Genomic DNA, 113529 nt, shown 5'->3' on the forward strand with positions numbered 1-113529 from the left:
CGCCGCCAGCTGATCGACGAACTGGGCCTGGAGCCGGGCCCCGAGATCCAGCGGCTCCAGCGCTCCATGCTCGTGGGGGACCCGTCGCTCGACCCCCCCCCCCCCCCCCCACCCCCCCCCCCCCCCCCCCCAACCCCCCCCCCCCCCCCGCCGCCCCCCCCCCCCCCGCCCCCCCCCGGGGGGGGGGGGGGCGCCCCCCCCCCCCCCCCACCGCCAGGAGGACACACATGGCAAACGCAACGCTCGCGGCACCCGACCGTGACACTTGGCCCACGCGCCTGCGTGACATCGGTTTCTGGGCCGACTGGGCGGCCCTGGTCGGGCTCATCGTTCTCGTGGTGGTCTTCCAGGCCGCCAACCCGACCTTTCTGAGCACCGGCAACATCCAGTCCATGCTGGAGGCCGCCGCGATCCTGATCATCCTGGGCGTCGGGCAGACCTTCGTCATCGCCACCGCCGGCATCGACCTGTCCATCGCCTCCACCATGACCCTGGGCGCGGTCGGCTTCGGGCAGGCGTACTCGGCCGGCTGGGGACTCGCCGCGTCCTGCGCGGTCGCCGTGGCCGCCTCGACCCTCGCCGGGATGGTCAACGGCTTCGTGGTGGCCCGCGGCAAGATCACCGACTTCATCGTCACCCTCGGAATGCTGTCGGCGGCCTCCGGGCTCGCCCTCATCGTCTCCAACGGCAAGCCCGTGACCGTCATCGAACCGGCGCTGCTGCGGCTGTCCACCAACGGGATCGGGATCCTGGGCTGGATGTTCCTCATCGCCGCCGCCGTCGCGATCGTGGCCCATGTGGTGCTCTTCCACACCCGGTTCGGCACCCATCTGCTCGCCACCGGCGGATCCCCCGAGTCGGCCACCGCGATGGGCATCAGCACCGCGCGGATCAAGATCGCCGTGTACGCCGTCGCCGGGCTCCTCGCCGGCCTCGCCTCCATCCTGCTGGTGGCGCGGGTCGGGGCTGCCGAGCCCGCCGCCAACACCTCGTTCCTCCTGAACTCGGTCGCCGCCGTGGTCCTCGGAGGGGTCAGCCTGTTCGGCGGCCGGGCGACCGTCCTCGGCCCGGTCATCGGCGCCCTGCTGCTGACCGCGCTGGTCAACGGCCTGACCCTGCTCGGCGTCTCCCAGTTCTACCAGCCGCTGTCCGTCGGCATCGTCGTGGTGCTCGCGGCCTTCCTGATGAGGTTTCAGCGATGACGACCGTGAAGTCCGAGCCCCAGCCCGCGGCCACCGCGTCGGACGAGTTGCTGCGCTGTGAGGACGTCTCGCTGTCCTTCGGCAACGTGCGCGCCCTCGTCGATGTCTCGGTGACCCTGCGCCGCGGCGAGATCACCGCGCTGGTCGGCGACAACGGCGCGGGGAAGTCCACCCTCGTGCGGTGCGTGTCCGGGATCCACCGGCCGGACAGCGGCCGCATCCTCTTCGACGGATCGCAGGTCGACTTCGGTTCGCCCGAGGACGCCCGCGACGCCGGCATCGAGACCGTCCACCAGAACCTCGCGCTGGTCGAGGACCTCACCGTCTGGCAGAACCTCTTCCTCAACCGCGAGATCGTCCGGCGCTTCGGGCCGGTGTCCTTCCTCGACCGCAAGGCCATGCAGACCCGCGCCCAGGAGATGGTCTCCACCCTGGCGGTCAACGTCCCCGCGGTCACCTCGCGGGTGCGGCGGCTGTCCGGCGGCCAGCGCCAGGCCGTGTCCATCTGCCGGGCGGCCGGATTCAGCTCGCAGCTGGTCATCATGGACGAGCCCACGGCCGCCCTCGGTGTCCAGGAGACCGCGCGCGTCGAGGAGCTCATCCACAAGCTGCGCGACGACGGCCACGCCGTGCTGCTGATCAGCCACAACTTCGCACAGGTCATGCGGCTCAGCGACCAGGTCTGGGTGATGCGGTCCGGCCGCTGCGTCGCGGGCCGCCGGACCGAGGAGACCACGGGCGAGGAGATCGTCGCCCTCATCACCGGGGCCCAGGCCGGCTAGCACCCCCCCACCGACCCGCCACACAAAGGAACACCGTTCATGACCACCGTGACCCAGGCCAGCCCGATCGGCGTGCACGCCCTCGTCTGGGCAGGCGACACCTCTCCCGCGTCGCTCGCGTACGCCATCGACAAGACCAAGGCCACCGGCTACGACCTCCTCGAACTGTCGCTGCACGACTCGGACTCGATCGATGTCCCCGCGGCGCGACGCCAACTGGAGGACGCCGGACTGCGGGTCGCCTGCTCCCGCGGCCTCGCCTTCGACGCCGATGTCTCCAGCGAGGACCTCGCCGTGGTCGAGCGCGGCGAGAAACTCCTGCACAGCTCCCTCGCCGTGACCCACGGCCTCGGCGGAACACACTTCACCGGCGCGCTCTACAGCGCGCTCGGCAAGTACGCCGGTCCGCTCACCCCCGCCGGCCGGCGCAACGTCGTCGCCGTGCTGAAGCGGCTCGCCCAGGAGGCGGCGGGGCTCGGCATGACGCTGGGCCTGGAGATCTGCAACCGCTACGAGACCAATGTCATCAACACCGCCCGCGACGCGCTCGCGCTGGCCGATGACATCGGTGCGGACAACGTCCTGATCCACCTGGACACTTACCACATGAACATCGAAGAGGACGACCTCGTCCGACCCGTGCACGAGGTCGGCGACCGGCTAGGCTACGTCCACATCGGCGAGAACCACCGCGGCTACCTGGGCTCCGGCCACCTGGACTTCACCGCCTTCTTCCACGCCCTCGCCGACATCGGCTACCAGGGCCCGATCACCTTCGAGTCCTTCTCCTCCGCCGTCGTCGCCCGGGGCCTGTCCAACGACCTCGCCGTCTGGCGCGACCTGTGGTCCGACGGCGAGGACCTGGCCCGCCACGCCCACACCTTCATCACCAACCAGCTCGCCGTGAGCGGCCGCGGCCGATGACGCCGACAACACCGCCAACACCGCCGACACCCATGGCGATCGAGGAACTCGCGGCCCGCGCCCGCGCGCTGGTGCGGCCCGGGCGGCGGGCGATTCTCGGAATCACCGGAAGCCCCGGGGCCGGCAAGTCCACCCTCGCGGAGCACCTCCTGGCCGCGCTGCGCCGAGGCCCGGCCGCGGACGGGGGAGACGGCTCCGGGGACTGGCTCGCGCATGTGCCGATGGACGGCTTCCACCTCGCCGACCTCGAACTCGACCGACTGGGGCGCCGCGACCGCAAGGGCGCCCCGGACACCTTCGACGCGGCGGGCTACGCGGCCCTGCTGCGCCGGCTGCACGAGGACGAGGACGCGGTGGTGTACGCGCCGGGCTTCGAACGGGAGCTGGAGCAGCCGATCGCGGGCAGCATCCCCGTACCGCGCACCGCCCGGCTGATCATCACCGAGGGCAACTACCTCCTGCACGACGAGGGGGACTGGGCCCGGGTGCGGCCGCAGCTCGACGAGGTCTGGTACTGCGAGCTGGACGAGGAGGAGCGGGTGCGCCGGCTCGTCGCCCGCCATGAGCGGTTCGGCAAGGACCACGACGCGGCAGTGGCCTGGAGCCTGGGCACCGACCAGCGCAACGCCGACCTGGTGGCCCGCACCCGGGACCGGGCCGACCTCGTCGTCACCGGGGACGCCGGGGGCGTCGCCGTCGCAGGGTGACGGCCGCGCCGACGCCCACGGCGAGCACCGCCGCGCCGCCCGCGTACAGCGTCAGCGAGGTGTTCTCGTTGGCGTCGGCGGCGCGGTCGGTGTCCTGGCCGGTGTTCGGGGCGGTGTTCCGGGTGGTGCTTTCGCGGGTGGGTGGGTCGGTGGGCTTGGCGGTGGGTGCGGCCGGGGCCTTCTTGCCTGTCGTGTCCTCGGCTCCGCCGAACACCACATCGGAGCACGAGTAGTAGGTGTCCGGTGTGGTGGTGTTCCGCCAGATCGTGTACAGGAGCTGACGGCCGGTCCGGCCGGCCGGCAGCTTGGCCTCGATGTGGTAGGCCTCGTCGACCAGGGCCGGGTCGGTGGCCGTCGCGAACGGCTTCGCCTCCAGATCGGACCACTTCAGCGGGCGCGTGGGGTCGTAGCCCTCCTTGGTGAGATACAGCTCGAAGCTCCCGGCGTGGGGGATGGTCGAGCGGTAGGTGAGGGTGAGGTCCGCCCCGGCGGTCAGCCGTGTGGAAGGCCAGTCGGCGCGGGGCAGGTCCAGCCCCTGGTATGCGTCGATCCCCCCGCTGCACAGCTTGCCGTCGGGGATCCGCTGCCGGTCCTTGCCCGCCACCCCGGCCACGCGCAGATTGTCCCACTCGGCCGCGACCCCGCCCGCGGCCACGGCCGCCTTGCACGCGGCCGAGCGGGCGTTCTCGCCCCCCTCGGGCGAACAGGCCACCGCCCGGCTGACCGGGTCCGTCGGCGCGCCATGCGCCAGGGCGGGCCCGGCGGCCAGCGCCGTGAGCAGGAGCGGGGCCGCCCCGACAAGGGCGGCCACGGTGGCGGTGCGGTGTGCGGTCATCCGATGCAGCCCTCCTGGCCCGAGCCGCGGGCTTCATCGCCCGCCCCGTGGAGTACGGGGCGCACGGGCGGCGCGTTCAACGCCCGTGCCCGACGGCGGGAACGCCAGGCGAGCCACCCGGCGAGCCCCGCCACCGGAACCGTGGTGAGGAGCATGGTCGCGAGATCGCCGAGGCCGTCGGCACCACTGCCCAGCAACTGGCCGGTGAGCAGGAACAGGACCATGTTGTTCCCCGCGTGGGCCAGGCTCGCCACCCAGACGGTGCGGCTGCGCAGATACAGCCACGCCAGGACGGTTTCCTGGCAGAGAAAGGACACCGTCCAGATCACCAGGCCGAGCGGCAGGTTCTCGAAGTCGGTGTAGCCGATAAAGGCGAGCGGATAGTGCCACACCGCCCAGATGACGCCCGTGGCCGCGACGGACGGCACGAGCCGGCCACCGAACAGCCGCGGCCTGAGATAGCTGGTCCACCCGAACTCCTCGCCCCAGTACACCGGGGTGAGCAGCGGAACGACCAGCATCAGGACGAGCAACGCCAGCCACCCGGGCAGCCCCGGCGCGAGTTCGTCGAGCGGGGACAGGTCCGGCCGCCACAGCCCCAGGACGGCCGCGAGCGCCATGGTCGCCGCGGCCAGCGCGAGCGGGCCGAGCCAGGCGGCCAGATAGTACGGCCACGCGGCGCGCGGCCGCGGCCGGAGCCCCGCGTCGGCGAACCCCTCCCGGGTGACGAGGCTCCGCACCACGACCGCCGCGATCCCCGGCAGACAGGACACCGGCAGTTGCAGCAGCAGGTTCAGCGCCGACAGCCCCAGGACACTGTGGGCCACCCACAGCCACACCCAGGTGCCGCCGAAGGTGATGGCGAGAAACGCCACGACCCCTCTGTGCCTCTTCGTCTTCGACATATGCGCCTTCCCTCGCGACCGGACCGGATCCGCGGATCAACGTGTCATCCGCGGGTAGGGGCCCACATCGCTGCGCGGAGCGAAATCCGCTTCCCCCGGTGGCGGGAGGTGGTGTTGGCTCGCGCGAGGGAGGCGCCGGACGTCCTCGGCTACTTGATCGCGAACACCGGTGGCGTGTCCTTCGCCCCGTCCGAGTTGACGATCACATACCGGCCGCCCTGCATCCGGTGCAGGGCGAGGACGCTGCTGAGCGGTGCGCCGCGCAGCGGGGTGCCGCCGTGCTTCTCGCCGGTGGCCGGGTCGAGACGCCACAGGTCGCCACCGACCAGGAGATCGAGCTCTCCGGAGCGGTCCTGCGTCAGGGCGGCGACGGTCCCGCCGAGCGATGTCTTCCAGACGCCTCTGCCGTCCTTGAGCGAAAACGCGGCGACGTGCTGGGGATCGTCCTTGTCCGCCGGGCCGACAGCGCTGATGAACAGCCCGTTGGTCACCACCGCCCGGAAGACCGGCCGGGCGTCGAAGGGTTCGCTGTAGCCGTACTGCGTGACCTCGAAGTTCAGGTCGTCCTCCTGTCCGAGCCGGGGGATCACGGCCTCCCGTCGTCCCTTGTCGTCGAAGCTGATCACGGCGTCGGTTCCGCGATCGTCGTCCTCCTTCACGTACACGACGATCGGATCGGCCGACAGCATGAACACCTTCTCCCAGCGGCTCTCCGTCGGCAGCGTGCTGCGCCACTGCCGCTCGCCGGACCGGGGGTCGAGGGCGGACAGCCGCATCTTCGTGTTGTCCCCGTCGGTGCCGGTGCACTGCTCCATGACCAGGGCGCGCTCGGGCGTCGCGTCGACGGCCAGGGCCTGGCAGTTCCGGTCCAGCGGGCTGCGCCACCGGGGCGCGCCGTCGCGCAGCCCGAGCCCGACGACCGCCTTCTCCTCCAGGACCACCGCGGTGTCGCCGGCGCCGACCAGCCGGGCGTCGGTGGGCCGGGTGACGGAGTCATCGGCGTTGATCTTCTTCGTCCACAGCTCACGGCCGGAGGACAGATCGACGGCGACCACGGTGTCGCAGGGCTTCTCGTACCGTCCGAGGCCCACAAGACCGATGGAGGAGGGCGTGGTGCGGCTCATCGCGCACACCGATCTCCGCTCGGGCGCCGGGACGGTCCACCGCCGGGTGCCGTCCGAGGTGTCGTAGGCGAACAGCCCGTCGTTGCGCGCCCTGATGAGGGTGGACGGCCCCGGCATCCACTCTCCGACGGCCCGCGCGGAGGAGGGGCGGTCCCGGGGCGCCTCCCAGGCCACGTCCAGGTGCGGCCCGCGCAGCCACTCGTACCCGAGCACGCCCGTCCACACGCCGCCGGCCAGGCCCGCCACGACCAGCGACACCATCCAGGGTCTGGTCAGCGCCCCGCTGTTCGCCCCGACGGCGAAGGACATCGCGACGACACCGGCGAAGGTGAAGACGAACGCGAGGATGAGCACCGGCGGGAGCCCTTCGGGGCACGGGCCGTGCCTGCCCCCGCAGGCTCCGTTCGACTCGCTGGACAGCGCGGACCACCCCAGCCAGTGGAACACCACGGCCCAGGACACCAGGACCCCCGCCAGCACCAGGGCGACGGGCTTGACGGCACGCGAAATCGACACGGTCCCCCCACGGATGTGATCAGCGCGCGTACGGCGCGCAGGAGACATTAACCCAGCGCTCCGGACCAGAGGCGTCCCAGGGCTCGTCCATTTATATAGGTGCGTGATACAAATGAATGCATGGGTGATGCAGCTATGGAACGTGTAAGCCCGGTCGACCGCGAGCGGCGCGCGGAGATCGCCGACCTCCTGGAACAGCTGGCCGTGCTCGCGGTGCGCCAACTGGGCCGCCGGGACATCAGCATGACCGCAGCCTCCGCCCTCGGCCGGCTGGCCCGCGAGGGCCCCGCCCGGCTGACCGCCCTGGCCGCCGACGAAGGGGTGAGCCAGCCCGCCATGACCCAGCTGGTGCAGCGTCTGACCAAGCAGGGGCTGATGGCCCGGGTCGCCGACCCGGACGACGGCCGGGCCGTGCTCGTGTCCATCACCGACGCCGGGCGGCGACTGCTCGCCGAGCGCCGCCGGGGCCGGGTCGCGCGCCTGTCCGACCTGCTGGCCGCGCTCCCGCCCGAGGACCAGGCGACGCTCGCCGCCGCGGTCGGCTCGGCCGCGCCCGCCCTGCGGCGCCTCGTGGCGGCTGCCGCCGACCCGGGCGGCCGGTCCGCGCCGCCCGCCGGGTGACGCTCCGTCACCCGGGCCCGGGCGCCGTCACGCCGCTGATGACGCCCGCCTCGTGACGCGCCGTCACCCCTTCTCGCCGCGCCCGACTCCATCACCCGAGAGCGCATTCAGAGAACGCATTCCTGACTGGAGTACACCTTGTCCGCTCATGCCAGCGCCCCGAGTCCGTTCCGGCAGCCGAAGGCCGTATGGGCCGTGGCCTTCGCCTGCGTGATCTCCTTCATGGGCATCGGGCTCGTCGACCCCATCCTGCCCGCCCTGTCCAGCCAGCTGCACGCCACGCCCAGCCAGGTGTCGCTGCTGTTCACCAGCTACCTGGTGGTCACCGCCGTCGCCATGCTGGTCACCGGCTTCGTCTCCAGCCGGATCGGCGCCAAGCGGACCCTGGTGGCGGGCCTGGCGGTCATCGTGGTGTTCAGCGCCCTCGCGGGCGCCTCCGGCAGCATCGGCGGCATCGTCGGCTTCCGCGCCGGCTGGGGTCTTGGTAACGCTCTGTTTATCGCGACCTCGCTCGCCGTGATCGTAGGATCGGCGAGCGGCGGCTTCGCCGGGGCGATCATCCTCTACGAGACCGCGCTCGGCGTCGGCATCGCCGTCGGCCCGCTGCTGGGCGGCGAGCTGGGCGGCATCAGCTGGCGCGGGCCCTTCTTCGGCGTCGCGGTGCTGATGGCGATCGCGCTGATCGCCACCCTGGCCCTCGTACAGCCGACCCCGACCCCCGCCCGCCGCGCCTCGATCCTCGATCCGCTCAGGGCGCTCCGCCACCGCGGGCTGCTGACCATGGGCCTGATGGCGCTCTGCTACAACTGGGGCTTCTTCACCGTCCTCGGCTACGCCCCGTTCCCGATGGAGCTCGGCACCCATGAGCTCGGCTATGTGTTCACCGGCTGGGGCGTGCTGGTGGCGGTCTTCTCCGTGTTCGCGGCGCCCCGGCTCCAGGCCCGCTTCGGCATAGCCCGCACCCTGTACCTCAATCTGGCGCTCTTCGCCCTGGACATCCTGGTCATCGGGGTGTTCACGGACTCCCGGACCACGCTGATCGCCGCCGTGATCGCGGCCGGCGCCTTCATCGGAGTGAACAACACCATCACCACCCAGGCCGTCATGACCGTCTCCCCGGTCGAGCGCCCGGTGGCCTCCGCCGCCTATGGCTTCGTCCGGTTCATCGGCGGCGGCCTGGCGCCCTACGCCGCCGGCCGGCTGGCCGAGCACTACGACACGCATGTGCCGTTCTACGTCGGGGCGGCCGCGGTCCTGGTCGGGCTGGCCATCCTGTCGACCGGCCACTCCCTGCTGGCCGACGCCGAGCGGGCCCAGGCGGCCGAGGCGGCCCTGCACACCCCCGCCGAGAACCGGGCCGAGCGGCTGGAGCGGGATGCGCTCGCCGAGGACATCGGGTCCGCAAGCTGAGACGGGCGGAAGAGTGCGCCGAGACGACGCGAGCCCCGTGGGTCCGGACCCGGCCCGCGGGGCTCGCGGGCCCATGGCGGGCGCCGGCGCACCGCACGCTGTGCGCCCCTCCGTGACCCGTTCGGAGGGCTCCCGTCCCGGCCCCCGCCCGGGCCCCTGACCGGCCCCGTCGTGGCCCGATTCAGCGCGACGCGGGCCGGTGGCCGCCGTACCCGGTCCCGGGACGGGGTGTCCACTCCTTGGGAATCAACGCGCACGCTGTTCTGGATCTCGTTAATCTGGCGACACATCCGGTTCAGCCGACACTAGGGAGTGTGCGGTGACCCCCGAGAAGACACAGAGCGACAATTCGCCGACACGGGACCGCGACATGCTCGCGGATCGGTCGGAGGTGGGCAACCTGGAAGTCTGGGCGAGATCGGCCCCGATCCGGCTCGCCGGGTACGAGGACGACCTGGCCGAGCCGCACATCCTCCAGAGCGTGGACTGACCCGGCGACCCCCTCGAACTCACGCGCCCCGCGCGGCAGAACACGGCGCTCCCGCTTTCCCCCTCCTCTCGCTGCCCGCGCGCCTCAACTGACGGTTAAGTCCACCCGGCCATCGTCGGCCGGGGGTGGGCTGGTGTGCCGCCCGATCCCCATGGCAGGATGCATCGCGCGGCCGAGTCCGCCTTAACCGACCGTGAGTGAGTGCGCGGTGACCAGCAGGAGGGGGTGCGGATGGCAGTGGGGACCGAGCGGTCGCCGGACGCCGACGACAGCCCGCTGGCGCGGCGGCTCAACTATCTGTTCACCGCCATGCACCCGCCGGGCGCGCCCTACACCAACGCGCATGTGGCCGAGGCCATCAGCGGCGGCGACGAGTACGGCGGGGTCCGCCTGACCGAGCAGTATCTGTCCATGCTGCGCAACGGCAAGCGCACCAACCCCAGCCCGGACGTGCTGCGGGCCCTGGCGAAGTTCTTCGGCGTGCCCGTCGGCTATCTGCTGGGGGACCTGTCCCCGTCGCAGGCCGAGCGGGTCGAGGAAGAGGTGCGGTTTCTCGTCGCGATGCGCGACAAGCGGGTGCGCGGCATCGCACTGCGCTCGGTGGGCCTGCCACCCGAGGTCCAGGACAGCCTGACCGCCATCATCTCCCAGTTCCGACAGCAGATGAACCTCCCACCGGACCCGGCCGGGGCGGGCGGCCCGGGCGACCCGGGGGATCCGGACAACGGGGCACCCAGTGGTCGACGGTGACCAGGAGCGGTTGTTCCAATCCTGGCGGCGGACCGGATGCGAGGACGGTGCAGGCATGCGTGTCGGACGGATACGGCGGCGGTGCAAGCAGCTCATCAAGGAGCTCGGGCTGCCCGCCGCGACCGATCTGCGGGGTCTGTGCGACCTCGTGGCGGGCCGCGTCGGCCGCCCCGTCCACCTGGTGCCGATGAGCCTGGGCGGCGTGGTCTCGGGCATGACGGCCAGCACCGACGACGGGTTCTGGATCTTCTACGAGCTCCGTACGTCCCCCTGGCACCAGACCCATATCGTGCTGCACGAGGTCGGACATCTGCTGCTCGGCCACGACCAGGACCCGGCCGTGACGGAGGACGCGCTGCGCATGTGGGCGCCGTCGGTCGATGTGACCACCGCCATGCGCCGGTTGGGGATGACCGCGGACTTCGCCCGCCACCACTGCTACGACGACCTGACCGAGCGCGAGACCGAGGTGCTGGGCACCCTCCTCATGGAGCGCGTGGTGCCGGCCTCGCCCGACGACGGGCTGCCGCTCGAGGGGCGGGCGGCCGAACTCGCCGCCGCGCTCGGGCCCGCGCTGCGGCATGTGCGCGGCGCGCGGGCCGGTGGCTCCCACGGCGTCCAGGGCGGGGGCGCGGATGTTTGACGTCGTGTACCTGTCCTTCGGCGCCGCCGCGTGGGCGATCGTCGCGTACAAGGCCCGCGCCTGGTTCCGCGACCGGCAGAACGCCGACCTCGGTCTGACCTGCGTCATGACGGCCGGGGTGGCGAATGTGTTCCTGCTCTCCGCGCCGAGCGTCTACCGCTGGTTCGACCGCCTGGTGGGCGTCGCCAACCTGGCCATGGTCCTCCTCTACTCCTCGGTGATGGTCTTCGCCACCGGCGCCCTGGTGCTGATGCTGCGCTGGACCGGTTCGGCGGTGCGGCCTCGCACGGTGGTGGCCGCCGTGGGCGCGGCGTGGTCGGTCGCCGTCGTCGGCTTCGCGCTCGGCCGCCCCGATGCCGTCGAGCACCCCCGCGACTTCTCCACCGCCTACGCGGACGCCCCCGGCGTTGTCATCTTCCTGGCGCTGTATTTGGCCATTTTCGGCGCGGGCCTGGCCGGGCTCGGGGTGCTGTGCCGGCGCTACGCGTCCACCCTGCGCGGCTCCTGGCTGGCCCGGGGGCTGCGGGTGCTGGCCACCGGGTGCTGGCTGGGCCTGGCGTACTGCGCCTGCAAGGTGATCGGCCTGCTCTTCTCCTGGGCGGGCCGGGGTCTGCCCTGGCTGTCCAACGGCGTGGCACCGCTGACCGCTTCGGTCGCGGCCCTGCTGGTCCTCGCCGGGTTCGCCATCCCGGCGCTCGGGCCGCGCGCCTCTGCCTGGCGCAGGCTGCGCCGGCTGGACCCGCTGTGGCGGGAGGTCACCGCCCAGGCGCCCGAGGTGGCCATGGCGACGTACCTGGGTTCCCCCCGCTGGACCGGCTGGTGGCCCTTCGCGGACCTGGAGTGGCGGGCCAACCGGCAGATGGCGGAGATCCGGGACGTACAGCGCGGCGTCCGCCGCCATGTGGAGCCGGAGGCGCTGGAGATCGCACGTGTCAAGGGTCGTGCCGCGGGACTCGGGGATTGGCAACTTGTTGCATTCATGGAAGCGGCGGCGCTCCGACGCGGTTTGCTGAACCAAGCGGCCGGGCGGGTGCCGGTGCCCGGCGCGGACAGCGTGGTGGTGGAGACGGGGGCCGGGCCGGGCCAGGAGCACGAACACCTGGCGCGCGTCGCCGACGTGTACCACCGGCCGCTCGTCGACGAGGTGCTCGAAGAGCTGGGCGAGAGGTCCGCCGCCCAGCGGCAGTGAAGGGGGACCGAGAGCGAGGCGGCCCTGGACGGGGGTCGGGGCCGCCCGTGGCACAGGGCGGCGCCGGGGACATTCGGCCCCGGCGCCGCCTCTCGGCCAACATGCGTCACATGCACGGCCGGTGCTTGGAGACCGGGGTCCAGGGGGCTCCGTCCCAGACCTCCGGGGTCCAGGGGCAAAGCCCCTGGTTGCGGGAAGGGGCGAGTAGGGGACGAGCCCGCCGCAGGCGTCAAGGCCCCGGGCCGGGCCTAGAGTCGGGGCCATGCAGAACACCGCGAACACCGCCGTTCCCGGCCCGTCCGAGCCGCTCGACACCCGTGCGCTGCTGGAGGATCCGCACGCCGCGTACGCCGCGCTGCGCGAGGCGGGCCCCGTGCACCGGATCTCGGGCCCGGACGGGCGGCCCGCCTGGCTGGTGACGCGCTATGACGACGTACGGCGGGCGCTCGCCGACCCCCGGCTGTCCCTGGACAAGAGCAACGCGCTGCCCGGCAACTTCCGCGGCTTCGCCCTGCCGCCCGCCCTGGACGCCAATCTGCTCAACATGGACCCGCCGGACCACACACGCGTGCGCCGGCTGGTGTCCAAGGCCTTCACCCCCGCCCGCGTCGAGCGGATGCGGGAGCCGGTCCGGCGCGCCGCGGACGAACTGCTGGACGCCGTCGAGCCGGCCGGCCGGGCCGACCTGATCGCCGCGTACGCCGGGCCGCTGCCCATCACCGTGATCTGCGACCTGCTCGGCGTCCCCCAGCGGGACCGGCGGGACTTCCGGGCCTGGAGCGACGCCCTGATCGCCCCCGACCCGGCGCGGCCGCACCTGGCGAAGGAGGCGGTCGGCAGCATGCTGCGCTTCTTCACCGGCCTGATCGCGAGCAAGCGGGAGCGGCCCGGCGACGACCTGCTCTCCGACCTGATCGCGGTGCGGGACGACGCGGGAGGCGGCGATGGCACCGGCCCCGGCGGGGACCGGCTCACCGAGGACGAACTGACCTCGCTGGCCTTTCTGCTCCTGCTCGCCGGGTACGAGAACGTGATCCACCTCATCGGAAACTCGGTCCTCGCGCTGCTCGACCACCCCGAGCTGCTGCGGGAGCTGCGCGAGCGGCCCGCCGGCCTCGCGGCGGCGGTCGAGGAGTTCGCGCGCCACGACGGCCCGGCGCCGCTGGCGATCCGTCGCTTTCCGCTCGAGGACCTGGACATCGGCGGGGTGACGGTCCCGGCGGGGGAGACCGTGCTGCTCTCCCTGGCCTCGGCCAACCGCGACCCGGGCCACTTCAAGGAACCGGACCGACTTGATCCGAATAATGGCCGAATGGGGCATCTTGCCTTCGGTCATGGAATCCACTATTGCCTCGGCGCGCCGCTGGCCCGTCTGGAGACCGAAACCGCGCTGGACGCCCTGCTGAGCCGCCTGCCGGGGCTGCGTCTCGACATTCCGCGCGCGGAGCTGCGCCGGCGGCCGACGATCCGTGCACATGGCTTGATCTCGCTTCCTGTCGCGTGGTAGCGGGGAAAACGAACACGCTTTTGATGCATAACTGCGCTTCGATGCGGTAAAAAGGTCTCGAGCCCGCCCGGTGTGCATCCCCCGTCGCACCGGGCGGGCCTTCGTCGTCCCAGGGCCGCCGGGACGACCGTCCAGAGGACCGCCGAGAGGACCGCCGAGCGGGCCGCCGGGCGGCGATCACAGGTCCGGATGGGCTAGAGAATCGGCTAGAGAGCAAGGTCACAGAAGGAGACTCTGCTGTCGCTTTAGGTGCGCGGACTAGCCTCCTCCCATGACGGTCCTGCCTGACGACCTCCCGCTCGCCGCCGACTTCCCGGAGGCGACCCGAGACCAGTGGCACCACCTCGTGGAGGGGGTGCTGCGCAAATCCGGCACGGTCGACGCCGTGGGGGCGCAGGCCGCCGCGGCGCTCGCCACCGCCCTCGAGGACGGAATCTCGGTCCACCCGCTCTACACCGCCGAGGACGCGCCTCCCGACGCCGGTTATCCCGGGTTCGCGCCCTTCGTGCGCGGCGGGCGGGCGCAGGGCTCCACGGTCTCCGGCTGGGACGTACGCCAGCGCCACGCCCACTCCGACCCCGGGCACACCAACCGTGCGGTGCTCGCGGACCTGGAGAACGGGGCCGGCTCGCTGTGGCTGGCGGTGGGCGCGGCCGGACTGCCCGTGGAAGGGCTCCCGGAGGCCCTCAAGGGGGTCTATCTCGACCTCGCCCCCGTCGTCCTCGACGCGGGCGCCGACTTCGAGCCCGCCGCCCGCGCGCTGCTGCGGCTCTTCGCCGACCGCCAGGTGCCGCCGAGCGCCGCCCTCGGCAACCTCGGCGCCGACCCGCTGGGCCTGGCGGCACGCACCGGCGACCACACCGATCTCGCGGGACACCTGGCCGCCGCCACCGAGCTGGCGGCGGTCTGCGACCGCGACCACCCGGGCGTGCGGGCCTTCACCGTGGACGCCCTGCCGTACCACGAGGCGGGCGGCTCGGCGGCGCAGGAGCTCGGCTGCTCGCTCGCCGCGGGCGTGGAGTATCTGCGCGCGCTGACCGACGCCGGGCCGCTGTCGGCCGAAGCGGCCTGCGCCCAGCTGGAATTCCGCTACGCGGCCACCGCCGACCAGTTCCTCACCATTTCCAAACTGCGCGCCGCCAGGCGGCTGTGGGCGCGCGTGGCGCAGGTGTGCGGCGCGCCCTCCGAGGCAGCCGCCCAGCGCCAGCACGCGGTGACCTCCCCGGTGATGATGACCCGCCGCGACCCCTGGGTGAACATGCTCCGCACCACCGTCGCGGCGCTGGCCGCCGGGGTGGGCGGGGCAGACGCCGTCACCGTGCTGCCCTTCGACAGCGCGATCGGCCTGCCGGACGACTTCGCCCGCCGTATCGCCCGCAACACCTCCACCATCCTGCTGGAGGAGTCGCACCTGGCGCGGGTCATCGACCCGGCCGGAGGCTCCTGGTACGTCGAGAGCCTCACCGACGACGTGGCCAACGCGGCCTGGGCCTTCTTCCAGGAGATCGAGCGCGCCGGGGGGCTGGCGCGGGCCCTGTCCTCCGGGCTGGTGGAGCGGAGCCTGGCCGCCACCTGGGAGCGCCGCACCGAGGACCTCGCCCGGCGCAAGGAGCCGATCACCGGCGTCAGCGAGTTCCCGAACCTGGCGGAGCGGCCGGTGGAGCGCGAACCCGCGCCCGTACCGCCCGGCGGCGGCCTGCCGCGGGTGCGCCGCGACGAGGCGTACGAGGCGCTGCGCGCCCGCTCCGACGCCCACCTGGCGGCGGAGGGCACCCGGCCCCGGGTGTTCCTGGCCGCGCTCGGCCCCGCGGCCGCGCACACCGCGCGCGCCGCGTTCGCCGCCAACCTCTTCCAGGCGGGCGGGATCGAGGCGGTGCACGAACCCGCCACGGTCGACGCGGAGTCGGTCGCCGAGGCGTTCGCCGCCAGCGGCGCCCGGGTGGCCTGCCTGTGTTCCAGCGACAAGGTGTACGAGCAGGAGGCGGTGGCCGTGGCCGAGCGGTTGAAGGCGGCCGGAGCGCTGCGCGTCCATCTGGCGGGGAGGCCCGGCGAGCGGCGCGAGGAGCTGGAGCGGGCCGGGGTGGACGAGTTCGTCTTCGCCGGCTGTGACGCGGTCGGGGTGCTCGCCTCGACCCTCGAAACCCTGGGGGTGGCGTGACCGTGAGCAAGATCCCTGACTTCTCCACGATCGACCTGGGGACACCCGGCGGGGCGTCGTCCGGCGCGGTCAGCGCCGGGGCATGGGCCGAAGCGCTCCAGGGCGCCATCGGCAAGGACGCCCTGGACCTGGTGTGGGACACCCCCGAGGGCATCGGGGTCAAGCCGCTGTACGGCGCCGAGGACCTGGCCGGGCTCGACTTCCTGGGCACCTACCCGGGCATCGCCCCGTATCTGCGCGGCCCGTACCCGACGATGTACGTCAACCAGCCCTGGACCATCCGGCAGTACGCGGGCTTCTCCACCGCCGAGGAGTCCAACGCCTTCTACCGCCGCAACCTCGCCGCGGGCCAGAAGGGCCTCTCCGTCGCCTTCGACCTGCCCACCCACCGCGGCTACGACAGCGACCACCCCAGAGTCACCGGCGACGTCGGCATGGCGGGCGTGGCCATCGACTCCATCTACGACATGCGGCAGCTCTTCGACGGCATCCCGCTGGACCGGATGAGCGTGTCGATGACGATGAACGGCGCGGTGCTGCCCGTCCTCGCGCTCTACATCGTCGCCGCCGAGGAACAGGGCGTGACGCCCGACAAGCTGGCCGGGACCATCCAGAACGACATCCTCAAGGAGTTCATGGTCCGCAACACCTACATCTATCCGCCGCAGCCGTCGATGCGGATCATCTCCGACATCTTCTCCTTCACCTCGCAGCGGATGCCGCGCTACAACTCCATCTCCATCTCCGGCTACCACATCCAGGAAGCGGGTGCCACGGCCGACCTGGAACTGGCCTACACCCTGGCCGACGGCGTGGAGTATCTGCGCGCCGGGCTCGACGCGGGCATGGACGTGGACGCCTTCGCGCCCCGCCTCTCGTTCTTCTGGGCGATCGGCATGAACTTCTTCATGGAGATCGCCAAGCTGCGGGCGGCCCGGCTGCTGTGGGCCAAGCTGGTCGGCCGGTTCGACCCCAAGAACCCCAAGTCGCTGTCGCTGCGGACCCATTCGCAGACCTCCGGCTGGTCGCTGACCGCCCAGGACGTCTTCAACAATGTGGCCCGCACGTGTGTGGAGGCCATGGCCGCCACCCAGGGACACACCCAGTCGCTGCACACCAACGCCCTCGACGAGGCCCTCGCGCTGCCCACCGACTTCTCCGCGCGCATCGCCCGCAACACCCAGATCCTGCTCCAGCAGGAGTCCGGCACCTGCCGGGTGATCGACCCGTGGGGCGGCAGCGCGTATGTGGAGCGGCTCACCCACGACCTGGCCCGGCGCGCCTGGCAGCACATCGAGGAGGTCGAGGCCGCGGGCGGCATGGCCAAGGCCATCGACGCAGGCATCCCCAAGATGCGGGTCGAGGAGGCCGCGGCCCGCACCCAGGCGCGGATCGACTCGGGGCGGCAGCCGGTGATCGGCGTCAACAAGTACCGCGTCGACAGCGACGAGCAGATCGACGTGCTCAAGGTCGACAACTCCGCGGTGCGCGCCCAGCAGATCGAGAAGCTGCGCCGGCTGCGCGCCGAGCGCGACGACGCCGTCTGCCAGGACGCGCTGCGCGCGCTCACCGCGGCCGCCGAGTCCGGGCCGGGCGCCGGCCTGGAGGGCAACCTGCTCGCCCTCGCCGTGAACGCGGCCCGCGCCAAGGCCACCGTCGGCGAGATCTCGGACGCGCTGGAGAAGGTGTACGGGCGCCACTCCGGCCAGATCCGTACGATCTCCGGTGTGTATCGAGACGAGGCCGGACCGTCCTCCGGCGTGGACCGCACCCGGGCGCTGGTCGAGGAGTTCGAGCGTGCTGAGGGCCGCCGCCCGCGCATCCTGGTCGCCAAGATGGGCCAGGACGGGCACGACCGCGGCCAGAAGGTGATCGCCACCGCCTTCGCCGACCTGGGCTTCGACGTCGACGTCGGCCCGCTCTTCCAGACGCCCGAGGAGGTCGCGCGGCAGGCGGTGGAGGCCGATGTGCACATCGTCGGCGTCTCCTCGCTCGCGGCCGGCCACCTCACGCTGGTGCCCGCGCTGCGCGAGCAACTGGCCGAGGCGGGGCGGGAGGACATCACCATCGTGGTGGGCGGGGTCATCCCGCCGCAGGACGTGCAGACCCTGCACGAGGCGGGCGCCGCCGCCGTCTTCCTGCCCGGCACGGTGATCCCCGACGCCGCGTACGAGCTGGTGCGGACGCTGGCCGCGGACCTCGGCCACGAGCTGTAGGCCCATGCCGCCGAAAAAGCGACCCACTATCGACATCGACACCTACGCCAAGGGTGTGCTCGACGGCTCGCGCGCTTACATCGCCCGCGCGATCACGCTCGTCGAGTCCACCCGCCCCGACCACCGCGACCTCGCCCAGCGGCTGCTGATCGAACTGCTGCCGCACGCGGGCGGGGCGCGCCGGGTGGGCATCAGCGGTGTGCCGGGGGTCGGCAAGTCCACCTTCATCGACGCCCTGGGCTCGCTGCTCACCGGGCTCGGCCACAAGGTCGCGGTGCTGGCCGTCGACCCCTCCTCCACCCGCACCGGCGGCTCCATCCTGGGCGACAAGACCCGGATGGAGCGGCTGGCGGTCGACCCGGCCGCCTTCGTCCGCCCCTCGCCGAGCGCGGGGACGCTGGGCGGGGTGGCCCGCGCCACCCGCGAGTCCATGGTGGTCATGGAGGCCGCGGGCTATGACGTGCTGCTGGTCGAGACGGTGGGCGTGGGACAGTCGGAGACGGCCGTGGCGGGCATGGTCGACTCCTTTCTGCTGCTCTCCCTCGCCCGCACCGGCGACCAGCTCCAGGGCATCAAGAAGGGCGTCCTGGAGCTCGCGGACGTCGTCGCCATCAACAAGGCCGACGGCCCCCACGAGCGCGACGCCAAGGCCGCCGCCCGCGAACTCAGGGGCGCGCTGCGGCTGCTCCAGCCCCCGGACGCGCCCTGGACCCCCCCGGTGCTGACGTGCAGTGCGCGGGAAGGCACCGGCCTCGACGGGGTGTGGGAGCGTCTTGAGCAGCACCGCCGGGTGCTGGAGGCGACCGGCGCGCTGGACGCCAAGCGGCGCGACCAGCAGGTCGACTGGACCTGGTCCATGGTCCGCGACCAGCTGCTGACCCGGCTGCGCGAACACCCCGGGGTGCGGCGGCTCGGCCCCGTACTCGAACAGCAGGTGCGCGACGGCACGCTGACGGCGACGCTGGCCGCCGACCGGTTGCTGGAGGCTTTCGGGACGCCTGCCGACGCCGATGGCTGACCGGCCGCTGCCGGGGTCCGAGGTGGGGCCGTTCTTCGCCCTGCGCACCGGCCCCGGCAATCCTCGAGATGAGGGTTACGCGCTGATCGGCGAGGCGTACCGGCTGACGCCGGAGGGCGCCGCCGCGCCGCTGCTGCGCGCCCGCGTCGAGGCGGTGGCCGCGAGCCTGCGCACCGATGAGCAGAGGGTCGCGGCATCGCTCGCTTTCCAGGGGCTCGCCGCCCGGGTGTGGTCGCTCGCCCTCGGCCAGGCGGCCCTGACCGGTACGGTGTCGCGCCTCCGCTGCGACCGGCTGTGGTGGCACCCCGGGCGCGCTGCCCCCGACGACCTGTGGTGGCCCGGCGTGCCGTCGGTCATGGGCGAACCCGGGGGGCTCGCCGGTCAGGTGGGTGACGCGGCGTACACCAATCTGCTGCCGTTGCACGCCGCCGTCACCCGGGCGTACCGGGTCTCGGGGCGGCTGCTGTGGGGCAACACCGCCTCGGCGCTGGCCGGTTCGCTGCGCGTCCTGCACGACTGGTGCCACGCGCACGGCCTCCCGGAGGCGGCGGAGCGGGCCACCGAGCTGGCCCGCGCCCAGCTCGCCCACCCGCCGCTGCGCGACACCGGCACCCTGACCTCACCCCCGCCCGCCTTCCGGCGCCGCACCTGCTGCCTCTACTACCGGGTGCCCGGCGGCGGGCTGTGCGGCGACTGCGTGCTGCGCCGAGCGCCGGGGTGAGGCAGACGGGCCCGCGGCGGGGCGGATACGGTGTGCGAATGCCGAAGAACGAGAACGTGTTCTCATCCTGGCGGGGCCGGCCCGGGCGCCTCACCTCCCGCCTGGTCCACCGCGGATGGCGCGCCGTACAGCGGGCCGGCGCGGTGACGGCCGACCGCCCCGGCCCGTACCGCTTCGCCCGCTTCGGCGTCGGCACCCGTCTCGCGTTCCCCCAGGGCACCATCTTCGGGGAGCCGTGGATCCAGCTCGGCGACCACTGCGTCATAGGCCAGCACGTGACGCTCACCGCGGGCATGATGCCCGGCCTCGACCTGGGCCCCGACCCCGTCCTGCGGCTCGGCAACGGCGTGGTCCTGGGCCGCGGCAGCCATGTGATCGCCTCCCGGACCGTGGAGTTCGGCGACGACGTCTTCTGCGGCCCGTACGTCTATGTCACCAGCGACAACCACTCCTACGACGACCCCGACCAGCCCATCGGCCGGCAGTGGCCGCGCTCGGCCCCCGTCCACATCGGCTCCGGCAGCTGGCTGGGCGCGGGCGCGGTGATCCTGCCCGGGGCGCGGCTCGGCCGCAACGTGGTGGTCGCGGCGGGCGCGATCGTACGGGGCGAGGTGCCCGATCACGCCGTGGTGGCCGGGGCGCCCGCCCGGATCATACGCCGCTGGGCCCCGGAATCCGGCTGGCAGCCGCCGCTGCGCACCCCCGCGCCGGTGCCGATCAGCGAGGACACCACGGTCGAGCAACTGCTCGCCCTCGCCGAGCGGGAGCGAGCGGGCGAACAGCGGGACGGAGCCGGGGACACGGACGTCGTAGCAGGTCAGTAGAGTTTCGGGGACTGTCCCCGACCGACGAGGTAACACCTGTGAGCCCGCCCCCTTCCCCCGTGACCGTGATCGGCATCGGCGCCGACGGCTGGGACGGGCTCGGCCCCGCGGGGCGGGAGGCGCTGCGCGCGGCCGAAGTGGTGATCGGCGGACACCGCCAACTCGATCTGCTGCCACCGGAGTGCCCCGCCGAACGGGTGCCCTGGCCCTCGCCGCTGCGCCCCGCCGTACCCGGGCTGTTCGCGGCCCACGCCGGGCGGCGGGTGTCCGTGCTGGCCAGCGGCGACCCCATGTTCTTCGGGATCGGCCGCACCCTGGCCGAGGAGTTGGGCGCCGACCGGCTGCGGGTGCTGCCCCACCCGTCGTCCATCTCGCTCGCCTGCGCGCGGCTCGGCTGGCCGGTCGAGGACACCGAGGTGATCAGCCTCGTCGGACGGCCCCTCGCCTCCCTGGCCCGTGCCCTCTACCCCCGGCGGCGGCTGCTCGTCCTCAGCGCGGGCGCCGCCACCCCCGCCGAGGTCGCCGCGCTGCTGCGCGACCGCGGCTTCGGCCCGAGCCGGATGCAGGTCCTGGAGCAACTGGGCGGCGAGCGCGAGCGCCACCTCGACGGCACCGCCGACCACTGGCACCACACCCCCGGCGACGCCCTCAACGTCATCGCCCTCGACTGCGCCCCGGCCGCGGATGCGTTGCGCCTGTCCGCCGTCCCCGGGCTGCCGGACCAGGCGTACGAGCACGACGGCCAGCTGACCAAGCGCCACGTGCGCGCCGCCACGCTCGCCGCCCTGGCCCCCGCCCCCGGCGAACTGCTGTGGGACGTCGGCGGCGGCTCCGGCTCGATCGCCGTGGAGTGGCTGCGCACCCACCGCGCCTGCGCCGCGGTGTCCATCGAGCGCGACCCCGTACGGGCGACGCGCATCGGCCGCAACGCCGCCGCCCTCGGCGTGCCGGGGCTGCGCGTCGTCACCGGTGCCGCGCCCGGCGCCCTGGCCGATCTACCCACCCCCGACGCGGTGTTCATCGGCGGCGGCCTGACCGCGCCCGGCCTGCTGGAGGCCTGCTGGGCGGCGCTGCCGGCCGGCGGGCGGCTCGTCGCCAACACCGTGACGCTGGAGTCGGAGGCCCTGCTCGCCCAGTGGTACCGGCGGCACGGCGGGGAACTGGTCCGGATCGCCGTCGCACACGCCGCCCCGGTCGGCGGCTTCACCGGCTGGCGGCAGGCGATGCCCGTCACCCAGTGGGCCGCGGCCAAACCCGCCGAAGGAGAGACTTCCCCATGACCGTGTACTTCATCGGCGCGGGCCCCGGCGCCGCCGACCTGATCACCGTGCGCGGCGCCCGCACCCTGGCCCGCTGCCGGGTGTGCCTGTACGCGGGCAGCCTGGTCCCCCGCGAACTCCTCGCCGACTGCCCGCCGGACGCCCGCCTCGTCGACACCGCCCGGCTCAACCTCGACCAGATCACCGACGAACTGGTCGCGGCCCACCGGGCGGGCGAGGACGTGGCCCGGCTGCACTCGGGCGACCCGTCGGTGTTCAGCGCCGTCGCCGAGCAGATGCGGCGGCTGGACGCGCACGGGGTGCCGTACGAGGTGATCCCCGGCGTCCCCGCCTTCGCCGCCGCCGCGGCCGCGCTCGGGCGCGAGCTGACCGTGCCGACCGTCGGCCAGACCGTCGTCCTCACCCGCGTCGCCCAGCAGGCCACCCCGATGCCGGACGGCGAGGACCTCGCCACCCTCGGCCGCAGCCGGGCGCTGATCGTGCTGCACCTGGCCGCCCGCTACGTGGACCGGGTGGTGGCCGAACTCCTGCCGCACTACGGCCCCGACTGTCCGGCGGCGGTGGTCGCCCGGGCCAGCCGCCCCGACGAACTGGTGCTGCGCGGCACGCTGGGTGACATCGCGGACCGGGTGAAGGAGGCGGGCGTGGTGCGCACCGCGGTCATCATGGTGGGCCGCACGCTGGGCGCGGAGCAGTTCCGCGACAGCCACCTCTACTCGGCCCACCGCGAGCGGCCTTAGGCCGCGCCGCGACGGCTATGGTGCGGTGCCGCTGCGGTGCCGCGCCCCCGCGTGCGGCGGTTCCCCCGTGCGGCGGTGCCCCCCCGTGCGGGGCAGTGTCCCCCTGCGGGGCAGTGCCGCTGCCATGCGGCGACCCTGCGGTGCGGTGCCCCCGCGTGCGGCGGTGCTCCACGTGCGGGGCTGTGCCCCTGCGCTGCGGTGCGGCGTCCCTGCGGTGCGGCGCGCCGCGTGTGGCTGTGCCCCTGCGGTGCGGTGCTCCGCGTGCGGTGGTGCCCCCCCCGTGCGGGGCGGTGTCCGCCTGCGGTGCGGGTGCCGCTGCGGTGTGGCGCGCCGCGTGTGGCGGTGCCCCTGCGGCGCGGTGCCCCCCTGCGGGGCGGCGCCCCCTGCGCGGCGGCGGTGCCGCAAACGCAGTGTCGATGTGCGGCTCCGCCGCGTGGCAGGGGCTCCGCCCCTGGACCACGGGGTCTGGGGCAGCGCCCCGGTTCGGGAAGGGGCGGGGTGGGGAAGGGGCCCGCCGCAGGCGTCGAGAACCATCGGACACCCCTTACCCCGAGAGCGCGTCGGGTCACCGCTCCCGGGGCCCCCGGGGCGCCGCGCGGCCGACGATCGTGCCCGCGCGGTCGATGCAGACGACGTCCACGGACACCGGCGCCCCGCGCAGCACGCCGAGCGCCGTGTCCTGCGCGGCCGCCGCGACCAGATCGCCGAGCGGCACCCCGCGCGCCATGCACAACTGCACCGCCTCCAGGCCGGTGTTGGCCGCCGCCACCGCCGCCGCCAGCTCCTCGTCCGCGCCGCCACGGCGGGCCAGCTCCGCGAGGAAGCCCTTGTCCACCTGCGAGCGCGAGGAGTGCAGATCCAGATGTCCGGCGGCCAGCTTGGAGAGCTTGGCGAAGCCCGCGGCGACGGTCAGCCGGTCCACCGGATGGCGGCGCAGATACTTCAGCACCGCCCCCGCGAAGTCGCCCATGTCCAGCAGCGCGTCCTCCGGCAGCCCGTGCACGGCGACCGCCACCTTCTCGGAGGTCGAGCCCGTACACCCCGCCACATGCGTACGCCCCGCCGCGCGCGCCACGTCCACCCCGCGCCGGATGCTGTCGATCCACGCCGAGCAGGAGTACGGCACCACGATGCCCGTCGTGCCGAGGATCGACAGGCCGCCGAGGATGCCCAGGCGCGGATTCCAGGTGCTGCGGGCGATCTCCTCCCCGTGGTCCACCGAGATCTCGACCTCCACATCACCGGCCCCGCCGTGCCGGGAGGCGACCGCGGCGATGTGGTCCCGCATCATCTGCCGGGGCACGGGGTTGATCGCGGGCTCGCCGACCGCGAGCGGCAGGCCGGGGCGGGTCACCGTGCCGACCCCGGGCCCGGCCCGGAAGACCACGCCGCCGCCGGGCGGCAGCAGCCGCACCGTGGCGCGCACGACCGCGCCGTGCGTGACGTCCGGGTCGTCGCCCGCGTCCTTGACCACCGCGGCCATCGCCCGGTCCGCCGTCAGCCCCTCGCCCGCGAGGGCGAACGCGGGCCGCTGCCCCTTGGGCAGCTCGACCGTCACCGGGTCCGGGAACTCCCCGCACAGCAGCGCGGTGTACGCGGCCGTGGTCGCGGCGGTGGCACAGGCCCCGGTGGTCCAGCCGTGCCGCAGCCCCGAACGCTCCAGCTGCGCCCCGCGCCCGCCGACCGCCGCCTTGACCTCCGTCTCCGCCTCAGCCACGGACCGACCGCCCCGCATACGATGACGGGCGTACGGACGACGAAAGGCCCCCGATGAACAGCGCGCCAGTGCGCCATGTGCTCATCCTCGGTGGCACCACCGAAGCGCGCCGACTCGCCGAGAAACTCGCCGACGACCCCGCGCTGCGCGTCACCAGCTCGCTGGCCGGGCGTGTCGCCCAGCCACGGCTGCCCGCCGGGCAGGTGCGGATCGGCGGGTTCGGGGGCCCCGAGGGCATGGCTCGCTGGCTGCGCGAGCAGCACGTGGACGCGCTCATCGACGCCACCCATCCTTTCGCCGGCACGATCAGTCTCAACGCGGCCCGTGCGGCCGCCGACGTCCATGTTCCCCTGCTCGCCCTGCGCCGCCCCGGCTGGGTGCCGGGCCCGGGGGACCGCTGGCACTGGGCCGGGTCGCTGGACGAGGCGGCCCGGCTGCTGCCCGCCCTGGGGCGGCGGATCTTCCTCACCACCGGGCGGATGGGCCTGGCCGCCTTCGCCCATCTCACCGAGCAGTGGTTCCTGGTGCGCTCCGTCGACGCGCCCGAGCCACCGGCTCCGCCGCGCATGGAAGTACTCCTGGACCGCGGCCCGTTCACCCTGGAGGGAGAGGCGGAGCTGCTGCGCCGCCACCGCATCGACACGCTGGTCACCAAGGACAGTGGTGCCGGTGCCACCGCGGCCAAGCTCACCGCGGCGCGCGAGGCCGGGCTGCCGGTCGTCGTCGTACGGCGCCCCGCGGCCCCGGACGGCGTGTCCGTCGCGCCCGACCCGGCGGCCGCGCTGGCGTGGCTGCGCGCCACCCTGAGCTGACCGCCCGCCCGGCCGGAGGGTCGCCCGACCGGCGGGTCGCCCGGCGCGTCAGCGCTCCGGGTATCGGCGTGGCGTCCAGACGATCTTGGTGCCGTCGCCGCGCCGGGCCGTGCGGGTCTGGGAGGAGCCGACCAGCAGGATGGTGCGCATGTCGACCTGGGCGGGGTCGAGGTCGGCGAGGCGCACGATCCGTACCCGCTCCTCCGGGCCGCCCACGTCCCGGGCGACCACGACGGGCGTGTCGGGCGCCCGGTGTTCGAGCAGCAGCTCGCGTGCCTTGCCGACCTGCCAGATCCGGCTGCGCGAGCCGGGGTTGTACAGGGCGAGCACCAGGTCGGCGGCCGCGGCGGCGCGCAGCCGCTCGGCGATCACCTCCCAGGGCTTGAGCCGGTCGGACAGCGAGACCACCGCGTAGTCGTGGCCGAGCGGGGCGCCCGCGCGGGCGGCCGCCGCGTGGGCGGCGGTCATGCCGGGGACCACCCGGACCGGCACCTCGCGGTACGGGTCCCCGGCCGCCGCCTCCAGCACGGCCGTGGCCATGGCGAAGACGCCCGGGTCTCCCGAGGAGACCACGGCGACCCGCCGCCCGCGCCGGGCCAGGTCGAGCGCGAACTCGGCCCGCTCGGCCTCCACCTTGTTGTCCGAGGCGTGCCGCCGCTGCCCCGGACGCCGCGGCACCCGGTCCAGATAGGTGGTGTAGCCGACCAGGTCCTCGGCGGCGGCCAGTTCGCCGCGCGCCTCGGGGGTCAGCCACAGCGGGCCGGCCGGGCCGAGACCCACGACCACGACCTCGCCCGGGCGGGCCGGGGCCTGGGCCCCGATCCTGCTCGGCAGCAGTGCCACCGAGAAGTAGGGCACCGACTCGGGGTCCACCTCGGCCAGCGGCGCGGTGCGCTCCGCGTCCATCGTGGCCCGTTCCACGTACTGGGCCTCCGCCAGCCGTCCCGAGCGCTCCAGCGCCCGCCGCACCGCCGGGAAGGTCCGGCCGAGCTTCATCACCGCGGCCGCGTCGGTGGTGGCCAGACGCGCGGTCAACTCGTCCTCCGGGAGGGTGCCGGGCAGGATCGTCAGCACCTCCTCGCCCTCCACCAGCGGCGCCCCGAGTTGGGCGGCGGCCGCGCTCACGGAGGTGACGCCGGGGACGACTTCGGTGGGGTAGCGGTCGGCCAGGCGCTTGTGCATGTGCATATACGAGCCGTAGAAGAGCGGATCGCCCTCGGCGAGCACCGCGACCGTGCGCCCCGCGTCCAGGTGTGCGGCCAGCCGGGCCGCGGCGTCCGCGTAGAACTCCTCCATCGCGCCGCGGTAGCCGCCGGGGTGGTCGGTGGTCTCGGTGGTGACCGGATAGACCAGGCGCTCCTCGATGTGGTCGGGGCGCAGATGGCGCTCGGCGATGGAGCGCGCGATGCTGCGGCCGTGCCGGGCGCTGTGGTACGCGACGACATCGGCCTCGGCGATGACCTCCACGGCCCGCACCGTCATCAGCGAGGGGTCGCCGGGGCCGAGACCCACGCCGTACAACCGGCCAGTCTGCTGCTCGCTCACTCTTCCTCGCTCGCAATCGCGTTGACCGCGGCCGCGGCCATGGCGCTGCCGCCGCGCCGGCCGCGCACCACCAGGTGGTCGAGCGCCGCCGGGTGCCCGGCCAGCGCCTCCTTGGACTCGGCCGCGCCGATGAAGCCGACCGGCACGCCGATGACGGCGGCCGGGCGGGGCGCGCCCGCTTGAACCATCTCCAGCAGGCGGAACAGCGCGGTGGGCGCGTTGCCGATGGCCACGACCGCGCCCTCCAGCCGGTCGCGCCACAGCTCCAGCGCGGCGGCGCTGCGCGTGGTGCCCATGTGCCGGGCCAGTTCGGGCACCGCGGGGTCGGACAGGGTGCACAGCACCTCGTTGTCCGCGGGCAGCCGCTTGCGGGTCACGCCGCTGGCCACCATGTGCGCGTCGCAGAGCACGGGCGCCCCGGCGCGCAGCGCGGCGCGGGCGCGGGCGACCACCTGGGGGGTGTACGCGAGGTCCTGGACGAGGTCGACCATGCCGCAGGCGTGGATCATCCGTACCGCGACCTGGCTGACGTCGGAGGGGAGGCCGCCCAGGTCGGCCTCGGCGCGGATGGTGGCAAAGGAGGCGCGGTATATGGCCGCGCCGTCCTTCTCGTAGTCGAACACTGTGCCCTCGATCATGTCGTTCCACGGGCCGACGCCACGGCGCCGGCCAATTGGTCTGCTGTCACGTCCACGCCGCGCGCGGACCCTCCGGGGTCTCGTACGGCGACCCGGTAGCCGTCGCCCGTCGCCAGCACGTCGACCCATCGGCCGCCGGGGTGGCCGCAGCGCCGCTCGCAGCCGGAGAAGTACACGGGCGGACGGCCCGGTGGTGGGCCCTGGTCCGGCGGCGGGTCCGGGCGGCCGTCGCCGGACGCCGCGCCCGCCACCGCGCGCGCCGCGTCGGCGCGCACATCGGCCAGGGACTTGGCGCAGCCGGGCCGCCCGGTGCACGCGGCGATCCCGAGCCACGGGGAGTGCGGCGTGGCCACCAGCCCGGCGTCGGCGAGCTCCCGCAGCGCGGCCCGTGCCTCGTCCGGGGAGAAGCCGGGCAGCACCACGCCGCGCCAGGGTGTCACACGCAACTCCCCCGAGCCGCCCCGGGAGGCGAGCCCGGCCAGCAGCCGCCATTGCGTGGCGGTGAGCCGCCCCAGCGGGACGGCGACGGACACCGCGCACCGCCCGTCAGGCCCGACGACGAGCCCGACGGCAGGCGTGGGATCGGCGGCGGGTGTGCCCGCTGTGGTGGTCGGGGACTCGGGGCCGAGGGGTGTGGCCCGGATCCCCGCTGCGGCGAGTCGCCCGGCCAACCGGTCGGCCGTCACGGCGTGTCGCGCCGGCAGCTCGCGGACGCGCCAGGCCCGTGTGTCGCTCGCGCGCACCGCGTCGAGAAACGCCACGGCTGCCAGCGCGGCCGCGCGCGGCGCGTCCTGGGCGCGCACCAGGAGTTCGGCGCCCGAGGGGCCGTCACCGATCCCGGGGGGACCCGGCGGCCGCGCCCGGCTCGGCGTGTCGTCGTCCGCTGCCCGCCCGGCCCGGCGCGCCGCGACGCCCGGCGCGCCGGAGCGGTCCGTCGCGTCAGCGCGGTCAGTCGCGTCAGGGGAGTCCGGTGCGTCGGGGGAGTCGGCGGTGTCGGCGGTGTTCGGCGCGGTGGAATCCGCGCGCGCGAGTCCGTGACCCCCGGCGGAGCCGAGCCGCAGCACCGCCTCGCCGTCCGGAGCTGCGATCAATGTCACATCCGCGCCCAGCGCCGCCACATCGCCGCGCCCGTCGTCGAGCGCGAACAGGAACCGGCCCGACAGCCCCGCCAGTTCGGCGAATCCGGACCCCGCGGGCACCTCGTCGCACAGCAGCGCGTCCAGCGCCCTCGCCCACGCCGGGGCATCCGCGTGCCCGGCCCCGTCCAGCCCGGACAGCGGGGACGCCACGATGTTGCGCACCCGGTCGTGGCGGTCCGACGGGAGCAGCCCGGCCGCCCGCAGCCGGGCCGCGAGGCCGGCCCCGCACCCCGCGTCGAGTCCGCGCAGCTGGAGATTGCCCCGGGAGGTGAGGTCCAGCCGGCCGTCTCCCAACTCCTCCGCCGCGCCTGCCAGCACCAGCGCCTGACGTGCCGTCAGCAGCCCGCCCGGCACCCGCACCCGGGCCAGCGCGCCGTCGTCCGCCGGGTGCAGCCGCAGCGCGCCGGGACACGCGTCGTCGCGCCCGCGCACGGGGGTTTCATCCCCTGGTGGGGCGGTTGTCGGGGGGAGGGGCATGGCGGCGAGCATACCGACGATCCGCTTCGCCTCACCGCCCCGTGGCAGGTCAAGAAGCCCTACTATGCTCACCGGCGGGTCGGTCCCGACCCGCCACTGCACAAGACGGCACAAGGGTAGGAAGCCGGTGGAAATCCGGCGCGGTCCCGCCACTGTGAGCGCGGCAGCCGGTACGCGGCGGCCGGGCGAGCCAGGAACTCCCGCCGTCTTCGAACCCGCCCGGGGCGCGGACCCCGAGGAAGGCCTGCCGTCGCATGATCCTGCTGCTGTCGACGTCCGACACCGACCTGCTCAGCGCCCGCTCGGCACCGACCCCGGTGCCCTACCGGCTCGCCAACCCCGCCCGGCTCCCGCTGGATGACCTCCCCGCGCTCCTCGACGGCGTCGAACTCGTCGTCGTACGGCTGCTCGGCGGGGTGCGCGCCTGGCAGGAGGGGCTCGACACGCTGCTCGCCGGGGACCGCCCGGTCGTCGTCCTGACCGGAGAACAGGCCCCGGACGCCCAGCTCATGGAGGCCTCCACGGTCCCCGTCGGGATCGCCGCCGAGGCCCACGCCTACCTCGCGCACGGCGGGCCCGGGAACCTCGGCCAACTGGCCCGCTTCCTGTCCGACACCGTCCTGCTGACCGGCCACGGCTTCGAGCCGCCCGCCCCCGCGCCCTCCTGGGGCGCGCTGGAGCGCACCGCGCGCGAGGGTGTCACCGGCCCGCGGGTCGCGGTGCTCTACTACCGCGCCCACCACATGAGCGGCAACACCGCCTTCGTCGAGGAGCTCTGCCGGGCGGTCGAGGACGCCGGGGCCCGCCCGCTCCCGCTGTACGTCGCCTCCCTGCGCGCGCCCGAGCCCGAGCTGCTGGAGGCCCTCGCCGGGGCCGACGCGGTGGTCACCACCGTGCTGGCCGCGGGCGGCACCCGGCCCGCCGAGGCGTCGGCCGGCGGCGACGACGAGGCGTGGGACGCGGGGGCGCTGGCCGCGCTGGACGTCCCGGTGCTCCAGGCGCTGTGCCTGACCGGCTCGCGCGCCGCCTGGGAGGAGAGCGACGAGGGTCTCTCGCCCCTGGACGCGGCCACCCAGGTCGCCGTCCCGGAGTTCGACGGACGGCTGATCACCGTGCCGTTCTCCTTCAAGGAGACCGACCGGGACGGCCTGCCCGTCTACGTCGCCGACCCCGAGCGCGCCGCGCGTGTCGCCGGGATCGCGGTACGACACGCCCGGCTGCGCCACATACCCGCGGGCGACAAGCGCCTCGCGCTCGTCCTCTCCGCCTACCCCACCAAGCACTCCCGCATCGGCAACGCGGTCGGCCTGGACACCCCCGCCAGCGCCGTCGCCCTGCTGCGCCGACTGCGCGCGGAGGGCTTCGACCTCGGCCCCGAGGACGGGCCCGACGCGCTGCCCGGCCTCGTCTCCGGCGACGGCGACGAGCTGATCCGCGCCCTGATCGAGGTGGGCGGCCACGACCAGGACTGGCTCACCGAGGAGCAGTTGGCCCGCAACCCGGTCCGGATCCCCGCCGCCGACTACCGCCGCTGGTACGCCCGGCTGCCGCAGGAGCTGCGCGAGGCGGTGGAGGAGCACTGGGGGCCGCCGCCGGGCGAGATGTTCGTCGACACCAGCCGCGACCCGGAGGGCGACATCGTGCTGGCCGCGCTGCGCCGCGGCAACCTCCTCGTCGTCATCCAGCCGCCGCGCGGCTTCGGCGAGAACCCGATCGCCATCTACCACGACCCCGATCTGCCGCCCTCCCACCACTACCTGGCCGCCTACCGCTGGATCGCCACCCCCCGGGCCGACGGCGGCTTCGGCGCCGACGCCATGGTGCACCTGGGCAAGCACGGCAACCTGGAGTGGCTGCCCGGCAAGAACGCGGGCCTCTCCGCCGCCTGCGGCCCCGACGTCGCACTGGGCGATCTGCCGCTGATCTACCCGTTCCTGGTCAACGACCCCGGCGAGGGCACCCAGGCCAAGCGCCGCGCCCACGCCACCCTCGTCGACCACCTCGTGCCGCCCATGGCCCGCGCCGACTCCTACGGAGACATCGCGCGCCTGGAGCAGCTGCTGGACGAGTACGCCGCCATCTCCGCGATGGACCCGGCCAAACTCCCCGCCATCCGGGCCCAGATCTGGACCCTCATCCAGGCCGCCCGGCTCGACCACGACCTCGGCCTGGAGCAGCGGCCGGAGGACGACGGCTTCGACGACTTCCTGCTGCACGTGGACGGCTGGCTGTGCGAGGTCAAGGACGCCCAGATCCGCGACGGACTGCATGTCCTGGGCACCGCCCCCTCCGGCCCCGAGCGGGTCAACCTCGTCCTGGCCATTCTGCGCGCCCGGCAGATCTGGGGCGGCACCACGGCGCTGCCCGGGCTTCGCGAGGCACTGGGCCTCGACGAGTCGGGCGCCGGCCGCACCGACACCGACGAGGCGGAGGACAGGGCCCGCGCCCTCGTCCAGGCCATGGAGGACGCCGACTGGGCCCCGGAGGCCACCGAGAAGGCGTGCCTGGGCCTGCCCGACGCACAGCGGGACGCGGTCGCCGCGATCCTCGACTTCGCCGCCCGCGAGGTCGTGCCGCGGCTGGCCGCCACCACCGACGAGATCGACCACTCGGTGCACGCGCTGAACGGCGGCTTCGTGCCCGCGGGCCCCTCCGGCTCACCGCTGCGCGGCCTGGTCAACGTCCTGCCGACGGGCCGTAACTTCTACTCCGTCGACCCCAAGGCCGTGCCCAGCCGGCTGGCCTGGGAGACCGGCCAGGCGCTCGCCGACTCGCTGCTGGAGCGCTACCGCCGCGACAACGACGGCGCGTGGCCGCGCTCCGTCGGCCTGTCGCTGTGGGGCACCAGCGCGATGCGCACCTCGGGCGACGACGTGGCCGAGGCGCTCGCGCTGCTGGGCGTCCGCCCGGTGTGGGACGACGCCTCACGACGAGTAACGGGACTCGAACCCGCGACACTCGAGCAGCTGGGCCGCCCCAGGATCGATGTCACTCTACGCATCAGCGGCTTCTTCCGTGACGCCTTCCCGCACGTCGTGGCGCTGCTCGACGACGCCGTACGCCTCGCCGCCTCCCTCGACGAGCCCGAGGACGACAACTACATCCGCGCCCACGCCAAGGCCGACCTCGCCGAACACGGCGACGAACGCCGCGCCACCACCCGTATCTTCGGCTCCCGCCCCGGCACCTACGGCGCGGGCCTGCTCCAGCTCATCGACAGCCGCGACTGGCGCACCGACGCCGACCTCGCCGAGGTGTACACGGTCTGGGGCGGCTACGCCTACGGTCGGGGGCTGGAGGGCCGCCCCGCCCGAGCGGAGATGGAGAGCGCCTACCGCCGGATCGCGGTCGCGGCCAAGAACACCGACACCCGCGAACACGACATCGCCGACTCGGACGACTACTTCCAGTACCACGGCGGCATGGTCGCCACGGTGCGCGCGCTCAAGGGCACCGCCCCGGCCGCGTACATCGGCGACTCCACCCGCCCCGAGACGGTCCGCACCCGCACTCTGCACGAGGAGACCTCCCGGGTCTTCCGCGCCCGCGTGGTCAACCCGCGCTGGATCGAGGCGATGCGCCGCCACGGCTACAAGGGCGCCTTCGAACTCGCCGCGACCGTCGACTACCTCTTCGGCTACGACGCCACCACCGGCGTGGTCGCCGACTGGATGTACGACAAGCTCGCCCAGAGCTACCTCCTGGACCCCGAGAACCGCTCCTTCCTCCAGGAGGCCAACCCGTGGGCGCTGCACGGGATGGCCGAGCGCCTGCTGGAAGCGGAGAGCCGCGGCCTGTGGGAGCAGCCCGACCCCGAGATCCTGGCGGCGGTGCGGGAGCTGTATCTGGAGACCGAGGGCGGCCTGGAGGGCGGGGAGGACGAGGCCGAGTGACCGACGGGGGGAACGGGACGGCGCCGCTGGAGTCGGTGGCCTGGGTCTGTGTACGCGACGGGCGGCTGCTTGCGGTGCGCACCCGCGGCCGCGACGCGTTCTACCTGCCCGGCGGCAAGCTCGAACCGGGGGAGGACGGGCCGCGGGCGCTGGCCCGGGAGCTCGCCGAGGAACTCGGCCTGACCGCCGTGCCCGCGACCCAAGCCGGGCCGGCCATGCCGGCCACGTCAGCCATGCCAGCCATGTCGCGGGTCTTCGTCATCGAGGACGAGGCGCACGGCCAGGGTGGCCGGCGGCTGCGGATGACCTGCTACACGGGCGAGGCGCAGGGCGAGCCGACCCCGGGCCGTGAGATCGCGGAGCTGGCCTGGCTGACGGCACAGGAGGCGGACCGCTGTGCCCCCGCGCTGCGTCAGGTGCTGCGCCGGTTGGTGGCGGAGGGCCGCGTCCGCCACCGGTGACGCGGCCCGCGCGTCAGGGGTGCTTGAGGGACACCGGGGAGGTGGCGGGACGGGAGGCGGAGCGGACCCGCTCGGGCCAGGCCGGGCAGTTCACCAGCTCGGCCCACTCCCGGTCGTAGCGCCCCGGCACCGCCCGCCCCGCGGAGGCCCAGCGCTCGACCAGTGCGGCGTAGATGGGCACACAGGTGCTCTGGTGGAGCGTTTCGCCGCCCGCGGTGCTCCGGTCCAGCGCTCTGCTCGGCTGTGAGAGAGAACGGCGTCGCATCGTCGTCGTCATGTCAGGCCAACGCGCCGCGCCCGGCGCGGTCACCCGCTTTCCGCGGAGCTCACCCGGACCGGGGCGGTCTCGCACATCTCATCGAGCGACTCGAACTCGAAAACCGGGGAAATCGATTCGGAGATATGCGCGTCGAACTGGTCCGCGATCGCGTATCACCAGGCACGGGCACGATTGAGACGAATAAAGGTGACGATCTACTGATCGCGCAGGCCGCAGGTATGCTCGGCTGCGACCTGAATACGGGGGCACGGTCAGGGCCTTGTGAGACCACCATGAACCGGGGGTTCGCGTATGAGGTTTCAGGTTCTGGGCAACTTCGAAGTCCTGGCCGACGCCCGTGTCCTGACGCCGACCGCTCCCAAGCTCCGCCGGGCCCTGGCCCTGCTGATACTGCGGCACAACGAGGTCGTGCCCACCAAGGCCCTCATCGACGAACTCTGGGGAAGCAGCCCCCCGGACAAAGCCCTGCGCGCCGTGCACACCTATATCTATGAACTCCGCCGCGGCCTGGCCCGCCCCGATGACGGCGGACAGCCATTTCTCCAGACCCGGCCGAGCGGCTATGTCATCCGTGTCCCGGAAAGCGCGATCGACCTCACTTCGTTTCGCGTCCTGGTAGAAGAGGGCAGGGAGGCGCGCGCCGCGGGGGACCCGGGACAGGCCAGGGTTCTGCTGAACCGGGCCCTGGGGCTGTGGCAGGGCAGCGCCCTGGCCAATGTGGACCGCGGCCCACTGCTCGAAGCGCACGCCACCGAGCTGGAGGAGAGCCGGCTGCGCGCCCTGGAGATGCGCATCGACGCCGATTTCCGGCTCGGCCGGCACCATGAACTCACCGGTGAACTCAAGGTGCTCGCCGCCTCCGGACCCCTCCACGAAGGCCTCCACGCCAAACTGATGCTCGCGCTCTACCGTTCTGGGCGGCGCGGCGAGGCGCTCAAGGTTTTCCACGACCTGCGCCGCCAGCTGATCGACGAACTGGGCCTGGAGCCGGGCCCCGAGATCCAGCGGCTCCAGCGCTCCATGCTCGTGGGGGACCCGTCGCTCGACCCGCCGCCCGCCCCGCTGCCGCCGCCCCGCCGCGCGCATCCCCCGCCCGCCCAGCTGCCCCGGGACACCGTCGACTTCACCGGACGGCAGGCCGAACTGGACGAGGCGGGCCACCTGCTGGCGGCCCACGGCGACGGCACCGGGCTGCCCGTGGTGTCCCTGGTCGGTATGGCGGGCGTCGGCAAGACGGCCACCGCCATCCACCTCGCCCACGCGGTCCGCTCCCGCTACCCCGACGGACAGCTGTACGTCCCGCTGGGCGGATCGCAGCCCGTCCCGGCCACCGCGGCGGAGGGGATGGAGCACATCCTGCGGGCGATCGGCGTGGCGCCGCGCGACATCCCGGCCACGCCGGCCGGGCGGACCGCGCTGTTCCGCACCTGGAGCTCCGACCGCCGGGTGCTGCTGGTGCTGGACGACGCCGACTCGCCCCAGCAGGTCGAACCGCTGCTCCCGGGCGGCACCGGCTGCGCCGTGCTGATCACCAGCCGCTCCCTGCTGTACGGACTGCGCGGGGCGCGGACGGTGGCGCTGGGCTGTCTGTCCACCGCGGAGGGCGAGCGGCTGCTCACCCGGCTGATCGGGCGCGAGCGCACGGACGCCGAGCCCCAGGCCGTCGCCGAGGTGGTGCGGGTCGTGGACGGGCTGCCGCTGGCCATCACCTTCCTCGGCGAGCGGCTGACGGCGATGCGGTCGGTCAGCGTCGCCCACGTGCTGGCGAAGATACGATCCGCCAAGGGGCAGCACCGGCTCTCCGAGTTCTCGGCGCTTGGCCTCGACCTCTACGACCGGCTGGACAGCTGCTTCCGCAAGCTCGACGGGGACGCCCAGGCGGCCTTTCTGCGGCTGGCCGTGATCCCGCGCCCGCTGTTCACCGCCGGGGAGGGCGCGCGGGCGCTGGGCACCGACACCACCACGGCCGATGTGGTGCTGATGCGGCTGGTCGACGCCTCGCTGGTGGAGGTCGCGGGAGAGCGGGCGGCGGGCCGGCGGCAGTACCGCTTCCGGGAACTGGTCCGCGCCTACGCGCTGGAGCGCATGGTGGCCGGTCGCGCGGTGCCCGCGGTGCGCCACTTCATGGGCTTCTGACACCGAGGACACAACGCCCGGGCTCAGCGGCCCGCCCCACCCGGTCGGCCGCCCGGTCGGCCGCCCGGCCGGTCGAGGGTGACCGGCGGCATGAAGTCGCGGATCAGCGTGCGGTGCCACCACGCCCCCGTGGCCCGCAACTCGCTCCAGGTCGTGAAGCGGTAGAGAAACAGACGCGCGCGGATGTGCGTGGGCGGCGCGTCGGGGAAGGGGCACACCCGCAGCAGCCTGAGCGTCTTCCGGTCGCCCTCCAGCAACTTGGTGACCAGCGGACCGAACCAGGACCGGGCGTAGCCGGGTGAGATCCCGGCGAACCACATCATCCAGTCGAGCCGCAGATGGTACGGGGCGAACTGGCGCGGCATCCGGCGCACATCGCCCGGCTTGCCCCGGAACTCGTACTCCCTCCACACCGCGTCCGGCGTGGGCACCGGCGCGTCGGTGCCCTCGATCACCACCTCGAACCGGGCACGGTTGACGCTGCCGAAGGCCCCGTAGGTGTTGACCAGGTGGAGCGGATTGAAGGAGTAGTTCATCAGCTGCCGGCCCGACACCAGGTTGCGGGCGGGCCAGTAGCTGAGCACCACCACCAGCGCGGTGGCGGCCAGCACCAGGGCCTCGAACCACACCGGGGGAGCGGCGAGCGGCGGCGGCTCGGGCAGCCCCAGCGCCCGGGCGGCGCGCCGCCCGTCGACCGCGGCGAGGGCCAGCAGGATGGTCAGCCAGTTGAGCCAGGAGAAGTTGCCGGACGCCACCAGCCACAGCTGGGTGACCACGATCACGCCCCCGGCCACGCTCGCCACCGGCTGCGGCGTGAACAGCGCGAGCGGCACAAGGAGCTGGGCGACGTGGTTGGCCGCCACCTCGATCCGGTGCACGGGCTTCGGCAGCCGGTGGAAGAACCAGCTCAGCGGGCCGGGCATGGGCTGTGTCTCGTGGTGAAAGTACAGACAGGTCAGCTGCCGCCAGCAGCGGTCGCCCCGGATCTTGATCAGCCCGGCGCCGAACTCGACCCGGAACACCAGCCAGCGCAGCAGCCACAGCACCAGGACGGGCGGCGCGGTGTCGGCGTTGCCGAGGAAGACGGCCAGGAAGCCGGTCTCCAGCAGCAGCGACTCCCAGCCGAAGCCGTACCACACCTGCCCGACATTGACGATCGACAGATACAGCAGCCACAGCACCAGCCACATCAGCATCGCGGCCCACAGCGGCACCCGGTCCGCGGCCCCCGCCACCACCGCGGCGGCCAGCGCCGCTCCCAGCCAGGCACAGCCGGTGAAGAAGCGGTCCGAGAAGTGGAGATGGAAGAGGCTGGGGGAGCGCCCGAACGGCATGCGCGCGACGAACCACGGCACCGGCGTCAGCCCCCGCTCGCCGATCAGGGCCCGCCCCTGGTTCGCCGCGACCAGGAAGGCGACCACATAGACGGCCGCCAGCCCCCGTTGGAAGACCAGCCGGCTCAGCCAGTAGTCGGATGAGGTGAACCACTCCATGCGGAACCGCTCCCTGGGCTCGTCAGTGCCTGGGCGTCCGGCTATCCGTACCACCTGGGCCCGAGGGGCGCGGCCCGGCGGGCCCCGGGGCGGGCGGAGTTCATCCGGTCGGCGCGCGCCCGTCGCCGGTCCGCGCTTAACCGGTTCAGGGCCGCCGTGGCGGGGCGGTGCTGCCGCGCGGGGTGAGGGCCGGGGTGGGCGACTGATGGGTGCCGGGCGCCGCGTCGTCGAGCACATCGAACAGCCGGCGGGCGACCTCGGCCCCGAAGCCGAAGACGTCGTGGCTCATCGCCGACAGCGTGGGGCGGGTGAGCTGGCACAGCTGGGAGTCGTCCCAGGCCAGCAGGGAGACGTCCGTGGGCACCGAGAGACCCATCTCGGCGGTCACCGACAGCCCGGCCACCGCCATGATGTCGTTGTCGTAGATCACCGCGGTCGGCCGGTCGGCCGAGGCAAGCAGCGCCCGCGTGGCGCGCGCCCCCTCCTCCCCCGAGAAGTCGGTGACGACCGTGCGCCCGTCGGCCAGGCCCAACTCCCGCACCGCGGCCTCGAAGGCGGCGGTGCGGATCACGCTGTGCCCGAGCGAGGCCGGGCCGCTCACCCGGGCGATCCGCCGGTGGCCCAGCGCCGCCAGATAGCGCACCGCCTCGCCGACGGCGCTGCCGTCGTCCGTCCATACGCAGGTGAACCCGCCGGCCAGGGAGGGGTGTCCGGCGGCGACAGCGGGCAGCCCGAGCTGTTGCAGCGCGGGGACGCGCGGATCCCCGTCGTGGAGGTCCACCAGGATCGACCCGCCGATCTGGCGCCCCCGCCACCACGCCTCCTGGACCTCGATCTCCTCCCGGACGTCCCGCACCAGCCGCAGCAGCAGCGAGCAGTGCCGCTCGACGAGCACGCTCTCGATGCCCGAGACGAACTCCATGAACCACGGCTCGAGGCCCAGCATCCGGGCCGGCCGGGCGATGGCCAGGCCCACGGTGTCCACTCGCGCGTTGGACAGCGACCGGGCGGAGAGATGGGGCGCCCAGCCCAGCTCCCGGGCGGCCTCGAAGATCCGGGCCCGGGTGGCCTGGGAGACCCCGGGGCGGTCGTTGAAGGCCAGCGACACCGCGCCCTTGGAGACCCCGGCCCGCGCGGCCACGTCCTTGATGGTGACGCGCCGCGGTGGGCCCGCCGTGACCTCGCTGTCCATGCACCGACTCCCGCTGCTCGGCTGCCGCTCGCGACGAACGCCACACCTTACCGCGTCGGTAAACCGGTCAAGGTGGATTTTCGCGGGGCCTCGCTCAGGACTTGCTCCGCTCAGGACCCGCCGCCCCGGTACACCGGCGGAAGGGGCAGCCGGTGCCAGGGGACGCAGCGGTCGACCAGGCCGAAGGCCGCGCGCACCGGGAGCGACAGCACGGCGTCGCGGCGCGGCGTCGCGGTGGGGAAGCGCGGCCCCGGCCGCTGGGTGCCGCTCGCCTCGTACGCGGCCTTGCGGGCGCGGTTGAGGTTGCCCAGCGGACGGAACTCCTCCGTGGTGTGCCAGGGGTTGAAGGCGAGCCGCTCCACCCGGTGCGCCGCCGAGCGGGCCTCGGCCCCCTCCAGGTCCTGGCGCGGCACGGTCAGCACGGCCACCGGGACGACCGGCGCGTCGCTCTCCTGCCACTCCACCGAGCCGTCCTCGACCGGGGTGCGGCGCTCGTCCAGATACCGCTGTACGCACAGCTCGAAGCAGACGTCGCCGGTGGACAGGCGCTGCGTCAGCTCCCGGTGGAGATAGCCGGGATCGCCGCGGTCCGGCGGCGGGGCGGGGGTGGAGCCGGGGGCGGGGCGCAGCCGGTAGCGGACCGGCCCCGCGTCGCCCCACAGGATCGCGCCACAGCTCCAGAAGGTCTCGCGGGCCAGCGAGCCGACCATGTGCCGGGTGGCGGTGTGCACATGGCGGCGCATCCGGGCGGCGGTGGACCAGCCGACGGCCAGCGGCAGCTTCACCAGCAGCCCGAACGCCCGCTCGGCGGCGCTGCCCGCGTCCCCCATGGCCTTGGCGAAGGCGACGTACTCGCGCGCGTCCGCGGCGTACGAGATCGGGAAGCTGGTGGTCAGCAGATCGTGCGTCCCCCCGGGCCCGGCCTGCACCCGCACGGCCATCCCGCGCAGATCCGGCGCGGCGTCCGGCTGCTCGGCGCCGCTCGCGTCGGCCAGCCGCACCGCGGCCGGATACTCGGCGCCCGGCTGTGCGTAGCCGACCCGCAGCGCCTCGGGGAGGTCGTCGTGGAAGCGGATCCGGGCGTTGTCCACACCGAGCGCCGGTTTGGCGTGGACGGTGCGCAGAAGGTGCGCGGGACCGCCGTGCCGGTTCCCCCGCCGCACGCCCACCAGCTCGCGCGCCAGCTTGTCGAAGACCAGCCGCTCCGCCTCCGGGCTGCCGCCCTGGTACTGCTCGTAATGGAACGGCAACCGTGCGTGACGCAGTGCGGGCCGCTCATGCTGTGCGGTGTCGATCATGGGGGGAGCCTCCGTGCGGAACGGGAGAGCCGCGGTACGGCGGGAAGCGGGGCGGCACGGGCGTGCCGAGCCGGTGCGCGGCGCCCGGTCCGGCTCTGCGGTCAGCGTAGGGGCGGGCCGTCGGACCCGCAGCTCAGCAGGGCTGGAGGGGTGACCGGAGGGGCCGGCCCGCCCGGCGGCGGGCGGGCGGCCGCTGCGGCACACTGGTCCCATGCCGGAACTGCCCGAGGTGGAGGCCCTGGCCCGGATCCTGGCCGAGCGCGCCGTCGGCCGGCAGATCGCCCGCGTCCACCCCGCCGCGGTCAGCGTCCTCAAGACGTACGACCCGCCGCTGACCGATCTCGAAGGGCGCACCGTCACAGCCGTCCGCCGCCACGGCAAGTTCCTCGACCTGGCCACCGACGGCCCGCATCTGGTCTTCCATCTCGCCAGGGCGGGCTGGCTGCGCTGGCGGGACGGCCTTCCGGAGGCGCCGCCCCGCCCCGGCAAGGGCCCGCTGGCGCTGCGGCTGCGCCTGGCCGGCCCGGAGGGCGCGGGCTTCGACCTGACCGAGGCGGGCACCCGCAAGGCGCTGTCCGTCTACTGCGTGCGCGACCCCGGGGAGGTGGAGGGCATCGCCCGGCTGGGGCCGGACCCGCTGGGGGAGTCCATGACCCAGGAGGTGTTCGCGGGGCTGCTGCGCGGGGTGCGCCACCGGATCAAGGGCGTGCTGCGCGACCAGAGCGTCATCGCCGGGATCGGCAACGCCTACTCCGACGAGATCCTGCACGCCGCCCGGATGTCGCCCTACCGGCTGGCCGGGGACCTGACCGAGGAGGAGGTCACCCGGCTGTACGAGGCGATGGGCACCACGCTGCGCGACGCCGTCGAGCGCGCCCTGGGGTCGGCGGCGCGCGATCTGAAGGCGGAGAAGCGCAGCGGTATGCGGGTGCACGGCCGCACCGGCCAGCCGTGCCCGGTGTGCGGCGACATGGTGCGCGAGGTGTCCTTCGCGGACTCCTCCCTCCAGTACTGCCCCACCTGCCAGACCGGCGGGAAGCCGCTCGCCGACCGGCGGCTGTCCCGGCTGCTCAAGTAGCTCGCGGCTGTTCGAACAGCGCCCGCCTCAGGCGCGCGTCGCGGTCTTGTAGTCGCCCAGGGGTCCTTAGGGCCCGCGCCGTCGGCCCCTGACGAACAGCCGCCGAGCAGGGCGTTGGCCGACATGGCGACCGGGCCCCCGCGAAGCACCTTGCGCCATCGCACAGTTGCCCCCTCCCCCCACATATGACCGTTGATGACACCTTAGGATGCCGCCGTTCCACACGGGACCCGGCGAAGACATCGGCCGGGGACTGGACGGTCGTCGGCCGACCCTGATAGCGGTGTGCCGAGAGACACCCGCACCACCCTCTGTCCCCCCACTCCACTCCACGGAGCACCATGACCAATGCCCTGATCATCGGTGGCGGAATCGCCGGAACCGTGACCGCGATCGCCCTGCGCAAGGCCGGGATCAACGCGGCCGTGTACGAGGCGTACCCCACCGAGGCCACCGACACGGGTGCGTTCCTGCTCGTCTCCGCCAACGGGATGGAGGCGCTGCGCACCATCGACGCACACCGGCCGGTGCTGGACAACTCCTTCCCGGCAGGCCGCGCCGACTTCATCAGCAACACGGGCAAACGGCTCGGCGGGCGGCCCATGGCCGGCTCCGAGGAGGGCGCGCTCGGCGCCCGTACGATCAAGCGCGCCACCCTGGGGCGGGTGTTGCGCGAGGAGGCGGAGCGCCGAGGTGTCCGCGTCCAGCGCGGCAAGCGCCTGCTGGCGGCCCAGACCGGCCCCGACGGGCGCGTGGTGGCGTCCTTCGCGGACGGCGGGCGGGCGCAGGGGGACCTGCTCGTCGGCGCCGACGGCATCCACTCCCTCATCCGCAGGACCATCGAAGCCGCGGCGCCCCGGCCGCGCTTCACCGGCCAGCACACGGTGTGCGGCTACGCGCGGGACGCCGCGTCGCCCCCGGACCCTGACAGCTACGCCATGATCTACGGCAAGCGCGCCTTCTTCGGCTGCACCACGGCCCCCGACGGCGAGGTCTGGTGGTTCGCCAACACCCCCGGCACCGAGCTGTCCAAGGACGAGCTCGCGGCGACCACCCCGGAGCAGTGGCGCGAGCAGCTCGCCGCTCTGTTCGCGGAGGACAACACCCCCGCGGCCGACATCATCCGGGCGAGCGGCGAGTCCATCGTCGCCACCAACGCCTATGACATCGCCTCGACGCCCACCTGGTCCGACGAGACGATGGTCCTGGTGGGCGACGCGGTGCACGCCTGTGCGCCGAACGCCGCCCAGGGCGCGTCCCTGGCCATCGAGGACGGCGTCGTGCTCGCCAAGTGCCTGCGCGACCTGCGCAGCCCCCGGCCGGCCTTCGCCGCGTACGAGAGGCTGCGCCGCGAGCGGGTGGAGCGGGCGGTGGCGACCAGCGCGGGCCTGGTCCGCCGCACCGCGCCCGGGCCCGTGGGCCGGGCCCTGCGGGACGCGATGCTGCCGCGCAAGCTCGACCGGGCGGGCACCGACGGCGCCACGGACTGGCTGACCGGTTACCGCATCGACTGGGACGAGCCCGTCCCCGGGGAGGTGGCGCGGGCCCGGCGCTGACGGGACGGCCGGAGCGAGCGCGGCGGCCCGGTCTCGGGAATTCACTCCTGAGGCCGGGCTCGGCGTTTGGGGGCGGGACCCGGGGGCACTTGGTGCGTTCCGTGAGATCCGTACGCACGGGAGCCCCGAGTGAACCGAGTCCGCATCGTGATCGTCGGCGCGGGATTCGCCGGCTACCAGGCGGCCCGTACGCTCTCCCGCACCCTGCGGGACGAGGCGGAGATCGTCCTGGTCAACCCCAACGACTACTTCCTGTATCTGCCGCTGCTGCCGGACGTGGCTGCCGGGGTGCTCGAACCCCGCCGGGTCTCGGTCTCCCTCACCCAGACCCTGCCCCGGGTCCGCCTGGTGCTCGGCGAGGTCGGCTCCGTCGACTTCGCCGAGCGGCGGGTCGGCTGGACGGACCCGGAGGGCCGGCCCGGCGGGACGGAGTACGACCGGCTGATCCTGTCCGTCGGCAGCGTCAACAAGCTGCTGCCGATCCCCGGCGTGGCCGAGCACGCGCACGGCTTCCGGGGCATGCCCGAGGCGCTCTACCTCCGCGACCACATGATCCGCCAGATCGAGCTGGCGGGCGCCGCCGACGACCCCGCGGAGCGGGCCGCCCGGTGCACCTTCGTGGTGGTCGGCGCGGGATACACGGGCACGGAGGTGGCCGCCCACGGCGTGCTGCTCACCGACGCGCTCGCCCGCCACAACGCGGGGCTGCGCGGCGCGCCGCGGCCGCGCTGGCTGCTGGTGGACATCGCCGACCGGGTGCTGCCCGAGCTCGACCGGAGGCTGTCCGACACCGCGCACCGGGTGCTGTCCAGGCGCGGGGTGGACATCCGTACGGGCACCTCGGTCAAGGAGGCCACCGCGGACGGCGTGCTGCTCGACACCGGTGAGTTCGTGGCCACCCGGTCGCTGATCTGGTGCGTGGGCGTCCGGCCCGACCCGCTGGTGGACGACATCGGTCAGCCGACCGCCCAGGGGCGGCTGTGCGTCGACCCGTACCTGGCCGTGCCCGGCCACCCCGAGGTGCTGGCCTGCGGGGACGCGGCGGCGGTGCCCGATCTGACCCGCCCGGGCCGGTACACGCCGATGACCGCGCAGCACGCCCAGCGGCAGGGCCGGGTGGCGGGCCTCAATGTCGCCGCCTCGCTGGGGCACGGCTCGCGGCGCCCCTACAAACACCACGACCTCGGGTTCACCGTCGACCTCGGCGGGGCACAGGCCGCCGCGAACCCGCTGCGTGTGCCGCTGTCCGGGCCGCTCGCGAGCCTGGTCACCCACGGCTACCACCTCATGGCGATGCCCGGCAACCGCGTCCGGGTCGCCGCCGACTGGCTGATCGACACGGTGCTGCCGCCCCAGGGCGTACAGCTGGGCCTGGTGCCCTCCTGGGCGGTGCCGCTGGACACCGAGACGCCCGAGCGGCCCCGGCTGCCCCGCAGGGCCCCGGCCGACCGCTGACGGACCCTGAAGGAGCGCTATGCAAGACCATCTGCTCAGCGAGCTCGGGCAGCAGCTCCGGGTGGACTCGGTGCGGGCCGCGGCGGCCGCCGGGTCCGGACATCCGACCTCGTCGATGTCGGCCGCGGACCTGATGGCCGTCCTGCTGGCCAACCACCTGCGCTACGACTTCGAGCAGCCCCGCCACCCCGGCAACGACCACCTGGTCTTCTCCAAGGGGCACGCGTCACCGCTGCTCTACTCCATGTTCAAGGCCGCCGGGGCGATCAGCGACGAGGAACTCCTCACCTTCCGCAAGCTCGGCAGCCTGCTGGAGGGACACCCCACGCCGCGGCTGCCGTGGGTGGACGTGGCCACCGGCTCGCTGGGGCAGGGGCTGCCCGTCGGCGTCGGGCTGGCGCTGGCCCATAAACGCCTGGCGAGGCCGGACGGGGCCAACAGCCGCGTATGGGTGCTGTGCGGGGACAGCGAGCTGGCCGAGGGGTCGGTGTGGGAGGCCTTCGAGCACGGCTGCTACGAACACCTCGACAACCTCACCGCCATCATCGACGTGAACCGGCTCGGCCAGCACGGGCCCACCCGCCACGAGTGGGACCTGGGCGCCTACGCGCGCCGTATGCACGCCTTCGGCTGGCACACCATCGAGATCGACGGCCATGACGTCGCCGCCGTCGACCGGGCCTACGGCGAGGCGGCGTCCACGGTCGGCCGGCCCACGGCGATCATCGCCCACACCGTCAAGGGCCGGGGCGTGGCCTCGGTGGAGAACCGGGAGGGCATGCACGGCAAGCCGCTGCCGAACCCCGAGGAGGCGGTCGCCGAGCTCGGCGGCGTACGGGAGATGGCCGTGCCGGTGCTCGGCCCGCCCGCGGTGAGCGCCGGGCCGCCGCCCGGTGACGGGCATCTGAGCCTGCCGCGGTTCGACACCGGCGAGCGGGTCGCCACACGGGACGCGTTCGGGCAGGCGCTGGCCGCCCTCGGCACGGCCCGTGGCGATGTGGTCGTGCTCGACGGCGAGGTGGGCGACTCCACGCGCACCGAGTTCTTCGCCAAGGAGCACCCCGAGCGGTTCTTCGAGTGCTACATCGCCGAACAGCAACTGGTGGCCGCCGCCGTCGGGATGCAGGCATGCGGATGGCTCCCGTATGCGTCCACCTTCGCGGCCTTCTTCACCCGCGCCTACGATTTCGTACGGATGGCCGCCATCAGCCGGGCTGACCTCAACCTGGTCGGCTCGCACGCCGGGGTGGCCATCGGCGAGGACGGCCCCTCGCAGATGGGCCTGGAGGACCTGGCGGCCTTCCGCGCGGTGCACGGCAGCACCGTGCTGTACCCGTGTGACGCCAACCAGACCGCCCAGCTGACCGCCGCGATGGCCGAGCAGTCCGGCATCCGCTATCTGCGCACCACCCGCGGCAGGACCCCGGTCCTCTACCCGCCCTCCGAGCGCTTCCCGATCGGCGGCAGCAAGCTGCTGCGCGCCACGGACGGCGACCGGGTGACCGTCGCCGCGGCCGGGGTGACCGTGCCCGAGGCGATCGCCGCCGCGGACCGGCTCGCCGGGGAGGGCATCCCCGTCCGCGTCATCGACCTGTACTCGGTCAAGCCGGTGGACGCGCAGACCCTGCGGGCCGCCGCCGAGCTGACGGGGCGCCTGATCACCGTCGAGGACCACCACCCCGAGGGCGGGCTGGGGGACGCGGTGCTCGAGGCCTTCTGCGACGGCCGCCCGGCGCCCCGCACGGTGCGGCTCGCCGTGCGCACCATGCCGGTCTCCGCCACCCCGGAACAGCAGCTGTCCGAGGCCGGGATCGACGCGGAGGCCATCGCCGACGCCGCCCGCGAACTGGTCGGCGCGGCGACCTGACGTACAACCGCCCACTGGACTTCACGAGGAGCGGACCATGAGCAACGAGCGCGGAAAGCGTGTGGTGGTGGTCGGCGCCACCGGCAACACCGGCACCAGCGTCCTCCGGGCGCTCGGCGAGGACCCGGACGTCGCCTCCATCGTGGGGATCGCCCGCCGCGTCCCCGCCTGGACGCCGCCGAAGGTGACCTGGGTCCGGGCCGATATCGCGGAGGAGGCGGACGACCTGGTCCGGCCCCTTGAAGGCGCCGACGCCGTGATCCACCTGGCCTGGCTCATCCAGCCCAGCCACGCGCCGGTGACCACCTGGCGGACCAACGTCCTCGGCAGCATCCGCCTCTTCGAGGCCGTCGCGGCCACGGAGGTGCCGGTGCTGGTCCACGCGTCCTCCGTGGGGGCGTACTCGCCCGGCCCCCAGGACCGCCGGGTGGACGAGTCCTGGCCCACCCACGGCTGGCCCGAGGCCGCGTACTGCCGCGAAAAGGCATACCTGGAGCGGGTGCTGGACGCCTACGAGGGCGAGCATCCGCAGGTGAGGGTGGTGCGGATGCGCCCCGCCTTCCTCTTCAAGGAGCAGTCCGCGGCCGAGCAGCGCCGCCTGTTCCTGGGCCCGTTCCTGCCCCGTCGGCTGGTGCGCCCCGCCCTGCTGCCGGTGGTGCCCGACATCCGCGGCCTGCTGCTCCAGGCCCTGCACACCGACGACGCGGCCGAGGCCTACCGGCTCGCGATCGGCCGGGATGTGCGCGGCGCCTTCAACCTGGCCGCCGAACCTCCGCTCGACGCGCGGGTGCTCGCCGAGATGGTGGGCGCCAGGGTGGTCCGGACGCCGCGGGTCGCCGCCCGCTCGGCACTGGCCGCCGCCTGGCACCTCCGCCTGCTCCCCGCCGCGCCCCAGCTGTTCGACGCCGCGCTGCGGCTGCCGCTGATGGACGCCGGCCGCGCCCGCGACGAACTGGGGTGGCAGCCTCGGCGCACCTCCGCGGAGACGATCGAGGAGTTCCTGCACGGTCTGCGCCACGACGTCGGCATGGAGACGGCACCGCTGGTGGGACATGCGGCTCCGAGCGGCTGAAGGGGGCTGAGGGGGTACGGCTACCCGTCCTCTTCCCTGAAATCCTCCCATCGCGCTCTGACCACTCCGTCGGAGTCCGGCACGACGGCGCGCCAGTTCTCCATGGCGGAATCCTTGAGCATGAACGTGAAGCCCTCGTCGGTGATTTCGGCGAGAGAATCCGCGCCACCCGGATAGGAACGGTAGGTCAACTCTCCGGGCGTCAATGGAGCCTTGAAGGCCGTGAAGTCGTCGTCCAGCAGATCCGCGTCGAGCCGCAATTCGGGGTCGGACACGACACACAGCAGTGAGCGAGGGCGGACGGCTTCGGCCACCTCGGTGGAGTTTTCAGAGGTCACCCGGAACCATCGGTAGCCGTATGCGCCGTGCGCCCAGCGCTCGCACAGCAGGGTCAGCTCCGCGGTGGCCGTTCGTACGGATGCCCAGAATTCCGCATCGGCCGGCCTGTCGACGAGCCGTGACCCGTCCGCGGGTTCCGGTGGAGCGGTGCGCCATTCGAGACTCACGTCGTCGCCGTGCAGGCCCGCCATCCGGCCGGCCATTTCCGGCGTCATAAGGAGATGTACGAAACCATTCCATCCCGATTCGATGCGCAGCTGATCCGTGCTGGTCAGCCGACAGTAGGGACCGCGACCGGCCGCCATGCCCACGGCAAGGTCCACAGCCTCCCGCGGGCTGATCTCCAGCCCGTTGCGGAGCGCGGAGAGCTCGTCGGGCAGCGGCTGGCCGACGAACAACTCGCTGACCTCGAGAGTGTCGGCGCCGCTCGCCTCGATCACGGCCCCGAGCACTCCACGCAACTCCGCGGCGTAAGAACCCCAGCCTTCGGCTTCGTCCAGCGCGTCTCGCACGTTTTCGTCACGAGGGCCGGCAACCAGCTCGGTGACTACTTCGCGATCCACTTGAGGCCTCGTATCTCTCCATTGGGTCCGACATCCAAATCGTAGGTGCCGTCCCGGGCCGAGTCCTTGGTGGACTGGAAGGGATTTTTGAAGTTGGCGCCCTTGAAAATTCCTCCCTTGTGTCCGTTCCGGTCCCAGGTGATGTAGCGCGGAAGTGTTCGCCCTGGCTTCTTGTGCTCCCAGATCATGGGTCCTGCGGCGGATTTCTTCCCGGTGTTTCTGTAGCCCAGGTACTTGGCGATGTCGTCGGACCACTCACGTGTGATCGGATTGCAGTTGCTGTTACGGGGTTTGTCGGCCGTCACCCGATCACCGGGGCGGATGTCCTCGCCGGGGCGGCGGGTGCCGTCGGTGAGGAGCGCCCGGTTGCCGGTGGCGAAACTGTGCGGCCTGGCGCAGTTCGCGCTGTTCCGCTCCTGCTTCACCCTGTCCACGAGCCGCTTCACCTCGAGCGTCGCCAGCGCGCGGGCGGTGACCAGGGTGCTGGCGGTGTACGGGATGCGGTACTGGACCGGTCGGCCGCCGTTGGCCCGGGAGCGGGCCCGGGCCTCCGCCTTCTTCTGTGCCTCGATCGAGGCGAAGGTCGGGCCGGCGCCCGCGTTGGAGCAGGACAGGTTGCCCGAGACGCTGGTGCCGCTGAGGGAGAAGGTGCCCTGCCGGCTCGTGCACCCGCCGGCGGACTTTCCGTCGATGGTGAAGGAGGCGTTCATGACGGCGGTGACCTTGCCGTCCGTCAGGCGGCTCCTCGCGCTGGTGGTGATCTGTCCGGTGAAGCTCTGGCCGGCGGTGCAGCCCCCGGAGCCGCACTTGACCGACCCCGAGCCGCTGAGTGTGAGGGAGATGCCGCTGTCGGTGGCTTTGTTGAGTTCCTTGGTCCGCTTCTCCAGGGTGTCGAGCATCGGGTCGACGGCGTCCCCGGTGACCGGGTCCAGGTCCATGCCCTGGGAATCACTGCCTTCGAGAGGACCGTCCGTCACCTCGGGGGAATCCTTGGCCGCGGTCAGGCTCACCCTGCCGGCAGTGCCGCTCGGTGAGGGTTCCCCCGGCCGGGACGGGGCGTAGGTCTCCAGGCGCAGCACGCGGTGCGGCTTCTTCGCGGTGACGAGCAGCCGGCCCGCGGAGGTGTCCACCGCGAGGGCCGGTGTGCCGTGCACCGTGCGGGGCGGCCGAGCCGACTTGCTCGGGGCCGGAGTGCCCTCCAAGGCGTCCAGGGCCCGGGAGAGCTGAGTCGCCAGCGCGGCCGGGGACGGCCGGTGCTCGACCACTTCCTTCGCCGAGTCGATGCTGCTCCCGTACCCGGCGTCCCATGTGCCGGGAGCCTCCTTGCCGGGCTTGGCGTCCTTGCCGGGCGCGGGGTCCACCCGCCAGCGGGTGAAGGTCTTGCCGCCCACGTTCAGGATCTCGCGGTCGAGCGACTTCTGGCCGTGGCCCATGGTGCCGAAGCGGCTGCCGGAGGCGGTGACGGTGACGTCGCGCTTCATGGTGTCGGCTGCCGAGGATTCCTCGTACCGCAGGCCGGGGGCCAGCAGAAGATTGTCGACCGCCTGCCGGAACGGCGCCAGGTTCAGCTTTGGCACGTTCCGCTTCGCCTGCGGCTCATCCGATCCCGACTCCGAGGCGTTGTTCCAGACCAGCAGCCCGGCCACCAGCGCCAGGATCAGCGCTCCGGCCCCGCCGAACAGCAGGAAGCGCCCGCGCCGCCCCGAGGGCAGCAGCCGCCGCGCTCCGCCGTGCGGCCCCGGAGGTGGCGGTGGGGGCGGCGGGGGCCAGTACGGTGAGGCCTGCGGCGGTCCGTAGGGGGAGTGCTGCGGGGGTGGTGGGTACGGCGTGCCCTGCGGGGGCGCGTACGGGGGTTCCGGCGGAGGCCCGAAGGCGCCCGGGGGCGGGCCGAACGTGCCGCCCTGTGGTGGAGGTGGACCGTACGCGCCGCCCTGTGGCGACGGGCCCTCTGGTGGCCGCTGGCCGTCCGGGCCTGCCGGCTCCGTCATGAGATCCCCCGATCCCCCGTGTGCTGTCGATACCGCCGCCGCGACGTGATCGCGTCACCCGCGCGACTCCCTGCCCCAACTGCTGATCAGAAAGCCCATGTTCGCAGCAACAGGGCCTGATGGCCAGGGACGCGGCCCGTGGCCCCCGCGCGTCATCGAGTCGCGGACGGGGGCGGTGTGATGCACGGTGGGAGGGGCAGCTCCACGGTGAGGGGAAGGACCATGTCCAACCACACATACCGCGTTGTCGAGGTCGTCGGTTCGTCGGGGGACGGCATCGACGCCGCCATCTCGAACGGCATCGACCGGGCGTCGAAGACCCTGCGTGGGCTTGACTGGTTCGAAGTCACCGAGATTCGCGGACACATGGAACAAGGGCGGATCGCGCACTACCAGGTGGGGCTGAAGATCGGCTTCCGTATCGAGGACACCGACTCCTGAGGCCCAGTGGGCACGGTCGATCGCACTGACGTGCGACCGGCCGTCCGGCCGCCCCGGTCAGGGCACCACCGTCACCGGCCAGCGCCCGGCCTTGACCAGCCGGACCGCCACCGAGCCGATGAGACGGTGCCCCGCCTGCTCGGACGCGCCCACCACCACGGCGTCGGCCTTGAGCTCGTCGGCCGCCTGCACCAGGCCGCTGTACGGGTCGCCGCGGAAGGTGTGGAACTCCCAGCGCACCTCGAAGACCCCGCGCAGCCGCTCCGTGGCCTCACGGATCTCCTGGATCAGCTCCTCGGCGACCGCCTCGGTGGTCTGGGCCACCGAGGCCCCCAGCGCCGCGCCCGCCGCCAGCACCGGCTGCACATAGACCACGGCGAGCAGGGCGTGCTGCCGCCGGGCCAGCCCCGCCGCGTACGCCGCGGCGCGCCAGGAGGATTCGGAGCCGTCCACTCCGACCACGATGACTTTCGGGCCGTCCGTGCCGCGTTCGAAGGACGCGGGGAGTTTGTCCACCACATCTGCGAGGCTAGCGCCAGGGACGGGTAGGTGATCAACCGGCCCGGGCCGCGGCGTCCACGCGCCGCGACCCACCATGACCGGCACCGTATGACAGGAGAATCGATGGGCGGAACGCACCGCGGCGAGCTTCTCGCCATCAGTGATCTGCATGTGGCCTACCAGGAGAACCGGGAGATCGTGGAGCGGCTGCGGCCGGGCTCCGACGACGACTGGCTGATCGTCGCCGGGGATGTCGGCGAGCTGTTCGCCGACATCGAGTGGGCGCTGGGGCTGCTCAGCGAGCGGTTCGCCAAGGTCATCTGGTCGCCCGGCAACCACGAGCTGTGGACGCACCCCAAGGACCCGGTGAAGGAGCGCGGCGTACGGCGCTACCAGGCGCTGGTCGACATGTGCCGGGCGAAGGGCATCGCCACCCCCGAGGACCCCTACCCGCTGTGGGAGGGCATCGGCGGGCCGCTGACCATCGCCCCGCTGTTTCTGCTCTACGACTATTCGTTCCGACTCGAGGGCCTGGAGACCAAGGAGGCGGCCCTCGCCCATGCGCACGAGGCGGGGGTCGTGTGCACCGACGAGCACTTCCTCCACCCGGAGCCGTACGCCACCCTGGACGCGTGGTGCCGGGCCCGGGTCAAGGAGACCGAGGCGCGGCTGGCGGCCTGCGACCCCGGGCTGCGGACCGTGCTGATCAACCACTGGCCGATGACCCGGCTCCCCACCAAGGTGCTGCGCTATCCCGACTTCGCCCTGTGGTGCGGCACCGAGCTCAGCGCCGACTGGCATGTGCGGTTCCGGGCCGAGACCGTGGTCTACGGACATCTGCACATTCCCAGGACCACGGTGGAGGACGGGGTGCGCTTCCAGGAGGTCTCCGTCGGCTATCCCAGGGAGTGGAAGCGCCACGGGCTGCTGCCGGAGGACCCGCTGCGCCGGGTGCTGCCGGTGCCGGTGTCCTGACCCGCCGGCGCCGCGTACGCGCCCGTCTTGACGGCACCGGCGGGTGGCGCCGTACGGTCACGGCTGTGAACCCTGACGCGGTGTTCCTTCCCGAGACCTACGCCGCCGGTGTCCCGTACGCGCTCTTCGCACAGGCGCGCGCCACCCGCCCCGTCTGCTGGATCGAGGAACCCGCGGTCGGGGCGTGGCCCGCGGGCCCCGGCTTCTGGGCGGTCTTCCGGCACGCCGACGTCAAACAGGTGCTGCGGACGCCGGACGTGTTCTCCTCCCATCTGGGAGCCACCCAGATCCGCGACCCGGACACGCCCGCCGACCTGGAGTTCGTACGGGCGATGATGCTCAACCAGGACCCGCCGGACCACTCCCGGACGCGGCGGGTCGTCGCGGCGGCCTTCACCCCGCGCGCGGTGCGCGAACTCCAGGCCGTCATCGAGGCACGCGCGCGGGCGCTCGTCGAGGCCGTGGCGCCGCGGGGCGGGACGGACTTCGTGGAGCTCGCGGCGGATCTGCCGGTGTGGACCCTGGCCCATGTCATGGGGGTGCCCGAGAGCGACCGGCGGCTGCTGTTCGACTGGGCGAGCCGGGTCATCGGCTACCAGGACACCGAATACGCCGCGTCGAGGACCGCCGAGGCCGCGCCGCTCAGCCCGATGGGGCGCGCCGCGCTCGCCCACCGGCCGCGGTCACTGGTCCGCCCGGACGGGCGGCCGATGAACCCGCGCTCCCGCGAGGCCCTCGCGGACATGTTCGCCTACGCCCACGCCCTGGCCGAACGGCCCCGGCCCGGCACCGTGATGGCGCGGCTGCGGGAGGGCGGCCTGAGCCGGGAGGAGTTCGAGAACATGTTCTTCCTCTTCGCCGTGGCCGGGAACGAAACCCTGCGCAACGGCATCCCCGGCGGGCTGCTGACCCTGCTGGACCACCCCGAGAGCCATGAACTCCTGCTGGCCCGTCCGGAGCTGACCGACTCCGCCGTCGAGGAGATGCTGCGCTTCTGGCCGCCCGTCATCGACTTCCGCCGCACCGCGACCCGCGAGGTGGAGCTGGGCGGGCAGCGCATCCGGCGCGGCGACAAGGTCGTCGTCTATCACGCGTCCGCCAACCGTGACGAGACGGTCTTCGCCGACCCCGACCGCTTCGACATCACCCGCAGCCCCAACGACCACGTCAGCTTCGGCCACGGCCCGCACTTCTGCCTGGGCGCGCACCTCGCCCGGTTCCAGATGCGGGCGATGCTGCGCAACGTCCTGACCCGCCTGCCCGGACTGCGCCGGGCAGGCGAGCCGGTGCGGCTCACCTCCAACTTCCAGAACGGCCTCAAGCACCTTCCCGTCAGCTGGGAAACAGGTCCTTGAACGGCTCGGCCATGTCCCCGACCGACCGGCCGAAGGGCGCGTCGAAGTCCCAGACGAGGAAGAGCAGAAAGACGATCAGCGCGCTGAACATCGCCGCCATCGCCAGCTCGCGCGGCGTACGGCGGATCTGAAGCGTGAACAGCAGCCCGATCGCCAGCGCCGCGCCGACGAGCAGCCCCAGCCAGACCATTCTGGGCATCGTCGGCCCGGCGTTCGCCGCCCGCGCCTGGCGGGCGGCGTCCACCGCGGCGACCTGGTCCACCAGCGGCTGGTAGATGTGCCACTCCCGCTCGGTGCGCGGCGTGTAGTCGGTGACATCGCGCCGCAGCTCCGCCAGCAGCACGGCGCCGCGGTCGGTGAGCTCGCCCTTGTCGATCATCACCCGCCACTCCTTGGACGCCACATGGTCCGCGTACGCCTTGGCGTCCGCGCGGATGCGGTCGCGCACCGGCGCGGGGTAGCCGCTCGCGCGCTCGCTCACCTCGTGCAGCGCCTGGGCCTCGGTGCGCACCCCGTCCTGCGCGGCGCCTCTCGCCTCCCAGGCCCCGGCGATGGCCAGGCCCAGCACGATGGCGTAGACCACGCCGATCATCATGGTCATGTACTCGATGACATCGGGGGTCTCGGAGGGGTCGTCGTCCTCGGCGACCCGGCGCTGGTTGAGCAGGGTGACGGCCACGACGAGCGAACAGACCCCCGCCGTCAAGAGAGTCAGAATCAGCCATTCGGGCATGGGCAACCTCCGTCAGGTCGTCGGCGTCGGCGTCAGCCGCGCCGCCCGCCGCCGCGCGACGCGGAGCGCGAGCGGGAGCGGGGGCGCAGGGTGGCGGCCGCGAGCACCGCGGGCGCGGTGATCAGCAGGGTGAAGGTGACCAGCGAGATGCCGCCGCCCTGCTGCCGGGGCGCGGGCGGGCGGTACGCGCGCAGCTCCGCGCTGTGAGGGGGCCCGGTCGGCGCCGGAGAGCTGGGCGTCGCCGTCCTGGGCGGCTTCTTGGGGGCCGGCCGGGACGGTGACGGGGGCGCGGGGCGCGCGGGGAGCGGCGCGGCCGAAGACGGCGCCGCCGGCTTCCCGGGCGGGGTGGGCGCCGGGGTGTGGGTGGGGCGGTGCGTCGGCGTGGGCGCGGTCGTCTGCGTGGGGGTGGGCGTCGGCGTCTGAGGCGGCGTCGACGTCTGCGTCGGGGTGGGGGTCGGTGTGGGGGTGTCCGTGGGGGTGGGCGTCGGGGTCTTGGTGGGGGTGGGGGTCGGCGTCGGACACCACCACCCCGGCCAGATCAGGTCAACACCCGGAATGCGCACCTTGACCTCGAGATGGAGCCCCACCCGCGGGCCGTCGGCCGGGTCGTCGGCCCCGTCAGCCCCGTCAGTCCCGTCCGCGCCTGCTACCGAGCCCGCCCAGATCGAGGCGAGCACCAGGGCCGTGGCGAGAATCCCTGAACGCCATGTGCGTTGCCATCGGTTCACGACGCAGATCTTCGGCTGATCCGACCCGTTGCAGCCGTATGCCCGCATAGATTCCCTCGAATAGGTGAATCACGCGGAAAACACCCTCTTGGGCGGCGATCGCTCTCAGCGCGCGTCCTTGAGCCGCGCCCGGTCCAGGATGGGGCCGGTGTCCACGCCGGGCGGCAGGGTGCCGAAGGCGTGCCCCCAGTCCCCGTCGAGCCGCGAGGCGCAGAAGGCGTCCGCCACCGCCGGGTGGCTGTGCCGCACCAGCAGGCTGCCCTGGAGGACCAGCGTCATCTGCTCGGCGAGGCGGCGGGCGAGCAGCTGGGCCCGCTGCGGGTCGGCGAGCTGCGGCAGCAGGCCGCGGAGGTGGGCGACGGCCGCGTCCAGCCGCGCGTCGGCCCCGGCGGCGGCGTCCACCTCGGCCAGGAAGGCATCCAGCGCGCCCGTCTCCCGGCCCAGCGCGCGCAGCACGTCGAGGGCCGCGACATTGCCCGAGCCCTCCCAGATCGACAGCAGCGGCGCCTCCCGGTACAGCCGCGGCATGCCGGAGTCCTCCACATAGCCGTTGCCGCCCAGGCACTCCAGTGCCTCGGCCGCGTGTGCGGAGCCGCGCTTGCACACCCAGTACTTGCTCACCGCCAGCCCCAGCCGGCGCAGCGCCGCCTCCGCCTCGTCCCCGGCCTGAGCCCGGTCCAGGGCCGCCGCCAGCCGCATCGCGAGCGTGGTGGCGGCCTCCGACTCGACGGCCAGGTCGGCCAGCACATTGCGCATCAGCGGCTGGTCGATCAGCTCCGCGCCGAACGCCCGCCGGTGCTCGGTGTGGTGCAGCGCCTGCCGGAGCCCGGCCCGCATACCGGCGGCCGAGCCGATCACACAGTCCAGCCGGGTCACATTGACCATCTCGACGATCGTGCGCACCCCGCGGCCCGGCTCGCCGACCCGCCAGGCCACCGTGCCGTCGTACTCGACCTCGGAGGAGGCGTTGGAGCGGTTGCCGAGCTTGTTCTTGAGCCGCTGAAGACGCATCGCGTTGCGCGTCCCGTCGGGCAGCACGCGCGGCACCAGGAAGCAGGTCAGGCCCTCGTCGGCCTGGGCGAGGGTGAGGAAGACGTCGCTCATCGGCGCGGAGGTGAACCACTTGTGACCGGTCAGCAGATAGCTGCCGTCGGCCTGGGGGAGGGCCCGGGTGGTGTTGGCGCGCACGTCCGAGCCGCCCTGCTTCTCCGTCATCGACATCCCGGCGATCAGCCCCCGCTTGCCCAGCGGCGGGCGCAGCCCGAAGTCGTAGACGCGAGAGGCGAGCAGCGGCTCGTACGCGGCCGCGAGCTGCGGCTCGGCGCGCAGCGCCGGGACCGCGGCGTACGTCATGGAGACGGGGCAGCCATGGCCCGGCTCGGCCTGCGCGAAGACGTAGAACTTGGCCGCGCGCGCCAGATGGGCCCCAGGGCGGCTCTCGCTCCAGGCGGCGGCGTGCTGCCCGCTGTCCACGGCGGCGGCCATCAGCCGGTGGTACGCGGGGTGGTACTCGACCTCGTCGACGCGGTGGCCGTACCGGTCATGGGTGTGCAGCACCGGAGGGTGCTCCTCGGCCATCCGCGCCCAGTCCTGCACCTCGGCGGACCCGGCCAGGGCGCCCAGCTCCCGCACCTCCGGTTCGGCCCAGGCCGCTCCGTCCCGCCGCAGGGTCTCCAGCAGCGCGGGGTCGTCGGCCGTGCTGAAGCCGGTCAGCGGCGGAGCCTGGTTGAGGACTTCATGCGTGGCACCCATGGCGTCTCCTCGTGCGCGGCGGCCTTGCTCTCTTACACTTCCATCATGCGCGACAAAGAACTGTAATGGATAGGGTTCCGAGCACATATGGACGACACCCGTGGCACCAGCGAACCCCGTGAAACCCGTGACAGGTCCGTACCTGGCGCCACTGACCCAGACGGCGCCCCCGGCGCCCCCGGGGCCCTCGCGCTGCGCCCGCTGACCGCCCGCTCGATCGTGCTCAGCACCCTGCTCGGCCACCACCCGCCGCAGCTGCCCGCCCGCGCCCTGGTCCGTGTCGGCGCGCTGTTCGGCACCGCGGAGGGAACCATCCGGGTCGCGCTCACCCGCATGGTCGCCGCCGGCGACCTGGAGCAGCGCGGCGGCGCCTACCGGCTCACCGACCGCCTCCTGGCCCGCCAGGCCCGGCAGGACGACAGCCGAGCCCCCCGCACCCGGAGCTGGGACGGCGGCTGGGAGATCGCGGTCGTCACCACCGACCGCCGCGCCGCGCCCGAGCGGGCCGCGCTGCGCCAGGCCATGGCCGCCCTGCGCCTGGCCGAGCTGCGCGAGGGCACCTGGCTGCGCCCCGCCAACCTCGTACGGCCGCGCCCGTCCGTCGCCGCCGAGCAGTGCGCCTGGCTGACCGGCGAGCCCGAGGGCGACCCGGTCCGGCTCGCGGCCCGGCTGTGGAACCTGGACGGCTGGGCCGCGCGGGCCCGGCTGCTGGCGGCGGCCCTGGACGGGGCGGACGGCCCGGCCGAGCGGTTCACCGTCGCGGCCGCGGCCCTCCGCCATCTGCTCACCGACCCCGTGCTGCCCGCCCGGCTGCTGCCCCCCGACTGGCCGGGCGCCGGCCTGCGCCACCGCTACGACGCCTTCGAGCGCGACTTCCAGGCCCTGCTGCCCCGCTACGCGGGGGACTGACCTCGGGGCGGGTGCGGCCCGACCTGCGCGGCGGTACGGCGGTACGCGTCGTCGGCCAGGCCGAACAGCGCGGACGCCCCGGAGGCGCTCGACAGCTCCTTGGCCCGCCCGTACTCGGAGAGCGCCTCGCCGCGGCGGGCGAGCGCGGCCAGCGCCGTACCGGCCGTGACGCGGGCCTCGGCCTCGTACAGCGGCATCCGGGCCGCGTCGAACGACGCGGCGGCCTCGAGGGCGGCCCGGGCGGCCCCCGCGTCGTCGCCGGCCAGCCGCACCTGGGCCTCGGCCAGCAGCGCGAAGCCGCGCTCTCCGGCCGGGCCGTCGGGGGCCACGGCGGCGGCCGCGCGGCGGGCCCACCGCTCGGCGGCCGGCACGTCGCCGCGCGCCAGCTCCGCGGTGGTCAGCACCCGGAACCACAGCGGGCGCGCGGGGGACTCGAACCTGAGCAGCTCCGGGCCGTCGCCCGCCTCGGTCACCGAGCGGACGCAACCGTCCGGATCGCCGCCGGCCAGCAGCGCCCGGCCGAGCATCCCGGTGATCGCGGCCCGGTTGAAGCCCGGTTCGGTCTCGTCCTGCGACAGCGACTCCTCGCAGATCTTCAGAGCCCCCGCGAAGTCGCCCCGCCACAGCGAGACCGCGGCGTTGACCACGTCGGCCAGGGAGCGGGGCTCCCGGCTGCCGGTGAGGGCCGCCGCGTCCAGCGCGTCCTCGGCGTCGGCCGCCGCCGCGTCCAGCCGGCCGAGGTCCAGCAGCACATAGGCCCGGGCCGCGAACAGGTCGGCGAGCAGGGCGGTCCGGCCGGTGCCGCGGGACAGCTCCAGGCCCCGGTCCAGGTGGCGCAGCGCGGACGTGTGGCGCCCGCGGAACATCTCCGTCCAGCCGATGACGGCCAGGATGTGCACATGCTCGGCCAACTGGTGGTCACCGGTGTCGTCGATGGCCGCGAGCGCCTCGGCGAGGTGGTGGTCGGCCCGCGCGGTGTCCCCGGCCGCCGTGTGGGCCAGGGCGAGCATCCCGCGGGCCGTGGTGACCCGGATCGGCGCGCCGTCCTCCGCCAGCGTACGCAGCGCGCGCTCGCCCCAGTCGACGGCCGTGGTGATGTCGGCGGTGCGCAGCGCCACGGCTGCGACACCCAGCTCCAGGCCCGCCGTGACCCGGCGGGAGCGGCCGTCGGCGTTCCGCAACTCGCGCGTCAGCAGCGAGATCGCCTGCTGGTACCGGCCGAGCTGCCATTCCACCGTGGCCCGGGACCCGGCCACCTGGGCGGACAGATCCCGGGCCTCGGCGGGCAGCAGGGACGCGGCCGTGCGCAGGATGTCCCGGCTCTCCCGCAGATGGCCCGCCACGCTGAGCGCGTCGGCCTGCTTCAGCAGCCACTCCGGACGCGCCCGGCCGGGGCGCTCACCGAGCAGTCGCAGGGCGTTGCCGATCCACCCGGCGGCGGTCAGCGGGGCGACCGCGAGGATGTCGTCGGCCGCCTCGACGAGGACCTCCGCCGCCTGTACGTCGCCCACGCGGGCCGACTGCTGCACATGCGGTGCCCGCGCGGCCAGGGGCGCGCCGCGCGAGGCCAGCCCGCGCGCGGCCCGGGCGTGGGCCTCGATCCGCCAGCCGACGCCCGCACCGTGGTAGACGGCGGCGCGCACCAGCGGATGGCGGAAGGCGAACCGCCGCGGGACGCCTCCCTGCCGTATCAGATCCCGCTCGGCGAGCTCGTCCACGGCCGCCAGGACATGCGCCTCGTCGGCCTCGGCGACGATCGCCACCAGGTCGGTCTCGAAGGAGTCCCCGAGCACGGCGGCCGCCTGCGCGGACATCCGTGCCCCGGCCGACACCCCCTCCAGCTCCTCCAGGAGCGTGGCGCTCAGGGACCGCTCCGGCTCCTCGGCGACGGCCGGGGCCGCCCCCGGGCCCGCCGCCACCCGCTCCCGCCTCCTGGCCAGGGCCTCCAGATAGAAGGGGTTGCCGCCGCTGGCCTCGTACAGCTCCCGCTGACGGCGGCGGTTCATCTCCGGGCCGCACAGCTCTGCGGACTCCGCCGCGGACAGCGGCCCCAGCCGGATCCCGGCCACCCGGTCGAGCACCCCGGCCCTGGCCAGCGCCGCGGGCAGCCGGGGCGGGGCCTGCCGGGGCCGGTAGGCGAGCGCCAGCAGCAGCCGCGTTCTGGGCGGGTGCCGTAACAGATGGCCGATCAACTCGACCGAGTCCTCATCGGCCCAGTGCAGATCGTCCAGGGCGAGCACCAGCCCGGCCTCGGAACTCAAGCCCTCCAGCGAGGCCCGTACGGCCCGGTGGAACCCGTGCCGCTCGGTCACCCGTGCCCCGGCCGCCGCCGGTTCCGCTCCGGCCGGGCGCAGCGGGGCGCGGGCCGCGAACACCGCGCCGAGCGGGCCGGGCGCGTCGGGCGCCGGTGCGCCGTACGGTGTCCCGGACGCGTCCGCCGCGGCCCAGTGGTCCTCCAGCGCGTCCAGGATCACCCCGTACGGCGCCTGGGTGAACTCGGCGCCGCGCCCGGACAGCACCGTGAACCCCCGCCGCCGCGCGCGCTCGCCGAACTCGCCCAGCAGCCGTGTCTTGCCGATGCCCGGTTCACCGACGATCTCCACCACGCGCGGCACATCGGCCCCGGTGTCCTCGATCGCCCGGTCGATGACGGCCAACTCCGCCGCGCGGCCCACCAGTCGGCCGCCCGGGCGAGGGCCCGGCGCCGCGGGAGCGGGCACCTCGGGGACGTGAACTTCGGGGACGGGCGCCGGACCGTGTGGCCCGGCGGGGTCGGCCAGCTCCGGATCGGCGGCCAGGATGCGCTGGTGCAGCGTGCGCAGCGCGGGGCCCGGGTCACAGCCGAGCTCCTCCACCAGCCGCTGCCGGGTGCGCTGGTAGTGGTCGAGCGCCTCCGCCGGGCGGCCGCACCGGTACAGCGCGAGCATGAACTGGCCGGCCACCCGCTCGTCCAGCGGATGCGCGGCGGCCCGGGCGGACACCGCGGCCACCAGCTCGGAGTGGCGGCCGAGGCGCAACCGGACGTCGTCGAGGTCGAGTTCGGCCGCGAGTCGCTCCCGGCCGAGGGTGAGCCGGAGGGTGTTGATCCACGGTGTGTCCAGCCCGGCGAAGGCATCGCCCCGCCAGAGCGCGAGCGCCTGCCCGAACCGGACGGCCGTGTGGTCGTCCTGCTCGCAGGCGCGGGCCCGGGTGACCAGATCGCGGAAGCGGTGCAGATCCACATCCGTCGCCGCGACGCCGATCAGATAGCCGCCGGACCCCCGCGTGATCTCCACGCCCTCGGCGCTCTTGTCCTCGGCCGCGGTCAGGATCTGCCGCAGCCGGGAGAGATAGCCGTAGAGGGTGTCCCGCGCCCGGCGCGGAGGGCGCTCGGCCCAGACGCGGTCGATGAGCTGCTCGACCGTGACCGGCCGGCCGACGTCGACCAGCAGAGCCGCCAGCACACAGCGCTGGCGGGCGTGACCCAGATCGAGGGGCCGCCCCTCGGCGTACGCCTCGACGCTGCCCAGCAGACCGAACTCCACAGCCGTCCCTCCGACGGTCCCACGTCTCGGCCGACCAGCCGATTCTAGCTTTATTGCAGGTTCTCCGAGGGTGCGCCGCGCACGACGGTGTCCCTCGCGCGAGCCGCGCCGGGGTCCGAAAGTGGCATGAATGCCGCGGACTTGGCGAATGCCCTACGGCCGAGCCGCCGATACGGCCGCCGCCTCAGGCCGTCTCGCGGAGGACCAACTCGGTCGGCAGCACGAGTGAGGGTTCGATCTGCTCGCCGGAGGCCAGGCGCAGCAGCTGGTGGGCCAGCTGCCGGCCGATCTGCGTGATGGGCTGGCGGACCGTGGTCAGCGGCGGCTCGGTGTAGCGGGCGGTCTCGATGTCGTCGAAGCCGACCAGGGCGACATCGTCCGGGACCCGGCGGCCGGCCTGCCGCAGCGCCCGCAGCACCCCCACCGCCATCAGGTCGGAGGCAACGAACACGGCGTCGAGGCCGGGGTCTTCGCGCAGCAGCTCGCGCATCGCGACCACCCCCGACTCCTGGGTGAAGTCGCCGAAGGCGACGGCCCCGGACAGCCGCGCCTCGGCCAGTGCCGCCCGGTAGCCGGCCAGCCGGTCGATCCCGGCGACCATGTCCTGCGGGCCCGCGACGGTGGCGATCCCGGTGCGCCCGGAGTGCGCCAGATGGCGCACGGCGGCGGCCGCGCCCCCGGCGTTGTCCACGCCCACGTACGGCAGGGACACCGGGCCGAGCAGCCGCTCGTTGGAGACCACCGGGATGCCCATGCGGGCGAGGCCGACGGGCAGCGGGTCGGCTCCGTGCACGGAGGCGACCATCACCCCGTCGACATGGCGCCCCAGGGCGAACCGCTCGATGCGCTCCCGGCCGGCGGAGGAGCGGGCCATCATCAGCACCAGCTGCTTGTCGGCCTCCCCCAGCCGCTGGCTCACCCCGCGCACCACGCCCGGGAAGAACTGGTCGTCGGAGAACACCCGGCCCGGCTCCTCGGGCAGCACGAGGGCGAAGGAGTCGGTGCGCTGTGTGACCAGGCTGCGGGCGGCCTGGTTGGGGACGTATCCCAGCTCACGGATGGCGCGTTGCACCGCCTCGCGGGCGTCCTCGCCGACCCGGGTGGAGCCGTTGACGACACGGGACACCGTGGCGCGCGAGACGCCCGCGTGCAGCGCCACGCTCTCCAAAGTGGGCCGGGTCCGGTGCATGGGGACATACCTCGTTCTTCGTCGAGCCGCTGATCCGTGGGGGGCAGCTCGTCACAGCATGGATCACCCGGCGCGGCGGACGGCACCCTTCGGCCGAAGTGGCACCGGCTGACCGTTCCCGGCGGGGCCCGCCCGGGATGGACTGCTCACATCGCCAGGACGCGGGCGCGGCAGACGGAGGGGGAGCCCCAGGCGGTGCGCAGCGCGCGGGCCTTGCGGATCCACAGGGACAGGTCGTACTCGTCCGTGTAGCCGATCGCGCCGTGCAGCTGGAGCGCCGTCCTGGCCGCCGTGTACGCGGCCTCCCCCGCGGCCACCTTGGCGGCCGCGACCGCCGCCCCGGCGGCCCGGTCGGCGCCGTCGGCCAGCGCCAGCGCGGCCCCGTGCAGCAGCGGCCGGGCGAACTCCAGGGCGATCAGGACATCCGCGAGCCGGTGCTTGACCGCCTGGAACGAGCCGATCTCGCGCCCGAACTGGGTGCGCTGTCTGACGTATGCGACGGTTCGCTCCAGCAGCGCCAGCCCGGTGCCGAGCGCCTGCGCGGCCGTCGCGAAGGCGGCCCAGTCCGCGGCGCGCGCGGCCGCCGCCGCGACGGCCGGGCCGCTCGCGAGCACCTCGCCGCCGCCCAGCGGCCTGGCCAGCCGCCTGGCCGGGTCCAGCGAGGGCTGCACCGGCCCGTGCCCCGCGCCCATCCACAGCCGTTCGCCCTCGACGACGAACACCGCGTCGGCGGCGTCCGCGTCCAGCGCGTACGGACCGCCCGCGGGGGCGGCGACGGTGACCACCGCCTGCCCGGCCGCGATCCGCGGCAGCCAGTGCTTCCCCGCCGCGATCGCGTCGCCGCGCTCCGCGAGCGCGGCGAGCAGGACGGCCGCGGCGGCCGTCTCCACCAGCGGCCCCGGCACCGCGTGGCGGCCTGCCTCGACATACGCGACGGCGAGCTCGACCGGCAGCGGTCCCGCGCCCTCGTAGCCCTCCGGGACGGCCAGCGCGAACACCCCCGCCTCGCCCAGCCGCCCCCACACCGCCCGGCCCGGCCCCCGCTCCCCGCGCGCCCAGGCCCGCACCGCCTCCGCCGTCCCGGCGGCGGAGAGCATCCGGTCCAGGGTGCGGCCGAACTCCGTCTGCTCCTGGTCCAGCAGGAATCTCATCCGTACCGCCCCTTCCACGCTCGTGACGGCAGGGGACCCCGCCTCATCTGCGGCCCTTCGGCAGACCGAGCAGCCGCTCGGCGATGATGTCGCGCTGGATCTCGTTGGTGCCCGCGTACACCGGGCCCGCCAGGGCGAAGGTGTAACCGTCGGCCCAGGCGCCGCGCGCGGGCGCGTCGGGGGCGGAGTCGGCGAGTTCGCCATGGGGGCCGAGCAGGTCCAGGGCCGTTTCGTGGAGGGCGATGTCGAGCTCGGACCAGAAGACCTTGTTGAGGCTCGACTCGGCGCCCAGGGAGCCGCCGGCCGCCAGCCGGGACGCGCCCGCGTACGCGAACAGCTCGTACGCCCGGGCGTGGATCACCGCGTCGGCCACCCGGTCGCGCAGCGCGGACGAGTTGTCGGTGGCCGGATGGTCGCGCCACAGCGCCGTCAGGTGGCGCGCGGCCGCCGTGAAGCGCCCGGGGCTGCGCAGCGTCAGCCCCCGTTCGTTGCCCGCCGTGCTCATCGCGATCCGCCAGCCCTCGCCCGGTTCGCCGATCACGTCCTCGTCGGGCACGAAGACCTGGTCGAGGAAGAGCTCGGCGAAGGCGGGCTTGCCGTCGAGGCGCCCGATGGGGCGCACGGTCACCCCCGGCGCGCGCAGCGGGAACATCAGATAGGTCAGCCCGCGATGAGGGGCCGACGCGTCCCGGTCGCTGCGGAAGAGGCCGAAGGCGCCGTCGGCGAAGGCGGCCCGCGAGGACCAGGTCTTCAGACCGTTCAGCAGCCAGCCGCCGTCGGTGCGCGTGGCGGTGGAGCGCAGGGACGCGAGGTCCGAGCCGGACTCGGGCTCGGACCAGGCCTGTGCCCAGACGACCTCGCCGCGGGCCAGCGGCGGCAGCACCCGGGACCGCTGCTCCGGTGTGCCGTGCTCGAAGAGCGTGGGGGCCAGCAGGCTGATCCCGTTCTGGCCGACCCGGCCGGGCGCCCCCGCCGCGTAGTACTCCTCCTCGAACAGCAGCCACTCGAACAGCGAGGCGCCGCGCCCGCCGTACTCCTCGGGCCAGCTCACCGCCGACCAGCGGCCCGAGGCGAGCGTGCGCTCCCACGCCCGGTGGGCGGCGAAGCCCTCGGCGGTCTCCAGAGAGGGCAGCGGCTCGGCGGGCACATGCGCCGCGAGCCACCGCCGGGCCTCGTCCCGGAACTCCCGCTGCCGCTCGGTCAGATCGAGATCCACCGCGGCTCCCGCCTCCCTTCCGGTTCCCTAACAAGTGTTTGGTAGGTTACCGTGGCGCCGTGACGGACAACAAGGCGGGCAACAAGGCCGACCGAGCGCCCTATGTCCCCGGCCACGGCCTCCTCACCGGCCGCACGGCCGTCATCACGGCCGCGGCGGGCAGCGGCATCGGCGGCGCCACCGCCCGCAGATTCCTGGAGGAGGGCGCCCGCGTCGTCATCGGCGACGCCCACGCCCGCCGGCTGAAGGAGACCGTCGCCGCGCTCGCCGGGGAGTTCGGGGCGGACCGGGTCGCCGGGACGGCCTGCGACGTGACCGACGAGGACCAGGTGGCCGCGCTCCTCGACCTCGCCGAGGAGACCCACGGCCGCCTCGACGCCCTCGTCAACAACGCCGGGCTCGGCGGCGCCGCCGAGCTGACCGAGATGACCGACGAGCAGTGGCACAAGGTCATCGACGTCACCCTGGGCGGCACCTTCCGCTGCACCCGCGCCGCGCTGCGCCGGATGAGGGCCGACGGCCGCGGCGGCGTCATCGTCAACAACGCCTCCGTCGTCGGCTGGCGCGCCCAGGCCGGCCAGGCGCACTACGCGGCGGCCAAGGCCGGGGTGATGGCGCTCACCCGCTGCGCCGCCGTCGAGGCCGCCGCCTACGGCGTACGGGTCAACGCGGTCTCACCGAGCCTGGCCATGCATCCGCACCTGGTGAAGGTGACCACCCCCGAACTGCTCGCCGAGCTCACAGAGAAGGAGGCGTTCGGCCGGTATGCCGAGCCCTGGGAGGTCGCCAACGTCATCGTCTTCCTGACCAGCGGCTACTCCTCGTACATGACGGGCGAGACGGTGTCCGTCAGCAGCCAGCACGCGTGAGGCGGAGGGGCCGGAGAGGCGGGACGGTGACAATGGACAGGTGCCGAAGACGAGCGAGAACAGCAAGAAGACCACCGTGACCCCGTCCCCCCAGCGACGCCGCGAACTGCTCTCGACGGCGGCGGAGGTGTTCGCCGCACACGGGTACAACGCGACCACCGTGCGCCGCATCGCCGACGAGGTGGGGATGCTCGCGGGCAGCCTGTACTACCACTTCGACTCGAAGGAGGCGATGGTCGACGAGATCCTCTCCACCTTCCTGGACGAGCTGTGGGCCGGTTACGAGGCCGTGCTCGGCGCCGGGCTCGGCCCCAGGGAGACCATCGAGGCGCTCGTCACCGAGTCCTTCCGGGAGATCGACCGGCACCGGGCGGCGGTCGCCATCTACCAGAAGGAGTCCAAGCACCTCTCCGCCCAGCCCCGCTTCGGCTATCTCACCGTCTCGCAGCGGAAGTTCGAGGAGGCGTGGCTGGGCACGCTCGAGCGCGGGGTGGCCGAGGGGGTCTTCCGCGCGGACCTCGACATCCGGCTTGCGTACCGCTTTCTGCGCGACACCGTCTGGGTCGCCGCCTCGTGGTACCGGCCGGGCGGACAGCACAGCCCCGAGGAGATCGCCCGCCAGTACCTGTCGATGGTCCTGGACGGCGTCACCCCGCGGGCCTGACCACCGGGACACCACCGGACAGGAGGGATCATGGCCGAGGCATACATCGTCGAAGCGGTACGGACCCCCGTCGGCAAGCGGAACGGCGGACTTGCGTCCGTCCACCCGGCCGACCTCGGCGCGCACGCCCTGCGCGCCCTGATGGAGCGCTCGGGCGCCGACCCCGCCGCCGTCGAGGACGTGGTCCTCGGCTGCCTGGACACCGTCGGCCCGCAGGCCGGGGACATCGCGCGCACCTGCTGGCTGGCCGCCGGGCTGCCCGAGGAGGTCCCGGGCGTGACCGTCGACCGGCAGTGCGGCTCCTCGCAGCAGGCGATCCACTTCGCGGCGCAGGCGGTTCTCTCCGGCACCCAGGACCTGGTGGTCGCGGGCGGGGTGCAGAACATGTCGATGGTGCCCATCGCCTTCGCCAGCCGCCAGGCGACGGTGCCGCTCGGGCTGACCGAGGGCCCCTACGCGGGCTCGGAGGGCTGGCGGGCGCGCTACGGCGACCGGCCGGTCAACCAGTTCTACGGCGCCGAGCTGATCGCCGAGAAGTGGGGCATCACCCGCGAGGCGATGGAGGAGTTCGCGCTGCGCTCGCACCAGCGGGCGATCCGCGCCCTGGACGAGGGCCGCTTCGGCCGCGAGCTCGTGCCGTACGGGGAGGTCACCGCCGACGAGGGGCCGCGCCGGGACACCAGCCTGGAGAAGATGGCCGGACTCAAGCCGGTCATGGAGGGCGGCCGGATCACCGCCGCCCTGTCCTCCCAGGTCTCCGACGGGGCCGCGGCGATGCTGATCGCCTCCGAGCGGGCGGTCCGCGAACACGGCCTGACGCCGCGCGCCCGCGTCCACCACCTCTCGGTGCGCGGCGAGGACCCGATCCGGATGCTGTCCGCGCCGATCCCGGCGACGGCGCACGCGCTGAAGAAGACTGGCATGACCATCGACGACATCGACCTGGTGGAGATCAACGAGGCCTTCGCCCCCGTGGTGCTGGCCTGGCTGCGCGAGACCGGCGCCGACCCGGAGAAGGTCAACGTCAACGGCGGCGCCATCGCCCTCGGCCACCCCCTCGGCGCGACCGGCACCAAGCTGATGACCACCCTGCTGCACGAACTGGAGCGCACGGGTGGGCGATACGGCTTGCAGACGATGTGCGAGGGTGGGGGACAGGCGAATACGACGATCATCGAGCGGCTGTGAGCGCCGGCAACCACACGGCCGACGGACGGAGTCCGGCGCAGGCGCCCGAAGCCGGTGAGGCCCCCTGGGGCCGAGCGGTGCGAGGGGGCCGTGAGGGGTGGGGTCGATGTGTGAGGGTGGCGACCAGGCGAACGTGACGATCATCGAGCGGCTGTGAGGCGGCCCATGACCTCCGCCGCCTCCGCCATCACCCGCTCCACCAGCTCCGCGCACGACGGCAGGTCGTCGATCACCCCGGCGACCTGCCCGGAGGCCATCACCCCGCTGTCCGTGCGGCCGTCCACCATCGACGCCTTCAGCAGCATCGGCGTGTTGGCGGCCAGCAGCACCTGACTCCAGGTCAGCTCCTTGCCGTGCTTCATCGCCAGCCCGTCCCGCACCATCCGCGCCCAGCTCAGCCCGGACAGCCGCCGGAAGGCCGCGGCGTGTCGCAGCGCCCGCGTCAGCGCCGCGACGCGCCCGGACCGTTCCAGGGACGCGACCAGCTCGCTGCGCAGCATCCGGTGGGGGAGCCCGTCGACCGCCGTGGTGACGGTGACATCGGCGACCGACGCCGCGAGATAGCGGGCCTTGACCGGGTCCGGGACCGTGCTGTCGGAGGTGAGCAGAAAGCGGGTGCCCATGGCGATCCCCGCGGCGCCGTACGCGAGCGCGGCCACCAGCCCGCGCCCGTCGAAGAAGCCGCCGGCCGCCACGACGGGGATGTCGACCGCGTCCACGACCTGGGGCAGCAGCACGGCGGTGCCGACGCTCCCGGTGTGACCGCCGCCCTCGCCGCCCTGGACCACGACCGCGTCCGCGCCCCAGGCGGCGACCTTCTCGGCGTGTCGCCGCGCCCCGACGGACGGGATGACGACCACGCCCGCGTCCTTCAGCCGGGCGATCAGCTCCCGCGTGGGGGCGAGCGCGAAGGACGCGACCCGCACCCCCTCCTCGACAATGATCCGCACCCGCTCCTCGGCGTCCGCCGCGTCCGCCCGGAGGTTGACGCCGAAGGGCGCGTCGGTGCGCGATCCGACCTCCCGTACGGCCGACCGCAGCTGGTGCGGGGTCATGGTGGCGGAGGCCAGGATGCCGAGGGCACCGGCGTTGGCGGTGGCGGACACCAGCCGCGGCCCGGCGACCCACCCCATGCCGGTCTGCACGATCGGATGGCGCACCCCGACGAGTTCGGTCAGCGGGGTGTCCATTACGCGGGCACCTCGCGCTCGCGCAGCCCCTCCGGGTCGATGACCTCCCGGATCAGCCGCAGCTCCGCCGCCGTGGGCTCACGGGTGTACGGGACGTCGTCCGCGATGTCGAGCGGGAAGCCGGTGGCCTCCCGCACCTGACCGGCGCTCACCCCCGGGTGCAGGGAGCGCACCCGCATGGTGCGGTCGGGCGTGGCGAAGTCCAGGACCGCGAGGTCGGTCACGACGCACGGGATGCGGTGGAAGCGGGTGGCGGAGGGCCCGGCGGCGGCCGCCCGGTCGTAGCCGACGCCGCAGACCATGTCGACGCGTTCGACGAAGACACGCCGGGAGTGCCGGGGCACCCAGTAACTCGTCGGGTTGTTCAGCGTGTTGACGGGCGCGCCGCGCACGCCCAGCAGCTGCCGCCGGGGCCGCTTCCAGTCGCCGATGCAGCTGATGTTCTGGTTGCCGTGCCGGTCCAGCTGGCTGGCGCCCATCATCACATGGCGCTTGCCCGCGGTGACCAGCGCGAGGTGCTGGCGGTAGGGCAGCCAGCCCTCCACCACCCCCGGCCCGGCGCCCAGCAGCAGCGCCTCGCCGTCGGTGAGCAGCAGGTCGGGCGCGAAGGTGCGCCGCGCCAGCTGGGCGCCGACGCGCGGCACGGCGCCCATCGGGGCGGCGAGGACCTCGCCGTCGCCGCGCCACGCCTCCGCGCAGGCGACCACGCAGTATTCGGCCCGGGTGACCGTGCTCATGTGCCCTCCTCCGCGAACGCCGCCACCGCCGTCTGGTACGCGCCCTCGTCCCCGCTCAGGAAGCGCGCGGTGAACTCCCGCCACGCGCCCGGGTCCGCGGCGGCCTTCGCGTACGCGCTCTGGAACGCCTCGTCGCGCCCGTAGTCGGGGGCGCAGGAGGTGAAGTGGGCGCCGTTCGGGGTCTCGATCACGCCGGTCACCGAGTGGCGCTTGACCAGCAGCGTCTGCGGACCGCCCGCCGCCGCGAACTCCGCGCTGTCGACGAGGCGCTCGCAGGAGACGTACGCCGCTTCGGCCGCCTCGCAGAACAGGTCGTCGAAGTACGGGTCCGGGCCCAGGTACTGGCCGTTGCCGTGTTCGTCGGCCCGGTTGAGGTGCACCAGCGCGGCGTCCAGCCGCAGCGCGGGCACCGCCACCAGCTCCTCCCCGTCCTCGTACGGCGAGGTGACCGTCCGCAGCCCCGGATTGACCGTCATCACGTCCGAGCCGAGCCCCGCCCGCACCGGCATGAACGGCAGCCGGTGGACGGCGGCGGTCAGCCCCCACATGAACATCGCCTCGTCCAGCTCCACCAGTTCGAGCTCCCCGCGCTCGCGCGCCGCCCTGAAGTGCGGTTCGAGCGGGATCGAGTCGAGCGTGGCGAAGGCGGCGACCAGCTTGCGGATCTTCCCGGCGGCGGCCAGCAGCCCGACGTCCGGCCCGCCGTACGAGACCACGGTCAGATCGGTGACCGGCGAACGCAGCAGCGCCCGCACCAGCGCCATGGGCTTGCGCCGCGACCCCCAGCCGCCGATGCCGACCGTCATGCCGCTCTCGATCCGGCCGACGGCCTCCTCCAGGGACATGCGTTTGCCGCTGCCGGGCCTCAACGCCGCTCACCCGCCTCGGAAACGCCGGACACGAACGCCTCGCGGTGCCGGTCGGCGATCCCGCTCAGGTTGGCCTCGAAGGTGAAGCCCTGCTCGAAGCGGTAGCTGCGGCGCACATCGACCGGGTCGATGCCGTTGATCGCGGCCTTGGCCAGCCGCAGCAGCGCGCCGTCCTTGGCGGCGATCTCGCGGGCCAGCGCCAGCGCCGCCGCCGACAGCTCGGCGCGCGGCACGACCCGCCACACCGAGCCGTGCCGGTGCAGCTCCTCGGCGGTCACGGTGCGCGAGGTGTAGTACAGCGCGCGCATCAGGTGCTGCGGCACCAGCCGGGCCAGATGGGTGGCCGCGCCCAGGGCGCCCCGGTCCAGCTCCGGCAGCCCGAACGTCGCGTCGTCGCTGGCGACGATCGCGTCGGCGTTGCCGACCAGGCCGATGCCGCCGCCGAGGCAGAAGCCGTGCACCGCGGCGACGACCGGGACCTGGCAGTCGTAGACGGCGGCGAACGCCTCGTAGCAGCCGTGGTTGGCGCCGATGAGGGCCTCGTGCCCCTCGGTGCGCTGCATCTCCTTGATGTCCACGCCCGCGTTGAAGCCCCGGCCGGCGGCGGCGAGGACGACACAGCGCACCTCCGGGTCGCTGCCTGCGCCGCGCACGGCCGCGGCGAGCTCGTACCAGCCCTGTACGGGAAGGGCGTTGACGGGTGGGAAGTCCACGGTGACGACGGCGACGCCCGCGTGTGGGGCGGAGGTGGAGACACCCATGAGCAGATCCGCTACCTTTCCACCAAACATTTGTTAGGCGAGAAGGTAGCAGCGGTCGGGGCGCAGCGGGAGGTGTCACGTGGCGGTCACCGTCGATCTGGCCGGGCGCGTCGCCCTCGTCACCGGGGGCACGCGGGGCGTGGGGGCGGGCATCGCGCGGGCGCTGCTCGCCGCGGGCGCCGAGGTCGTGGTCTGCGCGCGCCGGCCCGGGGAGCGGCCCGTCGAAGCGGCGGGCCGCACCGCCCGCTTCCTGCCGCTCGACGTCCGGGACGCGGACGCCGTCGGCGCCTTCTTCACGCGGCTGAGCGACTTGTACGGACGGCTGGACCTGCTGGTCAACAACGCGGGAGGCAGCCCGTTCGGGCTGCTCGCCGCCGCCGGGCCGCGTCGCGCCGCGCGTGTCGTCGAGCTGAATCTCATCGCGCCCCTGACCGTCTCCCTCGCCGCCTACGAGGTGATGCGGCATCAGCGGCGCGGCGGCTCCATCGTGATGATCGGCAGCGTCAGCGGGACCCGCCCGTCGCCCGGCACCGCCGCCTACGGAGCCGCCAAGGCGGGGCTCGAGAACCTCGCCCGCTCCCTGGCCGTGGAGTGGGCCCCCACGGTCCGGGTCAACACCGTGGTGCTGGGCATGGTCCGCACCGAACTGTCCCATCTGCACTACGGCGACGAGGCCGGGCTCGCCGCCGTCGGCCGCACCGTCCCCCTCGGGCGGCTGGCCGATCCGGGCGAGGCGGGCGACGCCTGCGTCTTCCTCGCCTCCGACCTCGCCGCGTACATCAGCGGCGCCGCCCTGCACGTCCACGGGGGCGGTGAACGCCCGGCGTTCCTGGACGCCGCCAACGTCAACCAGCGGGAGGACTCACGATGACCGGACTGTGCGAGGGGCGGGTCGCCGTCGTCACCGGAGCGGGCCGCGGCCTGGGGCGCGCGCACGCGCTGGCCCTCGCGGCCGAGGGCGCGAGGGTCGTGGTCAACGACCTCGGCGTGGCCCTGGACGGCGGGGACGGCGGGGACGGCGCGGCGGACCGGGGCAGCCCGGCCCAGGACGTCGCCGAGGAGATCCGGGCGCTGGGCGGCGAGGCGGTCGCGCACGGCGGCGACATCGCCACCGCCGACGGCGCGGCCTCGCTGGTCGCCACCGCCCTCGACACCTACGGCCGGTTCGACGCCCTCGTCAACAACGCGGGCTTTCTGCGCGACCGCATGCTGATCAACCTGGACGAGGACGACTGGGACGCGGTGGTGCGCGTCCATCTCAAGGGCCACTTCCTGCCGCTGCGGCACGCCGCCGCCCACTGGCGTGCCGAGGCGAAGGCGGGCCGCGCCCCGGCCGCCCGCGTGGTCAACACCGCCTCCGGGGCGGGGCTGCTGGGCAGCGTCGGCCAGGGCAACTACTCCGCCGCCAAGGCCGGGATCGTCGGGCTCACCCTCGTGGCCGCCGCCGAGCTGGGCCGCTACGGCGTCCAGGTCAACGCCATCGCCCCGGCCGCCCGCACCAGGATGACCGAGCGGACCTTCGCCGAGACCATGGCCGCGCCGGACGCGGCGGACGCCTTCGACGCGATGGCCCCCGGAAACGTCTCGCCGCTCGTCGTCTGGCTCGCCTCCGCCGACAGCGCGGGCGTCACCGGCCGGGTCTTCGAGGCCGAGGCCGGGCGGATCACCGTCATGGAGGGCTGGCGGCCGGGCCCCACCGCCGACAAGGGCGCCCGCTGGACCCCGGCCGAGGCGGGTGAGGCCGCCCGGAAGCTGCTCGCCGACGCCGAGCCGCCCCGCCCGGTGTACGGGGCGTCATGAACGGGCCGGACCCGCCGGGGTGCACCCCGCGCGGCGTAGGGTGGTCAGAAAGCGCGCGGCGAAGACGGGGTGGCCCGCAGGCGCGGGGTGCAGCCGGTCCAGGCCCTCGGGCTCCAGCAGCAGCCGCGTACAGCTCGGCCCGAACACCTCAGGGCCGTGCACATAGTGCAGATTCGTGTCCCCGTGCGCACGCAGCAGCTCCACCGCGCGCCGTATGTGCGCCCGGCACTCGCGCATCGTCATCCCGGACGGCCCCGGCACCTCCTCCCGCTCCGGCGCGACGATGCTCGACATCACCGCGAACGGGGTCGTCGGATGCCCCTCGCGCACCGTTTGCACGAACCCGACGAGCGACGAGGCCAGCGAGTCGCGGTTGTGGCTGCCCAGCGCCTGGATGTTGATCCCGACGCAGACGGTGAGCAGCTCGGCCGGCAGGTCGCGCATCAGCCGCGCGGTCATCGGCTGGAGCTGGCAGGCCGCGCCCAGCGCGAGCGAGGTCAGCTCCCACCCGGCGCGCCGGGCCACCAGGGCCGTCCACGCCCGGCTCGGGGAGGCGGCGCCGCGCCCCTGCGAGATGGAGCTGCCGTAGTGGATCCAGCGCGGCCGCCCCTCGGCGCCGTCACGCTCGGCCGCCGCGCCCGCGTCCAGCGCGATCTCGCACAGCCGGAACTGGTGGTAGGAGGGCAGCCACAGCTCGACCGTCGCCAGGCTTCCCGGCCGGCCGCCCAGCCCGTCGACCCGGAACTCCGCGTCCCCGCCGTGCGTTTGCAGTTCGACGGTGGCCGTGTGCCGCCCCTCGCACAGCACATCCAGCCGGGCCACCTCCGGCGGCCCGTTGAGCTTCGGCGCGGGATCCGCCTGGTAGCGGCAGGTCAGCCCGGTGCTGTCGGTGCGCAGCGCCACCCGCACCCCCGACGGCATCGCGGCCCGCCCCAGCCCGCCCTCGGGCAGATGGAGCGCGGCCTCCCGGTGCGGCAGCCGCCAGGGCGCGGTCCAGCCGGGGCCCCGCTCCAGCGACACCGCCCCCCGATAGCGCAGCCGCGGATCGTCGTGGGCCAGACGCACCCCGCACTCTCCTCCGTTTTCTGTCGGGCGAAGGGCGCGTACCCCGCCCCACGGCGGGCGCACGAGGCCCGTACCTCGCACATCGTGCCACGGAGCGCCGAAGGCCGACCGGAAATGCATCGCGGATGGACCCTCCGCTACGGCAAACTGACGCGGTGCGCACGCGGAGGGGGTGGTGCGATGCCGTGGCCGCGGCGACGCAACCAGCAGGCCACTGACGAGACATCGGAGTCCGAGCGACTGCTCTTCGGCGGACGGCTCCGGTACGACATGGGATTCAGCCGCTACGACGACGCCTATCTGCATCTGTCGTTATGGGCCATGGCCCGCAGGCTGCCGCGCCTGGTGGGCTCCACCGTACGGCTCGCCTGGGCCGCCGACCGCAAGGCGCTGCGCACGGTCGCGGCGGCCGAGCTCGGCCAGGGCATCGGTCAGGCGTTCAGCCTGGTGGCGGTGAACGACGCGCTGGCGGCGCTGCTGGCCGACGGGGCCACGGCCGACCGGCTGCGGGGCGCCCTGCCGTCCCTGATCGTGGTCGGCGTGGTGGCGGTCCTCGGCGCACTGCTGGCCTCGGCGTCGACGGCGGGAACCGGCCGACTCGAGCCCAAGGTCGAACGGCTCGCGACCGAACGGTATCTGGAGTGCGCGGCCCGCGTGGAGCTGTCCGCGATCGAGGACGCGGAGTTCCACCGGCTGCTGGACTCCGCCCAATACGGGGCCTCCTCGGCCCGGCGCATGGTCAGGTACTGCGTGGCGGTGGTCAACGGGCTGCTCGCGGTCGTCGCCGCGGCCGGGGTGCTGACGGTGCTGCACCCCGTGCTGCTGCCGCTGCTGGTGCTCATCGCGCTGCCACGCAGCTGGAGCGCGCTGCGCATCGCCCGCCGCCGCTATCTCTCCTTCCACACCATGATCGAGCACGCCCGCGCGGGCCATCTGCTCAGCCGGCTGCTCACCGAGCGCGAGGCCGCGCAGGAGGTCCGGGTGCACGGCGTCGGCCGTTTCCTGCTGCGCCACTTCCGCCGGATGTCGGAGTCCGCCGAGGCCGAGCAGACCCGGCTGGCCGACGCCGCGGCCCGCACCGAGCTGATCGCCGCGGGGTTCACCGGAGCGGCGACCCTCGCCACGTACTCGGCGCTCGCCGGGCTGCTGCTCACCGGCGGCATGAAGCTGTCCGTCGCGGGCACCGCGGTCATCGCCATCCGCACCGGCTCCCAGAACCTGTCCACGCTGGTGCTCCAGCTCAACCAGCTCTACGAGGAGATGCTGTTCGTCCAGGACCTGGACCGGCTGTGCGAGGACGCCGAGCGGTGCGCCATCCCCCAGGGCGGGCTGCCGCTGCCGAAGGAGCCGGAGGAGATCCGCTTCGAGTCCGTCTCCTTCACCTACCCCGGCAGCGACCGGCCCGCGCTGGACAAGGTCAGCCTCACCATTCCCGGCGGGGGCGTGGTCGCGCTCGTCGGCGAGAACGGGTCCGGCAAGTCCACCCTGGTCAAGCTGCTCGCCGGACTCCATATGCCGGACTCGGGGCGGATCCTGTGGGACGGCACCGACATCGCGGAGGCCGACCGGGAGCAGCTCTTCTCCCGGATCGCCATGGTCAACCAGGACTTCAAGCGCTGGCCCTTCACGGCCAAGGCCAATGTCGCGATCGGCAGCCCGGAGACCCCCATCCGCGCCGCCGCCCTGGACCGCGCGGCGGTCTACGCCGGGGCGGACGACATCGTCGCCGGGCTGCCGCACGGCTGGGACACCCTGCTGGCCCGGGAGTTCCGCGGTGGCCACCAGCTCTCCGGCGGCCAGTGGCAGCGGCTGGGCATCGCCCGCGCCCGCTACCGCGCGGCCCCCGTGCTGCTGGTCGACGAGCCCACCTCCGCCCTCGACGCCCGCGCGGAACTCGCCGTCTTCGAGCAGATCCGCGCCCTCGCGGGGGAGGGGCAGACCGTCGTCCTGATCACCCACCGGCTGGCCTCCGTCCGGCACGCCGACCTGATCCACGTCCTCCACGAGGGGCGGGTGACCGAGTCGGGCACCCCGCAGGAGCTGCTGGACCAGGGCGGCATCTACGCCGAGCTGTTCCATCTGCAAGCGTGTCAGTACGACCTCAGCGGGCCGTGACCACGCCGTGTCCGGCGAGATCGGACAGCAGACGGTCCCTGCGGCGTGCGGCCTCGGCCGGGTCGCGGACGTCGGCGCTCAGCATCCCGAGGCGGTCCACCAGCTTCTCCACCACCGCGTTCCGCGCCGGCGACCGGCCGGGCAGCAGGGGGGACTCGAAGCCGTGCTGCCACACCCGGGCGATCGCGTGGTCGTTCTTCCAGCGCACCTCGCGCAGGGTCTCCAGCTGGAGCCGGGCGGCGGTGCGGCTGTCCATCCCGTGGTGGGTCCAGTCCTCCGCCTCGCCGTCCAGGTCGAAGACCTCCAGGCCGAAGCGGTCGGCCTCCTGCCAGACCGGCATGGTCTCGTCGTTCATCATGAAGACGTAGAGCGCGAACTGGCCGGAGTACTCCGAGACCAGGAACCGCCGGGTGTCCTCGAAGAGTTCGGGCGTCTCTCCCGGATAGCCGACGATGAACGAGACGAAGGAGTGGATCGAGCTGTCCGAGAGCAGCTCGAAGGCTGTCCGGTTGGCGCGCGCCTTGACCTGCTTGTGCATATAGCCCAGCGTCGTGTCGTTCATCGATTCGAAGCCGATGGACAGCGCGCGGCAGTGCGCCCGCTCCAGGTCCGCCACGACCCCCCGGTCCCGGATCGAGTTGGCGCGCGTGTACGCCTCCCAGCCGACGTCCGCCTCGGCCAGCAGTGGCAGCAGCGCGCGCAGCCGGGTCGGCGGCACCGTGAACGTCGAATCCAGGGCCTTGATGTACTCGGCCCCGTTCTCGCTGCGGTAGCGCAGGAAGTCGTCGGCGATCTTCTGGGCCGACTTGTAACGCCACTTCGGCGACGCGGCGGGGAAGGAGCAGTACTTGCAGCTGAACGGACAGCCGCGCATGGACTCGTAGGGGACGACCGGAAGCGTGCCGACCGGGCTGGGCGAGGGCTGCGCGTCCAGGTCGATGTACTCGATCCGGGTCATGCGCAGCCGGTCCGTGTCGCGGTCGCGCCACACCAGGTTGGGGATCTCGGCCACGTCGCCCTTGGTGCGCAGGGCGTGCAGCAGCGCGGGCAGGGCCGCCTCGGCGTCGCCGCGGACGATGTACCGGACGAAGGGGTGATCGGACAGGATCCGCTGGAACTTGAGGTTGCTGTACTGCCCGCCGAGCACCAGGACCGCGGTGGGGCAGCGTTCCTCCACCCAGGTCACGGCCTTGGCGAGGGTGCGGCGGTCCCAGATGAACGTCGTCGAGAGCAGCACCACGTCAACGTCGGCCGGGGGTTCCACCGCGGAGCCGGTCCAGATCCGCTCGATCGGGAACACCTCGTGGTCGAATCCGGCGGCCAGAAGTATCGACTGAAGGGTGAAGGTGGTCAGATGGGGTGCCGTCTCCGGCTCGTGTTCCTCCTCGACGGGTGCGGAGAGGCGCACCGAGCTGACCGCGCGGGCCCGGCCGCCGGTGCGCCTCGGGCGCAGCAGCGGGCGTCTTGTCGCGTCCGCCGTGCGCAGGAGGGACAGGTCGAACACCTCGCGTCGTCCGGCGGCCGCGCGGTGGCCCGCCGGGGCCAGTAACGCCTCGAACGACGAGCCCTCCAGAAGCTTCTTGTTCGGTACCTCCGGCCCCATGCCGGAGATCAGGAGAACGTTCATCGGCTTCCTCCCGGGAAGTGTGTGCCGGCTTGGCGCCTTCAGCGCAGGAAGGCCCTGACCGCCGCGGCGATGCCCGCCTCGTCGAGCGCGGGGGCGGGCGCCGCGGCGTCCCATGGGGTGCCGAGGGCGCGGAGCCGGTGCGGGACGTTCACCAGGGCCTCGGCGACACACCGCGCCGAGGTGCCGGCCAGATGGGGCTCGACCAGGACGACGTCGGCCCGGTCGGCGGCCAGCACCGCGGTGCGCAGGCCGACCGCGTCGAAGGGGCGGATCGTCGAGGCGTACAGAACGGTCAGATCCAGGCCGGCGGTGGCGCGCACCGCCGTGTCCAGCGTGGGGCCCACGGCCAGCACCACACCGTCCGCGCCCAGCCTGATGACCTCGAACGCCCCCGAGGCGCCGTGGGGCTCGGCGTTGCCCTGTTCGGGGAGTCGGATGTACGCGCTGCCGTCGCCGGCCGCGGCCTCCCGCAACAGCCGCCCGACCTCGTCGGGGTGTCCCGGCACATGGACGCTCCAGCCGGGGAGCGTGCCGAAGAGCGCCACGTCCTGCGGCGCGGTGTCGTGCGAGGCGCCGTAACCGACCAGCACCGTACGTCCCCCGGGGTGGCCGAGAACCGGCCCGAGTTGTTGCAGAACGCGCTCGACGGGTGCGCCGAGGTTGACCGGAACCGATCCGGCCAGGGTCAAGCCGAATCGATCGAGAATTGCCGACGGCGGATCCGACAGTCGAGTCATGCCCGGTCCTCTCGTGAATACCATTCGGGCTGCCCGAGAATGGTGTGATCCGGAGTGTGGCCCCGGGCAAGTAAGGATGGCGTTAAATATTCAACCTTTAATTACTTGCCCATTCGTTTACTGTTTTGATGCCTTGGCTAGGGATGCGCAGGAGGCGAGCGGGGTTACCGTGATTCACCGTCAGGAAGGTTGCGGCGAAGGGGATTTCGATGGCTGGATCACCTGGCGGAAGCCCGCAGTTCGTGCATGTCATCGCCGGACCCACCGGCGTCGGAAAGAGCGCGGCCGCCACCGCGCTGGCCCGGATCACGGGCGCTCCGATCGTGGTGGCCGACCGGATCCAGTGCTTCACCGACCTGGCCACCACCAGCGCCCGGGCCGGTGAGGAGACGGAGGACGTGGAGCGTTCCTGGCTCGGCGACCGGACCGTCGCCGACGGGGACTACCCGGCCGAGGAGGCGGCGGACGCGCTCGTCCGCAAGCTGGAGCAACTCGGTGAGCAGCACCGGTTCGTGATCGTCGAGGGCGGCTCCATCTCGCTGCTCCAGGCCTTCGCGGAGCGGCTCCCGGAGCTCGACTGCCGGCTGACCGTACGGCTGCTGCACATCCAGGACCGGGAGGGCTATGTGGTCCGCCTGGCGCGCAGGGCGCGTCGGATGCTCGTCCCCGAGGGGGCCGGGAGCAGCATGCTCGAAGAGCTGGCCGCCCTTTGGGCGAGTCCGGGCCATCGATTCTTCGCGGCCTCGGTCAACGGGCTCGAAGCGATTCTCGAATGGTGCGCCACCTATTCGGTGGGCGTGGAATCGCTGACCTCATATGAGCTCTCGGAGGCACAACTGGAGAAGATGGCGTGGATGGTGGCGGAGCGCCACGCCGAACACGGATTTTTACAGGACAGAATCTTCTCGAAAGTTTTCGACGGAATACCTTCGGCCATTTATGGCGCGGCGTGAGCCCCGAGGCGCCCCTGCGCCGGGTCACGGTTTTCTGCGGGGCCTCTTCCGGCTGCCGCCCGGTCCATCTGCGAGCGGCGGCCGAGTTCGGCCGGGCCGTGGCCGAGGCCGGGCTCGAGCTGGTGTACGGAGGGGCCCGGGTGGGTCTGATGGGGGCGGTCGCCGACGCCGCCCTGCGCGGGGGAGCCGCCGTCACGGGCGTCATCCCCCGCCACCTCGAGCGCCACGAGATCAGCCACACCGGACTCACCCGGCTGCTGGTCGTGGCGGACATGCACCAGCGCAAGGCGCGCATGGCCGAACTCGGCGACGCCTTCGTCGCCCTGCCGGGCGGCCTCGGCACCGCCGAGGAGATCTTCGAGGCGCTGACCTGGGCTCAGATCGGGCTGCACGACAAGCCCTGTGCCCTTCTCGACACCGGCGGCTACTACCAGCCGCTGCTCGCCTTTCTCGCCCACGCCGCGGCCGAAGGGTTCGTATCGCACCGCGACGTGGACGGCATCGTCGTCTGCGCGCGCCCCGGGGACGTCCTGCCCCGGCTCGCCGAGCGCCGAAGGCTCAGATGCTGACGCCGTGCGAGCGCAGATAGGCCAGCGGGTTGATGTCCGAGCCGTAGCCGGGGCCGGTGCGGATCTCGAAGTGGAGATGCGGGCCGGTGACGTTGCCGGTCGAGCCCGACCGGCCCACCTGCTGGCCCCCGCCCACCTGTTGACCCGCCCGGACGGACAGCTGCGACAGATGCGCGTACTGGCTGTACCGGCCGTCCGGGTGCCGGATGACCACCTCATAGCCGTACGCGTCGGCCCAGCCCGCCGAGACCACCTGGCCGGTGCTGACGGCCTTGACCGAGGTGCCGATGCCCACGGGAAAGTCGATGCCGGTGTGATGGCCGCTGGACCAGCTGCTCCCGGCCGCGCGGTAGGCCGTGGTCGGGCTGATCCCGCTGACCGGTGCGGTGAAGCCGGAGCCGGTGGCGGGCTTGGCCGCCGGGGGCTTGGGGGTGGTCCGGTGGGAGCTCTCCGGCTTGGCGGTCTTCGGCTTCGCCTTCGCCTTCGGTTCGGCCCTGGGCTTGGCCTTCGCCTTGGGCTGGGCCTCTGCCTTGGGTTTGGCCTGCGGCTTGGCCCCGGACCCGTCCAGGGCGAGCCTCTGGCCCGGGTAGATCAGATCCGGATCGCCGCCGATGGTCTCGCGGTTGGCCTGGTAGATCGCCTGCCAGCCACCGCCGACCTCGTGCCGGTTGGCGATCCGGGACAGCGAGTCGCCGCTGATCACCACATACTTGCTGTCCTTGGCCGTGGTACGGCCAGGCAGGCTGGTGGGCGTCGGCGTGTCGTGCTTCGTCTGCTTGGCCGGCTCGGCGCGCCGGGGCTGCGCGGCCTGCTGCCCCTTGGTCACCGAAGCGTTGACGGCCTTGGCCGCGCTGTGCGGCTCCGCGTCGCCGCGGGCCAGCCCGGCCCGCCCCGAGCAGCTCGGCCAGGCGCCGGGGCCCTGGGCGTCGAGCACCTTCTCGGCGATGGCTATCTGCTGGTCCCTGGAGGCCAGGTCGGCCCGGGGCGCGTAGGCGGTCCCGCCGTACGCCGCCCAGGTGGACTGCGTGAACTGGAGGCCTCCGTAGAAGCCGTTCCCGGTGTTGATGTCCCAGTTCTCGGTGGACTCGCAGTGGGCGAGCTTGTCCCAGGTCTCCTCGCTCGCCGCGCTCGCGCCGGTCGCTCCGACCAGGGGCAGGGCGAGACCGGCGCCGCTCGCCGTGACGGTGAGCGAGGCGCGGGAGATGCGATTGGGCTTGTAGCGGCGGTGGCGTCCGCGTAAGGCCATGGACGGCTCCTTGTCATGCGCCTTCGCGGCGCGCTGCCGGGCGCGCCAAAGATTAGGGGTGTGGATTTCGCCACAACAAGAGGGAGTTGGGGCACGAATAGGGGTCATAGCGCGCTACGCTGCGGCCTCACCATCGTGATGTGATGTGGATCACATTATTTCGTTGGGTGTTGTGGGCGGGACGGAGCGTAGTGGCCCGAAGGGGCGCGGTGGCAGCGGAGTTGTGCGCCCCCTTCGGCGCGGCGGGCGCGAGCCGCGAGTCGCGGCCCGCGCCCAGACCGGCTCGGGGGCTACCCCTTGACCGCCAGCGACAGCGCGAACCGTCCCGCGCGGTCGGTCCACCACCGCCGTGGCTCGAGCCCCGCCGCGACGAGTTCCGCCCGCACCCGCTCCCGCCGGAACTTCGCGGAGACCTCGGTGCGGATCTCCTCCCCGGGCGCGAGATGGACCGCGAGGTCCAGCGCGGGGATCTTCGCGGTGACCGCGTCGCGGGCCCGTAGCCGCATCTCGATCCACTCCCGCTCGGCGTCCCACAGCGCCACATGGTCGAAGTCCGCCGGGTCGAAGTCGGCGCCCAGCTCCCGGTCGAGGACGGCCAGCACATTCTTGTTGAACTCCGCCGTGACGCCCTGCGCGTCGTCGTACGCGGCGACCAGCGTGGCCTCGTCCTTGACCAGGTCGGTGCCCAGCAGCAGCGCGTCGCCGGGCATGAGCAGGGCGCTGACCGAGGCGAGGAAACCGGCCCGCTCGACGGGCAGCAGATTGCCGATGGTGCCGCCGAGGAACGCCACCAGGCGCGGGCCCGGGGTGTCCGACGGCAGGGTGAGCCCCTCCAGGAAGTCGGCGACCAGCGCGTGCACCGTCAGCTCCGGGTGCTCGGCGAGCAGGGCGCGCCCCGCGAGGGTCAGCGCGCTCTCGCTCACGTCCACCGGCACATAGGCGTGCAGCTCGGGCAGGGCGCGGAGCAGATGGCGGGTCTTCTCGGAGGAGCCGGAGCCCAGCTCGACGAGGGTACGGGCGCCGGTCGCGGCGGCGATCTCCGCCGCCCGGGCGACCAGGATCTCCCGCTCCGCGCGGGTCGGGTAGTACTCGGGCAGCTCGGTGATCCGCTCGAACAGCTCGCTTCCGCGGGCGTCGTAGAACCACTTCGGCGGCAGCTGCTTGGGGGTACGGGTCAGGCCCTCGGCCACATCGGCGCGCAGCGCGGCGGCCGTGGCGTCGGCGGGCAGGGTGCGAGTGAGGGTGAAGGGGCTCACAGGGAAGCCTCCTTGAGTGCGGTGAGCTGGACATCGGAGCGGGTGGCGGAGAGCAGGGTGCGGTCGGGGACGTCGGTCCAGCGCGGGTCGTCGTCGTAGGGCTCGGAGGCGACCACCACGCTGTGGCCCGGCTCGGCCAGATAGCTGAGGGTGTCGCCCCAGGCGGTGGCGGCGATGGTCTCGCCGTCCGTCAGCAGCAGGTTGAGCCGTGACCCGGGCGCGGCGGCGGCCACCGTGCCGGTGGTCTCGCCCAGCGCCGTGGGCAGGTCCTGGCCCAGGCGCAGCCGGTGCAGCGTCAGCGCCCACAGGAACGCGGCGTCGCAGCGCGCCTCCATCCGCAGCAGATCGGCGGGCGGCAGGGTGGTGGTCAGCTCGGCCACGGAGTGGGGCCAGTCCTCGACCCTGCCGTTGTGGCTGAACAGCCAGGCGCCCGAGGCGAAGGGGGCGGCGCCCGCCTCCCCGTCGGCGCTCGTCTCGGAGGCGTTGCGCACGGCGGCCAGCAGCGCGCCGGTGCGCGTCACCCGGGCCAGATCGGCGAACGACAGATCGGCCCAGATGGGCCCGGCGCGCCGGTAGCGGGCGGCCACCGGGTCGCCCTCCGCGTACCAGCCGACGCCGAACCCGTCGGCGTTCATCCTGCCGTGCCGCTGCCGCCGTGGCTCGTACGACTGCCGGTACAGCCCGTGCGGGGGCGCGATGAGGAGTTCCCCCACGGGCCTGCTGGGCCCGAGATAGGCGAGATGCCGGCACATCGGCATCACCCCTTTCCGATCCGGGTGGGTCCGTTCCGGGCAGCGTTCACGCCTCACCGGACCCCGCGTCGCGGGCGGTGCGGAAGCCGGAGAAGATCTGGCGGCGGACCGGCAGGTCCCAGTTGCGGAACGTGCCGCGGCAGGCGACCGCGTCCACGGCGAAGGAGCCGCCGCGCAGCACCTTGTAGGTGTCGCCGAAGAAGACCTCCGAGTACTCGCGGTACGGAAAGGCCCGGAACCCCGGGTAGGGCAGGAAGTCGCTGGCCGTCCACTCCCACACATCGCCGATCAGCTGCCGGACGCCCAGCGGCGAGGCGCCGCGCGGATAGCTGCCGGCCGCGGCCGGGCGCAGATGGCGCTGGCCCAGGTTGGCGTGGTCCGGGGTGGGGTCGGCGTCGCCCCAGGGGTAGCGCCGGGACCGGTCGGCGGCCGGGTCGTGCCGGGCGGCCTTCTCCCACTCCGCCTCGGAGGGCAGCCGCCGCCCCGCCCAGCGGGCATAGGCGTCGGCCTCGTACCAGCTCACATGCACCACGGGCTCCTCGGGCCGCACCGGCTCCGTCGTCCCGAACCGGCGGCGCAGCCACTGCCCGCCCTCCCGCCGCCAGAACAGCGGCGCGGTCAGACGGTGCTCGCGGACGTGGCGCCAGCCCGGCCCGGTCCACCAGCTCCGCCGCTGATAGCCGCCGTCCTCGATGAACCGGGCGAAGGCTCCGGCCGTGACCGGGGCGGTGTCGATGAAGAAGGCGGGGACCACCCGGCGGTGCGCCGGGCGCTCGTTGTCCAGGGCCCAGGGCTCGGTGGAGGTGCCCATGGTGAACGGACCGCCGGGGACCAGCACCTCCGACGGCAGCGATGCGCCGTCCGCGGCGTCCGGCGGGGGCGGGGCGGTCAGCGCGGCGGGCCCGCGCCGCAGCTGGTGGGTGATGAGCATCGTCTCGTCGTGCTGCTGCTCATGCTGCGCGATCATGCCGAACGCGAAGGCGGCGTCGAGCAGCGGCCCGCCCCGCAGCGGGATCCGCTCGAGCACGTCGAGCACCCGGCCGCGCACATCGGCGACATATCCATGGGCCTCGGCGGGTGGCAGCAGCGGCAGCGAGGGGCGCTCGGCGCGCGGATGCTCGAAGGCGTCGTACACCGAGTCGATCTCGGGGCGCAGCGCCTCCTGCCCGGCGACCGCCCGCAGCAGCCACTGCTCCTCCTGGTTGCCGATGTGCGCCAGGTCCCAGACCAGCGGCGACATCAGCGGGGAGTGCTGGGCGGTGAGGTCGTGCTCGTCGACGCAGCTGGTGAGGGTGCGGGTGCGCTCGCGCGCCCCCCGCAGCGCCGCTTCGGCGCGCCTGCGCAGCGCCTCGGGGTCGGTGTCGGGTCCGGAAGCGGTCGTCATGGCCGGTACTCCTTCCCGGTGACGGGGGTGAGCAGATCGTCGGCCGGACACCGGCCGCGGGCGACATAGCGGTCGGTGAAGGCGGCCACGGCGGAGGTGATCGCGGGGGAGGCCCCGAGCCGGGGCAGCGCATCCAGGGCCGTGGCGAAGCAGACGGCGGCGGCGGCGCGGAGCTCGGGGTCGGTGAGAGCGTGCCGGGCGGCGGCGCGCCACAGCGGATTGGCCGGCGCGGGCTGCGGGCCCGCAGTCTCGGCGAGGGGTTTCACCACACGGTAGACGGTTTCCGTCGCCTGGGGGTCGTCGAAGAGGGCCACGGTGACGGCCAGGGGGACGATCCAGCCGTCGTCGCGCTGCGCGTCGATCATGCGCAGCTCCAGGTGGCCGCGGGGCCGGACGGGCGGGAAGAGCGTCGATACGTGATAGTCGAGGTCGTCCCGGGTGGGCGGCCGCGGCGCGCCCGTGCGGATCCAGTCGCGGAAGGTGAGGCCGTACGGCACGGACCACGCCCCCGCGCCGTCCCGGACGGCCATGACGGGCGCGTCGAGCACATACCCGGCCCAGGCGGCGCGCGGGTCCGGCCCCGCGGGCGGCGCCAGCGTCCGGCCCGGGTCCATCGCGGCCCACACGGCCTGCCGGGTCGAGCGGTAGCCGGTCGGGGCGCCCATGCGCAGCGGGGAGTTGGCGAAGGCGGCGGTCAGCACGGCCCCCAGCAGATGGGCCAGCCGCCAGCGCCGCCCGACGCCCAGCGGGCCCGGCTCCTCATGGCCTGCGTCCACGCACACCTGCACGGAGGCGGTGTTGCACATCATCGTGCGCCCGGCCGGTCCCCGGCGGTCGAAGTAGGTCTCCATCGTGGCGTAGCGGGGAGTGGTGAGAAACCGCCGCGGCGGGCGCCAGGGGTCGTGCCCGTGGCCGGCGATGCCGAGGCCGAGGCGGGCGAGGAGGGGGCGTACGAGCGCCAGATCGGCGGCGGCGGACTCCACCAGGTCGGTGAGCGAGTCGGCCGGGAGGGAGCTGAGCTCCAGCTGGCCGCCCGGTTCGAAGGTGAGCGCGGACCGGAGCGGAAGCCCGCGCAGTGCGGTCACCGCGCCGTCCAGCCGGGCGGTCTCCACCGGGCGCGCGGGGTCGTGCGCGTCGTGCACAAGCCATTCGAGCTCGACACCGAACCGCCGAGGCGGTCCGGTCTTGAAACAGATGCCCCGTATCCGGGCCTCCGTCTCGGCTTCGCTGATCGCCTGGTTCTCGGGCACCGTCGTCTCCCGTCCGCCTTTTTATGGGCTCGGCAGCCATATCGGCTCGGCAGTGGCTCGCCGTGGTACGAGTCGATGAGCCGTCGCCCACCCTCACCTGTGAGTGGCGTCCGGCTCAAGGGCCCGTCCAGCCTCAGGGCCCGTCCAGCGTCGCACAGGAGTTCATCGGCCGCCCGGCGGAGTGGTCCTGGCGTGCCACGCGGGACGGTTCCCCCGTTCGTACCGACTGGTTAGTATGCGGTTTCGGCGCGGGGACCGCGCGCCGACCGACAGCGTGTGGGAGGCCACCGGTATGCAGGCATGGCGAGTGCACGAGACGGGCGAGCCGCGGGCGGTGATGCGCCTGGAGGAGGTGGCGGAGCCGGTCGCCGGGCCCGGGGAGCTGCTGCTCCGGGTCAGGGCCGCCGACGTCAACTTCCCCGACGCCCTGCTCTGCCGCGGGCAGTACCAGGTGCGCCCGCCGCTGCCGTTCACCCCCGGCGTCGAGGTGTGCGGCGAGGTCCTGGCCGTCGGCGAGGGCGCCCCGGGCCGCCCGGGCGACCGCGTCATCGCCACCGCCGCGCTGCCCGCCGGCGGCTTCGCCGAGACCACGGTCGTCAGCGCCGCGGCCGCCCTGCCCGCCCCCGACGCGCTGGACGACGCCGAGGCCGCCGCGCTGCACATCGGCTACCAGACCGGCTGGTTCGGCCTGCACCGCCGGGCCCGGCTGGAGCCCGGGGAGACACTGCTGGTGCACGCCGCCGCGGGCGGCGTCGGCAGCGCCGCCGTCCAGCTCGGCAAGGCCCACGGCGCCCGGGTGATCGGCGTCGTCGGCGGCGCGGACAAGGCCGAGGTGGCCCGGGAGCTCGGCTGCGACCTGGTCGTCGACCGGCGGCGCGAGGACTTCGTGGCGGCCGTCAAGGAGGCCACCGGAGGACGGGGCGCCGATGTGATCTACGACCCGGTCGGCGGTGACGCGTTCGCCAAGTCGGTCAAGTGCGTGGCCTTCGAAGGCCGGATCGTGGTCGTCGGCTTCGCCAGCGGCGTGGTCCCGCAGGCCGCCCTCAACCACGCCCTCATCAAGAACTACGCGATCCTCGGCCTCCACTGGGGCCTGTACAACACCCACGACCCCGCCGCCGTCCGCGCCTGCCACGAGGAGCTGGCCAAGCTCGCCTCCCAGGGCGCGGTCAGGCCGCTGGTCAGCGAGCGGGTCCCGCTCGACGCGGCCGCCGACGCCGTCCAGCGCGTCGCGGACGGCACCACCACCGGCCGCGTCGTGGTCGTCCCGGGGCAGCGCCAGGGGGTGGGACGGTGAGCACGACCGCCGAACCGGGGCGGGTGACCGCCGACGAACTGCGCGACCGCGTCCGGAGGCTGCTCGCCGAGCGCCCCGTGGCCACCACCGGCCGCCTGGACTTCCTGCGGGCCCGCTTCGACGCCGGACTCGCCTGGGTCCACTACCCGGTGGGGCTCGGCGGCCTGGGCGCTCCCCGCGCGCTCCAGGCCGTCGTGGACGCCGACCTCGACGCCGCGGGCGCGCCCGACAACAACCCCCGCCGCATCGGCATCGGCCTCGGCATGGCCGCGCCCACCATCCTCGGCTTCGGCACCGACGAGCAGCGCACCCGCCTGCTGCGCCCCCTGTGGACCGGCGAGGAGGTGTGGTGCCAGCTGTTCAGCGAACCGGGAGCCGGCTCCGATCTCGCGGCCCTCGCCACCCGGGCCGTGCGCGACGGCGACAGCTGGGTGGTCGACGGGCAGAAGGTCTGGACGTCCGGCGCACACCTCGCCCGCTGGGCGATCCTCATCGCCCGCACCGACCCCGACCTGCCCAAGCACCGCGGCATCAGCTACTTCATCTGCGACATGACCGACCCGGGCGTCGAGGTGCGCCCGCTGCGCCAGATCACCGGCGAGGCCGAGTTCAACGAGGTCTTCCTCACCGGTGTGCGCATCCCCGACAGCCGGCGTCTCGGCGGGGTCGGCGAGGGCTGGAAGGTCGCCCAGACCACCTTGATGAACGAGCGCGTCGCCATCGGCGGCGGCCGCGTCCCCCGCGAGGGCGGCATGATCGGCAAGGTCACCGGCGCCTGGCGCGAGCGGCCCGAGCTGCGCACCCACGACCTGCACCAGCGGCTGCTCGGACTGTGGGTGGAGGCCGAGGCGGCCCGGCTGGCGGGCGAACGGCTCGGCCAGCAGCTCGCGGTCGGCCAGCCCGGCCCCGAGGGCTCGGCGATGAAGCTCGCCTTCGCCCGCCTCAACCAGGAGATCAGCGGCCTGGAAGTGGAACTGCTGGGGGAGGAGGGCCTGCTGTACGACGACTGGACGCTGCGCCGCCCCGAGCTCGTCGACTTCACCGGGCGCGAGGCGGGCTACCGCTATCTGCGGGCCAAGGGCAACTCCATCGAGGGCGGCACCTCCGAAGTGCTGCTCAACATCATCGCCGAACGCGTCCTGGGCCTGCCGTCCGAGCCCCGGACCGACAAGGACCTCCCGTGGAAGGACCTGCCCCGATGAGCACCCCGGACCTGCTCTACTCCGAGGCCGAGGACGATCTGCGGGCCGCCGTGCGCTCGCTGCTCGCCGACCGCTGCCCGCCCTCCGCCGTCCTCGCCGGAGCGGAGAGCGCCCGCCCGTACGACCCCGCGCTGTGGCGCTCCCTGGCCGTGGAGATGGGAACGGCCGGGCTGCTGGTGCCGGACAAGCTCGGCGGACAGGGCGCCACGGCGCGGGAGGCGGCGGTCGTGCTGGAGGAGCTGGGCCGTGCCGTCGCCCCCGTCCCCTACCTCACCAGCGCCGTGCTCGCCGCCACGGCCCTGCTGGGCTGCGACACCGACGAGGAGCGGGTGGCCCGGCCGCTCGGCGCGCTCGCCGAGGGGCGCGCGGTCGGCGCGCTCGCGCTGCCGCTGGCCACCGCGCCCGGCGGCGGCGCGCCGAGCGCCACGGTCACCGCCCGCGGCGACGGCGCCCTCAGCGGCCGGGTCCGCGGCGTGGCGGGCGCGGCCGGCGCGGACATACTGCTCGTCCCCGCCGAGGGCCCCGACGGATACGGGCTGTATTCCGTCGACGTTGCCGCTGCCGCCGACGCCCCCGGCGTCACCGTGGAGCCGCTGACCCCGCTCGACCTCACCCGGCCGCTCTCCGCGCTCCACTTCGCCGACACCCCGGCGCGCCGCCTCGCCGGGCCCGACCGCGCCCGGGACGCGGTCGGCCGGGCCCTGACGGCCGGGGCCGGGCTGCTCGCCTCCGAACAGCTGGGCCTGGCCGAGTGGTGTCTGACGGAGACCGTCCGCCACGCCAAGGAGCGCCATCAGTTCGGCCGCCCCATTGGCTCGTTCCAGGCGCTCAAACACCGGATGGCCGGACTCTGGCTCGAGCTGGTCTCCGCCCGGGCCGCCGCCCGGCACGCCGCCGACGCGCTCGCCACGGACAGCCCCGAGGTCCCCGTGGCGGTGGCGGTCGCCCAGGCGTACTGCGCACGGGTCGCGGTGCACGCGGCCGAGGAGTGCGTACAACTGCACGGCGGGACCGGCATGACCTGGGAACACCCGGCGCACCTCTACCTCAAGCGGGCCAAGAGCGACGAGATCGCGCTGGGCACCCCCGGCCGTCACCGCGCGGCGCTGGCCGGGCTGGTGGACCTCCCCGCCCCCGTCGGCTGAGCGGAGCCGCCCCCGGCCGGTGCCCGCCGACCGGGGGCGGACGGGGCGCCGGGGCGTACGGGCAGGGGCGGCCCGGGGGTTCGCACCCGTGATCGGCACCCGTATGGAGCACCCGAGATGGCGCGGGTCAAGGGGGTTTCTGGGCCAGACTGGCGGCCGGATTCCGATCCTCATGAAGCGCCTGAGGAGGCTCGCCATGGCCATTTCGATCTCCGTGGTCCTACTGCTGCTGATCCTGGCGGTGGTCTTCCTGCGGAGCGGAGGGCTGCGTGTCTCGCATGCGCTGGTCTGCATCACCCTGGGCTTCTACCTGGCCAGCAGCAGCATCGCGCCCACCATCTCCGAGGGGCTGGCGGCGACCGCGGACGTGGTCAGCAGCGTGCGGCCCTGACCGCCGGGGCCCCGGCCGCAGGACGCAGAAACCCCCGGTCGGCGGGGGCGACCAGGGCCCGCGGCCCGGCGGCGCGCAGCACGACGTCCAGCACGGCGTCGGCCTCGGCGGCGCCGCCCACCGCTCGCGCCCCGTGTCCGAGTCCCGCACCAGCCCGACGTCGTCCATTCCGCGCCGGGCCGCCGCCTCGCTCAGCGGGCCCGCCGAGCTCGTACGCTGAGCCGAGGTCAGAAGCGGCCGCACCACGCGGCTCACCGTATCGACCGCCTTCCCCGCGAACCACCCGGATCGCACCGGTCCGGTCGTCTCAGGGGCGGTCGGTGGAAGTCTCGGGGGCGGGGCGGCTGAACACCCCGATCCCGTTGGGGACCGGCCGCTCGGTGCCGCCCGAGGGGTGGTTGCGTACGGTCGCCCGCCCGCTGTCCGCGTCCCGCACCACGAGCGTGGAGGAGCCGCCCCCGTCGAGGTTGAACACATCGTCGGCGCCGAGGGCGAGCATCACATCCGCGAGCTCGCTGAGGGTCAGCCCGGCGCGGTAGGTCATCTCGCCGTCCAGCACCAGCAGATACAGCAGACGCCCGCCCTCGCCGATGCCCGCCGCGGTGCGCACCGCCCCGGTGAGCGGGTCGAGCCCGTCGAGCCTGTGCCGGTCGCGCACGATCGGGAAGCCGCCGAGCGCGAAGGCGAACGGCGGGCGGTGGGTCTCCCGCAGCCCGTACTCGAAGCGCACCGGTTCGCCCACCCGCAACTCGCGCAGCGCCCGCGCCCCCGCCTCCCGCCCCACCAGCACGAACGAATCCTCCGGGATGGGCCCCTTGCCGGGCGTGACCGCCCGCCGGGCGACCAGGCCCGCACGGACCGTCACCTCATAGGTCTCCGCGCTGCACGGCGCCGACCGGGAGGTGTCCACGCCGCAGGCGGCCCGCACCCGGGACGCGCCGCCCCAGCCGGAGGTGTACGCCCCGATGCCGTCCACCGCCACCGCGTACTGGTTCAGCCCGCGCAGCGGCCGGGTGCCCCGCCCCTCCGCCGTCACCGTGCCGCGCAGCGTCAGCCGGCCCACGCGGGCGATCCGGTCGGTGCCGACGCCGACCACGTCCTCCGTCGAGGTGCCCGGCGGCGGCGCCGGGCCGAAGCGCTGGCCCTGGGGCACCGCCGACTTGAGCAGCTGCCCGGCCGAGACCTCCGGGCCCACCGCGGCGCCCGTCGCCTCCACACCGGGGTGCTGGGTCTCGGTGATGTGGAAGAAGTCGCCGTTCACGGCGGCCACCGCGGCGCGCTCGGCGGCCATGTCCGAGACCCGGGAGCGCGAGGCGACCGCGTCGGGGTGGAGCAGTCCCAGCGACACCCCCGGCTCCCGCAGGTCGACGGTGAGCAGATGGCCCAGCGCCGTGCCGTGCGAGGTGGCCAGCGTGAACTCGCGGTACTCCACGCCCGGCGCCGGTGTGGAGCGCTCCAGGAAGCGCGGCACGGCGCGGGCCGTGGGCGCGGGACCCGCCCCGGCCCGGCCGGCACCGGCCAGCACGCCCCACGCGAGGGCCACCGCCACCGCCGCACGCATGCGCCCGGACCGCCTGCGCACCCGCCCGGACCTTGAGCGACTCCTCACCGCCATCGCGCACCTCCCGTCAACCGCCCGGTCCCGGGCACCGCTTCGGCGCGAGCCGCGCTTTTGACGGGAACGGCGCGGAAATGGCCGGAGACCACCGGAGGAACTCTTCGCACGCCCCTGCCCAAGCGGCCCACGCCGCCCCGATACTCACTGGCGTCCGTCGAGCAACCCCGGCCCCGCGCCGGGGCAAGAGCCGGGAGGCCCCCATGGTCCGCCGCACCCGCCGTGCCTTTGTCGTCACCCTCGGAGCAGCCGTCGCGGGCGGGATAGCCGCCCCCGCATACGCGAGTTCGGGATCCGGCAGGGGCAAGCCGCCGCTGGCCAGAGCCCACGCGCACAACGACTACGAGCACCCACGCCCGCTGCTCGACGCGCTCTCGCACGGCTTCGGGAGCGTGGAGGCCGACATCTGGCTGGTGGACGGGCAGTTGCTGGTCGCCCACGACGCGGCGGACCTCGACCCCACCCGCACCCTGGAGGCGCTCTACCTCGACCCGCTGGCGCGACGCGTCAAGCAGAACGGCGGACGCGTCTACCGCGGCCACGACCTGACGCTGCAACTGCTCATCGACATCAAGACCGCGGGCGAGCCCACCTACCTGGAACTCGCCAAGCGCCTGCGCCCCTACCACTCGATCCTGAGCAGCGCCCACGGCGGCGTCGGCGGCCGGGTGCGCCGCTCCGCGGTGACCGCCGTGATCTCGGGCGACCGCGGCGCGCGGGCCCCCATGGAGGCCGAACGGGTGCGCCACGCCTTCTACGACGGGCGTCTCGAGGACCAGGGCACCGGCGTGCCCGCCTCCTTCATCCCGCTGATCAGCAGCAACTGGACGCAGAGCTTCGGCTGGCTGGGCTCCGGCGAGATGCCGCCGGCCGAGCGGGAGAAGCTGCGTCAGATCGTGGGTTCGGCGCATGCGAACGGCCAGCGCGTCCGCTTCTGGGCCACCCCCGATGTGGCGGGGCCGGAGCGCGAGGCGCTGTGGCGCGAACTCCTCGCCGCCGACGTCGACTACATCAACACCGACGACCTGGCGGGCCTGGAGGACTTCCTGCGCGGCGCTCACTGACCCGCGTCGCGGGCTCACGGCTGTCACTGGCAGATCGTATGATCAACACACGCGCCTCCCCGTGAGGCGCGTGTGGGCCAGTCGGGCGACGCCCCGCACGCCGAGCCCCGCGAGACCTACGCGCCGCGCTGCTCCCTGAACGCCGCCGGGTCGTCCAGGACCGCCTGCACCACCGAGCCCGCCGCGCCCAGCACCGGCCCGTCGGAGCCCAGCCGGGAGACGGTCACCACGCCCTGGCCCGGCCGGGCCGGATCCGTGAGCCGCCGCGCCAGCTCCCGCTCCAGGGCGGGCAGCAGCCAGGGCGCCAGCGGGGTGAGCGCCCCGCCGAGCACCACCTTCTGCGGGTCCAGCAGATTCACCGTGCCCGCCAGGGCGATGCCGAGCGCCGCGCCCGCCCCGCGCAGCGCGCTGCGCACGCGCGGGTCGCCGTCCGCCGCGTGCCGGGCCAGCAGGGCGATCCGGCCACCCGGGGCCCGGTGTTCGGCGGCGGCCTGCTCCGCGCTCAGGCCCCCGGCCCGCAGCACCGCCTCCTCGCCCGCGTACTGCTCCAGACAGCCGCGCCCGCCACACGCGCACTCCGGCCCCTCGGGCCGCACCGGCACATGCCCCAGCTCGCCCGCGAAACCGTGTGTCCCGCGCAGCAGCCGCCCGTCGATCACGACGGCGGCGCCGATGCCGATCTCGGCCGAGACATGCACGAAGTCACGCGGGGCGGGGTCGTGGCCGCCGAGCCACAGCTCCGCGAGCGCGCCCAGGTTGGCCTCGTTGTCGACGGTCAGGGCGCCGCCCGGCAGGGCCTCCCGCAGCGCGGCGCCCACGTCCACGCCCGACCAGCCGAGGTTCGGGGCGCGCACCACGACACAGGACTCGCGCGCCACCAGGCCCGGCACCGCCACCGCGAGCCCCACCGGCCGCAGCCCCTCGCCCTCCGCCTCCGCCGCGACACGCCGTACGAGCTCGGCGAGCCGCTCGAGCACGGGGCCCGGCGCGCGGCCCCGGTTCGCCGACTCGACCTGGGCCCGGGCCCGTACCCGCCTGCCGAGGTCCATCGCGTACACCGCCAGGTGGTCCACGCCTATCTCCGCGCCGAGCCCGGCCGGCCCGCGCTCGTTGAGCTGTAGCGCGCTGCCGGGGCGGCCGACCGTGCCCGGCCGGGACGGTCCGAGCTCCACCAGCAGCCCGTCCCGGGCCAGCTCCTCCACCAGGGTCGAGACGGCGGCCCGGGTCAGCCCGATCCGGGCCGCGACGGCGGCCCGGGACAGCGGGCCGTGCGCGGCCACGGCGTGCAGGACGAGGGAGAGATTGCGTCTGCGTATCGCCTGCTGAGTGTTGGGCAGTGGCGCTGCCACCTGACCGTTCTCCCCTCGTTCCTGCTGGTCCTGGCGGTCCTGGACCCCGCGCGGTACCTCCGTGGCCCGGCCCCGACCCTACGGTGTGGCCCTGCGCAGCAGCGCGTCGGCATCGGACAGGACCCCGCCCAGGCGCTCCAGCGCGGCCTCGTCGCGCTCCACCGCCTCCCACGACGGCCCGTCCGCCGTCTTCCAGCGCCGGGCCACCGCCGCCGGGTCCTCGCCCAGCAGCAGGCCCGCGGCCTGCGCGGCGGCGCCGAGCGCGACCAGTTCCTCGGCCCGGGGCACCTGGACGGGCCGGCCGCTGAGGCGGCGTACGGTCTCGCGCCACGCCGCGCCCTTGGCGCCGCCACCGATGAGCAGCAGCGGAGCGTCCGGCGCGGCGTCCGCGTCCAGGACCTCGTCGAGCGCGGTGAGCAGGGCGAACACGGCCCCGTCGTAGGCCGCCTGGAGCACCTGCCCCGGCGTCGTGTCATGGCGCAGCCCGTACAGCAGCCCGGAGGCCAGCGGCAGGTCGGGGGTGCGCTCGCCGTCGAGGAACGGCAGCAGCACGGCCGAGCCGCCCTGCTCCACCGCCTCGCGGTCGCGGCCGAGCAGAGCGGCGATCCGGTCCACGGCCAGCGTGCAGTTGAGCGTGCAGGCCAGCGGCAGCCAGGCGTCGCGCGCGTCCGCGAACCCCGCGACCACCCCGGTGGGGTCGGTGGGCCGGCGCCCCGAGACGGCGTAGACGGTGCCGGAGGTGCCCAGGCTCAGCACCGGCTGCCCGGGCCGCAGCCCGAGGCCCAGGGCCGCCGCCATGTTGTCGCCCGTGCCGGTGGCCACCAGGGCGCCGGCGGGCAGCGGCAGGCCGGGGAGGTGCCGTACGGTCCCGGCCGCCTCGCCGTGCCGCAGCACGCGCGGCAGCAGCTCGGGGGAGAGGCCGACGCGCTCCAGGATCTCCCCGTCGTACGACTCGGTCGCCGACGCCCACCAGCCGGTGCCGGAGGCGTCGCCGCGGTCGGTCGTGCCCTGGCCGGTCAGCCGTTCGGTGAGGTAGTCGTGGGGGAGCCGCACGGCGGCGGTGGCCCGCGCGGCCTCGGGCTCGGTCTCCTTCAGCCAGGCCCACTTGGTGACGGTGAAGGCGGGCGCGGGCACGCTGCCGATCCGCTCCGCCCACACCTTCGGCCCGCCCAGCTCCTCGACCAGACGGTCGCGCTGCGGGGCCGAGCGCACGTCGTTCCACAGCAGCGCCGGACGCACCGGGCGGCCCGCCGCGTCCAGCGTGACCAGGCCGTGCTGCTGGCCGCCGACCGAGATGGCGGCCGCCTGCCGGGCGTGCGCCCCGCACTGGCCGAGCGCCTCGGCCAGCGCCCGCCACCACTGCTCCGGGTCGCTCTCCTTGCCGTCACCCCCCGCCCCGCCGCCGACGGTGTGCGGCGCCTGGCCGCGCGCGACGACCTGGCCGGTCGCGGCGTCGACGACCAGCGCCTTGGTGGACTGCGTGGAGCTGTCCACGCCGACGACCAGCGGTCCCTCCGGCACGGGCACGGCTGCTGCTGCCATCGCGCTCTCCTCCTTCACGTCCCTGTCCCCGAGCGGGGCTTCCCCCGGGGCACTCGCGCATACTAATTTGTAAAGTGCCATGACGAAATAGGCGAGGGAGCCGCGATGAGTTACAACCCCACCCCCGAGGACAAGTTCACCTTCGGTCTGTGGACGGTCGGCTGGCAGGGCCGGGACCCCTTCGGGGACGCCACCCGCCCGGCGCTCGACCCCGTCGAGTCCGTGACCCGGCTCGCCGAGCTCGGCGCGTACGGCGTAACGTTCCACGACGACGACCTGATCCCCTTCGGCGCCTCCGCGACCGAGCGCGAGTCGCACATCAAGCGCTTCCGGCAGGCCCTGGACGCCACCGGCATGACCGTGCCCATGGCCACCACCAACCTCTTCACCCACCCGGTCTTCAAGGACGGCGCGTTCACCGCCAACGACCGCGACGTGCGCCGCTACGCGCTGCGCAAGACCATCCGCAACATCGACCTCGCTGCCGAGCTGGGCGCCAAGACCTATGTGGCCTGGGGCGGGCGCGAGGGCGCGGAGTCCGGCGGCGCCAAGGACGTGCGCGCCGCGCTCGACCGGATGAAGGAGGCCTTCGACCTGCTCGCGGACTATGTCACCGAGCAGGGCTACGACCTGCGGTTCGCCATCGAGCCCAAGCCCAACGAGCCGCGCGGCGACATCCTCCTGCCGACCGTCGGCCACGCCCTCGCCTTCATCGAGCGGCTGGAGCGGCCCGAGCTGTTCGGCGTCAACCCCGAGGTCGGCCACGAGCAGATGGCCGGGCTGAACTTCCCGCACGGCATCGCCCAGGCGCTGTGGGCGGACAAGCTCTTCCACATCGACCTCAACGGCCAGAACGGCATCAAGTACGACCAGGACCTGCGCTTCGGGGCGGGCGACCTGCGGGCCGCCTTCTGGCTCGTCGACCTCCTGGAGACGGCCGGCTACCAGGGCCCGCGCCACTTCGACTTCAAGCCGCCGCGCACCGAGGACATCGCGGGCGTCTGGGCCTCCGCAGCCGGGTGCATGCGCAACTACCTCATCCTCAAGGAGCGCGCCGCGGCCTTCCGGGCCGACCCGGAGGTCCAGGAGGCGCTGCGCGCCTCGCGCCTGGACGAACTGGCCCGCCCGACGCTGGGCGAGGGGGAGACCGTGGCCGGTCTGCTCGCCGACCGCACGGCCTTCGAGGAGTTCGACGTCGACGCCGCGGCGGAGCGCGGCATGGCCTTCGAGCGCCTGGACCAGCTGGCGATGGACCACCTCCTGCGCGCCCGCGGCTGACCGCGCCGCCCGGCGGCCGGCCCGCGCGCGCCGCGGGCGGGTTGGCTGCCTGCCCGCGCGTGTCGCGCGCAGGTCCGGCCGCCGGTCCAGCCCCCCGACGGGACCGGCGGCCGGTCTGTGGGGCCGGAGCCCGTCAGGGCGTCCAGTCGCCCAGCCAGTCCGCGATCTCGTAGTCCGCGGCCTGGGAGTCGCTCAGCTGCGGCCGGTCGGTGCTCGCCGGTCCGGAACCCGCCCCGGTGTTCTTGTACTCGGCGAAGCGGTCGTCCTTCCACGAGAACCCGCTCATGTCGGTCCACGGGGTGGTCCGGACCGCGGCGCTCAGGGAGGTGTTGCGGACGACGGTCTGCGGATCGAGGCTCGCGTCGCCGCCCGCGTGCCAGGGGCGGCCCAGGTAGTGGCTGCGGTCGCTGACATCGCCGGTGACGTTGCTGTTGATGATCAGGAAGCCGTGCTTGCCGGCCGCGGTCGAGGGCGCGGCCACATACCCGGCCGAGCTGCCGTCGTACCGCTTGACCAGCCGTATCGTCGACTTGGTGATGACGGCTGAGGCGCGGCCGAAGATGAAGTCGACATTGCCCTGGATCCAGGCGTTGTTGACGTACACCCGGCCGACCTTGTCCTTGCTCGCGGAGTCCAGCAGCAGGGTGTCCTGGTCGCCCAGGGCCCCGATGTTGTCCAGGACGATCTTGTCGCCCGCGGTGCGCAGCGCCACCGCCTGCTTGTCGGTGATGCTGGTGTTCGCCTCGTTGAAGTCGTTCACGAACTGGAGATTGCGGGCCTGGAAGTCGTCGGCCTCGACGGCGAAGGTCGCGCTGCCGCTGGTGCCGTATGTGCCGCCGCCGGGCTTGGGGGTGCCCGAGGCGTTGTTGTAGACGATGGTCACGTCGTTCTTGCTGCTGGTGGTGCCCACCAGCCGGATGTGCGGCTTGTTGCTGGGGATCTTCACGGTCTCGCGGTACGTGCCGGGCTTCACGGAGATGGTCACGGCGGAGGGGTTGTTCGCCGGGACCGCGTCGACCGCGGCCTGCACGGTGGTGTAGTTGCCGCTGCCGTCCTTCGCTACGACGATCGTCGCCGCGGCCTTCGCGTGCGCCGCCGGGGCGCCCGCTGCCATCAGCGCGGCGCCCGTGACCAGGGCGAGGGGAGCGCTGACGAGCGGTCCAGTGAGGCGCCGCCTAGGGCGCCGGTCCGTTGTGGACATGGGGGGTGACTCCGTCCCGTGGAGACGTGCCGGACATGCGGATGCTCTGCGGTTGCCGCGTGAGGCGGAAAGGTTGCCGGGGTGCGGTGGGCCGCTCGCGGCCCGGTTCGTCCGATGTCCGCTGGCTGCCGTTGTGGTTCCCGGCCGCGGCTCGGAGCCGGTCTCGCCGGGGTTCGCGGAGCCCTCGGGCGACGGAGCGCGCAGTTCACCCCGGCGGTGCGCACGCCAAGTGGGCCCCATCCGCCGCGTCGTGCCGGTCGGCCGGCTGAGGCCCGGTGGGCGCACCGCTTGGCGGACGGCGCGGTGCCGGGGAGTCCGGCGGTTCTTGACGCCTGTAGCGGCCGCGCGGCGGCCACGCGACCGTGCGGCGGAGTCGTGTGTCGGCGCGGCGGCCCCGCCTCGCCCCTTCGCGGGCCCTGCCCCTGTACGCGGGCCCTGGGGTCCAGGGTCCAGGGGTGGCCCCCGCCACGCGGCGGAGCCGCACATCGACGCCGGCGGAAGGGCCGAGGAAAGGATCCCGCTGCCGGACACCCCGGCCGCGCGGCACCGTCAGCCCGCGCCCGCCGCCGCCCCCACCATCCCGGCCCCGCGCGGAGACGGCGCCTCGAGGGACGCCAGCGCCGCCGCCGGGTCGTGGTCCGCCGGCCCGGCGGGCCACCAGCGGCCGCGCTCCTTGCGGTAGGGCCACCAGCGCCCGTCCCGCCCGTAACGCAGCTGCGCGTCCGCGCCGACCACCGTCCAGCGGTTGCTGCCCGCCGCCCGCAGCCGCGGCGCCCGCTGCTCTCCCTCCCAGGCGGTGGTGAGCGAGGCGCGGGCGCGTGCCAGCGCCTCGTCGGCCGGGCTCCACTCCTCGTCCAGCACGGTGAGCGCGGCCGGTCCGCCGTGTCCCCAGGCGCGCACGGCGCGCGCCAGCTCGCCGCGGTCGCGGCGGCAGCCCGCGGCGAGGCGGTCGGCGATACCCGCCGGAGGCCCGGCGGCGGCCAACCGCACCGCGTCCTGCCAGGGCGTGAGCGCGCCCGGCGGCGGGGCCGTGGCGTGGCCCGGCGCCAGCGCCTCGGCCAGCAGCCGCCGCGCGCGCACCGCGGCGTCCGCCGCCAGGAACTCCAGGGCGACGACGTCCAGGCCGGGCGCCGGGTCGCCGCCGCCGCTCAGCGCCGGCGGCCGGCCGGGTTCGGCCACGGCGGGCGGGGGCGCGGGCAGCGGTGGCAGGGAGGCGGCCGCGGCGAACGCCTCCCGCGCGGGTATGCCCTCCGGGGCCCGGCCCGTGCCCTCCTCGGCCGCGCCGCCCGGCGCGCGCCCGGCGGCGCGCGCCACGCTGCGCACCTGGAGCTCGTCCAGGAGCTCGCGCTCCCCTCGGCCGCGCATCAGCAGCAGTACGAAGGGGTCCTCGTCCAGCAACCGGGCGACCTGGTAGCAGAGCGCGGCGGTGTGGGGGCAGTGGTCCCACGCCTCGCATCCGCACTCCGGCTCCAGATCGCCGATGCCCGGGAGCAGTTCGACGCCCGCGGCCGCCGCGTCCTCGACGAGCTGCGGGGGCATGTCCCGGTCGAGCAGGGCGGCGATATGCCCGGCCCGGTCGGCGACCACGTCCAGCAGCCGCTCCCACTCGGCCTCGCCGAACTCCTGGAGCAGCACATCGGAGCGGTGGGGCGTGTGGTCGCGGTCCCGTACCACCGCGGTGATCCGGCCCGGCCGCACGCACACCGCCCCGACGGCCCCCTCGCGCGCGTGCTTGCGCCCGCGCCCCAGCTGTTCACCGTCGAGCGCCGTGTCCTCCAGCGCCTTGAGCCATGCCCGGCCCCACCAGGTGCGGGCGAAGCCGCGGCCGCGGGCGGGCGGTAGGGCCTCGAAGACGCGCTCGCGCTCGTCGTGCCCCTCCCGGACGTTCCCGGTATCGGTCATCGCTCGGTCCCCCTCAGCTCCACGAGCTCCGCCAGCTCGGCGTCGGTCAGTTCGGTCAGCGCCGCGTCCCCCGCGCCGAGCACCGCGTCCGCCAGCTCCCGCTTGCGCTCGAGCATCGCGGCGATCCGGTCCTCCACCGTGCCCTCGGTGATCAGCCGGTGCACCTGCACCGGCTGGGTCTGCCCGATCCGGTACGCGCGGTCGGTGGCCTGCGCCTCCACGGCCGGGTTCCACCAGCGGTCGTAGTGCACGACATGTTCGGCCCGGGTGAGGTTGAGGCCGGTGCCCGCAGCCTTCAACGACAGCAGGAACACCGGCACTTCGCCCTGCTGGAAGCGGTCCACGAGCTCCTCGCGGCGCGCCACCGGCGTGCCGCCGTGCAGCAGCTGCGCGGCGACGCCGCGCGCCGCCAGGTGCTCCTCGAGGATCCGCGCCATCCGGACGTACTGCGTGAAGACGAGCACGCTCGCGCCCTCGGCGAGGATGGTGTCCAGCAGTTCGTCGAGCAGCTCCAGCTTTCCCGACCGGCCGGGGACGACGGGTTGGTCCTCCTTCAGATACTGCGCGGGGTGGTTGCAGATCTGCTTCAGGCCGGTCAGGAGCTTGACGATGAGCCCGCGCCGGGCCGGCCCGGCGGTGCCGGAGATCTCGGTGAGCATCTCGCGCACCACCGCCTCGTACAGCCCGGCCTGCTCCTTGGTGAGCGCCACGGCGCGGTCCGTCTCGGTCTTCGGTGGCAGCTCGGGCGCGATGCCCGGGTCCGACTTGCGGCGCCGGAGCAGGAACGGGCGGACGAGCTTCGCCAGGCGCTCGGCGGCGGCCGGGTCGCTTCCGCTCTCGACGGGCTGGGCGTAGTGGGCGCGGAACCACCCGTGGCCGCCGAGCAGCCCGGGCGTCGTCCAGTCGAGGATCGCCCACAGCTCGGAGAGGTTGTTCTCGATCGGGGTCCCGGTGAGCGCGACGCGGGCCTTGGCGCCGATGGCGCGCAGCTGCTTGGCGGTCGCCGAGTACGGGTTCTTGACGTGCTGTGCCTCGTCGGCCACCACCAGGCCCCAGCCGCCGGGCACGGCCTCGGCCAGCCGCCGCGCGTCGAGCCGCATCGTCCCGTACGTGGTGAGGACGAACTCCCCGTCCGCCAGGTCCTCCAGGGTGCGCGCGGCGCCGTGGAAGCGGCGCACCGGGGTGCCGGGCGCGAAGCGTTCGATCTCGCGCTGCCAGTTCCCCAGCAAGGAGGCGGGCGCGACCACGAGGGTGGGCCCGGCGGCCTCGGGGACGTCCTGGCGGTGGAGGTGAAGGGCGATCAGGGTGATGGTCTTGCCGAGGCCCATGTCGTCGGCGAGCGTGCCCCCGAGGCCCAGCGAGGTCATCCGGCTCAGCCAGCCCAGGCCGCGCAGCTGGTAGTCGCGCAGGGCGGCGGCCAGGCCCGCGGGCTGGGCGACGGGCCCGTGCGCCGGGCCCTCGGGGTCGGCGAGGCGGTCCCGCAGCGTGGCCAGCCAGCCGGCTGCCCGCACCTCGACGCCGGCGCCGTCGGCCTCGGCCCGGCCGGTCAGGACGGCGCCGAGCGCGTCGGCGGTGGTGATGTCACGGTCCTTGCGGCCGTGGGCCCGGCGGACCGCCTCCGGGTCGATGACGACCCATCGGTCACGCAGCCGCACCACCGGACGGGCGGCCTCGGCGAGCCGGTCCAGCTCCGTCCGGGTGAGTTCCCGGTCGCCGACGGCGAACCGCCAGCTGAAGCGGAGCAGCGCGTCGGCCGACAGATACGAGGGCAGCCCGGATCCGGCGGTGTCCGGGACCTCGCCGTCGGCGCGCCCCTGCGGGCCGACGACGGCACGCGCGGTCAGGCCCCGGGCCAGCTCCTTGGGCCAGTGCACCTGGACCCCCGCGGCGTCCAGCGCCGCGGCCGCCGGGCCGAGCAATTCGACGACGTCCTCGTCGGCGAGGTCGAGCGCCTCGGGTACGGCGGCGGACAGCAGCGGGGCGAGCGGTGACCAGGCGCGGGCGGCCCGGCGCAGCGTCAGCAGCGCGTCCATGCGGGCGCGGGGGCCGAGGGCCGCGGCGGCGGGCGACGCGCCCGCCCATACGTCGGCGGCGTCCGCCACCAGGGTCGGGTCGGCCAGGCTGTGGAGTTGGAGGACGGCACGGAAGCGGGGGCCGGGGGACGGGGCCCGGTCGCGGCTTCTGTCGTGGCTCCCGTCGTGGCTTCGGTCGTGGACGAGGCCGTGGTCGCTGTCGCCGCCGAGGTCGCCGTCCAGCAGTTCGATCCGCAGCGACAGTCGGACACCGGCGTCGTGCCCGGCGGCGAGGTCCGCCGCCCAGGCCCGCTGCTCGGGCAGGCGCTGCGGCTTCGCCGCGGCGAACGCCGGGCCGCCGGCGGCCAGGGCCGCCGCGGGCGAGCGCGGCAGCCCGTCCGCGACCGCGTCGAGAAACGCGCGGACGTGCCGCTCCGGTTCCGGGAGACGCAGCGGGTCGGTGCCGGGCAGCGGCACGGCGTGGGCGGCGGGAGGCATGGCCGCCGTCAGCTCACGCACCCGCCGCAGATCCTGCTCGGCCAGCGGGCCGACGCGCCACGCGTCGTGGTCGGTGGCCGTGAGCCCGGGCAGCAGCCGTCCGCGCGCGGCGAGCTGGAGGGCGAGCACCGCGGCGGCGCCCCAGAAGGCCGCCGTGGGATCGGCGGGTGGGGAAGCGGTGTGCGCGGCGCGTGCGCGGGCGCGGGTGAGCACCGGAAGCGCCTCGCTGAGGGGCAGGACGAGGGCCCGTACGGCGCGGGTACGGACGCCCGGGTCTCCTTCGGCACCATCGGCCTGATCGACCTCATCGGAGGCGGCCGGGACCACGACGGTGATCTCTTCGGGGGTGCCCGGCCCGGTGGGGTCCGGGCCGTCCGGCCGCCAGAAGGCGACGCGTCCGGTGCGTGCCGGGTCGGCGGGGAGGAAGACGGTGGTGCAGCGGCTGAGTTCGGCGATCTCGGAGGGCGTTGCCACGGTGCGTGGTGTCACGGAGCTGACACATTCCTCAAATTTGACTAGCGGGAGCGGTCGAGAGTACCCGACGAGGGACCCGCCGGGGCGGGCGTCCGTTGTGAACCGTCTCACCTGGGCCCTTCGCGCTCCGATGGATGCTTCGCACTCAGGAACCGGACACGGCCGACGTCCGTTGACACAAGTGAAGCGGCATGAGCCGCGAAGGAGGCAGAGGGAGATGTCCAAGCGCGCTGTGGCCGTCGCGGGGGGTGCGGCGGTGGGAGTGATCCTGCTGTGTCAGCTGTTGCCGTTCTGGGCGGCAGTCCTGGTGATCGTCGGCGTTCCCGCGCTGGCGTATATGGTGCTCGACCCCTCCCAGCGGCGCAGGCTGCGCCGTGTGTCGCGCAAGGAGCTGGGGCGCTGACCGGCCCTTTCGCGCGCGCTGATGGCGAATTCCCGGATGGAAACGGGGAGAAGGGAGCGGCGGGCCGCGGCGGGGTGGAGCGGGCCCGCCGGCCGAGCTCGGGGCCCGGGGTGACACGCGCCTTGGAGTGACCGCGCAACACCGATCGCGGGTCACCCGGACCCCGTCCCCGTTCCGTAAGTCACTTGTGCGGTCGGCCGGTGCTGGGCGATCATGCTCGCCATGACGCATGGAAAGGACGGCCTCGCGATCTCACGGTGATCGCCATGGCCGCATACGAAACTCCTCAGCCGCCCACCCCTTCCCGGCTCCGGGCGCACTTCGACCCGCTGCCCTTCCCCGCCCGGATGAGCGCCCTGGCGCGGTATGCCCGCACGCTATCCCCGGACGCCTGCGCCACCCTGCGCGCCGCCCTCGACTCCTCTCCCGAGCCGGACGACCGGCACCTCGCGCTGTTCCTCGCCGTCGCCCGCCGCGACCTCGACGCCGTGGCCGCCGCGCTCGCCGACCCACTGTTGCGCCGCCGCGCCCTGTCCGCGGCCATCCGCCTGCCGGTGCCCGAAGCGGCCCTGGCCCGACTCGCCCTGGACGAGATCCGTTCCGTACGCCACGAGACATACCGCGTTCTGCGCGTCGGGCGGCGTACCGGCCTCGCCGACCGACTGCTGCCGCGGGCGCACGCCGCGTACGGCCCCGCCGACGCGGCCCGGCTCCTCCCCGCCTGCTCACCCGGCGTGGCGGCCGAGTGGCTGCCCCGTCTCGACCCGCCGATCGGCGTCCTGCACACCCTCGCCCGCACCGCTCCGGCGGCCGTCGCCGCCCGGCTGGCGGCCGACTACCAGGCGCGCGACGACTACGGCCGGCGCCGACTCGCCCGCAGTAACCGCCTGTTGGCCGCCGCCGTCGCGGAACGCGACACCGACGCCGGGCTGCTGCTCCTCGAACGAGCGCCCGCGCTCATCGACGGCCGCGGCACGGTGGCGCTCCTGCGCAAACCTCGGCAGGTGCTGGCGATCCTCCGGCGCGCCGCGGACCGCACGGACGCCGACCACCGCGGCGGGTCGGAACGGACGCCTGCCCTCCGTCCGCCCACCGGGCCGCTGCCGCGGTCCGTGCTGCGGGCCCTGCGCGCCCTCACCCCCGAGGAACTGGCCGTACTGGCCGAGGCGAGCTTCGGCGGATTCCGCTGGCACGGCGCCGACCGGCTGGACATCACCCCCGACCCCCTGCTCGCCATGCTCCCCGCCGCCGCGCGGCGCCGCGTCGTCGAAGCCCGGCTCCCCGCGCGCGGCCCCGGCCGGAGGACCAGGCTCAAGGCCCTCGCCGCGCTCGACCCGGCGGACCGCGCGGATCTCATGCGCCCCGTTCTCGCCCGGGCGGACCGCTCGCCGCTGCTGCGCAACCAGCTCCTCGCGGTGGTTCCGCTCGCCGACGCCGAACCGATCCTGCTCGAGGGGGCGGCGAGCCACCGCCCGTACGAACGCGCGCTCGCCTGGCGCACGCTCATCGCCTGCGCCGAGCTCAACGCCGACCCCGCGGCCTTCGCGCGGACCGTGGCGGCCTGCGAGCGGGCCTGGCACGACCGCGAGGAGGTACGGCTCGCCGCGTTGGGGCAGGTCGCCGGCGCGTCGCCCCGGATGCTGACCGCGGTACCGCTGAGCGCGCTGCGCGACGCGGCGCTGACGACCGTCCACTCCCGCGACTCCACGTCAGCCACGGTCGCCGCCGCCGAACGGTGGCTGCGCCGCACCACGGAGAGCGCGGCGGCCCGGGGAGACGCCGAACGGGCGGCGCGCGTGGTCCGCCTGCTGTGCCAGGTCGCGGGCGATCCGCGCCGGCGCGGCCCGGTGGCACCGCTGAGGCTCGATCCCCGCGCGGCGGCGGCCATCTGGGCCGGAACGGCCCCCGACCCGCTCGGCGATGCCGCCGACCGACGGCCGGGTCCCCCCGCACACGCGGGCCGGGCGGAGAGCCGCCTCCCCACTTCCCGGCTCGTGCCCCTCGCCGAACTCCTCACGCCCCATCTCCCCGCTCTGCCGGAGCTGGACGCGCTCGTGGGCCATACCGCGCTCGACGGCGAGGATCCCGGGTCGGCCGTGCGCGCGGCCGTGGCGTGGCTCGCTGCCCCCGCCACGCGAGAGCGCCGCTGCGCCCAACTGGTCGCCGCCGACGTATCGTTCGCCACGCTGGAACCGGTGCTGCGCACCCTCGCCACCCGCCGCACCGACCTGTTGGAGGACGTGCTGCGCGCCGCCCGCCACGGGCTGCGCGGTCAGCTGTCGGGGCGCTCCGCCAACTGCTGGGTGCCGCGCCTGCCGTGCTCGGTCACCGGCCGGTGGACCGCGCGGGCGCGCCACCTGCTGGCCACCCATCTCGCCGCGGTGGCGGCCGACGACGAGGCTCCGCCGCGCGCCCGCGCGGACGCGGCGGCCTTGGTGCGCGACGCGGCGCTCCTGGTGGACCTGTCGTCCGGCGCGCCGCAGCCCGTGGCCGCGGCGGCGCTGACCGCGCTGAGCGAGAGCGCGGCGCTCCACGCGCACATCGCCGCCACGCCGCCGACGCGCACGGACCCCGGGCCCGACCGGACCCCGCGCGACTCCGCCACGCGAGACGTGCCGGGACCGGGACGGATGCTCGGTGGCGACAGGACAGGAGGCCAGGCGAGCGGCGCCGAGGTAGCGGATTCGGACACGCCCGGACGGGCCGGGCCCGACACTCCGGAACCGCGGGCGGCCGATCGGGACACGCCCGCCCTCGACGCCTATGGCCCGGTCGCCGACGCCCCTCACACGCCGCCCGACGTCCTCTCTTTCCTCCTCCGACACGCCGGAACCGGGGGAGCGCGGGGGAGGGCTGCCATGGCGGGGGTGCGGCGCCTGCTGGGCGGCGTACCCGACCGGAGGGCGGTCGCGCTGCTGGCACCCGTGGCGCGCTCGGTGACGGCGCCGGTCGGCAGCCGTAAGGAGGCCGCCCGCGCGCTGGCCGAGCTGCCCGGTGACACTGCGTTCGCGGCGCTGCTCGCAGCCTGGGACGAGCCCGGGCAGCACCGGGACGTGCGGGTGGTGCTCGCCCGTTCGCTCCTCGCCCGCGTCGACGCGCCGGGCGTGGCCGACCGGCTGACGGAGCAGCTGCACGAGTCGGCCGTCCGCGAGGCCGTGATCGTGAGCGATCCGGAGGCGGCGGGCATCCGTACCCGCTCGGCGTACGCGTCCTTCCTCGCCAGGGCGGTCCGCACCGGGGACGACGCGGCGGCCCGGGCCGCCTGCGCCGCGCTGCCGCACTGCGTGGCGGTCGGGGCGGCCGGCGGGTTCGAGGACGGGGTCGGCGCGCTGACGGCCGCCGCTGTCGCCACGCACCGGCCGTCGAGGGTGTGGCGCGCCGCGGTGGACGCGCTCGGGCGGCTGCCCGGAGGCGAAGGGGGCGCCGCCCTGCGCGACGTGTTCGAGACGCTGGTCGCCCGCACACGAGCCGAAACCGGCGCCGGTGAGGGGAGCGGACGCGCGGGCCGCGCCGACGCGCTGCGGCGGCTCGCGGGCTGCGGGTCCGCTGTCATCAGCCGACTCGTCCAAGAGTCGGCGGGCGAACTCCCGGCCGGTGAACTCGCGCAGGGCGACGCGGTGGTGGATGCGCTCCTGGCCGCCGGGCTGCGCCGCCAGGCGACCAGCGCTGTGCTGAGCCTGGCCTGTGCCGGGCTCAGCAGGGGCGACCCCGGCCTCGGCCGCTGGGAGCGCTATCTGTCGCTGGTCGAGGAACGGCCGGATCGCCTGCACTTCTTCGACCACTTCGCCTTCGACCATGAAGACGAGCGTGTGCGGGCAGCGGTGCGCAGTGTCGTCGGCGTGTTGCGCGAGCGCGGCGACGCCCCCGGCGGGCTGACCGCCCTCGTCCTGGTGAAGGCCATGGGTGCCAGGAACGGCTGGCAGGACCCGTGGTGGGCGGAACTGGACGCGCTGTGCGGGCACGCCGACCCGGATACGGCCGAGGCAGCGCTCCTCGTCGACCCGTGCCGACGCCGATGACCACGACCGGCGGCGGCGTCCCCCGGCGGCCCGACCCCGGCTCAGCCGGGGTGCCCGGCCACTTCGTCCAGCGCGGTCAGCAGCCCGGGCAGCTCGGGACCGCGGCCGACCGGCAGCACGAACGCGATGTCGTCCGTGCGGGCCACGATGGACCAGCCGGGCCCGTCGGCCAACAGTGTCCGCGCGTCGCCGGAGGCGAACGCGGAGCGGACCCGGCCGAGCGGCGGGGGCGCGTCCAGGTATCCGCGCGCCTCTTCCAGTGCACGTCGCACGCCCCCGTGCGGCTTCTCGCCGGGAGCGACGAGCGCGACGTCGCTGTCGACCTGCTCACGCCACTGCGCCCACTGAAGCGCGATCTCGTCCGCCCCCAGCCGCCGCCGCGCCGGGCCCCACCGCTCGGTGTTGGGCGGCGCGAGCGGGGGCCGGGCCGGCTCCTCGGCCATCGGGCCGGGGCCGTGCGGCGCGGGGACGCCCCGCGCGCGGACGGCGACTGCCAGGGGCCAGCCGGCGAGGGAGACGACGACCGTCCGCTCGTCGATGGCCAGGTCGTACTCCATCCCGCAGTCCCACGCGGCGATGGCGCAGGCGACCACCGACCCGTCGTCGACGGCGATCGTCCACCGGGCGCCGTCGCCGTCCTGGCCCAGCACCAGGCTGTACCCGGGCTCGTACGGCTCCAGCCCGGGCGCGGCGCAGGCCTCGGGGTAGTCGTCGCCCAACACGCTCGGGAACCGCGCGGGCGTCAGCACGACCGCGGTCAGCACATACAGCGCGTCGTCGGGCCGCCGTCAGGCGCCGCCGGTCTCCCGCAGCGACTCCAAAGTGCGGCGCAGCCAGGACTGTTCCGCCTGGGTGGTGGCGCGGGCGATGGTGAGGATGCCGCGCCGGAAGGGGTCCTCGACCTCCTCCGCGCGCAGCGGTCGGCCGCCGTCGTAGAAGAAGCTCGTGGGCTGCCGCAGAAACTCCAGCCGGCGCTCCAGCACCTCCGCCTGCGCCGCCGGGTCCTCCAGGTGCCGCAGAAACGCGAGCAGCGTGAACCAGCGGCTCTCGTCGGTGATGTCGGCGTGCGCCGGCCGGGCGAGGCGCAGGCGGAGTTCGGCGCGGCCCGCGGTGGTCAGGGTCAGCACATGCCGGGGCGCGGCCCCGGCGCCCGGCTGGGTCTCGCGGGCCAGCAGCCCGGCCCTCTCCAGACGCTTGATCGCCGGGTACAGCGTGCTTTCGGCCACCGGCTTGACGTGCCCGGTGAGCGCGGCGATCCGCTTGCGCAGCTCATAGCCGTGCAGTGGCGTGTCGCAGAGAAAGCCCAGGATGGCGAGTTCCAGCATGTGCGCATTGTGACGCACGGGCGTTGTACCTCGACCGGGTAATACATCGTCATGGATGTATGGGCCTGCCTGCCGACTCAGCCCCGACACACCGCTCAGCCCTGGCGGACAGCGAGGGCCAGGAAGCGCGTGTCCCGGTCCGTGTACGAGGTCAGCGCCCAGCCCGAACGGGCCAGCAGCGGGCGCAGATTGGGTTCGGCCCGCAGGTCGTCAGGGGTGATCGGGCGGCCCTTCCGGGCCGCGAGGGCCGCCCGCCCCACGGGGTGGAACAGCGCGAGCCTGCCCTGGGGGCGCACCACCCGCGCGAGCTCCCGCAGCCCGGCCTCGGGCTCGGGAAGGTGGGAGATCAGCCCGGCGCCGAACACCGCGTCCAGACAGCCGTCGTGCAGCGGCAGCCTGGTGACGTCGGCGAGGGCGAGCCCGGCGGCCCCGTGTCGTCCGGCGCGCACGGCGGCCGCCAGCATCGCGGGTGTGACGTCGGCGCCGAGGACCGTCCCGGCGGGGCCGACGGCCGCGCGCAGCGCGGGCAGGGCGCGGCCGGTACCGCAGCCGGCGTCGAGCACCGCGTCCCCGGCGCGCAGGCCGATCTCGGCGATGGCGGCGGCGTAGGCGGGGCCGTCGTCGGGGAAGCGGGCGTCCCAGTCGGCGGCCCTCGGGGTGAAGAAGTCCCGGGCCTTGGCCAGGTGGTCGGCGGGGGTGTGCTGGCGGCTCATGCGGCTCCTCGGACGGACGCGGATCGTCGGACGGGACAGATCATGAGGAAGCTGAGGGAAAACCCTGAGCGAGAACCCGAATATTGTGCACGTTCGAGCATCGACCGATCGTTCTGTCGTCTGTCCCTGTCAAATTCCAGCATCTTCCGAATGCGCCCCCTCTGTGCGCCCCCTCCCGGCTAGCGTCCGGCAGAGTCTCGCGGAACCCGACAGAGGGAGACGGCCATGACCGAGCACCGCCGAATCGCCGCCCGCTTCCCGGACGGTCTCGACTGCCTTCTGGACGATCTGGTGCTCCGTGTCGGGGACGTACGACACGCCGTCGTGCTCTTCGGCGACGGAGCGACGGTGAGCTCCTCCCGCGGGCTCAATCGACGCGACGCCGAGCAGCTGGCCGCCATGGCCTCCGGGTTCCACGGCCTCGTCGTCGGCGCGGCGGGCCGACGGCGAGGCCGTGCGGCGTGCCAGACCATGGTGGAGACGGGGATCGGCAACCTCTTCGTCGCGGCGGCGGGCGAGGGCTCGTGCCTGGCCGTCCTGAGCGCGGCCACCGCCGACCCCGCGCTGATCGCCTCGGAGACGGCCCGGCTCGTCGAGCGTGTCGAGGAGCATCTGCGCACCCACCCGTGCCTCCCGGAGACCCCCGCCGCCCCCGCCTGACCGGCTGACGCCACGCGTCCACCGTGTCCGCGGCACACGGAGGCCGCGCGGAGGGCGCTGCTTGCCGGCCCTCCGCGCGGGTACTCGCGAGCTCATGGCTGGAATCGAGCTCAACAGCGCCGCGTTCGACGACCACGACCCGATCCCGCGCCGCTACACGAAGGACGGGGAGGACCTCTCACCGCCGCTGACCTGGTCCGGTGTCCCCGCCGGCACGGCCGAACTGGCCCTGCTGTGCGAGGACCCGGACGCGCCGTCGGGGACGTTCGTCCACTGGCTGGTCACCGGCATCGCCCCCAGCAGCGGCGGGGTGGGCGCCGGGCAGATACCGGCGGGCGGGCTGTCGCGCACCAACGGATACCACCAGGAGGGCTGGGGCGGGCCGCACCCGCCCGAGGGCGATCGGGCGCACCGGTACTTCTTCCGGCTGTACGCCCTTCCCGAGCCGCTGGTCCTCCCTGACGAGGCCTCCGCCAACGAGGTGCACCAGGCCGTCGACCGCAGCCAGCTCGCGAGCGGCACACTGGTCGGCCTCTATCAGCGCTGAGACACCCAGCTGAGACACCAATGGTTTTCGGCCGAATCGGGCTAGTCGGCGACTCCGTCGAGGGCGATGACTTTCTCGATGCGGACCCGCACCAGCAGCTCGCCCGGGACGCCGTTTCGGGCGCCGTACTGCTCCGCGACGTCCTCGCCCATGTACCGCGCCGCGATCCGGGTGGCCCAGTCGCGGACCTCCTCCAGCCGGTCGCTGAGTTCGGCGCGCCCCTGAAGCGTGACGAACGCGAACGGGGGCCGGTCGTCGTCCACGCAGAGGCCGACCCGTCCGTCCCGGGCCAGGTTGCGGCCTTTGACGGTGTCCTGGCCTGTGTTGAAGACGAGGTCGTCGCCGTCGAGCAGAAACCACACGGGCGCGATATGCGGGCTGCCGTCCTCGCGCACCGTCGACAACTTCGCGGTGCGAGTGCCCTCCGAGACGAACTTCTGCCACTGATCCTTGGTCATTTTCCGTGCCATGTCTCCATCTTGTGTCAAGCAGCGCACATCGGCGCGCCGACAGGCGGGCCGGGTTGCCCGGAGAGCGGAGGTGAGAAAGGCTGGCCCGGCAGCTGTGGTGGATGGCCGGACGGGGAGGAACGGTATGGCACTCAGCAAAGGGCTCGATTGGCTGTTGGACGACCTGACCGAGCGGATCGCACAGATACGGCACGCCTTGGTGCTGTCGAACGACGGGCTGGTGACGGGCGCGAGCTCATCGCTCGTCCGCCAGGACGCCGAGCACCTGGCCGCGGTCGCCTCGGGCTTACACAGCCTGGCCAAGGGGTCCGGGCACCATTTCCGCACGGGGCGGGTGCGGCAGACGATGGTCGAATTCGAGGAGGGCGTGCTGTTTGTGACGGCCGCCGGCGACGGCAGCTGTCTGTGCGTGCTCAGCGGTCCGGACGCGGACGTCGGCCAGGTCGCGTACGAGATGGCGCTGTTGGTCAACAGGGTGGGGGAGCACCTGGGCGTCGAGGCGAGACAGGAGAGCGGGGCGCCCAGCGGGCTGTGATCCGGAGTTATCCACAGGCCTGACGGGCTGCCTTGCCCAGCGGCTATCGTCGTCACTGTCAGTGATTGACCAGTCGCGGGGGAGGGCCGTCATGGTAGTGGAGGAACGTCAGAGGACGGGCGAGAAGTCGCGCCCGAGGTCGGGCCAGGGGTCTGGCCAGAGGTCGCGCCGGCAGCCGCGGAGCGGGCCGGTGCCGGCGGTGCCGGCGGTGCCGGACGGCAGGGAGGAGACCGTCGCGTTCGACAGGGCCGCGAGGGAACTGGGGCTCAAGCTCGGCGAGTTCGAGCTGGCCGTCCAGCTCGGCGAGGTGCGCACCGTGGCCGCGGGCGCCATGGGGCGACGGGTGGGGCGTGCGGAGCTGCTGCGGCTCGCGGCCGCCGAGGGCTTCCCCAGCGCGTTGCGCGCGCGGCTCCGTGTTGTGGGCACGGCGGAGGGAGCCGAGCTGCTGGACATCAGCCCGGGGCGGTTCTCCCGGCTGGCGCGCGGTGGCTTCTTCACCCCGGTCCGCTTCTACGTCAACCGGTACCGAGCCGTGGTGTGGCTCTACCCGGCCGCGGAGCTCCGCGCGTTCGCGGACCGGGAGCCCGCGCTGCTGACCGGCCGTATCCCGGCCGGGCTGCGCGCCACTCTCAGCGCCGGGGAGGACCAGCGGGCCGCCCGATGGCGCGGCCGCCGTATCGAGCAGTTGCTCACCCGGGCCGAGGACCCCTGGGAGCGGTCCGCGGTGTGGGCCGCGGTGCTGGCCCCCGCCGAGTTGGACGCGACGCTCACCGACCCGGCCGAGCGGGCGTATGTGCGCGAGCTGATGCCCCGGCTCGCCCCGGTGACTTCCGGGACCGGCTTGGCGGCGGAGGTGATCGCGGCCGTGGTGACGGTCGGCGACCCTACCGAGGTCCGGCGCTGCCGGGCCGCGCTGGACACCTGTGTGCGGGACGCCCGGCGGGCTCGCCCCGCCCCGCGGCCGCCGGACGGCGCGTCCGCGCCCTCGGCCGACGAGTCCGGGCCGACGGGCGGTGATCAGGTCCCGTCTGCCGGCCTGCTCGCACTGCCCGACGGCGATCCCGCGCCGCCCGCCCTGTCCCCGGCGCGCCCCCGCGGGCTCTGGCACCGTCTCGTCGGCGGGCGCCGGAGCGCGGAGGGCGGCCCCATGGCTCCCTACAAGGGACGAAACAAGCCCTCCTGTACGACGGAGACGAGGAGCCGGCCGGCCCGGTCGTAGATCCGGCCGCGGGCCAGCCCCCGGCCGCCGGTGGCGATCGGCGACTCCTGGTCGTAGAGGAACCACTCGTCGGTGCGGAAGGGGCGGTGGAACCACATGGCGTGGTCCAGCGAGGCCATGTCGAAGCCGCGCCGGCTCCACAGCGGTTCCACTGGCACCCGCACCGCGTCCAGCAGCATCATGTCGCTCGCGTAGGTGAGGGCGCAGGTATGCACCAGCGGATCGTCGCCGAGCGGGCCGACCGCGCGCATCCACACCGCGCTGCGCGGCTCGGCGCCCTTGAGCTCCTCGGGGGTCCAGCGCAGCCGCTCCACATAGCGGATGTCGAAGGGCTGGCGGCGCGCCATTCTCTCGAGCGCCTCGGGGAGCGTCCCGAGATGCTCGCGGATCTCGTCGGCGAGCTTCGGCAGGCTCTCCGGCTCAGGCACCTCTGGCATCGGCAGCTGCTGTTCGATGCCCGGCTCGGGAAGATGGAAGGAGGCCGTCAGATTGAAGATCGTCCGTCCCTGCTGGACCGCGACGACCCGGCGTGTGGTGAAGGAACGGCCGTCGCGGATGCGCTCCACCTGGTACACGATCGGCACGCCCGGCCGCCCCGGGCGCAGGAAGTACGCGTGGAGGGAGTGCACCGGGCGCTGCCCGTCGGTGGTCCGCCCCGCGGCCACCAGCGCCTGCCCGGCCACCTGCCCGCCGAACACCCGCTGGAGCGACTCGTCGGGGCTCAGGCCGCGGAATATGTTCAGCTCGATCTGCTCCAGGTCCAGCAGATCGACCAGACGCTCGGCGGGATTGGTCATCGGTGGTGCTCCTTCACTGGTGGTGCTCGTCGCGGGGCCCGGCCCCGCGACGTATGGGGCCATGGCGCCCCGGCCCGTGGCGTGTCGGGCCGGGACGCCTGGGAGGCTACAACTGGCCCACGTCGGTGATCCGCACCACCGCACGCCCCTCTTCGTCGGAGGCGGCCAGGTCGACCTCGGCCGAGATGCCCCAGTCGTGGTCCCCGTTCGGGTCGTCGAAGGTCTGCCGCACCTGCCACAGCCCGTGCTCGGGCTGCTCCTCGATCCGCAGCAGCTTCGGGCCGCGCGCCTGAGGGCCGGTGCCCAGGTCCTCGTACTCCTCCCAGTAGGCGTCCATCGCCCTCGACCACGCGTCCTCGTCCCAGCCGGAGTCCGCGTCCATCTCGCCGAGCTCGGCCACCTTGTCCAGCGCGGCGAGCTCGACCCGGCGGAACATCGCGTTGCGCACCAGCACCCGGAAGGCGCGCGCGTTCGCGGTGACCGGCCGGACCTGGTCGGCGCGCTCCTGGGCCTCCTCCGCGGACTCCTCCTCGGGGTTCGCGAGCTGCTCCCACTCGTCCAGGAGGCTGGAGTCGACCTGACGCACCATCTCGCCGAGCCAGGCGATGAGGTCCTGGAAGTCGTCGGACTTCAGATCGTCCGGCACGGTGTGGTCCAGGGCCTTGTAGGCGCTGGCGAGGTAGCGCAGCACGATGCCCTCGGTCCGCGCCAGGTCGTAGAACGAGGTGAACTCGGTGAACGTCATCGCGCGCTCGTACATGTCGCGGATCACCGACTTGGGCGACAGCGGGTGGTCGCCGACCC

Annotated in this window: 97 protein-coding genes and 1 riboswitch (1 of these 98 only partly in view); of the genes, 51 read left to right on the forward strand and 46 right to left on the reverse strand. The window is 74.1% G+C overall.

Translation table 11 applies throughout. The features are described from left to right. Positions 1–227: 227 nt before the first annotated feature. From ABTY62_RS23685 to ABTY62_RS23700, 4 genes are read left to right on the forward strand one after another with little or no spacing between them, the layout of a single operon-like run. Complete coding sequence (locus ABTY62_RS23685) at positions 228–1202, forward strand: ABC transporter permease (protein WP_311729012.1); 975 nt, start codon at positions 228–230, stop codon at positions 1200–1202. After that, on the forward strand, positions 1199–1984 hold the full coding sequence (locus ABTY62_RS23690; protein WP_352131429.1) for an ATP-binding cassette domain-containing protein: 786 nt from the start codon (positions 1199–1201) through the stop codon (positions 1982–1984). The genes ABTY62_RS23685 and ABTY62_RS23690 overlap by 4 nt, the downstream gene beginning before the upstream one ends. A gap of 39 nt (positions 1985–2023) precedes the next feature. Next, the gene (locus ABTY62_RS23695; RefSeq protein ID WP_352131430.1) at positions 2024–2908 is read left to right on the forward strand and encodes a sugar phosphate isomerase/epimerase family protein; all 885 of its coding nucleotides are present in this window, start codon (positions 2024–2026) and stop codon (positions 2906–2908) included. A 32-nt stretch (positions 2909–2940) separates the two neighbouring features. Beyond that, positions 2941–3615, forward strand: coding sequence for a nucleoside/nucleotide kinase family protein (locus tag ABTY62_RS23700; protein ID WP_352131431.1), 675 nt, complete (start codon positions 2941–2943; stop codon positions 3613–3615). On the opposite strand, the gene ABTY62_RS23705 is transcribed toward ABTY62_RS23700, so the two are convergent. From ABTY62_RS23705 to ABTY62_RS23715, 3 genes are all read right to left on the reverse strand, one after another. Continuing rightward, the gene (locus ABTY62_RS23705; RefSeq protein WP_352131432.1) at positions 3578–4450 is read right to left on the reverse strand and encodes a lytic polysaccharide monooxygenase auxiliary activity family 9 protein; all 873 of its coding nucleotides are present in this window, start codon (positions 4448–4450) and stop codon (positions 3578–3580) included. The two genes, ABTY62_RS23700 and ABTY62_RS23705, sit on opposite strands and share 38 nt — an antisense overlap. Continuing rightward, positions 4447–5355, reverse strand: a complete 909-nt coding sequence (locus ABTY62_RS23710) for a CPBP family intramembrane glutamic endopeptidase (RefSeq protein ID WP_352131433.1) — start codon at positions 5353–5355, stop codon at positions 4447–4449. The genes ABTY62_RS23705 and ABTY62_RS23710 overlap by 4 nt, the downstream gene beginning before the upstream one ends. A gap of 149 nt (positions 5356–5504) precedes the next feature. After that, positions 5505–6995 (reverse strand): outer membrane protein assembly factor BamB family protein, encoded by a 1491-nt coding sequence (locus ABTY62_RS23715; protein ID WP_352131434.1) that lies wholly within the window; start codon positions 6993–6995, stop codon positions 5505–5507. A gap of 135 nt (positions 6996–7130) precedes the next feature. On the opposite strand from ABTY62_RS23715, the gene ABTY62_RS23720 reads away from it, so the two are divergent. The 14 genes from ABTY62_RS23720 to cobM all read left to right on the forward strand — a co-directional run bounded on the left by ABTY62_RS23720 (position 7131) and on the right by cobM (position 22562). Then, the gene (locus ABTY62_RS23720) at positions 7131–7616 is read left to right on the forward strand and encodes a MarR family winged helix-turn-helix transcriptional regulator (RefSeq protein WP_352131435.1); all 486 of its coding nucleotides are present in this window, start codon (positions 7131–7133) and stop codon (positions 7614–7616) included. A gap of 138 nt (positions 7617–7754) precedes the next feature. After that, positions 7755–9026 carry an MFS transporter gene (locus ABTY62_RS23725; protein WP_352131436.1) on the forward strand — a complete coding sequence of 424 codons (1272 nt, stop codon included), beginning with the start codon at positions 7755–7757 and terminating at the stop codon, positions 9024–9026. 319 nt (positions 9027–9345) lie between these two features. Further along, positions 9346–9516 carry a hypothetical protein gene (locus ABTY62_RS23730; protein ID WP_352131437.1) on the forward strand — a complete coding sequence of 57 codons (171 nt, stop codon included), beginning with the start codon at positions 9346–9348 and terminating at the stop codon, positions 9514–9516. A 231-nt stretch (positions 9517–9747) separates the two neighbouring features. Beyond that, complete coding sequence (locus tag ABTY62_RS23735) at positions 9748–10266, forward strand: helix-turn-helix domain-containing protein (RefSeq protein WP_352131438.1); 519 nt, start codon at positions 9748–9750, stop codon at positions 10264–10266. Between the two features lie 55 nt (positions 10267–10321). Beyond that, positions 10322–10909 (forward strand): hypothetical protein, encoded by a 588-nt coding sequence (locus ABTY62_RS23740; protein ID WP_311729023.1) that lies wholly within the window; start codon positions 10322–10324, stop codon positions 10907–10909. After that, positions 10902–12098 (forward strand): MAB_1171c family putative transporter, encoded by a 1197-nt coding sequence (locus tag ABTY62_RS23745; protein WP_352131439.1) that lies wholly within the window; start codon positions 10902–10904, stop codon positions 12096–12098. The genes ABTY62_RS23740 and ABTY62_RS23745 overlap by 8 nt, the downstream gene beginning before the upstream one ends. Before the next feature lie 262 nt (positions 12099–12360). After that, on the forward strand, positions 12361–13605 hold the full coding sequence (locus ABTY62_RS23750; protein WP_352131440.1) for a cytochrome P450 family protein: 1245 nt from the start codon (positions 12361–12363) through the stop codon (positions 13603–13605). Positions 13606–13876: 271 nt separating this feature from the next. Next, entirely contained in the window at positions 13877–15763 is a 1887-nt protein-coding gene (gene mutA / locus ABTY62_RS23755) for a methylmalonyl-CoA mutase small subunit (protein ID WP_352131441.1), read from the forward strand. Further along, a complete protein-coding gene (gene scpA / locus ABTY62_RS23760; protein ID WP_352131442.1) occupies positions 15760–17979 on the forward strand; it encodes a methylmalonyl-CoA mutase in 2220 nt (739 codons plus the stop codon). Before mutA ends, scpA begins: the two co-directional genes overlap by 4 nt. A 4-nt stretch (positions 17980–17983) precedes the next feature. After that, positions 17984–18997: a methylmalonyl Co-A mutase-associated GTPase MeaB gene (meaB, locus tag ABTY62_RS23765; protein ID WP_352131443.1), complete on the forward strand. Its 1014-nt coding sequence runs from the start codon at positions 17984–17986 to the stop codon at positions 18995–18997. Then, complete coding sequence (locus tag ABTY62_RS23770) at positions 18990–19718, forward strand: (2Fe-2S)-binding protein (protein ID WP_352131444.1); 729 nt, start codon at positions 18990–18992, stop codon at positions 19716–19718. The genes meaB and ABTY62_RS23770 overlap by 8 nt, the downstream gene beginning before the upstream one ends. 38 nt (positions 19719–19756) lie before the next feature. Then, on the forward strand, positions 19757–20542 hold the full coding sequence (locus tag ABTY62_RS23775) for an acyltransferase (RefSeq protein ID WP_352131445.1): 786 nt from the start codon (positions 19757–19759) through the stop codon (positions 20540–20542). Between the two features lie 59 nt (positions 20543–20601). Further along, positions 20602–21822: a precorrin-6y C5,15-methyltransferase (decarboxylating) subunit CbiE gene (cbiE, locus tag ABTY62_RS23780; protein ID WP_352131446.1), complete on the forward strand. Its 1221-nt coding sequence runs from the start codon at positions 20602–20604 to the stop codon at positions 21820–21822. Further along, complete coding sequence (gene cobM, locus ABTY62_RS23785; protein ID WP_352131447.1) at positions 21819–22562, forward strand: precorrin-4 C(11)-methyltransferase; 744 nt, start codon at positions 21819–21821, stop codon at positions 22560–22562. The genes cbiE and cobM overlap by 4 nt, the downstream gene beginning before the upstream one ends. Before the next feature lie 565 nt (positions 22563–23127). Here the strand turns inward: cobM and ABTY62_RS23790 are convergent. Then, a complete protein-coding gene (locus ABTY62_RS23790) occupies positions 23128–24279 on the reverse strand; it encodes a cobalt-precorrin-5B (C(1))-methyltransferase (protein WP_352131448.1) in 1152 nt (383 codons plus the stop codon). Positions 24280–24332: 53 nt separating this feature from the next. Here ABTY62_RS23790 and ABTY62_RS23795 point away from each other — a divergent pair, with 53 nt between their 5' ends. After that, positions 24333–25091 (forward strand): cobalt-precorrin-6A reductase, encoded by a 759-nt coding sequence (locus ABTY62_RS23795; protein WP_352131449.1) that lies wholly within the window; start codon positions 24333–24335, stop codon positions 25089–25091. A gap of 48 nt (positions 25092–25139) precedes the next feature. Here ABTY62_RS23795 and ABTY62_RS23800 read toward each other — a convergent pair whose 3' ends face one another. From ABTY62_RS23800 to ABTY62_RS23810, 3 genes are read right to left on the reverse strand one after another with little or no spacing between them, the layout of a single operon-like run. Beyond that, positions 25140–26636: a precorrin-2 C(20)-methyltransferase gene (locus ABTY62_RS23800; protein ID WP_352131450.1), complete on the reverse strand. Its 1497-nt coding sequence runs from the start codon at positions 26634–26636 to the stop codon at positions 25140–25142. After that, entirely contained in the window at positions 26633–27274 is a 642-nt protein-coding gene (locus ABTY62_RS23805; protein ID WP_352131451.1) for a precorrin-8X methylmutase, read from the reverse strand. The genes ABTY62_RS23800 and ABTY62_RS23805 overlap by 4 nt, the downstream gene beginning before the upstream one ends. After that, entirely contained in the window at positions 27271–28902 is a 1632-nt protein-coding gene (locus tag ABTY62_RS23810) for a ferredoxin-like domain-containing protein (protein WP_352131599.1), read from the reverse strand. The genes ABTY62_RS23805 and ABTY62_RS23810 overlap by 4 nt, the downstream gene beginning before the upstream one ends. Before the next feature lie 106 nt (positions 28903–29008). Continuing rightward, positions 29009–29089: riboswitch (cobalamin riboswitch) on the forward strand. A 55-nt stretch (positions 29090–29144) separates the two neighbouring features. On the opposite strand from ABTY62_RS23810, the gene cobN reads away from it, so the two are divergent. Both cobN and ABTY62_RS23820 read left to right on the forward strand, forming a co-directional pair. Continuing rightward, a complete protein-coding gene (gene cobN / locus ABTY62_RS23815; protein WP_352131452.1) occupies positions 29145–32783 on the forward strand; it encodes a cobaltochelatase subunit CobN in 3639 nt (1212 codons plus the stop codon). Next, a complete protein-coding gene (locus ABTY62_RS23820) occupies positions 32780–33244 on the forward strand; it encodes an NUDIX hydrolase (RefSeq protein WP_352131453.1) in 465 nt (154 codons plus the stop codon). Before cobN ends, ABTY62_RS23820 begins: the two co-directional genes overlap by 4 nt. 13 nt (positions 33245–33257) lie before the next feature. Here the strand turns inward: ABTY62_RS23820 and ABTY62_RS23825 are convergent, their stop codons facing one another. After that, positions 33258–33509, reverse strand: coding sequence for a hypothetical protein (locus ABTY62_RS23825; RefSeq protein WP_311729040.1), 252 nt, complete (start codon positions 33507–33509; stop codon positions 33258–33260). Positions 33510–33815: 306 nt separating this feature from the next. Here ABTY62_RS23825 and ABTY62_RS23830 point away from each other — a divergent pair, with 306 nt between their 5' ends. Continuing rightward, positions 33816–35660: an AfsR/SARP family transcriptional regulator gene (locus ABTY62_RS23830; protein WP_352131454.1), complete on the forward strand. Its 1845-nt coding sequence runs from the start codon at positions 33816–33818 to the stop codon at positions 35658–35660. A 23-nt stretch (positions 35661–35683) separates the two neighbouring features. Here ABTY62_RS23830 and ABTY62_RS23835 read toward each other — a convergent pair whose 3' ends face one another. The 3 genes from ABTY62_RS23835 to ABTY62_RS23845 form a co-directional block, all read right to left on the reverse strand. Then, positions 35684–37153: a lipase maturation factor family protein gene (locus ABTY62_RS23835; RefSeq protein WP_352131455.1), complete on the reverse strand. Its 1470-nt coding sequence runs from the start codon at positions 37151–37153 to the stop codon at positions 35684–35686. Positions 37154–37298: 145 nt separating this feature from the next. Next, complete coding sequence (locus ABTY62_RS23840) at positions 37299–38345, reverse strand: LacI family DNA-binding transcriptional regulator (RefSeq protein WP_352131456.1); 1047 nt, start codon at positions 38343–38345, stop codon at positions 37299–37301. A gap of 110 nt (positions 38346–38455) precedes the next feature. Further along, positions 38456–39643, reverse strand: a complete 1188-nt coding sequence (locus ABTY62_RS23845; RefSeq protein WP_352131457.1) for a catalase family protein — start codon at positions 39641–39643, stop codon at positions 38456–38458. Between the two features lie 211 nt (positions 39644–39854). On the opposite strand from ABTY62_RS23845, the gene ABTY62_RS23850 reads away from it, so the two are divergent. The 5 genes from ABTY62_RS23850 to ABTY62_RS23870 all read left to right on the forward strand — a co-directional run bounded on the left by ABTY62_RS23850 (position 39855) and on the right by ABTY62_RS23870 (position 46671). Next, positions 39855–40721: an Fpg/Nei family DNA glycosylase gene (locus ABTY62_RS23850; RefSeq protein WP_352131458.1), complete on the forward strand. Its 867-nt coding sequence runs from the start codon at positions 39855–39857 to the stop codon at positions 40719–40721. 341 nt (positions 40722–41062) lie between these two features. Beyond that, on the forward strand, positions 41063–42277 hold the full coding sequence (locus tag ABTY62_RS23855) for an FAD-dependent monooxygenase (RefSeq protein WP_352131459.1): 1215 nt from the start codon (positions 41063–41065) through the stop codon (positions 42275–42277). Positions 42278–42406: 129 nt separating this feature from the next. Next, positions 42407–43732 (forward strand): NAD(P)/FAD-dependent oxidoreductase, encoded by a 1326-nt coding sequence (locus tag ABTY62_RS23860; RefSeq protein ID WP_352131460.1) that lies wholly within the window; start codon positions 42407–42409, stop codon positions 43730–43732. 19 nt (positions 43733–43751) lie between these two features. After that, on the forward strand, positions 43752–45599 hold the full coding sequence (locus ABTY62_RS23865; RefSeq protein ID WP_352131461.1) for a transketolase: 1848 nt from the start codon (positions 43752–43754) through the stop codon (positions 45597–45599). 37 nt (positions 45600–45636) lie between these two features. Then, on the forward strand, positions 45637–46671 hold the full coding sequence (locus ABTY62_RS23870; RefSeq protein ID WP_352131462.1) for an NAD-dependent epimerase/dehydratase family protein: 1035 nt from the start codon (positions 45637–45639) through the stop codon (positions 46669–46671). Between the two features lie 20 nt (positions 46672–46691). Here the strand turns inward: ABTY62_RS23870 and ABTY62_RS23875 are convergent, their stop codons facing one another. Both ABTY62_RS23875 and ABTY62_RS23880 read right to left on the reverse strand, forming a co-directional pair. Next, positions 46692–47573 (reverse strand): hypothetical protein, encoded by an 882-nt coding sequence (locus ABTY62_RS23875; RefSeq protein ID WP_352131463.1) that lies wholly within the window; start codon positions 47571–47573, stop codon positions 46692–46694. Beyond that, positions 47558–49561 carry a toxin C-terminal domain-containing protein gene (locus ABTY62_RS23880; RefSeq protein ID WP_352131464.1) on the reverse strand — a complete coding sequence of 668 codons (2004 nt, stop codon included), beginning with the start codon at positions 49559–49561 and terminating at the stop codon, positions 47558–47560. Before ABTY62_RS23880 ends, ABTY62_RS23875 begins: the two co-directional genes overlap by 16 nt. A 222-nt stretch (positions 49562–49783) precedes the next feature. Between ABTY62_RS23880 and ABTY62_RS23885 the strand changes: the two genes are divergently transcribed. Then, positions 49784–50002: a dodecin gene (locus ABTY62_RS23885; RefSeq protein WP_352131465.1), complete on the forward strand. Its 219-nt coding sequence runs from the start codon at positions 49784–49786 to the stop codon at positions 50000–50002. Between the two features lie 57 nt (positions 50003–50059). On the opposite strand, the gene ABTY62_RS23890 is transcribed toward ABTY62_RS23885, so the two are convergent. Further along, entirely contained in the window at positions 50060–50521 is a 462-nt protein-coding gene (locus tag ABTY62_RS23890; protein WP_311729053.1) for a universal stress protein, read from the reverse strand. A 105-nt stretch (positions 50522–50626) separates the two neighbouring features. On the opposite strand from ABTY62_RS23890, the gene ABTY62_RS23895 reads away from it, so the two are divergent. Together ABTY62_RS23895 and ABTY62_RS23900 are read left to right on the forward strand one after the other, a co-directional pair. After that, the gene (locus tag ABTY62_RS23895) at positions 50627–51478 is read left to right on the forward strand and encodes a metallophosphoesterase family protein (protein ID WP_352131466.1); all 852 of its coding nucleotides are present in this window, start codon (positions 50627–50629) and stop codon (positions 51476–51478) included. A gap of 65 nt (positions 51479–51543) precedes the next feature. Beyond that, positions 51544–52833 carry a cytochrome P450 gene (locus ABTY62_RS23900; RefSeq protein WP_352131467.1) on the forward strand — a complete coding sequence of 430 codons (1290 nt, stop codon included), beginning with the start codon at positions 51544–51546 and terminating at the stop codon, positions 52831–52833. Here the strand turns inward: ABTY62_RS23900 and ABTY62_RS23905 are convergent. From ABTY62_RS23905 to ABTY62_RS23915, 3 genes are all read right to left on the reverse strand, one after another. After that, positions 52811–53566: a bestrophin-like domain gene (locus ABTY62_RS23905; RefSeq protein ID WP_352131468.1), complete on the reverse strand. Its 756-nt coding sequence runs from the start codon at positions 53564–53566 to the stop codon at positions 52811–52813. The two genes, ABTY62_RS23900 and ABTY62_RS23905, sit on opposite strands and share 23 nt — an antisense overlap. Positions 53567–53598: 32 nt before the next feature. Next, on the reverse strand, positions 53599–54294 hold the full coding sequence (locus tag ABTY62_RS23910) for a hypothetical protein (RefSeq protein ID WP_352131469.1): 696 nt from the start codon (positions 54292–54294) through the stop codon (positions 53599–53601). Positions 54295–54399: 105 nt separating this feature from the next. Further along, positions 54400–56046, reverse strand: coding sequence for an acyl-CoA dehydrogenase family protein (locus ABTY62_RS23915; protein WP_352131470.1), 1647 nt, complete (start codon positions 56044–56046; stop codon positions 54400–54402). Positions 56047–56133: 87 nt separating this feature from the next. Here ABTY62_RS23915 and ABTY62_RS23920 point away from each other — a divergent pair, with 87 nt between their 5' ends. Continuing rightward, entirely contained in the window at positions 56134–56955 is an 822-nt protein-coding gene (locus ABTY62_RS23920) for a PaaX family transcriptional regulator C-terminal domain-containing protein (protein ID WP_352131471.1), read from the forward strand. Here ABTY62_RS23920 and ABTY62_RS23925 read toward each other — a convergent pair. The 4 genes from ABTY62_RS23925 to ABTY62_RS23940 form a co-directional block, all read right to left on the reverse strand. After that, positions 56940–60479 (reverse strand): ATP-binding protein, encoded by a 3540-nt coding sequence (locus tag ABTY62_RS23925; protein WP_352131472.1) that lies wholly within the window; start codon positions 60477–60479, stop codon positions 56940–56942. The genes ABTY62_RS23920 and ABTY62_RS23925 overlap by 16 nt on opposite strands. A 184-nt stretch (positions 60480–60663) precedes the next feature. Then, positions 60664–61668 (reverse strand): LacI family DNA-binding transcriptional regulator, encoded by a 1005-nt coding sequence (locus tag ABTY62_RS23930; protein WP_352131473.1) that lies wholly within the window; start codon positions 61666–61668, stop codon positions 60664–60666. A gap of 146 nt (positions 61669–61814) precedes the next feature. After that, on the reverse strand, positions 61815–62819 hold the full coding sequence (locus ABTY62_RS23935) for an acyl-CoA dehydrogenase family protein (protein ID WP_352131474.1): 1005 nt from the start codon (positions 62817–62819) through the stop codon (positions 61815–61817). Between the two features lie 43 nt (positions 62820–62862). Then, the gene (locus ABTY62_RS23940; protein ID WP_352131475.1) at positions 62863–64035 is read right to left on the reverse strand and encodes an acyl-CoA dehydrogenase family protein; all 1173 of its coding nucleotides are present in this window, start codon (positions 64033–64035) and stop codon (positions 62863–62865) included. A 59-nt stretch (positions 64036–64094) separates the two neighbouring features. Between ABTY62_RS23940 and ABTY62_RS23945 the strand changes: the two genes are divergently transcribed. From ABTY62_RS23945 to ABTY62_RS23955, 3 genes are read left to right on the forward strand one after another with little or no spacing between them, the layout of a single operon-like run. Further along, the gene (locus ABTY62_RS23945) at positions 64095–64904 is read left to right on the forward strand and encodes an SDR family oxidoreductase (RefSeq protein WP_352131476.1); all 810 of its coding nucleotides are present in this window, start codon (positions 64095–64097) and stop codon (positions 64902–64904) included. Positions 64905–64944: 40 nt separating this feature from the next. Next, positions 64945–65568: a TetR/AcrR family transcriptional regulator gene (locus ABTY62_RS23950; protein WP_311728765.1), complete on the forward strand. Its 624-nt coding sequence runs from the start codon at positions 64945–64947 to the stop codon at positions 65566–65568. Positions 65569–65598: 30 nt separating this feature from the next. Next, positions 65599–66756, forward strand: a complete 1158-nt coding sequence (locus tag ABTY62_RS23955; RefSeq protein WP_352131477.1) for an acetyl-CoA C-acetyltransferase — start codon at positions 65599–65601, stop codon at positions 66754–66756. 140 nt (positions 66757–66896) lie between these two features. On the opposite strand, the gene ABTY62_RS23960 is transcribed toward ABTY62_RS23955, so the two are convergent. The 4 genes from ABTY62_RS23960 to ABTY62_RS23975 are packed head-to-tail and all read right to left on the reverse strand — an operon-like array spanning position 66897 to position 70313. After that, on the reverse strand, positions 66897–67946 hold the full coding sequence (locus tag ABTY62_RS23960) for an NAD(P)H-dependent flavin oxidoreductase (RefSeq protein WP_352131478.1): 1050 nt from the start codon (positions 67944–67946) through the stop codon (positions 66897–66899). Then, a complete protein-coding gene (locus ABTY62_RS23965; RefSeq protein WP_352131479.1) occupies positions 67946–68683 on the reverse strand; it encodes a CoA-transferase subunit beta in 738 nt (245 codons plus the stop codon). The genes ABTY62_RS23960 and ABTY62_RS23965 overlap by 1 nt, the downstream gene beginning before the upstream one ends. Then, the gene (locus tag ABTY62_RS23970; RefSeq protein ID WP_352131480.1) at positions 68680–69528 is read right to left on the reverse strand and encodes a CoA transferase subunit A; all 849 of its coding nucleotides are present in this window, start codon (positions 69526–69528) and stop codon (positions 68680–68682) included. Before ABTY62_RS23970 ends, ABTY62_RS23965 begins: the two co-directional genes overlap by 4 nt. 20 nt (positions 69529–69548) lie before the next feature. Next, on the reverse strand, positions 69549–70313 hold the full coding sequence (locus ABTY62_RS23975; protein ID WP_352131481.1) for an enoyl-CoA hydratase family protein: 765 nt from the start codon (positions 70311–70313) through the stop codon (positions 69549–69551). Positions 70314–70392: 79 nt separating this feature from the next. Here ABTY62_RS23975 and ABTY62_RS23980 point away from each other — a divergent pair, with 79 nt between their 5' ends. Then, entirely contained in the window at positions 70393–71184 is a 792-nt protein-coding gene (locus tag ABTY62_RS23980; protein ID WP_352131482.1) for an SDR family oxidoreductase, read from the forward strand. After that, the gene (locus tag ABTY62_RS23985; protein WP_352131483.1) at positions 71181–72113 is read left to right on the forward strand and encodes an SDR family oxidoreductase; all 933 of its coding nucleotides are present in this window, start codon (positions 71181–71183) and stop codon (positions 72111–72113) included. The genes ABTY62_RS23980 and ABTY62_RS23985 overlap by 4 nt, the downstream gene beginning before the upstream one ends. Here ABTY62_RS23985 and ABTY62_RS23990 read toward each other — a convergent pair. Then, complete coding sequence (locus ABTY62_RS23990) at positions 72108–73178, reverse strand: SGNH/GDSL hydrolase family protein (protein ID WP_352131484.1); 1071 nt, start codon at positions 73176–73178, stop codon at positions 72108–72110. The two genes, ABTY62_RS23985 and ABTY62_RS23990, sit on opposite strands and share 6 nt — an antisense overlap. Positions 73179–73358: 180 nt before the next feature. Between ABTY62_RS23990 and ABTY62_RS23995 the strand changes: the two genes are divergently transcribed. After that, on the forward strand, positions 73359–75293 hold the full coding sequence (locus ABTY62_RS23995) for an ABC transporter ATP-binding protein (protein WP_352131485.1): 1935 nt from the start codon (positions 73359–73361) through the stop codon (positions 75291–75293). Here ABTY62_RS23995 and ABTY62_RS24000 read toward each other — a convergent pair. Further along, on the reverse strand, positions 75280–76920 hold the full coding sequence (locus tag ABTY62_RS24000; RefSeq protein WP_352131486.1) for a B12-binding domain-containing radical SAM protein: 1641 nt from the start codon (positions 76918–76920) through the stop codon (positions 75280–75282). The two genes, ABTY62_RS23995 and ABTY62_RS24000, sit on opposite strands and share 14 nt — an antisense overlap. Positions 76921–76958: 38 nt before the next feature. Beyond that, positions 76959–77657: a transketolase gene (locus ABTY62_RS24005; protein ID WP_352131487.1), complete on the reverse strand. Its 699-nt coding sequence runs from the start codon at positions 77655–77657 to the stop codon at positions 76959–76961. 209 nt (positions 77658–77866) lie between these two features. On the opposite strand from ABTY62_RS24005, the gene ABTY62_RS24010 reads away from it, so the two are divergent. Together ABTY62_RS24010 and ABTY62_RS24015 are read left to right on the forward strand one after the other, a co-directional pair. Continuing rightward, complete coding sequence (locus ABTY62_RS24010) at positions 77867–78610, forward strand: isopentenyl transferase family protein (RefSeq protein ID WP_352131488.1); 744 nt, start codon at positions 77867–77869, stop codon at positions 78608–78610. Then, on the forward strand, positions 78607–79179 hold the full coding sequence (locus tag ABTY62_RS24015) for an LOG family protein (protein ID WP_352131489.1): 573 nt from the start codon (positions 78607–78609) through the stop codon (positions 79177–79179). The genes ABTY62_RS24010 and ABTY62_RS24015 overlap by 4 nt, the downstream gene beginning before the upstream one ends. Here ABTY62_RS24015 and ABTY62_RS24020 read toward each other — a convergent pair. The 5 genes from ABTY62_RS24020 to egtA all read right to left on the reverse strand — a co-directional run bounded on the left by ABTY62_RS24020 (position 79169) and on the right by egtA (position 85067). Continuing rightward, positions 79169–80425 carry a transglycosylase family protein gene (locus tag ABTY62_RS24020; RefSeq protein WP_352131490.1) on the reverse strand — a complete coding sequence of 419 codons (1257 nt, stop codon included), beginning with the start codon at positions 80423–80425 and terminating at the stop codon, positions 79169–79171. The two genes, ABTY62_RS24015 and ABTY62_RS24020, sit on opposite strands and share 11 nt — an antisense overlap. 290 nt (positions 80426–80715) lie before the next feature. After that, positions 80716–81681 (reverse strand): L-histidine N(alpha)-methyltransferase, encoded by a 966-nt coding sequence (gene egtD, locus ABTY62_RS24025; protein ID WP_352131491.1) that lies wholly within the window; start codon positions 81679–81681, stop codon positions 80716–80718. Beyond that, complete coding sequence (gene egtC, locus ABTY62_RS24030; RefSeq protein ID WP_311728748.1) at positions 81678–82433, reverse strand: ergothioneine biosynthesis protein EgtC; 756 nt, start codon at positions 82431–82433, stop codon at positions 81678–81680. Before egtC ends, egtD begins: the two co-directional genes overlap by 4 nt. Positions 82434–82479: 46 nt before the next feature. Further along, positions 82480–83817, reverse strand: coding sequence for an ergothioneine biosynthesis protein EgtB (egtB, locus tag ABTY62_RS24035; RefSeq protein WP_352131492.1), 1338 nt, complete (start codon positions 83815–83817; stop codon positions 82480–82482). Next, a complete protein-coding gene (egtA, locus tag ABTY62_RS24040; protein WP_352131493.1) occupies positions 83814–85067 on the reverse strand; it encodes an ergothioneine biosynthesis glutamate--cysteine ligase EgtA in 1254 nt (417 codons plus the stop codon). Before egtA ends, egtB begins: the two co-directional genes overlap by 4 nt. Positions 85068–85359: 292 nt before the next feature. On the opposite strand from egtA, the gene ABTY62_RS24045 reads away from it, so the two are divergent. The 4 genes from ABTY62_RS24045 to ABTY62_RS24060 all read left to right on the forward strand — a co-directional run bounded on the left by ABTY62_RS24045 (position 85360) and on the right by ABTY62_RS24060 (position 89102). Continuing rightward, positions 85360–86364 carry an NADPH:quinone oxidoreductase family protein gene (locus ABTY62_RS24045; protein ID WP_352131494.1) on the forward strand — a complete coding sequence of 335 codons (1005 nt, stop codon included), beginning with the start codon at positions 85360–85362 and terminating at the stop codon, positions 86362–86364. Beyond that, a complete protein-coding gene (locus ABTY62_RS24050; RefSeq protein WP_352131495.1) occupies positions 86361–87566 on the forward strand; it encodes an acyl-CoA dehydrogenase family protein in 1206 nt (401 codons plus the stop codon). Before ABTY62_RS24045 ends, ABTY62_RS24050 begins: the two co-directional genes overlap by 4 nt. Further along, positions 87563–88711 (forward strand): acyl-CoA dehydrogenase family protein, encoded by a 1149-nt coding sequence (locus ABTY62_RS24055; RefSeq protein ID WP_352131496.1) that lies wholly within the window; start codon positions 87563–87565, stop codon positions 88709–88711. The genes ABTY62_RS24050 and ABTY62_RS24055 overlap by 4 nt, the downstream gene beginning before the upstream one ends. 196 nt (positions 88712–88907) lie before the next feature. Beyond that, positions 88908–89102 carry a hypothetical protein gene (locus ABTY62_RS24060; RefSeq protein WP_352131497.1) on the forward strand — a complete coding sequence of 65 codons (195 nt, stop codon included), beginning with the start codon at positions 88908–88910 and terminating at the stop codon, positions 89100–89102. Here ABTY62_RS24060 and ABTY62_RS24065 read toward each other — a convergent pair. Next, positions 89083–89223: a hypothetical protein gene (locus ABTY62_RS24065; RefSeq protein ID WP_352131498.1), complete on the reverse strand. Its 141-nt coding sequence runs from the start codon at positions 89221–89223 to the stop codon at positions 89083–89085. The genes ABTY62_RS24060 and ABTY62_RS24065 overlap by 20 nt on opposite strands. A gap of 186 nt (positions 89224–89409) precedes the next feature. Continuing rightward, positions 89410–90663 carry a phosphodiester glycosidase family protein gene (locus ABTY62_RS24070; RefSeq protein ID WP_352131499.1) on the reverse strand — a complete coding sequence of 418 codons (1254 nt, stop codon included), beginning with the start codon at positions 90661–90663 and terminating at the stop codon, positions 89410–89412. A gap of 257 nt (positions 90664–90920) precedes the next feature. Between ABTY62_RS24070 and ABTY62_RS24075 the strand changes: the two genes are divergently transcribed. Next, the gene (locus ABTY62_RS24075) at positions 90921–91781 is read left to right on the forward strand and encodes a phosphatidylinositol-specific phospholipase C/glycerophosphodiester phosphodiesterase family protein (protein WP_311728742.1); all 861 of its coding nucleotides are present in this window, start codon (positions 90921–90923) and stop codon (positions 91779–91781) included. A 116-nt stretch (positions 91782–91897) separates the two neighbouring features. Here the strand turns inward: ABTY62_RS24075 and ABTY62_RS24080 are convergent, their stop codons facing one another. Together ABTY62_RS24080 and xylB are read right to left on the reverse strand one after the other, a co-directional pair. Further along, positions 91898–93130, reverse strand: a complete 1233-nt coding sequence (locus tag ABTY62_RS24080) for an ROK family protein (protein ID WP_352131500.1) — start codon at positions 93128–93130, stop codon at positions 91898–91900. 78 nt (positions 93131–93208) lie between these two features. Then, entirely contained in the window at positions 93209–94672 is a 1464-nt protein-coding gene (gene xylB, locus ABTY62_RS24085) for a xylulokinase (RefSeq protein ID WP_352131501.1), read from the reverse strand. A gap of 105 nt (positions 94673–94777) precedes the next feature. On the opposite strand from xylB, the gene xylA reads away from it, so the two are divergent. Continuing rightward, entirely contained in the window at positions 94778–95950 is a 1173-nt protein-coding gene (gene xylA / locus ABTY62_RS24090) for a xylose isomerase (protein WP_352131502.1), read from the forward strand. Between the two features lie 133 nt (positions 95951–96083). On the opposite strand, the gene ABTY62_RS24095 is transcribed toward xylA, so the two are convergent. The 3 genes from ABTY62_RS24095 to ABTY62_RS24105 all read right to left on the reverse strand — a co-directional run bounded on the left by ABTY62_RS24095 (position 96084) and on the right by ABTY62_RS24105 (position 102052). Then, complete coding sequence (locus ABTY62_RS24095; protein ID WP_352131503.1) at positions 96084–97151, reverse strand: pectinesterase family protein; 1068 nt, start codon at positions 97149–97151, stop codon at positions 96084–96086. Positions 97152–97700: 549 nt separating this feature from the next. After that, positions 97701–99053, reverse strand: a complete 1353-nt coding sequence (locus ABTY62_RS24100) for an SWIM zinc finger family protein (RefSeq protein ID WP_352131504.1) — start codon at positions 99051–99053, stop codon at positions 97701–97703. Further along, the gene (locus tag ABTY62_RS24105; RefSeq protein ID WP_352131505.1) at positions 99050–102052 is read right to left on the reverse strand and encodes an SCO1167/SCO6262 family helicase; all 3003 of its coding nucleotides are present in this window, start codon (positions 102050–102052) and stop codon (positions 99050–99052) included. Before ABTY62_RS24105 ends, ABTY62_RS24100 begins: the two co-directional genes overlap by 4 nt. A gap of 202 nt (positions 102053–102254) precedes the next feature. On the opposite strand from ABTY62_RS24105, the gene ABTY62_RS24110 reads away from it, so the two are divergent. Next, positions 102255–102440, forward strand: coding sequence for a tail-anchor membrane protein (locus ABTY62_RS24110; protein WP_352131506.1), 186 nt, complete (start codon positions 102255–102257; stop codon positions 102438–102440). A gap of 266 nt (positions 102441–102706) precedes the next feature. Further along, entirely contained in the window at positions 102707–106459 is a 3753-nt protein-coding gene (locus tag ABTY62_RS24115; protein ID WP_352131507.1) for a hypothetical protein, read from the forward strand. A gap of 41 nt (positions 106460–106500) precedes the next feature. Here ABTY62_RS24115 and ABTY62_RS24120 read toward each other — a convergent pair whose 3' ends face one another. From ABTY62_RS24120 to ABTY62_RS24130, 3 genes are all read right to left on the reverse strand, one after another. Continuing rightward, positions 106501–107223, reverse strand: a complete 723-nt coding sequence (locus tag ABTY62_RS24120) for a hypothetical protein (RefSeq protein WP_352131508.1) — start codon at positions 107221–107223, stop codon at positions 106501–106503. 24 nt (positions 107224–107247) lie between these two features. After that, on the reverse strand, positions 107248–107784 hold the full coding sequence (locus tag ABTY62_RS24125; RefSeq protein ID WP_352131509.1) for a PadR family transcriptional regulator: 537 nt from the start codon (positions 107782–107784) through the stop codon (positions 107248–107250). A 95-nt stretch (positions 107785–107879) separates the two neighbouring features. Continuing rightward, positions 107880–108497: a class I SAM-dependent methyltransferase gene (locus ABTY62_RS24130; protein WP_352131510.1), complete on the reverse strand. Its 618-nt coding sequence runs from the start codon at positions 108495–108497 to the stop codon at positions 107880–107882. 225 nt (positions 108498–108722) lie between these two features. On the opposite strand from ABTY62_RS24130, the gene ABTY62_RS24135 reads away from it, so the two are divergent. Beyond that, on the forward strand, positions 108723–109157 hold the full coding sequence (locus ABTY62_RS24135) for a roadblock/LC7 domain-containing protein (RefSeq protein WP_352131511.1): 435 nt from the start codon (positions 108723–108725) through the stop codon (positions 109155–109157). A 94-nt stretch (positions 109158–109251) separates the two neighbouring features. Further along, a complete protein-coding gene (locus ABTY62_RS24140) occupies positions 109252–109704 on the forward strand; it encodes a YbhB/YbcL family Raf kinase inhibitor-like protein (protein WP_352131512.1) in 453 nt (150 codons plus the stop codon). 41 nt (positions 109705–109745) lie between these two features. On the opposite strand, the gene ABTY62_RS24145 is transcribed toward ABTY62_RS24140, so the two are convergent. Continuing rightward, entirely contained in the window at positions 109746–110174 is a 429-nt protein-coding gene (locus tag ABTY62_RS24145) for a PPOX class F420-dependent oxidoreductase (protein ID WP_352131513.1), read from the reverse strand. A 124-nt stretch (positions 110175–110298) separates the two neighbouring features. Between ABTY62_RS24145 and ABTY62_RS24150 the strand changes: the two genes are divergently transcribed. Both ABTY62_RS24150 and ABTY62_RS24155 read left to right on the forward strand, forming a co-directional pair. Next, positions 110299–110709 carry a roadblock/LC7 domain-containing protein gene (locus tag ABTY62_RS24150; protein ID WP_352131514.1) on the forward strand — a complete coding sequence of 137 codons (411 nt, stop codon included), beginning with the start codon at positions 110299–110301 and terminating at the stop codon, positions 110707–110709. Between the two features lie 190 nt (positions 110710–110899). After that, on the forward strand, positions 110900–111928 hold the full coding sequence (locus ABTY62_RS24155; RefSeq protein WP_352131515.1) for a DUF6397 family protein: 1029 nt from the start codon (positions 110900–110902) through the stop codon (positions 111926–111928). Here ABTY62_RS24155 and ABTY62_RS24160 read toward each other — a convergent pair. Both ABTY62_RS24160 and ABTY62_RS24165 read right to left on the reverse strand, forming a co-directional pair. After that, positions 111865–112725, reverse strand: a complete 861-nt coding sequence (locus tag ABTY62_RS24160) for an acyl-CoA thioesterase (protein ID WP_352131516.1) — start codon at positions 112723–112725, stop codon at positions 111865–111867. The genes ABTY62_RS24155 and ABTY62_RS24160 overlap by 64 nt on opposite strands. Positions 112726–112831: 106 nt before the next feature. Beyond that, a protein-coding gene (locus tag ABTY62_RS24165; protein ID WP_352131517.1) for a DEAD/DEAH box helicase crosses the window boundary here: on the reverse strand, positions 112832–113529 show its 3' end. 1816 nt of this gene lie beyond the right edge of the window; only the last 698 of its 2514 coding nucleotides appear in the window; the start codon falls outside the window, past its right edge — the gene reads right to left on this strand; it ends in the stop codon at positions 112832–112834.

This window comes from Streptomyces sp. NPDC097640 (assembly GCF_040302705.1).
Taxonomy (GTDB): Bacteria; Actinomycetota; Actinomycetes; order Streptomycetales; family Streptomycetaceae; genus Streptomyces.

Excerpts from the sequence above, each read along its gene's own strand:
- ABTY62_RS23685 (WP_311729012.1), top strand. The coding sequence starts at position 228 with ATGGCAAACGCAACGCTCGCGGCACCCGACCGTGACACTTGGCCCACG.
- ABTY62_RS23690 (WP_352131429.1), top strand. The coding sequence starts at position 1,199 with ATGACGACCGTGAAGTCCGAGCCCCAGCCCGCGGCCACCGCGTCGGAC.
- ABTY62_RS23695 (WP_352131430.1), top strand. The coding sequence starts at position 2,024 with ATGACCACCGTGACCCAGGCCAGCCCGATCGGCGTGCACGCCCTCGTC.
- ABTY62_RS23700 (WP_352131431.1), top strand. The coding sequence starts at position 2,941 with ATGGCGATCGAGGAACTCGCGGCCCGCGCCCGCGCGCTGGTGCGGCCC.
- ABTY62_RS23705 (WP_352131432.1), bottom strand. The coding sequence starts at position 4,450 with ATGACCGCACACCGCACCGCCACCGTGGCCGCCCTTGTCGGGGCGGCC.
- ABTY62_RS23710 (WP_352131433.1), bottom strand. The coding sequence starts at position 5,355 with ATGTCGAAGACGAAGAGGCACAGAGGGGTCGTGGCGTTTCTCGCCATC.
- ABTY62_RS23720 (WP_352131435.1), top strand. The coding sequence starts at position 7,131 with ATGGAACGTGTAAGCCCGGTCGACCGCGAGCGGCGCGCGGAGATCGCC.
- ABTY62_RS23735 (WP_352131438.1), top strand. The coding sequence starts at position 9,748 with ATGGCAGTGGGGACCGAGCGGTCGCCGGACGCCGACGACAGCCCGCTG.
- ABTY62_RS23740 (WP_311729023.1), top strand. The coding sequence starts at position 10,322 with ATGCGTGTCGGACGGATACGGCGGCGGTGCAAGCAGCTCATCAAGGAG.
- ABTY62_RS23745 (WP_352131439.1), top strand. The coding sequence starts at position 10,902 with ATGTTTGACGTCGTGTACCTGTCCTTCGGCGCCGCCGCGTGGGCGATC.
- ABTY62_RS23750 (WP_352131440.1), top strand. The coding sequence starts at position 12,361 with ATGCAGAACACCGCGAACACCGCCGTTCCCGGCCCGTCCGAGCCGCTC.
- mutA (WP_352131441.1), top strand. The coding sequence starts at position 13,877 with ATGACGGTCCTGCCTGACGACCTCCCGCTCGCCGCCGACTTCCCGGAG.
- meaB (WP_352131443.1), top strand. The coding sequence starts at position 17,984 with ATGCCGCCGAAAAAGCGACCCACTATCGACATCGACACCTACGCCAAG.
- ABTY62_RS23770 (WP_352131444.1), top strand. The coding sequence starts at position 18,990 with ATGGCTGACCGGCCGCTGCCGGGGTCCGAGGTGGGGCCGTTCTTCGCC.
- ABTY62_RS23775 (WP_352131445.1), top strand. The coding sequence starts at position 19,757 with ATGCCGAAGAACGAGAACGTGTTCTCATCCTGGCGGGGCCGGCCCGGG.
- cobM (WP_352131447.1), top strand. The coding sequence starts at position 21,819 with ATGACCGTGTACTTCATCGGCGCGGGCCCCGGCGCCGCCGACCTGATC.
- ABTY62_RS23795 (WP_352131449.1), top strand. The coding sequence starts at position 24,333 with ATGAACAGCGCGCCAGTGCGCCATGTGCTCATCCTCGGTGGCACCACC.
- ABTY62_RS23805 (WP_352131451.1), bottom strand. The coding sequence starts at position 27,274 with ATGATCGAGGGCACAGTGTTCGACTACGAGAAGGACGGCGCGGCCATA.
- ABTY62_RS23810 (WP_352131599.1), bottom strand. The coding sequence starts at position 28,902 with ATGCTCGCCGCCATGCCCCTCCCCCCGACAACCGCCCCACCAGGGGAT.
- cobN (WP_352131452.1), top strand. The coding sequence starts at position 29,145 with ATGATCCTGCTGCTGTCGACGTCCGACACCGACCTGCTCAGCGCCCGC.
- ABTY62_RS23825 (WP_311729040.1), bottom strand. The coding sequence starts at position 33,509 with ATGCGACGCCGTTCTCTCTCACAGCCGAGCAGAGCGCTGGACCGGAGC.
- ABTY62_RS23830 (WP_352131454.1), top strand. The coding sequence starts at position 33,816 with ATGAGGTTTCAGGTTCTGGGCAACTTCGAAGTCCTGGCCGACGCCCGT.
- ABTY62_RS23835 (WP_352131455.1), bottom strand. The coding sequence starts at position 37,153 with ATGGAGTGGTTCACCTCATCCGACTACTGGCTGAGCCGGCTGGTCTTC.
- ABTY62_RS23840 (WP_352131456.1), bottom strand. The coding sequence starts at position 38,345 with ATGGACAGCGAGGTCACGGCGGGCCCACCGCGGCGCGTCACCATCAAG.
- ABTY62_RS23845 (WP_352131457.1), bottom strand. The coding sequence starts at position 39,643 with ATGATCGACACCGCACAGCATGAGCGGCCCGCACTGCGTCACGCACGG.
- ABTY62_RS23850 (WP_352131458.1), top strand. The coding sequence starts at position 39,855 with ATGCCGGAACTGCCCGAGGTGGAGGCCCTGGCCCGGATCCTGGCCGAG.
- ABTY62_RS23855 (WP_352131459.1), top strand. The coding sequence starts at position 41,063 with ATGACCAATGCCCTGATCATCGGTGGCGGAATCGCCGGAACCGTGACC.
- ABTY62_RS23865 (WP_352131461.1), top strand. The coding sequence starts at position 43,752 with ATGCAAGACCATCTGCTCAGCGAGCTCGGGCAGCAGCTCCGGGTGGAC.
- ABTY62_RS23870 (WP_352131462.1), top strand. The coding sequence starts at position 45,637 with ATGAGCAACGAGCGCGGAAAGCGTGTGGTGGTGGTCGGCGCCACCGGC.
- ABTY62_RS23880 (WP_352131464.1), bottom strand. The coding sequence starts at position 49,561 with ATGACGGAGCCGGCAGGCCCGGACGGCCAGCGGCCACCAGAGGGCCCG.
- ABTY62_RS23885 (WP_352131465.1), top strand. The coding sequence starts at position 49,784 with ATGTCCAACCACACATACCGCGTTGTCGAGGTCGTCGGTTCGTCGGGG.
- ABTY62_RS23895 (WP_352131466.1), top strand. The coding sequence starts at position 50,627 with ATGGGCGGAACGCACCGCGGCGAGCTTCTCGCCATCAGTGATCTGCAT.
- ABTY62_RS23905 (WP_352131468.1), bottom strand. The coding sequence starts at position 53,566 with ATGCCCGAATGGCTGATTCTGACTCTCTTGACGGCGGGGGTCTGTTCG.
- ABTY62_RS23915 (WP_352131470.1), bottom strand. The coding sequence starts at position 56,046 with ATGGGTGCCACGCATGAAGTCCTCAACCAGGCTCCGCCGCTGACCGGC.
- ABTY62_RS23920 (WP_352131471.1), top strand. The coding sequence starts at position 56,134 with ATGGACGACACCCGTGGCACCAGCGAACCCCGTGAAACCCGTGACAGG.
- ABTY62_RS23930 (WP_352131473.1), bottom strand. The coding sequence starts at position 61,668 with ATGCACCGGACCCGGCCCACTTTGGAGAGCGTGGCGCTGCACGCGGGC.
- ABTY62_RS23935 (WP_352131474.1), bottom strand. The coding sequence starts at position 62,819 with ATGAGATTCCTGCTGGACCAGGAGCAGACGGAGTTCGGCCGCACCCTG.
- ABTY62_RS23955 (WP_352131477.1), top strand. The coding sequence starts at position 65,599 with ATGGCCGAGGCATACATCGTCGAAGCGGTACGGACCCCCGTCGGCAAG.
- ABTY62_RS23960 (WP_352131478.1), bottom strand. The coding sequence starts at position 67,946 with ATGGACACCCCGCTGACCGAACTCGTCGGGGTGCGCCATCCGATCGTG.
- ABTY62_RS23965 (WP_352131479.1), bottom strand. The coding sequence starts at position 68,683 with ATGAGCACGGTCACCCGGGCCGAATACTGCGTGGTCGCCTGCGCGGAG.
- ABTY62_RS23970 (WP_352131480.1), bottom strand. The coding sequence starts at position 69,528 with ATGTCCCTGGAGGAGGCCGTCGGCCGGATCGAGAGCGGCATGACGGTC.
- ABTY62_RS23975 (WP_352131481.1), bottom strand. The coding sequence starts at position 70,313 with ATGGGTGTCTCCACCTCCGCCCCACACGCGGGCGTCGCCGTCGTCACC.
- ABTY62_RS23985 (WP_352131483.1), top strand. The coding sequence starts at position 71,181 with ATGACCGGACTGTGCGAGGGGCGGGTCGCCGTCGTCACCGGAGCGGGC.
- ABTY62_RS23995 (WP_352131485.1), top strand. The coding sequence starts at position 73,359 with ATGCCGTGGCCGCGGCGACGCAACCAGCAGGCCACTGACGAGACATCG.
- ABTY62_RS24000 (WP_352131486.1), bottom strand. The coding sequence starts at position 76,920 with ATGAACGTTCTCCTGATCTCCGGCATGGGGCCGGAGGTACCGAACAAG.
- ABTY62_RS24005 (WP_352131487.1), bottom strand. The coding sequence starts at position 77,657 with ATGACTCGACTGTCGGATCCGCCGTCGGCAATTCTCGATCGATTCGGC.
- ABTY62_RS24010 (WP_352131488.1), top strand. The coding sequence starts at position 77,867 with ATGGCTGGATCACCTGGCGGAAGCCCGCAGTTCGTGCATGTCATCGCC.
- ABTY62_RS24020 (WP_352131490.1), bottom strand. The coding sequence starts at position 80,425 with ATGGCCTTACGCGGACGCCACCGCCGCTACAAGCCCAATCGCATCTCC.
- egtC (WP_311728748.1), bottom strand. The coding sequence starts at position 82,433 with ATGTGCCGGCATCTCGCCTATCTCGGGCCCAGCAGGCCCGTGGGGGAA.
- egtB (WP_352131492.1), bottom strand. The coding sequence starts at position 83,817 with ATGACGACCGCTTCCGGACCCGACACCGACCCCGAGGCGCTGCGCAGG.
- ABTY62_RS24045 (WP_352131494.1), top strand. The coding sequence starts at position 85,360 with ATGCAGGCATGGCGAGTGCACGAGACGGGCGAGCCGCGGGCGGTGATG.
- ABTY62_RS24055 (WP_352131496.1), top strand. The coding sequence starts at position 87,563 with ATGAGCACCCCGGACCTGCTCTACTCCGAGGCCGAGGACGATCTGCGG.
- ABTY62_RS24060 (WP_352131497.1), top strand. The coding sequence starts at position 88,908 with ATGGCCATTTCGATCTCCGTGGTCCTACTGCTGCTGATCCTGGCGGTG.
- ABTY62_RS24070 (WP_352131499.1), bottom strand. The coding sequence starts at position 90,663 with ATGCGTGCGGCGGTGGCGGTGGCCCTCGCGTGGGGCGTGCTGGCCGGT.
- ABTY62_RS24075 (WP_311728742.1), top strand. The coding sequence starts at position 90,921 with ATGGTCCGCCGCACCCGCCGTGCCTTTGTCGTCACCCTCGGAGCAGCC.
- xylB (WP_352131501.1), bottom strand. The coding sequence starts at position 94,672 with ATGGCAGCAGCAGCCGTGCCCGTGCCGGAGGGACCGCTGGTCGTCGGC.
- xylA (WP_352131502.1), top strand. The coding sequence starts at position 94,778 with ATGAGTTACAACCCCACCCCCGAGGACAAGTTCACCTTCGGTCTGTGG.
- ABTY62_RS24095 (WP_352131503.1), bottom strand. The coding sequence starts at position 97,151 with ATGTCCACAACGGACCGGCGCCCTAGGCGGCGCCTCACTGGACCGCTC.
- ABTY62_RS24100 (WP_352131504.1), bottom strand. The coding sequence starts at position 99,053 with ATGACCGATACCGGGAACGTCCGGGAGGGGCACGACGAGCGCGAGCGC.
- ABTY62_RS24110 (WP_352131506.1), top strand. The coding sequence starts at position 102,255 with ATGTCCAAGCGCGCTGTGGCCGTCGCGGGGGGTGCGGCGGTGGGAGTG.
- ABTY62_RS24115 (WP_352131507.1), top strand. The coding sequence starts at position 102,707 with ATGGCCGCATACGAAACTCCTCAGCCGCCCACCCCTTCCCGGCTCCGG.
- ABTY62_RS24125 (WP_352131509.1), bottom strand. The coding sequence starts at position 107,784 with ATGCTGGAACTCGCCATCCTGGGCTTTCTCTGCGACACGCCACTGCAC.
- ABTY62_RS24130 (WP_352131510.1), bottom strand. The coding sequence starts at position 108,497 with ATGAGCCGCCAGCACACCCCCGCCGACCACCTGGCCAAGGCCCGGGAC.
- ABTY62_RS24135 (WP_352131511.1), top strand. The coding sequence starts at position 108,723 with ATGACCGAGCACCGCCGAATCGCCGCCCGCTTCCCGGACGGTCTCGAC.
- ABTY62_RS24140 (WP_352131512.1), top strand. The coding sequence starts at position 109,252 with ATGGCTGGAATCGAGCTCAACAGCGCCGCGTTCGACGACCACGACCCG.
- ABTY62_RS24145 (WP_352131513.1), bottom strand. The coding sequence starts at position 110,174 with ATGGCACGGAAAATGACCAAGGATCAGTGGCAGAAGTTCGTCTCGGAG.
- ABTY62_RS24150 (WP_352131514.1), top strand. The coding sequence starts at position 110,299 with ATGGCACTCAGCAAAGGGCTCGATTGGCTGTTGGACGACCTGACCGAG.
- ABTY62_RS24160 (WP_352131516.1), bottom strand. The coding sequence starts at position 112,725 with ATGACCAATCCCGCCGAGCGTCTGGTCGATCTGCTGGACCTGGAGCAG.